Genomic DNA, 112,705 nt, shown 5'->3' on the forward strand with positions numbered 1-112,705 from the left:
TCCTAGCCATCCCTTGGATTCTCGCTTCCCCAGCATCGTGCTGGAATCAGCGTGTCCAAGATCAGGGGTCAAGCGCCGAACTCCTCGACTCCGCGGCAGTGCAGAATCTGTCGCAGGATCTGACGCACGGGCGGTGCCATCGTTCCGACGCCACTTCGGCCGTCATCCCAGTGCTCGATACATTCGCATCCGTCGTGCTTGTAGCAGTGTCGAGAGGGGAGCCAGACATGGACCTCGGTGGCATCATCGAGCACCCAGAGTCCGAGATGCCGCGCTGCTGAGACACACGCCAAGGTGCCACCGTGGGCCGTCGCGAGCAGGAGGTCACGGCAAGCCCAGGGGCGTGCGTACAGTCCCCGGCGCACGCGTGTGATCGCACCCCAGTGCAGCGCGGTGCGCACCCAGGGATACCCGAAGCCGCGAGCGCGAAGCTCCGCCACGGTCATTACGGCCAAAGGCGCATCACACACACCGTCAGGCTCCGTCGATCACGTGTCTTCGCGTCATCCGGGAACCGTAGATGTGCGAACTCGTGCTCCCCGATGCCTTGGGGAGGAGTGGTTCCGCGCCCCTCGGACATGCGTCGATTCCGGGGCGCCGTGTCGCAACGGCGCATAGCTTCCTCGACACGCCGGTGACGGATGCCGCGGCCTGGCGTGTCGGCAGAAAGGTGCGCCGTTGTGACCGAGGCGGCGCTGCCGGGTACTTGCTCGGTCCCGGGGCGCCGTGTCGCAACGGCGCATAGCTTCCTCGACACGCCGGTGACGGATGCCGCGACCCGGCGTGTCGGCAGAAGGGTTCGCCGTTGCGACCGAGCAACGCGCGGGTGTGACGAAACGGATGAGGGGGCGAGGCCGAACGGCCACGCCCCCCCTCGTCCGAAACTGATGCTTATCCGAAGCGGCCCGAGACGTAGTCTTCGGTGTCCTTGACCTTCGGGTGGGTGAAGATCGTGGTGGTCTCGTCGTATTCAATGAGCTTGCCCGGCTTGCCGGTGCCGGCGATGTTGAAGAACGCCGTCTTATCGGACACGCGCGAGGCCTGCTGCATGTTGTGGGTCACGATGACGATCGTGTACTCGCTCTTGAGCTCCTCGATGAGGTCCTCAATCGCGAGGGTCGAGATCGGGTCGAGGGCCGAGCACGGCTCGTCCATCAGCAGCACGTCGGGCTCGACCGCGATGGCACGAGCGATGCACAGGCGCTGCTGCTGGCCACCGGACAGACCCGAACCCGGGCGGTCCAGGCGGTCCTTGACCTCGTTCCACAGGTTCGCGCCCTGCAGCGACTTCTCGACGAGAGCCTCCTGATCGCTCTTGGACATGCGCTGGTTGTTGAGCTTGACACCCGCCAGCACGTTCTCACGGATCGACATCGTCGGGAAGGGGTTCGGGCGCTGGAAGACCATGCCGACCTGGCGACGCACGAGCACGGGGTCGACGCCAGCACCGTACAGGTTGTCTCCGTCGATCAGCACCTCACCCTCCACCCGGGCGCCGGGGATGACTTCGTGCATCCGGTTCAGGGTGCGAAGGAAGGTCGACTTGCCGCAACCGGAGGGGCCGATGAAGGCGGTGACGGAGCGGGGTTCGATCGTGAGCGAGACGCCTTCGACGGCGAGGAAGTTGCCGTAGTAGACGTTGAGGTCGTTGACATCGATGCGCTTGGACACGGATATTCCTTCGGGTTCAGCGACCGGTCTTGGGCGCGAAGAACTTCGCGACAAAGCGGGCGGCGAGGTTGAGCACCATGACGATCAGGATCAGGGTCAGGGCCCCAGCCCATGCGCGCGAGATCGCGGCGTCGGGGTTGGTGCCCTGGTTGGCGTACTGGTTGTAAACGAACACGGGGAGGGTCATCATGTTGCCGTCCCAGATGTTCCAGTTCATGCTCTGCGTGTAGCCGGCGGTGAGCAGCAGCGGGGCAGTCTCACCGATGACGCGGGCGATCGCGAGCATCACACCGGTGGTGATTCCGGCGATGGATGTCGGCAGCACGACCTTCACGATCGTGAGCCACTTCGGAACGCCGAGCGCGAACGACGCCTCGCGCAGTTCGTTGGGAACCAGGCGCAGCATCTCTTCGGAGGAGCGGACGACCACGGGGATCATGAGAACGCTCAGCGCGATGGCACCTTCGAAGCCCGAGGAGTACCCGGCGCCGAAGAAGATCACGAAGACGGCGTAAGCGAACAGACCCGCAACGATCGACGGGATGCCGGTCATCACATCGACGAAGAAGGTGATTGCGCGGGCGAGCTTGCCGCTGTTGCCGTACTCGACGAGGTAGATCGAGGTCATGAGGCCGATCGGAACCGAGATGATCGTCGCCGTCAGCGTGATCAACAGTGTTCCCACGATCGCGTGCAGCGCACCACCGCCGTCGCCGATCACGTTGCGCATCGACGACGAGAAGAACTCGATGTCGAATCGGGCGAGCCCGTTGACCAGAACCGTGAACAGCAGTGAGATCAGCGGCAGGAGGGCAACGATGAAGGCTGCCGAGACCACCGCGGTGATGAAGCGGTCGGTCGCGTTGCGGCGTCCTTCCACGATCGAGGCGACGACGAAGATCAGGATGGCGTACAGCACCGCGCCGAGGAAGACGGCGGCGACGATGTTGTAGTTTGCGACGGGCTGGTGGATGTTCAGGAGGAAGAACACCAGCCCCATGACGATGAGGGAGCCCGCCAGCAGGAGCCAGCTCGTCCCCTTCGGAAGCCGCCCGTTCGAGAAGCTGTTGGTGCTCGGACGCGTCGCCGTGGCGGTTGCGGTGGACATCAGTTGGCTCCCGAGAACTCAGCGCGGCGGTTGACGATCCAGCGAGCGATCGCGTTGACGGCGAAGGTGACGACGAACAGGACGAGGCCGGTGGCTATCAGCAGGCTCACACCGGTGCCATACGCCTCGGGGAACTGGAGGGCGATGTTCGCCGGGATCGTGGTCGGGTTTGTAGCAGTCAGCAATTCGAAGGTCACGACCCCCGATACCGAGAGCACCATCGTGACGGCCATCGTCTCCCCGAGCGCTCGACCGAGTGCGAGCATCGCCGCCGATACCATGCCACCGCGGGCGAAGGGCAGCACCGCCATCTTGATCATCTCCCAGCGGGTGGCGCCGAGCGCCAGCGCCGCCTCTTCGTGCAGCACCGGCGTCTGCAGGAACACTTCGCGGCAGATCGCGGTCATGATCGGCAGCACCATGATGGCCAGTACCAGGGCGGCGGTGAGGATCGTGCGGCCGGTGGCTGACACCTGGCCGCTGAACAGCGGAATCCACCCAAGGTAGGTGTTCAGCCACACGTAGAAGGGCTGCACGAACCCGGCCAGCACCAGGCCGCCCCACAGGCCGAACACGACCGAGGGGACAGCAGCGAGGAGGTCGATGATGTATCCGAGGACTGCTGCTGCGCGACGCGGGGCGTAGTGCGAGATGAACAGTGCGATGCCGATCGCGAGCGGCGCTGCCATGACGAGCGCGAGGATCGAAGACCAGATCGTGCCGAACACGAGCGGCCACGTGTACTCGAGGAAGGTTTTGCCCTTCAGGAGCGGGTTCTCGTCGGCGGGAGTCGTAAACGCCGGGATGCTCTCGATGACCAGGAAGATCGTGACAGCAGCGAGAACAGCCAGGATGATGATCCCCGCTCCGAGCGCGGTCCCCGAGAAGACGATGTCCCCGGGCCGTCTCTTGGCGTGGATTTTCGCCGGGGCTTCGGGTCCCGCGTCCGTGGTCGTCGCCATCCGTGTGTCCTTCGTGTCGAGTCCGGGTCAGGCTCAGCGAGAGCTCCGGTGAAACCGGCTCTCTCGCTCAGCCCGCCCCGTTCAGTACATCGTGAATGTACCGAACGGGGCGGCCGAGAGGGAGGTGATCAGCCGATCAGGGCGATCGCGGCGTTGACCTGCTCGCGCAGCGAGTCCGAGATCGGAGCCGAGCCGGCGTTCTCAGCGGCGGCGTCCTGGCCCTCGGGGCTGGCGATGTAGGTGAAGTACGCGGCCACGAGCTCAGCGACGGTGGGGTCCTCGTACTCGACGCAGCCGATCTCGTAGCTCACGAGAGCGATCGGGTAGACGCCCGCCTCTTCGGTCGCGTAGTCGATGTCGAAGACGATGTCGCCCTCGGTACGGCCTTCCTGCTCCGGCGAGGAGTCGACGATCATCGCCGCGGCCTCTGCCGAGTAGGGCACGAACTCGCCGCCGACGCCGACCGAGGCGGTGCCGAGGGTGCCGACCTGCGAAGCGTCGGCGTAGGTGATGGTGCCGTTGCCGTTCTTGGTCGCGTCGATGACACCCGACGTACCCTGAGCCGACTCGCCACCGGTGATCGGCCACTCGCCGTCGGGCTCGTAGGTCCAGACCGAGGGTGCCGCGGCCGACAGGTAGGAGGTGAAGGTCTCGGTCGTACCGGAGTCGTCGGAGCGGTGCACCGGCGAGATCGCGAGGTCGGGAAGCTCGACGCCGTCGTTCAGGCTCGCGATCGCTGCGTCGTTCCAGTTGGTGATCGTGCCGGCGAAGATGCCCGCGATGACGTCGGCGGTCAGGTTGAGCGACTCGACACCGTCGAGGTTGAACGCAACGGCGATGGGCGAGATGTAGACGGGGATCTCGACAATGCCGGCCGAGCCGCCGTCGGCGCACGCGGCGAAGGTGCTCTCGGCGATCTCGTCGATCTTGAATGCGCGGTCCGAGCCGATGAAGTTGCTCGCGCCGGCGATGAAGTTCTCGCGGCCCGTGCCCGAACCCGTGGGCTCGTAGTTGACGGTCACGTCGGGGTTGGCGGTCTGGAAGTTCGCGACCCAGGCCTCCTGCGCGGCAGTCTGCGACGAAGCGCCGGTCGCGCCGATGGTGCCCGAAAGGGTCGACTCGGTGGGCTCGGTGGTCGAGCCGCCGTTCGACTCGTTGGAGGCGCAGCCAGCCAGCGCGAGGGTGGCTACGGCGGCGACAGCGCCCAGCTGGGCGAAGCGGGTGATCTTCACTGTGAATCCTTCACTGTGTCGGGGTTTGTGTGGCGGGCCCGGTGCAGGGCACTTACGTGACGGTAGACAGCGACTCTTAAGGGATCGGTTGGTAGAGGTGAACAGCAGGTAAACGGCCTCGGGCGGTCTGCAGTGTTCCCCCCACCCCGTACGACGCGCCCCGGTACCGTCGGATCGTGACTTTTGACCAGTCGGCCATCCTCGATCGGGTAGCTCATGCCGCCCCGCCGCGGACCCTCATCGACATCCTGCAAGAGACGGTGCGCCGCCATCCCGAGGCTTCAGCGATCGATGACGGCGCAGGACCCGCAGTGAGCTACCGGGAGCTCGCTGCCCGCGTCGCCCTCACCGCCTCGCGCCTCGTGGCAGCTGGCGTGCGGCACGGCGATCGTGTCGGCATCCGCATGACCTCGGGCACGAAAGAGCTCTACATCGCGATCCTCGGCGTCATGGCTGCCGGCGCCGCCTACGTTCCCGTCGACGCCGATGACACGGCAGAACGCGCAGCCCTCGTTTTCGGCGAAGCTGGGGTGAGAGGGGTCATCACCGGCCGCGGGCTCTACGCACCGAATGTGCCGGGCGCTGCTGATGGAGATGATGACGGAACCGGCATCGCCCCGTCCGACGTCACATCCGAAATCCCGACCATCGATGACTCCGTCGACGAGGATGAGGACCTGTTCGCCGGCGAGGCCCCCGCAGGGCATACGCGGGCGCTCGACATCCTCGTGCAGCCGGCGCCGGACGACGACGCATGGATCATTTTCACCTCGGGCTCGACCGGGGTTCCCAAGGGGGTTGCGGTCACGCACCGGTGTGCCGCGGCGTTCGTGGATGCCGAGAGTCGCCTGTTCCTGCAGGACGAGCCCCTCGGCACCTCAGACCGCGTGCTCGCAGGACTGTCGGTGGCCTTCGATGCCTCCTGCGAGGAGATGTGGCTCGCGTGGGCACACGGCGCCTGCCTCGTCCCCGCGCCGCGCGCGCTGGTCCGTTCGGGCGTCGACCTTGCGAACTGGCTTGCGCGCCAGGGAATCACGGTCATCTCCACGGTGCCGACCCTCGCCGCGATGTGGCCGAGTTCCACGATCGACAACGTCAGGCTGCTGATCTTCGGCGGAGAAGCCGTGCCGCCAGAGCTCGGCACGCGATTGGCCGCCGAGGGCCGCGAGGTCTGGAACACCTATGGTCCGACGGAGGCCACCGTCGTCTCGTGCGCCGCGCCGCTCGTGCCCGACGCCCCGGTCCGTATCGGGCTTCCGCTCGAGGGCTGGTCGCTTGCGGTGGTGGATGCCGAGGGCAACCGGGTCGCGGAGGGGGAGAGCGGGGAGCTCATCATCGGCGGTGTCGGGCTTGCTCGGTACCTCGATCCCGCGAAGGATGCCGAGAAGTACGCCCCCATGCCGACGCTGGGGTGGGATCGCGCGTATCGCTCTGGCGACCTCGTCCGATACGAACCCGAGGGTCTCGTCTTTCTCGGACGCGCCGACGATCAGGTCAAGATCGGCGGGCGGCGTATCGAACTCGGCGAGGTCGAAGCTGCCCTCCAGGATCTTCCCGGCGTCACCGCCGCGACTGCCGCGGTTCGCACGTCGGAGGCCGGCAACCCCGTTCTGGTCGGCTACATCGTCGTCGATGAGCCCGAGGCGTTTGATCGGGCAGCAGCGCGAGCGACTCTCGCAGACCGCCTGCCCGCCGGCATCATGCCCCTGTTCGCGGTGCTCCCCGACCTTCCGGCGCGTACCTCGGGGAAGGTCGATCGGGCGGCGCTCCCGTGGCCGGTTCCTGGGGCAGAGCAACCCGCCGCGGGGTTGTCTCAGAACGAGGTGTGGCTTGCTGAACAGTGGCAGGCGGTCCTCGGCGTCCCCGCTGAAGGCCGTGCGTCAGACTTCTTCGACCTCGGCGGCGGGTCGCTCGCGGCGGCACAGCTTGCGTCACGAGTGCGCGGGCGGCTTCCCGAGTTCACGGTCGCCGACATCTACGACATGCCGCGCCTCGGGGCGATGGCATCCCTGCTTCCACATGCGGATGCCGCCGCCGACGCGTCTGCCGCCGAGTACCACCGCGCCGTCCCGACGCCGGCCACGACACGGATCGCCCAGACCCTGCTCGGGGCGCCACTGTTCATCCTGTCGGGCATCCGATGGCTGCTGTACCTGCTGACTGCGAGCACGCTGTTGCAGCTCGGAGGTGGGTTCGCCTTCCTCCCGACCGTGCCGTGGTGGGTGCTCGTGATCGGCCTGCTCGTGTTCGCTACCCCGTTCGGTCGCATGGCGATCGCAGTGCTCGCTGCGCGAACCCTGCTCGCAGGGCTGGAACCGGGCGACTATCCGCGCGGCGGCGGCGTTCACCTGCGGCTCTGGCTTGCCGAACAGGTCGCCGACCAGATCGACGCTGTCGGGTACGTGGGAGCGCCGTGGGTCACCTACTACGCGCGGGCGCTCGGTGCCTCGATCGGCCGCGACGTCCATATGCACACGCTGCCGCCGGTGACCGGGATGCTGCAGGTCGGCGATAACGCGGCGATCGATCCCGAGGTCGATCTCAGTGGCACGTGGGTCGACGGCGACACCGTGCGCGTGGGCGGCATCCGGATCGATGCGGATGCGGTCATCGGGGCCCGCAGCACACTTGCTCCCGGCACCAAGATCGGTCGGCGTGCGCGGGTTGCCCCCGGTTCGGCGGTGTTCGGGCGGGTCAAGCCCGACCAGGCGTGGGCCGGCTCGCCCGCAGTGCGGGTCGGGGAACCTGCCGCCGATTGGCCCGCGGAACATGCGCCGGCTCCGCACCGGTGGCTGTGGGCCTATATCGCGTCCTCGCTGGCCTTGGCATTGCTGCCGATCGTCGCGTTCGCCGCCGGTGCCGGTGTCATGGCGCTTGCGATGCAGGACGCGCAGACTCTCGCGGAGGCGGCGCTCCTCGGCCTCGCGTGGCTCGTGCCCGGCATCCTGATCGCCGGTGTGGTCTTCGCCGGCACCGTCGTGATCGCCGTGCGGTTGCTCTCGCTCGGCCTTCGCGAGGGAACCCATCCCGTTCGCAGCCGGCTCGGGTGGCAGGTGTGGACGACCGAGCGACTTCTCGACTCGGCGCGCACCGTGCTGTTTCCCCTCTACTCAAGCCTGTTCACTCCCCTCTGGCTGCGGATGCTGGGCGCATCGGTCGGCCGCAACGTCGAGGCATCCACGGTGCTGCTGATCCCGTCGATGACCACGATTGACGATGGCGCGTTCCTTGCCGATGACACGATGGTCGCCTCGTACGAGCTCGGCGGCGGCTGGATGCGCGTCGACCACGTCAGGATCGGCAAGCGCGCGTTCGTCGGAAACTCCGGCATGGTGGCGCCCGGGCATCGAGTCCCGAAGGACGGACTGATCGCGGTGCTCTCCGCGGCTCCGGCGAAGGCGAAGGCGGGATCGTCCTGGCTCGGGTCCCCAGCCGTGCGTCTGCGACGCGTCGCCGCCAGCGTCGATGAGTCCCGCACCTACGAGCCGCCCGTCGCTTTGCGCATCGCGCGGAGCCTTTGGGAGCTCTCGCGAATCGTTCCCGTTTTTGTGACCGGGCTCATTGGTTTCGGGGTGCTCATGACCCTGGCAGCCCTCTGGACCAGCATCGGACCGTGGTGGACGGTGCTGCTCTCGGGAATTGTCATGCTCGCCGCCGGCGCGGTGGCAGCAGCCACCTCGACAGCCGCTAAGTGGATCCTCGTTGGGCCGATCCGCGCGGGCGAGCATCCACTGTGGTCGAGTTTCGTCTGGCGCACCGAGGTGGTCGACACCTTCACCGAGATGGTCGCTGCTCCCTGGTTCGCTCGCGCAGCATCCGGTACCCCCGCACTTGCCGTGTGGCTGCGCTCGCTCGGCGCCCGGGTCGGCCGCGGAGTCTGGTGCGAGACGTACTGGCTCCCCGAGCCGGATCTCGTGCACCTCGGCGACGGATCCACCGTCAATCGGGGATGCGTTGTGCAGACTCACCTGTTTCATGATCGGATCATGAGTATGGATGCCGTCACTCTCGAACCCGGTGCAACGCTCGGGCCGCACTCGGTCATCCTGCCCGCGGCCTCGATCGGTGCTCACGCGACCGTTGGTCCTGCCTCGCTGGTCATGCGGGGGGAAAGCGTGCCGGTCGGCTCGCGCTGGAGTGGGAATCCCATCGGCCCGTGGCGTGCGGTGAAGATCCGCGCGTATCAGGCGGCCCCGTGATCGACACCGGTCGCCGAGACGGCGTCGATCGGGAAGACGTCCCTGCTCACGACACCTATACGCCTCAGAGCGGCGACCTCTCGTTCGATGTCGAAGCATATGCGCTCGATCTGAGCTACCGCGTCCGCACCAACAGGCTTGAGGGACGCGCGACCCTCGGCATCCGGATTCTGGCTGCGACATCCTCGATCGCGCTCGATCTCGTCGGCCTTCGGGTCAGCCGGGTCCGCATGGAGGGGCAGCGACGGACCCCGCACACGCAGGGCCCGCGGAAGCTCCGCCTCACACTGCCGCGCACGATGCAGCCGGGGGAGTCCCTGACGCTGACGATTGAATACGCCGGCGCACCAACCCCCCGCCGTTCCCGCTGGGGGACGATCGGCTGGGAGGAGCTGACCGAGGGGTCCCTCGTCGCGTCGCAGCCGATCGGAGCCCCCACATGGTTTCCGTGTAACGATCGTCCCGACAACCGGGCGACGTACGGCATCCGGGTCACGACGGATGCCGAGTACACGGCTGTCGCCACCGGTGTGCTGCAGTCGCGCACCCGCTCGGGCGGTCAGGTCACCGCCGAGTACGCGATCGGTGTGCCCACGGCGACGTACCTCGTCGCCGTCTATGTGGGGCAGTTCGAATCGCACCGGCTCGATGAGCGCATCGTCGTTGCCTCACCGCCGTCCCTGCGCGCAGACGTGAAGCGGGCTCTGGATCCGCTGCCGCGCATGATGACAGCCTTCGAGGAGCGGTTCGGACCGTACCCGCAGGAGAGCTGCACAATCGTGGTGACGGCAGATCCGCTCGAAATCCCGCTCGAGGCGCAGGGCACCGCCGTCTTCGGCGCGAACCACCTCGACCCGGACTCGGAGCGCCTCGTCGCTCATGAGCTTGCCCACCAGTGGTTCGGCAACAGCGTCGGGGTGGCGCGGTGGCGCGACATCTGGCTCAACGAGGGATTCGCGTGCTACGCGGAGTGGCTCTGGTTCGAGGCAATGGGTGCAGACACCGCCGACGCCGCTGCCCGCCGGGCTCATGCGAGGCTCGCAGATCTCGCGCAGGATCTCGTCATCAGCGATCCCGGCGCCGATCTCATGTTCGATGACCGGCTCTACAAACGGGGGGCGCTGACGCTTCATGCCGTGCGCCTCACGATCGGGGAGGACCCGTTCTTCGATCTCCTGCGCGGCTGGTGCAGCGCGTACGTGAACGCGTGCGTCACGACCGAGGACTTCCGTCGCTTCGTCGACGACGCCGGCCACGACCTCGAGGCGCTCCTGGATGCCTGGCTGGATGCCGGCCCGCTGCCGCCGTTGCCGCCGCGACCGGATGCGTCCAAGCGACTCGCGAAGAAGAAGTCCGCGCGCTAACGGTCGGCAGGCTCGAGGCTGGCCAGCGCGGCGCTGACGAGAACTCCCGGGGGTCCGTCGAGGTCCCAGCCGAGGAGCGGGTGCGCGCGCCCCGGGACGCGGGCACGCCACGACGCGCCGGTCGTATCGTCGGAGCCGTCGGTGCCGGTCACATGCACGAGCGCCGGTTCGACGCGCAGCCCCCGCCGATCGGCCTTCAGCGCGGCCTCTACGCGCACCCAGTCGCGCGTCGTGGCAGGACCGGCGCCGAGCACACCCGTCAGGCCCGTCCGGTCTCGCCGGAGGTCGACCTCGGGTTCGGCATCCACTCCCACGGTCCCGGCACCAGCGGGCGCCAGAGCGACAACCGCCCACCCGGCGGCGTACGACACGCTCGCTGTCACCGCCACTCCCTCGACCTCGACGGGGCCGTGGTCAGCGCCGCACCGCGGGCATCGGTTCGAGATCCGGATGCCGGGCTGACCGATCAGTTCTCGCACGAGCCGCCACGCGACCTCGCGCCGGTGGTCGCGGTCAGTGACCGGGGCCCACCCGAGCCGGATCGGTTCGCTCACACCGAAGGCTGGTGCGTCTCGATCGCAACGATCCCTGAACCCGGATTGTCCGTCGACAGGTGCACGACCGAGAATCCGCCCGGGGACAGTCCTGATGCGTTGCCCAAGTGCGAGCCCATGAGCGACCCGGTCGCCATCGCGAGTTCCTGGATGATCTCAGGAAGCACGGGGCCGTGGCTGCACACCACCGCGGGCTTGCGGGAGCGGACCCGCGCTCCGACCACCGAGCGCGCGTCAGTCGCGCCCTCCTCCCAGGCGTCCTGGCTGATCAGCGGCGAATAGTCGACGCGGCGCCCGAGCGCCGCAGAGAGCGGGCCGACGGTCTTGGCGCACCGAACGGCGGGGCTCGAGACGATGCGGCGCGCGCCGAACGCGAGGAGCGGACCCACGAGTGCGTTCGCCTGCTTGCGCCCGCGGGGAGCCAGGGGGCGCGAGGCATCCGATCCGTCCCACTCATCGGCCGGTACTGCCTTGGCGTGGCGCAGCGCGATGATCGGGAAGGTGCGCAGCACATCCTTGTCGCGGATCTCGAGGAACTTGTCCAGGATCTCGACATCGACGGGGTAGCTGAGCTTCGCGCGGGCCTTCTTCGCCGAGACCCACTCGAGCGCAGCGATCTCTTTGTTCGGGACGAACGACGAGGCCTTGATCGCGGCATCCGTGGCCTCTGCCGCCCAGTAGTGCACGACCTTGTTGCGCTTGGAGGGCATGTGATAGGTCGACACACCCACAGGGACCCCGAGGGAGACACGGATGCCGGTCTCTTCGTGGATCTCGCGGACCGCGGTCTCGGCGAGGGTCTCGCCGGGATCGACCTTGCCCTTGGGGAGGGTCACGTCGCGGTATTGGGTGCGGTGGATCAGCAGGATGCGGAGCTTGCCCTCGACGAGGCGCCACAGCACGCCGCCGGCTGCGTAAACGATGTTCTCTGACATGGTGGGGTCCGGAACGGTGAGAGTATCGGTCATCGCGTGGCTCGCGCCCGCCGCCGGCTCTGCACATCGGCCATGGTTTGGTCCTGCAGATCGACGAGCTGGTTGCCCTGCTCGTCGAGGTGGTGACGCACCCACGTTCCGGTGGCATCGAGCCACCAGGAACTGGTCGCGCTGCTCATGGCGCGATCGAACAGGGTCATCAACTGCGCGAGATGAGCCGGTTCGCTCACCCGCACGAGCGCCTCGACCCGGCGGTCGAGGTTGCGGTGCATCATGTCGGCACTGCCGATGTAGATCTGCTCGTCGCCGCCGTTGTGGAACGCGAAGATTCGCGAGTGCTCGAGATATCTGCCGAGGATGCTGCGCACCGTGATGTTCTCGCTCAGTCCCGGCACTCCCGGCTTGATCGAGCAGATGCCGCGCACCCAGATCTCCACCGGCACACCGGCCTGACTCGCACGGTAGAGCGCGTCGATGATCTGCTCGTCGACCATCGAGTTGACCTTGATCCGGATGCGTGCGGGCTTGCCTTCGGCAGCATTGCGACGCTCGGCCTCGATGAGTCGCAGCAGCCCCTTGCGCAGGTGCAGCGGCGCAACCAGCAGGCGTTTGAATTTCTTCTCGATCGCGTAGCCCGACAGCTCGTTGAACAGGCGCGTGAGGTCCCGCCCGACCTGCTCATCGGCCGTGAACAGCCCATAGTCCTCGTAGATCCGGCTGGTCTTGGGGTTGTAGTTGCCGGTGCCGATGTGGCAGTAGCTGCGCAGCGTCCCCTCCTCTTCGCGGATGACCAGGGCCAGCTTGCAATGGGTCTTGAGGCCGACGAGGCCGTACACGACGTGGACGCCGGCCTTCTCGAGCTTGCGCGCCCACACGATGTTCGCGGCCTCATCGAAGCGGGCCTTCACCTCGACGAGCGCGAGCACCTGCTTGCCGGCCTCGGCAGCGTCGATGAGTGACTGGATGATGGGGCTGTCGCCTGAGGTGCGATACAGCGTCTGCTTGATCGCGAGCACCTGGGGGTCCTTGGCCGCCTGGTCGAGGAATGCCTGAACGCTCGTCGCGAACGATTCGTACGGATGGTGGACCAGGACATCCCCGGTGCGGATGGCGCTGAAGATGTCAGAGCGCTCGTTGTTGTCGCCCGGCTGGAACGCGATAGCGGTCGTGGGAAGGTGCGGTTTGTACTTGAGCTCGGGCCGGTTCAGGCGGCTCAGGCCGAATAGTCCCCGCAGGTCCAGCGGGCCGGGAATGCGGTACACCTCCTGCTCGGTGATATCGAGCTCGCTGATCAGCAGCTTCAGCGTCAGCTCGTCCATGTCCTCGGTCACCTCGAGGCGGATCGGAGGGCCGAACCGGCGCCGCATGAGTTCTGCCTCGAGAGCCTGGATGAGGTTCTCGGTCTCGTCCTCTTCGATGACCATGTCTTCGTTTCGCGTGAGGCGGAACGCGTGGTGGTCCAAGACCTCCATTCCCGGGAACAGATCGCCGAGGTGGTTCGCGATGAGGTCTTCGAGCGCGAGGTAGCGCACCCGCTCGCCCTCTCGCGAGATCTCGACGAATCGGGGCAGCATCGGCGGCACCTTGAGACGTGCGAACTCCTGACGACCCGTCCGCGCGTTGCGGATGCGGATCGCCAGGTTCAGGGAGAGGCCCGAGATGTAGGGGAAGGGGTGGGCTGGGTCCACAGCCAGCGGCATGAGAACGGGAAAGACCTGGTCGTGGAAGTAGTCAGACAGGCGGGAGCGCTCGTCATCGCCGAGCGAGGCGAACGAGACGAACTCGACTCCAGCCTCCGCAAGCGACGGCGCGACGAGGCGGCTCCACGCGTCGGCGTGGCGCAGCTGCAGTCGATGCGCCTCTTCCGAGATATCGGCGAGCGTGTCTTCGGGAGAGGTGCCGATGTTCGTGGGCACCGCGAGTCCGGTGACGATGCGGCGCTTGAGCCCAGCGACCCGGACCATGAAGAACTCGTCAAGGTTGCTCGCGAAGATCGCGAGGAAGTTCGCGCGTTCCAGCGGCGGCAGACCCGGATCCTCGGCCAACTCGAGGACGCGCTGATTGAACGCGAGCCAGCTCAGCTCACGATCCAGGAAGCGGTCAATGGGCAGGAGATCATCGGCTGCTGCCGCTGAGTCGAAGTCGTCGTCATCTTCGTCGCCGAGCCCGGTGTCGAGAACCTCGTGGTCGATCATGGGTCCATCCTGTCAGCGCTACGTGACTCCCGCGTGAACAGTTTTCGTCGTCAGGCGTCGGCGCGCTCCCGCGGCGGCGGGGCGTCATCCTCGTAGACGTTGAAGCGGTACCCGACGTTGCGCACGGTGCCGATGAGCTGCTCCAGGTCGCCGAGCTTGGCACGAAGGCGTCTGACGTGCACATCGACGGTTCGGGTTCCCCCGAAGTAGTCGTAGCCCCACACCTCGCTGAGCAGTTGTTCCCGGGTGAAGACCCGCGACGGGTGAGTGGCGAAGAAGTGGAGGAGCTGGAACTCCTTGTAGGTGAGATCGAGCGGGCGTCCATGCACCTTGGCCGAGTAGGACGACTCGTCGATCGTGATGCCCGAGGTCTGAATACGCGTGGAAACCTGTTCCTTCGCCATCCGGCCGATCGCCAGGCGCACCCGCGCATCGACTTCGGCCGGACCCGCCGTGACCAGGATGACGTCATCGACGCCCCAATCCGGCGAGACGGCGGTGAGGCCGCCCTCGGTCACGATGAGGATGAGCGGGACATCCAGCCCCGTCGTCCCGAGGATCTTGCACAGCGACTTCGCTCCCACGAGATCGGTGCGGGCATCCACGAAGACGATGTCGGCGCTGGGTGCGTTCACCAGCTGCGCGGGTTCTGCGGGGATCTGGCGAGTGCGATGACTCAGCAACTCGAGCGCGGGCAGAGCTGGCCCACCGCCTGGGGCGGAACTCAGAACCAATAGCTGTGCCACGCTGACATCCTCCCGGTGCCGGAGGCGCACCGCGCCCCTCAGTTTAGGGTGTCCTCCGCGGATAGGAGACAATGGGGCGATGGACCTGCCACCGCTTGCTCCACGCCGTGCCTTCGGCGGGATCGTCACTGTCTGGGTGGCCGCCGCTGTCGCCGGCGCGATCATCGGCTTCTTCGTGCCTGCCGAGTGGCGGATCGCCTGGCTCGGCGTAGCTCTCGGGTTGTGTGTCGTGTTGGCTTTCGCGGTGCAGCTGGCCTACGGGCGATCTCAGGCCTTCGTCGAGCGCGTCGCGCTGAGCACCCTCGGTGCGGCGATCGTGCTCGGTGTGATCAGCCTCGGCTTCGGGCTCGCCTCGATCGTGCCGCGATAGCGGGGGCTGAGACCGAGACACCCGAGCCTGCGTGAGACACTCCGTCACGCGCGGTGTCCCGACGCATGTTGCGTGTCTGACGTGTCTGGAGCGCAGTCCGGTCGGGCGCGGCGAAACCGGGATAGACTGGGTCTATGGACCTGGTAGCGCTCGAACTCTTCTTCGTGGGCCTTCTTGCGCTCGCGTCGCTCGCGATCGTGTTCGTCTCGGGTGTCGTCGTGAAGAATCTGTACCGCGGCCAGCGCTGACGCGCCGTGATCGATCTTCCCACCGACCTCCCCGCCGAGCTTGCGCCACTGTCGTGGCTGGTCGGCGTATGGGAGGGCACCGGTGTCATCGACTACGACACCGACGGCACGCACTTCACCGGTGAGTTCCATCACCGGGTGAGTTTCAGCCACGACGGAGGCGGCCACCTCAACTACTCGGCTCAGGCGTGGCTGCTGGATGCCGACGATCCTGCCGGGCCGCGGACAGCCCTGGTGAGCGAGACCGGATACTGGCGGTTGGCGATTCCCGCGACCGACGCCGTTCCCGGCCCCGGCCTTCTCCCGGCAGCCGCCACAGGTTCGCCACTGACAGTCGACGATGTCGAGGCCCTTCGGACCCCCGAGGGAGGATTCGAGATCGAGGTTTCGCTCGTGCACTCCGACGGCGTGTGCGAGCTCTACCTCGGGCAGATCCGCGGCCCCCGCATCGACATCGCCACGGATGCCGTTATCCGCACCGCATCGGCGAAGTCGTACTCCGCAGCGACCCGGATGTACGGGCTGGTCGACGCCCACCTCCTGTGGGCCTGGGATATCGCGGCGCTCGGCGGTGCGCTCGCTTCGCACGCCTCAGCGCGGCTCGCGAAGGTCGACTGATGGCATCCGCGTTCGAGCGGGTCCCGGGTGCTGTGGTCGACGACGGCATCCTGATGCACGTCGGTAACCCCCTCGTCGAGCAGCGCCGACTGGTGCGAGGTGACGCTGTCGCTCCGCTCGAGAATCGCTCAGCGGTCAGCGTGACCGGACCCGACCGGCTCGCGTGGCTCGACTCGATCACGTCGCAGGCTGTGGCCGGGCTCGTACCGGGAGAAAGCAGCGAGCTGCTCATTCTGGATCCGAACGGCCACATCGAGCATGCCGCCGGAATCATCGACGATGGCGAGACCGCCTGGCTCCTGGTCGACTCCGCGGATGCCGAACCGCTGGTGGCCTGGCTGACGAAGATGCGGTTCCGGATGCGGGTCGAGATCCGGCTCGTCGATGAGGTAGCCGTCGTCGGCGCGGCCTCACCCGACGCGGCCGGGCTCGCAGCGTTCTCGCCCGCGGGCGTTCCGCTGGTGTGGCTCGACCCGTGGCCGGGCCTCACGGCCGGCGGGTACGGGTACGCGGTGGGTGAGCATCCGGGGCAGGCGCGGGAGTGGGCCGAGATCATCGTCGAGGCTTCCGAGCGCGACCGGATCGCGGATGCTGCGGCGGCGGGCGAGGTGACGCTGGCCGGCCTACTCGCCGTCGAGGCGCTGCGCATTGCCGCGTGGCGCCCGAGCTGGGCGCGCGAGGTCGACGAACGTTCCCTTCCGCACGAGCTCGACTGGCTGCGAACATCCGTGCACCTGAGCAAAGGGTGCTACCGCGGCCAAGAGACTGTCGCCAAGGTCCACAACCTCGGTCACCCTCCCCGGCGCCTCGTGGCGGTGCACCTCGACGGTGCCGACAGCATCCTGCCGCCGCCGGGGTCCGAGGTTCGCGTCGCGGGTAGCGAGGTGGGTGTCCTCACCTCCGTCGCCCTCCACATGGATGACGGACCCATCGGACTGGCTCTCGTGAGACGCACGACTCCCGACGGCGACGCGACGGTCGAGACGGCGGAGGGCGCTGTCTCCGCCCGGCTCGAGACGATCGTCCCGCCCGAGGCCGGTGCTGCAGCATCCGTGCCTCGGCTGCCTCGGCTCTCCCGGCGCGCGAGCGCCGCGGCGCCGTCCGGGTCGTGAGCGCGGCGCAAGACCCGGGCTCGCCACGCCCGGCGGCACCCGACGAGACGGCGCCCCTGACCCTCCCGATTCGGGTGCGCTGGTGGAGTAGGTTCAGCCCGCGGCCGGGATGGATGCGGTTGCGTGCGTCATCCGTCGCCATCGTCCAGATCGTCGTCGCGGCAACGGGAGCGTATGCCTTCGCCACATATGTCCTCGGACACCCGGCGCCACTGCTTGCCGCGACGGTGACAGTTTCGAGCCTCGGGCTCGTCCGAGACGCTCGGCCGCGTCGCGTGCTCGAGACCGTTATCGGCATGATCATCGGCATCCTTGTGGCCGAGGTGCTGCTCCTGGTCGCCGGCTCCGGCTGGTGGCAGCTGGGCCTCGCACTTGCCGCAACCCTCGCCGTCGCACGCTTCCTCTCACCCCAACCGGGGTTTGCGATAGCTGCGGCGATTCAGTCGCTTATCGTCATGATCATCCCGACGAGCTCCCCGATGCTGCGCCTTATCGACGGAGTCGTCGGTGGAATCGCGGCGCTGCTCGTGACGGCGTTGATCCCGCGCAGCCCGCAACGCACCGAGGTCGCCTCCGGTGAGGTGTTGTTCACGCGCTTCCAGAGCGCGACCGACACGATCATCAGGGCCCTGCGACGGGGCGACCGCGTCCGTGCGCAGCGGGGGCTCGAGAAGGCCCGGGCCCTGCAGGCCGACATCGACGACTGGCGGCTGACGCTCGAATCGGGCATGGGGATCGCCCGGATCTCGCCGTTCCTGCGCTCGCAGCGGCATGAGATCGCGCGCCACCAGCGCATCTGGCAGGCGATGGACTTCGCCTGCCGCAACCTTCGGGTGATCGCTCGGCGCACGGTGTACCTCGTCGATGATCGGCAGCCTCGCCCCGTCGCTGCCGATCTGTTGGCCGACCTCGGCCGCGGGGCAGATCTCATCGCCCAGTCGTTGCGTGACATTTCGCTGGAGCCGGTAGCCCGTGAGGCACTCCGCGCTGTCGCGGTGCGGCTGGATCCTGCCGTGGTGCTTCCCGATTCGACGCTGGGGGATCAGAACCTCGTTGCGGCGCTTCGGCCCCTTGCCGTGGATTTGCTCACCGCCGCGGGCATGTCGGGTGAGGACGCCGCGCACGCCGTCCCACGCATCTGATTCGCCCGGTGGGCTCAGCGCGGCGAGACCGATGCCCACGGGACGGTGACTTCGCCCAGCCGCCACCGATGACGTCCGACAAGCGGCCAGCCCGCGTCGAGCATCGCCTGCAAGCTTGCGCGCCAGCGCTGCACGGGCGAGAACGTCGACAGCGGTGCGGCCCGCTCCCACTCGCGCGTGAGATCGGCGAGGAAAGTGTGGATCCGCTCACCGGGGACGTTCCGGTGGATGAGTGCCTTCGGGAGACGCTCGGCGGCGATCGCCGGTGAATCGAGTCCCGCCAGCCGCAGCGACACCGTGAGGGAGCGAGGTGCGGCATCCGGCCCGATGACGACCCAGGTCATGACGCGCCCGATCTCATCGCAGGTCCCTTCGACCAGCAATCCGTCTGGCGCCAGGCGACCGGCCATGAGCGACCACGCCGCCGCGACCTCGGACTCGTCGTACTGGCGCAGGACGTTCAGGGCGCGGATGACGATCGGACGCCGGGGCGTCGGGATCTCGAAACCCCCTCGCGCGAACGAGACCCGGGTATCAGGGTCAAAACTCGTGAGACCCGCGCGGACCGCCCGCAATTGCTCGCGTGCCCGCTCGACGCGCTCCGGGTCGATCTCCAACCCCACGACATCAATGTCGGACCTGACCGGCGACAGCCGCGCCGCCAGCTCCAGCGTCGTGGTGCCGGTGGCGCCGTACCCGAGATCGACGACCAGGGGCTCGGATGCGTCACGGAGCACCGGATGCCGCGCAATCCACCGGTCGACGCGACGCAACCGATTCGTGCCCGTCGTCCCCCGCGTGGGGCGCCCGGTCGGCGCGGAACGAGGAGAGGGCACGCCCCCATGATGCCAGCGCTCCGAGCGTTCCCGGTGTGCAGCGAGGGGGAGCTTTCACGGCCTCCCTCGCAACCGTCGCGACACCTCGCCCCGATATCATGAGGGCCATGACCGAGCCATACACGTTGATCCTTCTCCGACACGGCCAGAGCGAGTGGAACGAGCTGAATCTCTTCACTGGATGGGTCGATGTGCGGCTCACTGAACAGGGGCAGGCCGAGGCCCGCCGGGGCGGCGAGTTGATGGCCGCGCAGGGCATCCTTCCCGACGTCCTGCACACGTCGCTGCTGAGCCGCGCCATCCAGACCGCCAACATCGCGCTCGATGCCGCCGACCGTCTCTGGATTCCCGTGAAGCGCACCTGGCGCCTCAACGAGCGTCACTACGGCGCGCTGCAGGGTAAAGACAAGGCGCAGACCCTCGAAGAGTTCGGGCCCGAGCAGTTCATGCTGTGGCGTCGCTCGTTCGACGTGCCGCCGCCGCCGCTGGATGATGACAGCGAGTTCAGCCAGGTCCACGATCCGCGGTATGCCGGGATCGATGGTGAGGTGCCGCGCACCGAATCCCTCAAGCTCGTCATCGATCGCATGATGCCCTACTGGGAGAGTGACATCGCGGCCGACCTGCGTGCGGGCAAGACCGTCCTCGTGACCGCGCACGGCAACTCGCTGCGCGGCCTCGTGAAGCACCTCGACGGCATCAGCGACGCCGATATCGCCGAGCTCAACATTCCGACCGGCATCCCGCTGGTCTACAAGCTCGACGAGAACCTCGTCCCCCTCGGTCCCGGCGAGTACCTCGACCCCGAGGCCGCGGCCGCCGGTGCAGCTGCCGTCGCCTCCCAGGGCAAGAAGTAGCCGCCTGGCGGTAGAAACCACAAGAGCGGATGCCCCGCGTGAGGCATCCGCTCTTGTGGTCAGTGCGTGATGTGGGGAACTACTCTCCCGAGCTGGACCCGTCGCTGGCGTAGAACTCGCCGCCTTCAGCCAGGTACTGAACCTTCTTGGCGACCGAGACGGCGTGGTCGACGAAACGTTCGTGATAGCGGCTCGCGAGGGTGGCATCCACCGTCTGCGCGGCCTCGCCCGACCAGCTGTCGCTGAGGACCTTCTCGAAGACGCTGACGTGCAGATCGTCGACCTGGTCGTCGATGTCGCGGATCTGGTCGGCGAGCGCCAGGTCTTCGGTGTCCAGGAGCTGCGTCAGCTTGCGGGAAGCTTCGACATCGAGTTCGCCCATCTTCTGGAACGTCGACTTCAGACCCGAGGGGATGGCGCGCTCGGGGAAGCGCAGGCGCGTCAGCTGAGCGATGTGCTCGGCAATGTCGCCCATGCGCTCGAGCGAGGCGCTCACCCTCAGAGCCATCACGACGATCCGCAGGTCACGGGCAACGGGCTGCTGGCGAGCCATGATCTCGATGGCGATCTCGTCCAGTTCGTGGGCCTTGTCGTCGATCTCGGCGTCTGCCGCGATCACTTCTTCGGCAAGGGCGACATCGCTGGTCTTGAACGCCGTTGTCGCCTTCTCGATCGCAGTGGTGACCATCCCGGAGATCTCGACGAGACGGTTCTGCACATCTTCGAGCGACTGGTGGAAGACTTCGCGCATTCCGATCCCTTTCGTGTGTTGTCGGCCGGCAGATGCCAGACGACCCAGTGATTCTCGCCACCGAAGGTTAACGGACAGTGCCGCTCCGGTGAATAGTGACGCGCCCGAGGCTGGCGCGAGTGCCGCTCGCGAGGCCGTCGTCCGGGCCGCCCGTACGCTGTTTCCATGCAACCTGCGCAGATCGCCCTTCTTGGCCTCCTCGTCGGGCTGCTGATCGGCGCGGGCCTGGCTACCGTTATCCTGCTGGCGCTGCGGGCACGCGAGCGCGCCGAGTACGGGGCGGGCATGGATGTTCCCGAGGGAGCGCGAATCGTGCTTCGCGGGCTCGACGATCCCGCTGTCGTCCTCGACTCGGCCGGAGTCATCATTGCGGCGTCGGCATCCGCGGCACCGTTCGACCTGACCGAGGGGCGGATGCTTCCCACACCCGAACTGCGCGGTGTCGCCCGCCGCGTCAGCGATGCTGACGCGGCATCCAACGCGACCTTTCGTCTTCGCCGCGGCACCGGCCCGGGGGAGTCGCGCCTGGTCACCGTTCGGGCGACGCCGCTCACGGCCCGGCTCATGCTGCTCGTGCTGCGCGATATCACCGAGAAGGAGCGGGTCGAGCAGATGCGGCGTGACTTCGTCTCCAACACGAGTCACGAACTCAAGACACCGGTCGGGGCAGTGAGCTTGCTGGCCGAGGCGATCGAGTCGGCATCCGATGACCCCGCCCAGGTCCGGGTGTTCGCCTCACGCTTGTCTGCCGAGGCGACGAGGCTCGCAACCCTCACCTCGCGCATCATGAACCTCTCACGCCTGCAGGCAGCCGACGAGCTCAACGACGAGCGCGACGCCTCGATCGATGAAATCATCGCGTCTGCCGTCGAGGCTCACGCTGTCCAGGCCGACTCGGCAGGAGTGCAACTCGTCCGCGGGGGCACGCGGGGACTGTTCGTCCGCGGCGATGCCCAGGTCCTGAGCGAAGCAGTGGGCAACCTCATCGCCAACGCCATCGCTTACTCCCCGAAGGGGTCGAGCGTCGGCATCGGTGTCAAAGCGGCCGACGGTGTCGTCGAGATCGCGGTCACCGACCGGGGCATCGGAATCTCCGAAGAAGACCAGGACCGTGTGTTCGAGCGGTTCTACCGCGCAGATCAGGCGCGTTCGCGCCGCACCGGGGGAACGGGGCTCGGCCTGGCGATCGTCAAGCACGCCGTGCAGCGCCACGGCGGTGACGTTCGCCTCTGGTCGCGCGAGGGCCGCGGTTCGACATTCACGATCCGGCTCCCCCTGATCGATTCTCCTCACGACGAGCCGCCTCGAAAACGGGCCCGCAAGGAGAAGAAGGTCAAGAAGAAGGCCAAACTACAGGGCTCGGATGCCGTGCTGACCAACCGCGTGGTCGCCGCTGCGCCGCACGTGACCGCTGCGCCGGACAGAAGTGGCATCGATGCCCGAGAAGGAAACGGAGAAACCGCATGACTCGCGTCCTACTTGTCGAGGACGAACCCGACCTCGCCGACCCGCTCGCATACTTGTTGCGCCGGGAGGGCTACGAGGTCGAGATCGCCGAGGACGGAGCCACCGCCCTCGCCTCATTCCGTGAGCTGGGTGCCGACATCGTGTTGCTCGACCTCATGCTTCCGGGGATGCCCGGAACGGAGGTATGTCGGCAGTTGCGCGCCTCGTCGTCGGTTCCGATCATCATGCTCACCGCGAAGGATTCCGAGGTCGACATCGTCGTGGGGCTCGAACTCGGCGCCGACGACTACGTGACCAAGCCCTATTCGGCGCGGGAGTTGCTCGCGCGGATGCGTGCAGTTCTCCGCCGGCTCTCCACCGCCGAGGCTGACCTCGACGACCGTCTCCTCGAAGGCGGCCGCGTCACGCTCGACATCGACCGCCACACGGTCTCGGTGGATGGCGGTGAGATCAGCATGCCGCTGAAGGAATTCGAGCTTCTCGAGGTGCTCATGCGCAACGCGGGCCGCGTGCTCACACGTGGTCAACTCATCGACCGCGTGTGGGGAACCGACTACTTCGGTGACACGAAGACCCTGGATGTCCACATCAAGCGCATCCGCTCACGCATCGAGAAGAACCCGAGCGACCCGACCATGCTCGTGACCGTCCGCGGGCTCGGCTACCGCTTCGAGTCCTGAACCGCGTCGGCATCCGATAAGACGTCGGCCCCGCTCTGGACAGAGGCGGGGCCGACGTGTGTCGTTCGGGAAGACTTAGGGAACGAAAGGCGCGAGGTACTCGAGTTCGCCGCCCAGAACCGGCACCGAGACAACGGACGTGACGCCGTCACCGGACTGGAACGACGCCGACAGCGTGGCTCCAGGAGGGGTGTCCAGCCCGCGGACCAGGATGGGATCTGCATCCTCGCCGAGGCTCTTGACGGAGCCTGCCGGAACGATGACCTGCTCGGTGACACCGTCGGCGAAGTCGATGTGTACGACGTACGTCTCGTCCGTGTTGTTGATGAATGCGGCGAGGAAGTTGCCCTCGGTGCCCTCGTCGTTCGCAACGATCACCGTGTTTCGGATCTGCACGGGACCTGACTCGTCCGGGACGTTGGTTCCTTCGGCTGCCGAATACTCGATCGTCGTCGCGTGCGCGGAGATCAGGCTGCATCCTGAGGTCCCGAGGACGAGGGCGGTGCCCACAACGAGCGACGCGATGAGGCGCGATTTCACGGATCCTCCTTGAGCGGATGACGGCTTCACGATGCATTCTACGGGGTTGTGAACCGCCGGCTTACGCCTCGCTGAAGCTCGTGACCGCCGGGGCGAGCGCATGGGTGGCGAACTCTAGCGTATGTGCCCTGTGGTATTCTGGAGTTTGCCGAAAGGAACATAACTCCATGCTTTTTGAGGTTGGCGAGACGGTTGTCTACCCGCACCACGGGGCCGCAACAATCATCGAGGTCAAGGAACGCGTCATCAAAGGCGAGACCAAGAAGTACTTGAAACTCAACGTCACTCAAGGCGATCTGATCATCGAGGTCCCGGCGGAGAACGTCGACCTGGTCGGCGTCCGTGATGTGATCGGCAAGGACGGTCTCGAGCGCGTCTTCGATGTTTTGCGCGCCCCGTTCACCGAGGAGCCCACGAACTGGTCCCGCCGCTACAAGGCGAACCTCGAGAAGCTTGCGTCGGGTGATGTCATCAAGGTGAGCGAGGTCGTGCGCGACCTGTGGCGCCGTGATCAGGATCGCGGGCTCTCGGCCGGTGAGAAGCGCATGCTGGCCAAGGCCAAGCAGATCCTGATCTCCGAGCTGGCTCTTGCCGAAAAGACCGACGAAGAGAAGGCAAGCGTCCTGCTCGACGAGGTTCTCGCCTCCTGAGTGGGTCTTGCTGCGCTGTAGCGTGGCATCCGTGAGCATCATCCCGGTTCCCCGCGTCGCCGTCATCGTCGTCGCTGCCGGATCGGGTACCCGACTCGACGCCGGCGTGCCCAAGGCCTTCGTCGGGCTCGACGACCACACGATCCTGCGCCATTGTCTGCGCGGCATCTTCGCGGCGCCACCGATGCAGGTCATCGTTGTCGCGCCCAGCGGCCTGGAGGGCGATGCGCTGACGGATGCCGAGGAAGCCGCTGGGGACCGGCGAGACCTCGTGACCGTCGTTGCCGGCGGCACGACCAGACAGGCATCCGTGGCTGCTGGCCTGAGCGCACTGTGGGGCGACATCGAGTACGTCCTCGTACACGACGCTGCGCGGGCTCTCACTCCACCCGATGTGTTCGACCGAGTGATCGGCGCACTCGAGGGCGGCGCCGCCGGCGTCGTCCCGGTCATGCCGGTTGTCGACACGATCCGGCAGATGGACGGGGACGTCATCGTGGGCGTCGTCGACAGGTCTCGTCTGTCGGCGGCGCAAACGCCGCAAGGATTTCCCCGCAGCATTCTGGAGACTGCATATGCTGCTGCAGGCCAAGAGTTCACGGATGACGCGGCAGTCGTCGCCGCGTCAGGTCACGCGATCGCGACGGTTATCGGGGACGCGATCGCGTTCAAGATCACAACCCGCGCCGACCTCGACCGTGCCCGCGCCCTCGTTTCGCCCCTGCCGCACTCCACTGTTTCGGCGAGCACGCCAGTGCTGCCGCGCGTGGGCATCGGAACCGATGTCCACGCCGTCGGCGGTGACGGATCCCTGTGGCTCGCGGGGCTGGAGTGGCCGGGAGAGCAGGCTTTGTCAGGGCACTCAGACGGGGACGCGGTGGCTCACGCGATCGTCGACGCGCTGCTGGCGGCGGCCGGGCTCGGCGACATCGGCACTCACTTCGGCACCGACCGTCCGGAGTACCACGGAGCCCACGCTGAAGCCTTCCTGGGCCGGACGCTCGCACTGCTCGGCGAGGCGGGGTACCGGGTCGGTAACGTCTCGGTGCAGGTTCAGGCGCGCAGGCCCCGGTTTTCCGGGCGGCGTGCCGAGGCAGAGGCTGTGCTCTCCCGAGCTCTCGGCGGTGCGCCAGTGTCAGTCTCGGCCACAACGACTGACGGGCTCGGCTTCACCGGTACCGGCGACGGCGTGGCGGCGTTCGCCGTGGCACTGGTGGTTCCCGCGCGCTAGACCGACGCCATCCGTCGCTACAGTTTCTTCGTCATGAAGAGGGAGTAGGGGTCAGCCACATAGCTGCCGAACGGCTCGCAGCGAACGAAGCCCGCAGATTCATACAGTCGCTGGGCTGCAAGAAACTCCGGTGTCGAGCCCGTTTCGAGCCACAGCGCCGACATTCCGAGCTGGCGTGCTCGGCCGATCAGGTGCTCCAGCATCGCGCGCCCGATACCCTCGCCCCGGTGGCTGTCTGCGACACGCATCGACTTGAGCTCGCCGTTGGCTGCGTCGAGCTGCGCAAGCGCGCCGACGCCGGCAAGTTCGCCGTCGACCCACGCTGACCACACCTGGACAGTGGGCTGCTGAAGCCCGCTCAGATCCAGAGCATGGCAACTCTTTTCGGGCGAGATCGAGCGCATGTCCGACAGGTGCGCTGCGATCAGCGCCCGGGTCGGCTCGCCGCTGAGGTCATCGAGGCGGATCTCAAGCGCTGCGGGGGAGGACATCACGTCCACAGTTCTACCTCAGATCGGAGCCTCTCCGGCGCAGCGTCTGTATGTCACCGGGGCGGTTTCTGAGGACCCCGCCGGTAGGCTGAAGGGATGACGGATGCGGTGACGGCTGAGGGGCGGGGTGCCCTGCAGCTCTACGACACCCGCGCCCAGCAGCTCCGCGTTTTCACGCCGCTGAATCCGGGCAACGTCACGGTCTACGTGTGCGGGCCCACCGTGCAGTCCGGGCCGCACATCGGCCACCTTCGCGGCGCACTCGCCTTCGACATCCTGCGGCGCTGGCTGACCCAGCGCCACGGCCGCGTGACCTTCGTGCGCAACGTCACCGACATCGACGACAAGGTGCTGGCCAACGCTACCGACTCCGAACCGTGGTGGGCGCTCGCCTACCGGGTCGAGCGGGAGTTCGCCGCCGCTTACGCTGCGATCGGCATCCTCCCGCCGACGTACGAGCCGCGGGCCACTGGATCCATCCCGCAGATGATCGCGCTCATCGACCAGCTGATCAGTGCGGGTCACGCCTACGCGGCTGAGTCCGGATCTGATGCTGCTGGAGACGTGTACTTCGATGTGCGCTCGTGGACTGCGTATGGAGAGCTGACGCGCCAGTCGATCGATGACATGGCGCCGGCTGTCGATGCCGACCCACGGGGTAAGCGCGACGTGCGCGACTTCGCGCTGTGGAAGGGCGCGAAGCCGGACGAGCCCACGGATGCGACGTGGGATTCCCCGTGGGGGAGGGGGCGCCCCGGGTGGCACATCGAGTGCTCGGCCATGGCGCGCCGCTACCTCGGCGACCAGTTCGACATCCATGGCGGTGGCCTTGACCTGCGCTTCCCGCACCACGAGAACGAACTCGCCCAGTCCAGCGCAGCAGGCGACGGATTCGCCCGCTACTGGATGCACAACGGACTGGTCACGGTCGAGGGCCAGAAGATGTCCAAGTCGCTGGGGAATTTCGTGCTGGCGCGGGATGTCTTGGACGAGCACGATCGCCTCGTCGTGCGCTACGCCCTGGCTGCCGCCCACTATCGCTCGAACCTCGATCTCTCGCCCACGTCCTTCGACGAGGCCGAGGCGGCTCTTGACCGCATCCGTACCTTCCTCGAGCGGGTGGGGCGGCACGGTGACTACGGCTGGTTCTCGTACGGCAATGAGGCGTTCGCGGCAGCGATGGATGACGACCTCGGTGTTCCGCAGGCCCTTGCCGTCGTCCACGAGCGAGTCCGCGAGGGCAACACCGCCCTCGACGCCGGCGACACCGAGAGGGCACGAGCGCTGGCGGGAGAGGTTGCCACTCTGACAGGCATCCTCGGACTCAACCCTCTCGACCCGCAGTGGGCATCGGGACCGGGCTCGGAGGCGCCTGCACTGGACGCCCTCCTGCGAGAACTCATCGAGCAGCGCGCTCGCGCGCGCGCAGAAAAAGACTGGGCCGCGGCTGACCGCATCCGCGACGCGATCGCGGCTGCCGGGGTCACCCTCGAAGACGGGCCCGACGGAACGCATTGGAGCATCGCATGAGCAAGCCAGGGCGCCCAGGCGCACGCAAGTCCACCAAGAAGGGTGCAACCAAAGGCACCGGGGGCCTCGGACGCAAGTCTCTCGAGGGCAAGGGCCCGACTCCCAAAGCCGAGGACCGCAGCTGGCACGTTGCCGGCAAGCGGAAGGCTGCGCAGGAGCGCTACGCTGCCGCCGGTGGCACGGGGCGACCCGGAGCGCGGGTCGCGGGCTCGAACCCGAACCGCGGTGGTCGGCCGAAGCAGAACGACGACACCGAGACCGTGACCGGTCGCAACTCCGTCCTCGAGGCGCTGCGGGCTCGCATCCCCGCTACCGCGTTCTACATCGCCCAGCGTGTGGAGATGGATGACCGCGTCAAAGAGATGCTCTCGATCGCGGCGCACCGAGAGATTCCCGTGCTCGAGGTCACGAGGCCCGAGCTCGATCGAATGGCGGGCTTTGACGGCGTGCACCAGGGCGTGGCCCTCAAGGTGCCGCCCTACGAGTACGCGCATCCGCAGGACCTGCTGGAGAAGGTGATCGGTACGGGCCAGGTGCCGCTGCTGGTCGCGCTGGACGGCGTGACCGATCCGCGAAACCTCGGCGCCATCATCCGTTCGACCGCAGCTTTCGGCGGTCAGGGTGTCATCATCCCGCAGCGCCGCTCTGCAGGCGTCAACTCGGCGGCGTGGAAGACCTCGGCGGGAGCTGCAGCCCGTATTCCGGTGGCCATCGCCCCGAACCTCACGACAACGCTCAAGGAGTTCAAGAAGCAGGGCGTGTTCGTGCTCGGCCTCGATGGCGACGGCGACGTGTCACTTCCCGCGCTCGAGCTCGCCGATCGCCCCGTCGTGATCGTCGTCGGCTCGGAAGGCAAGGGGCTCTCGCGCCTCGTGACCGAGACATGCGACCAGATCGTCTCGATCCCGATCTCGGCAGCTACCGAGTCCTTGAACGCCGGAATCGCGGCATCCGTCGCGCTGTACCAGGTATCGACCCTGCGGGCCGAATAGGCAGGGCCGAACGAACTCAGCGGCGGCGCCGAGATCGACGCCGCCGCTGAGCAGACTGAATGCTGGGCCGTATCAGTCCTTCTTGTACTGATACGGGTTGTACAGAACCTCGGCCTCGGGGATCTCGGGGAACTGCCCGGCGATCCAGTCGTCACCGACCTCGCGTTCCAGGTACGAGACGGTGTCTTCGAGCTTGGCCTTCACCCCCGGCAAGTCACCGGCCACGAGGGCGCCCTCGGACTTGACGATTTCACCGCCGACCAGCACCGTGTGCACGTCACCGCGCTGTGCCTGGTAGACGATCTGGCCCCAGGGGTTGATCAGCGGCGCCCAGGTGGCCGACGCGTCGTTCTTGAGCAGCACGACGTCGCCGAGCTTGCCCTTCTCGAGCGACCCGATGAGGTGGTCCTTGCCGATCGCTGCGGCTCCACCGCGGGTGGCCATGTGAACGACTTCCTCGGCGCGAAGCTTCACATGAGTCACGGTCTCCGCGGGCTCGAGCTGGTGGGCGTGGTAGTGCTCCAGGGCACGGTCCGCGTTCACGGTGGCGCGCATCGCCGAGAACAGGTCGGCGCTGAACCACACGCTGGTGTCCACCGAGAGCGATGCCGGGATGCCGTAACGCCGCAGCTGATGAACCGGTGGATAGCCCTGGCCGCACGTGTCCTCGGATTCCGTCGCGAGAGAGACGTTTCCGCCCGTCGCAGCGATCTTCTGGTAGGACTCCGCCGACAAGGATGCCGCGTGAACGTATGTGTAGCCCTCCTTCATCACACCGGCGTCGTATGCATTGCGGATGCCCCAATCGTTGGTTGCACCCCACACGCCGGCGTGCGTCGTCACGGGCAGCCCGAGCTCTTCGGCAACGCGGTACGCGGCAAGCTCAGGGAACGCGTCGTCCTGGTTCGGTACGTCGAAGGCGATCTGCGTGCCGAACATGCGGGAGTCATCCCGTGAGCGAACCAGAAGATCCTGGATCGCGGGGTCAGCCGTCCACTCCCAGGGCGAGCCGGCGAGGTTGCCGTAGGCGAAGACGAAGCGACCCGGTGAGGTTGCCAGCGCTTCGTACGCGGCTTCGCCATGCTCGATCGTGCGCAGTCCGTGCGACCAGTCGACGCTGGTCGTCACGCCGGATTCGACGGCGTCGAGCGCCGAGATCAGGTTGCCTGCCGCGATGTCCTGAGGGCGGAACTTCATGCCGTGCTGCAGGTAGTACCACACGAAGTACTGGGTCAGAGTCCAGTCGGCGCCGTAGGCGCGCATCGCGGTCTGCCACATGTGACGGTGGGTGTCCACCATCCCTGGCATGACGATGCCACCTTTCGCATCGATCTCGAACGTGCCATCGGGAACGGCGAGGTTCTCTCCCACCTCGGCGATCTTGCCGTCGACGACGAGGACGTCACCGTGCGGCAGGACTGTATGGGCATCGTCCATCGTGACGACGATGCCCCGCCGGAACACGACAGGCTGTCCGGGTTGGGGCAGCGGGCTCTCGGGCATTGACGCTCATCCTCCTTGATTTGCGGTCGGTGCTCCCAATAAAGCACTACTGGACACCCTTGTCCAGTATCACTATTCAGCGGCTGTCTCCCCGAGGATCGGGACATCTCGCCGGCTCACTTCTGCGATCGCGCTCCAGTCCAGGTCCTTCAGGTCGTCGTGGGCAAGGGCTGCCTCGAAGACGGCGGTGAGCGCGGGAAGTGTGGCGGGGCTCACGCCCACCGAGCGTGCAACCTGCTCCGCGAGATCGAGGTCTTTTCGCCCGAGCGCGATATGGAAACCGGGCGGGGAATACCGCTGTGCCGCGATGATGTCGCCATAGCCGCTGTATGCGACCCCGCCGAACAGGGTGCTCGAGAGCAACTCCGTGAAGGTTTCGGCGGGAACTCCGAGTCGTTCGGTCATGGCAACCGACTCGCCGATCGCCTGCATCGCATGGATGATGTTGTAGTTCACGGCTGCCTTGACCGCATTGGCCACCGACGGCCGCTCGCCGAGGATCCACACGCGCTTTCCCATGGCATCCAGATAGGGCCGGATCTCGCCGACGGCGCTCGGGCTGCCGGCGACGAGGATATTGAGTTCGCCCTCCGCGGCAACAGACGGACGTCCGAGAACGGGCGCAGCGATGTACGTCCCTCCCGCCGCCGTCACCTGATCGGCCAGGCTCGCTGCCAGGTCGGGGCTGATCGATGCCATGGCGACATGGATCCGCCCACGCAGAACCGCGATGCGGTTCTGCGTCATCACGGCCTGCATCGCCTCGTCGTTGGCGAGCATCGAGAACGAGATCGCGCATGCGAGTGCTTCCTCGGGAGCGTCGACCCGCACGGCTCCGCGAGACACCGCAGCCGCGACGGCGTCGGGCGACCGGTTCCAGACGCGAACCTCATGCCCGGCGTCGATGAGACGGCCCGCCATGGCCGATCCCATGGAGCCCAGCCCGAGGAAGCCGATGGTACTCACGCTTCGCCGCGTCCCCAGACGGTATTGCGATGCGACTGCGAGTCCCGGTTGAGGTTCAGTGGCCCGTCGATCGTGTAGTAGCGGCGCCCGGCGACGATGAGTTCCTCCGCGGGGAACTTCGTGATGACCTCGCATCCGTCGGCAGTCACGACGACCTCCTCCTCGATGCGCGCTGCCCCCCAGCCGTCTGCGGCGGGCCAGTACGTCTCCAGTGCGAAGACCATACCTTCCTCCAGGACTTCGGGGTGATCGAACGACGTGAGTCGCGAGAAGATCGGCTTCTCCCAGATCGACAGTCCCACGCCGTGGCCGTACTGCAGCGCGAATGCCGCCATCTCGTCAGGGAAGCCGAATTCCTCAGCGCGGGGCCAGACGGCGGCGATGTCGGCGGTCGTCGCGCCCGGGCGGACGAGAGCGATCGCACGGTCCATGTACTCGCGCGCACGGGTGTACGCATCCTTCTGCGCCTGGCTGGCCGATCCGACGGCGAACGTGCGGTAGTAGCACGTGCGGTAGCCGTTGAAGCTGTGCAGGATGTCGAAGAACGCGGGGTCGCCGGGGCGGATCAGCCGGTCGCTGAACACATGCGGATGCGGCGAACAGCGCTCCCCGGATATGGCGTTGACACCTTCGACGTACTCGGAGCCGAGGTCGTAGAGCGTTTTGGCGACGACCCCGACTGCCTCGTTCTCGCGCACGCCGGGACGCAGGAACCGGTAGAGCTCCTCGTAGGCGGCATCCACCATGCTCGCGGCCTGCGTGAGCAGTCGGATCTCGTCGGAGGTCTTGATGCGCCTGGCCTCCATGAACACCTGCTGACCGTCCACGACCTCGATCCCCTCTCGTTGAAGAGCGATCAGGACGGGCATCTCGATGACGTCGACTCCGAGCGGTTCGTTTGCGAGGCCGAACTTCTCGAGTTCGCGCTTCACTTTTCGCGCGACGTCCCCGGCCAGGTCAGCGTCCGGGGGAAAGGCACCGCGCAGGGTCGAGATGCCGGCGCGAGCACCGCTTTCGAGCCGGGGCCGCTTGGCGCCTTCGTGCGGCGAATGGGGATCGGCGTCTGCCTCTGCCGACGTGACGTCGAGCCAGGGGTTGTAGAGCGCGTGGTGCTTCGCTGCCGATCCGAAGTCCCACACGATCGGGTCGGTCTTGCGTGTGAGCAAGGCGAATCGGATGAGCTTGTCCATCGCCCACGTGCCGATGTGCGTCCCGCTCATGTAGCGGATGTTGGAGAAGTCGAACGCGAGCACCGCTCCGAGGTCGGAGCGTTCCAACTCCGCGTGCAACCGCGCGAGGCGCGCATCGCGAAGCCGTTCGAAGTCGACGCGCTGCTCCCAATCGACAGCGGCGGTACCCGTCGTTCCCGTGCTCTTCATCGAGGCTCCCTCCGTCAGCGGCGTGCTTGACATCGACCCGTGGGTCGAGTTCACTCAAGTAAAGCCCTACTGGACACTGATGTCCAGTTGCACTTCGTCGGCGCGAAGAGAGCGTGAGGAAAGACCGTGAGTGAACGGACCATCGTCGTTGTCGGCGGAACATCCGGTATCGGACTCGAGATTGCCAAGGACTGCCTCGCGCGGGGAGAGAAGGTCGTCATCACAGGCCGCGATCTCAGCCGCACCCAGGAGATTGCGCGCGGCCTCGGTGAGGGCGCGCGCGGTGTAGCTCTGGACATTTCCGAGCCCCACAGCATCGCGGACCAGCTCGCCGACATCGAACGGGTAGACGGGCTCGTCCTTGCGGCTATCGAACGGGATGCCAACTCGATCCGCGACTACGACATCGATCGCGCGGTCCGCCTGGTCACTCTCAAACTCGTCGGGTACTCGGCCACCGTTCGAGCGCTCCTGGACCGGATGGCACCGACTGTCGATACGGGGATCGTGCTGTTCGGCGGACGCGCGAAGGATCTGCCATACCCGGGGTCGACCACCGTCTCATCCATCAACGGCGGCGTCACGGGCCTGATCAACACCCTGGCGCTCGAACTCGCCCCGATTCGTGTCAACGCGATCCACCCGGGGATCATCGGCGACAGCCCGTTCTGGGCATCCAAGCCCGAAGGTGTCTTGGAGCAGTACGAACAACACACTCCGGGGGGCAAACTCGCGACGATGGCCGATGTGGTCGATGCCACCCAATTCCTGTTGCGCAACCGAGGCGTTTCGGCAGTGAACCTGCCGGTCGACCGCGGAACGGTGCTGATGTAGGACGCGGCGGTCCACGGCTGTGCGTAGGTCCTGCCCTAGAATGAGCGGACGTTCGCGGCTGACCAGTGGCTGCGCTGGTGGGAGATCATGACCGAGGGCCTGGGAGCCAAGCTCCGCGAGGTGCGCACTGCGAAGGGCATGAGCCTTCGCTCGCTGGCGCAGGCTCTTGGCGTCTCCGCGTCGTTGATCTCGCAGGTGGAGATCGGAAAGACGCAGCCGTCGGTCTCGACTCTGTTCGCCATGGCCAACCACCTCGGAGTGTCGTTGGACGAGCTGGTCGGCAACGTTCCCACGGCGAGTCCGTCGCCCGTTGCCCCAGTTCCCACACCACCGGATGCGTCAACTGTCCGGCGCGCTGCCGAGTACCCGGTGATCGAGATGGAGAACGGCGTTCGCTGGGAGAAGCTCGCCAGTGTTCCCGGAGGCCCTGCCGATGCGCTGCTGGTGACGTACCAGCCCGGCGCCAGCAGTTCCGTGGAGGACCGGCTGATGCGCCACGCGGGAGTCGAGTACGCGTACCTCCTCGAGGGTGAGCTCACCCTGCAGCTGGATTTCGATACGTACGTCCTGCACCCGGGCGATTCCCTGAGTTTCGACTCGATGCGGCCGCACCTGTTTGTGAACCACTCGGACAGCATTGCGCGCGGGGTGTGGTTCGTGTTCGGTCGGAGGCCGCAGAATGAGGCGCTGCCGGTAGCCCCCGGGGTCACATCCCAGCCCAGCGCGCCGGCATCCGCCGTCGATGTGCTGCGGGCAATGGAACGGTTGCCCTGACGCGGACTACTGCTGGGCGGGTCGCCCGCGTCAGGCGTGTGAGCGGCCGTGAACGGCGTCCCTGCGCCCTTCGGTCCATGGGTCGATCAGTGTTTTGACCTGGCCCGGCGCGCCGCTGAGCAACGGCTGAAGTGCTCCGTCGACAACCTCATCCAGCGGAAGGACGTCAGCGGCGACATCCGACCATTCGCCGCGCGCAGCCAGGAGCCGGACGGCCTCGGGAATGTCGTCTCGGTACACGTGAGCCACCGTGCCGACGATTGTGTATTCGCGCAGGGTCCACGAGCCGAGCGGCAGTGCAGGCTCACCGCGCTGGATGCCGACCGGGACGATCGTCGCGCCGGGGCTGGCGGCGTCGAGGACTGACGCGAGTCCCGGCGCAGACCCGGACACCTCGAAGAAGACGTCGGGCACGATCCCGCGTTCGCTGAGGGTGTCGCGCAGGCTCTGACCTCCCGCCTGGACGGTGTCGGCAGCACCGAGTGCCCGCGCCAGTTCCAGTCGCGGTGCGTTGAGGTCCGTCACCAGCACGCGCGCGCCGGTCGCCGCCGCAGCGTGCGTGATGAAGGCACCGATGCCACCCACGCCGACGACAACGGCATCCTGGCCCGGTTGCAAGCCGGAACGCCGAACCGCGTGAACCGCGATGGCCATCGGCTGTGCAAGGCCGAGCGTGTCGAGCGTCAGCCCGCTGGCTGAGGCATCCCACACAATCTCGGCGGGGCAGAGGACGTATCCTGCGAGGCCCCCGTTGTGGTGGAAACCCAAGGTCGTGTACGACGCGCACAGGTTGGTGCGCCCCGCGCGACACATTTTGCACTCGCCGCACGAGAGGCCGGCGCCGCAGACGACGGTTGCGCCGACCGTCAGCTCGGACACTCCCGGACCGACCTGCTCGATGGTGCCGGCGAACTCATGACCGAGGGTGACCGGCGGCTGGGCGAGGACGAGTCCCCGACCGAACTCGGTGGCATCCGACCCGCAGACACCGCACACCCCGACTCGGATGAGCACCTCGCCGGGGCCCGGGGAGGGGACGGGAACATCGTCGATGCGAAGATCATGCACATCGTGCAGGACTGCGGCGCGCATGGCGTTCATGCCAGACGGCCCTCGGTCAGCGGAAGCTGCGCGGCGGCGCGGTCGGCGAGCATGTGGCCCATGAGGTCGGCATAGACCTGAGCATGAGCGGGGTGGTCGAGGTACGTATGCAGACCCGCCTCGTCATCCACGACCGCGGCGACGGCATAGTCCATTCCGCCGGGGCGCAGATGGAGATTCGGCCCTGCGACATAGGACCGCAGCTCGGGGATCTGTGCCGCCATCGCGGTCAGGGCCGCCGTCAGCCGGTCGACATCGTCGTCGGTGACGCTGTCGACCCATCGGAAGGATGCGAGGTGGAGGATCATGCTGTCCGCTCTCTACGCTGATAGTGTCCAGTAATAGTGAACACTATCAGCCTGCGGGGTCCACTTCGAGGGCTTTCGGGCGCACATGTACGCCGCTGCTGTATCGTGCGAGTGTTCCGGCGCAGGTGACGGGAAGGTCAGTGATGACAAGAATCGCGGTTGTAGGCGCTGGCGCCAACGGGTCATCGATCGGTGCTGACCTGATCCGTGCGCGAGAGGACGTCACGCTCATCGAGCAATGGCCCGCTCATGTCGAGAGAATGCGGGTCGATGGGTTGCAGATCATCAGCCCCGAGGGCGAGATCCATGTCCAGCCCGATGTGCGTCACTTCTGCCAGGTGGCAGAGCTTCGCGATCGCTTCGATGTCGTCCTGATGCTCGTGAAGGCGTACGACGCCCCGTGGGTGAGCACACTCATTCAGCCTTACCTCGCCGACGACGGCATCCTGGTCGGTGTTCAGAACGGGATGACTGCGGGAGTCATCGCTGAAGCCGTGGGGCCCCAGCGCACGCTCGGCTGTGTGATCGAGTGCTCCGCGACGATGACTGACCCGGGCGTCGTGCATCGACACACTCCCGCCTCTCGCTCGTGGTTCGCCGTCGGCACCCTCGATGAGCGAGGGCCGGCTCACCGCATCCCGGAGCTGGCTCGGATCCTTGGGCTGTCGGGCACCGTCGAGGTCTTCGATGACATCCTCGCGGCGAAATGGATGAAGCTCGTGAGCAACAGCACCCTGCTCGTAACCTCGGCGATCCTGGGTCTCCCGATGCTCGACGCCCTGCACGCGCCGGGATATCGCGACGTGATGATCGCCGCGGGCAACGAGGCATTGACGGTGGGGGCTGCTGAGGGCCACTCGGTTCTGCCCATCTTCGGTCTGGACGCCGACGAGATCCACGATCCGGGGCGGATCGTGGACATCATGACCGACAAGCTGTTCGCGAGCTTTGTCGTACCCGGCGCCACCACCACGGTCCTACAGGACTGGCGAAAAGGGCGCCGGAGCGAGGTCGATGACCTCAATGGGCACGTCGTGGCGCGCGGGGCTGCTCACAGCATCCGTACCCCCGTCAACGCCCGGGTCGTCGAACTGGCCCACCGGATCGAGGCGGGGGAGATCGCGCCAGACCTGTCGCACCTGGCGACGATGCGCGGGGCGCTCGATCAGTGATGCCCCGCGCTCGTCGCGTGCCGGCGAGCGCTAGACGGCACTGAGCGCGAAGATCTCCGGCGTACGGGCGAGCTGACGGCGCGTGCGGCGAATGTGTCCACCGAGGACTCGTTCAGCTTCCTCGGTGTCACGATCGCGCAGGGCCGCGACGATGAGGTGATGCTCCTCGTGGGCGATCCGGCGGGCGTCGGGAGTCCACGATGAGACATAGCTGCGCCGATACGGCGCAGTGAGATTCCACAGTCGCACCACCAAGTCCGTGAGGTGAGACGTGTCGGCCGCGGAATAGCTGGCGTGATGAAACGCAGCGTCGAGCTCGAGGAAGGCGTCGGTGTCGTCGCCGGTGTCACTGATCCGGTCCGCGAGTTCGGCCAGCGCGCCGATCTCGTCGTCGGAGAGGCGCGGGGCGCTGTACGACAACAGCAACGGCTCGAGGCGCTCGCGCATCCGATAGATCTCTTCACACTCGGCAAGGGTCATCGTCGACACCCAGGCTCCCGCGTTGGGGACGACCGTCAGCAACCCTTCGTACTCGAGTTGTCGGATCGCCTCGCGCACCGGCACTCGACTCGCGCCGTATCGTGCAGCCAGATCCTCTTGAAGGATGCGGCTGCCGGGAGGTCGAGTGCCGTCGATGATCCCGCGACGGATGCCGTCGGCGATGCGCGCGTGAGCATCCCCGTCGCGGCTGCGTGGCCCGTCGATCGCCGGCGACGCGGCGGTCATCGGGCGGGATCCTTCGGGTGCCACAGGAGGGTCGCCGCCGTGGCCTCGTAGGCCTTGCCGGTCGGGAAGCTCACGAGCTCGAACTGCATCCCCCAGGGGCTGCGGAAGTAGAGCCACCGTTGACCGGCGGATGCTCCGGCGCTCGCGACCGGATCGCCCATGACCTCGACGCCGTGCTCACGCAGATAGCTCACCGCGGCATCCATATCGTCGACGTAGAGCGCGAGGTGGTGACCTCCGATGTCGCTGTTGCGTGGCTGTGGGGCCTGTCCGTCGGCGCTGTCGTACTGGAACACCTCGAGGTTGGTTCCACAGCCGACGCGATAGAAGCGGATCTCGCGAATCTCGGTACGCGGGTGCACGCCGAGGTGGACAGCCATCCAGTCGTCGTCCGACCGCTTGGCGTCCAGGGTGTACACGTGGATCGCGCCGAGGACATCCACGAGAAACGCGTGGGCCTCATCGAGGTCGGGAACGGTGAACCCGACGTGGTCGAGCCCACGAACTCCGGGGAGGGCCATGAGAACCTCCTTGCTCACAGGCGCCGCGGCCCGATTGTATCCAGATTCACAGTTGCTGCTCAATGAGGAGTCCGATTCCTGGCGCTCAAGCTTGAGATTGGATGCAATCAGCCGTACAGTCTCAGCAGACACACGGTCTGAACACGCAACGACGCGAGGATGGGCGAAATGCCGCGACGCAGACGACTGGAAACCGGCACCGACTGGATTCAGCTGACGACGACCGCCGCCGACTGGAAGGCTGCCGATCCAGCTCTGCTCGGGACGATGCTCGCCGAACTCCACCTCATCCGGGCTTTCGAAGAGACCGTGCTCGCGCTCGCCGCGGAAGGGCTTGTCCACGGACCGGCGCACTCCAGCATCGGCCAGGAAGGCGGCGCGGTCGGATCGATCGTGGGTCTTCGCTCGACGGATGCCGTGAACGGCTCACACCGAGGCCATCACCAGTTCCTCGCGAAGGCGTTGACGCACGTCACGGGGGCCAGGATCGACCCCCGCGATCCTGTCACGCCCGAGATTCAGACGGTTCTGCAACGAACGCTCGCCGAGATTCTGGGTCTGGCACAGGGCTACTGTCGCGGGCGCGGGGGATCGATGCACCTGCAGTGGTTCGAAGCTGGAGCTCTCGGTACCAACGCGATCGTGGGCGGAGGCGCACCGATGGCCACGGGCAACGCATGGGCCCAGAAGCACGCCGGTACGACCGATCTGACCGTGAACTACTTCGGCGACGGCGCGAGCCAGATCGGCTCCGTGCTCGAATCGATGAACCTCGGCTCTGCGTGGAAGCTGCCGGTCTGCTTCTTCATCGAGAACAACATGTACGCGGTGTCGACGCACGTGGACGAGATCACCGCTGACACGCGACTCTCGGTGCGGGGGCAGGGCTTCTCCATCCCCGGTTGGCGGGTCGACGGAATGGACCCGCTCGCGGTCCACCTCGCGATAGTCGAGGCTGCCGAGACCATGCGCGCCGGCGGGGGCGCCACCATCATCGAGGCCGAGGTCTATCGCTACTTCCATCAGAACGGGCCCTACCCGGGGAGCGCGTTCGGCTACCGCACCAAGCAGGAGGAAGCGCAGTGGCGTGATCGCGATCCGCTGACCCGGGTCGCTGCCGAGATGCAGAAGCTCGGTCAGATCACCGACGACGACGTGACGCAGCTGCGCGCCCGGTCGCGGGCGGCGATGGATGCAGCGGTCGCTGTGCTCGTCGAGGCGGACCCCGAGCGGGAGGGGCGGCGCCGCATCCGCCCCGAGCTGTGGCCGGATCCGAGTTTCGTCGATGTCGGCATCCGCGGGGATGCCAGTGAGTTGGCGGATCTGCCCATCCTCGACGCGCCGGCGACACGCGAGATCACGTTCGTCGACGCCGTTGCGGAGGTCATGGCCCGACGGATGGAAACCGATGAGCGGATCGTGGTGCTCGGCGAGGATGTCCACCGACTCAAGGGCGGGACGAACGGCGCGACGAAGGGATTGGCGGATCGATTCCCGGATCGGGTCGTGGGTACACCGATCAGTGAGAACGGCTTCTTCGGGCTCGCTGGTGGACTGGCGCTGGACGGGCGGTTCCGACCGGTCGTGGAGTTCATGTATCCCGACTTCATGTGGGTGGCGGCTGACCAGGTCTTCAATCAGGTCGGCAAGGCGCGGCACATGTTCGGCGGGGACAACCCTGTTCCGCTCGTGTTGCGAACCAAGGTCGCGATGGGGTCGGGATACGGCTCGCAACACCTGATGGATCCGGCTGGTCTGTTCGCGACCGCACCCGGATGGCGGATCGTTGCGCCCTCGACCGCGGCGGACTACGTCGGTCTCATGAACGCGGCGCTCGCGCTGGATGACCCGGTGCTCGTGATCGAACACGTCGATCTGTACAACACAGCATCCGCCGTGCCCGAGGGTGAGCTCGACGGCATTCTGCCCCCCGGTCATGCTGCGGTGCGCCGCGAAGGGTCGGACGTCACGATCCTCAGCTACCTCTCGATGGTCGGGCACACGCTCGAGGCCGTCGAGCAGACCGGCATCGACGCGGAGGTCATCGACCTACGATGGCTCGACCGAGCCTCGCTGGACTGGACGACCATCGAAGAGAGTGTGCGCAAGACGAACGCCGTCCTCATCGTCGAACAGGGCGCTCGCGGCACCTCCTACGGTGCGTGGCTTGCCGACGAGATCCAGCGCCGCTTGTTCGACTGGCTCGACCAGCCCGTCGAGCGAGTGACGGGAGGCGAAGCGAGCCCCAGCATCTCCCGGGTGCTCGAGCGCGCCGCCATCGCGCGGACCGAGGAGGTCATCGCCGGGCTCGACCGGGTCCGTGCCGCGTGGGGAGGCCGATGATGGCGACGATCATCCGCATGCCCGAGATCGCCACCGGTACAGGAGTCGCCGCCGTGCAAACGTGGCTGGTCGCCGTCGGCGATGAGGTAGCCAAGGGGCAGCCCATCGCCGAGATCGAGACCGAGAAGGCCGTCGTCGAATACGAGGCCGAGGAAGCCGGCGTCGTTGCCGCTCTTCTCATCGCCGAGGGCGAGTCCACGAGTGTTGGTTCGTCGATCGCGGTTCTCGGGGCGCCCGGTGAATCGGCAGATGAGGCGATCGCTGCCGCGGGAGCCTTGAACGCGCGGTCACGGCCGGTCGACGGAGCGCAGGATGAGACGATGCCCGAGGCTACGCCGCCGCAGCAGACACGCTCCGCGGATGCTGCTCAGGCAGGTACGCAGACGGGAGTGGCCGCATCTGTCGACCTCGAGCCCGGCGATGGATCGGCCGGTGCCCGATCCTCGCAAGCGCGGATCTTCGCAACGCCCCTGGTTCGGCGCCTTGCACGCGAGCGAGAGATCGACCTCGCCACGATCGAGGGTACGGGGCCCAACGGACGCATTGTGCGGCGCGACCTCGACGGCGCCCCCGCCGTCTCCGAGGCCGCTGAACCTGCAGCGGCGCCTGTGGTGGCATCCACGGACGCGCCGTCCACCGACATCCCCCACACCGGTATGCGGCGCGCCATCGCGCGTCGACTGACCGAAAGCAAGACGACGGTGCCGCACTTCTACCTCGTCGCGCACTGCCGGGTGGACGCGCTGCTCGAGCTGCGTCGCCAGATCAACGCGGCAGACGTCGGCAAGGTGTCGGTCAACGATCTGGTCGTGAAGGCTGTCGCCGCTGCGCTGCGCGAGGTCCCCGAAGCCAACGCGATCTGGACACCCGATGCGACGCGGCGGTTCTCTTCGGTGGACATCGCGGTAGCAGTATCGGTCGACGGGGGTCTTCTCACACCCGTCGTGCGCGGAGTCGATCGGATGCCGCTGAGCGAACTGAGCGCCACGGTCCGTGACCTCGCCGACCGTGCCCGGGCCGGGCGGATCAAGCAGCACGAACTCGAGGGCGGCTCGTTCTCGGTCTCGAACCTCGGGATGTACGGGATCAGCGAGTTCTCCGCGATCCTGAACCCACCCCAGGCAGGCATCCTCGCTGTCGGTGTGGCGGAGAAACGGCCGGTCGTGGGTGCTGATGACACCATCGAGGTCGCCACGATGATGACCGTGACGCTCTCGGCCGATCACCGGGTGCTCGACGGTGCTCTGGCGGCGCAATGGCTTGCCGCTTTCCAGCGCCGGATCGAGAACCCGGTCTCGATCCTCATCTGAGTGCTGCTTCGCGCGGGACTTGCATCCGCGCGAAGATGGAGTACGGCGAGCAGTGCCCGGGGTTGGTTCCCCGGGCGGCCCTCTGCCGCTCCATCGACGGAAGGATCACCATGGCCCGCATCGCAGTACTCGGAGGAACCGGCTACGCCGGTTCACACATCGTGAAGGAAGCGGTTGATCGCGGTCACACTGTTGTTTCCGTCGCGCGGGTCGCGCCGGCAGAGCGGGTCCACGGTGCCACGTACATCGAGGGGACCCTGCTCGATATCCCGGGTCTTGTTGCGGAGCTCGCAGGCGTCGATGTCATCGTAGGCGCGATCCCCGGTCGCGGAGACATGCTCGGCAAGGTGCGCCCTGCGATCCAGCAGTTGCTGTCGGTGCTCCCCGGCGACGTGCGCATCGGCATCATCGGTGGTGCAGGCGGGAGCCTCGTCGCTCCCGGTGGGCCGCGTGTGATCGACAGCGGCTTCCCCGAAGAGTTCAAACCCGAAGCGCAGGAGGCCATCGACATCCTGGAGGATCTGCAGGCCGACACCTCTGGTCGTGACTGGTTCTTCATCCACCCGGCCGGTGGCTTCGGCGCGTGGAACCCGGGGGAGCGCACGGGGACCTACCGCACCGGCGGTGACGTCATCGTCACGGATGCCGACGGCGAATCCTTCATCTCGGGAGCCGACCTCGCCGTCGCGGTGCTCGATGAGATCGAGAACCCGCAGCACGTGCGCGGCCGCTTCACCGTCGGCTACTGAGCCGACGCATCTCAGACCAGGTCGCGCCAGTCGGTCGGACCGGTTGACGGGCTGGAACTGATCGGGATGGCATCCGTCACGATCGGGATGGCGAGGGTGTCGGTGGGCGGGCCCATCACCGTTGCTTCGTCGCGGCGGAATCTCAGCACATCGTCGATGTAGCTGGTGACGGCCTCGGCAACGGGGACCGACTGCCCGCGGGCCTGCGACATGTACCACCGGTGCTCGAGGAACTGGTGGTACACCTCAGCCGGTTCGAGCTTGGAGCGCAGGTCGAAGGGGATTGCCCGGATGACGGGCTCGAAGACCCGGGTGAGCCACTCGTGGGCGACCATCTCTTCGTCATCGCCCGCGCGTGAGCCGCGCGCCTGGAACTCGTCGAGGTCGTTGAGCAGTCGCCGAGCCTGGTTCTCCTCGACGTCGAGCCCGGTGAGACGGATGAGGCGACGCTGGTGGTGTCCGGCATCCACGACCTTCGGCTGGATGGACACTCGGGTACCGTCGGCTGTCGTCTGCATCGACATCTCGCCGATATCGAAGCCGAGCTCGTTGAGTCGTTCGACGCGCTCGGTGATGCGCCAGGCTTCGCGCGCTTCGAACGTCTCGATCTCGGTGAGCTCGCGCCACAGCGACCGGTAAGCGCTCATGATGCCGTCGGCGATCTCAACGGCATCCACCCCGCCCTCAAGACGCCCCCCGGCCTCCAGATCCATGATCTCGCCGGCGATGTTGGTGCGCGCCACATCAAGGTCATGCTCGCGCTGCCCTGCCGTGAGCCCGCTCTCGTGCAGCTCACCGGTCTCGGCATCAACGAGGTACGCCGCGAAGGCTCCAGCATCGCGGCGGAAGAGTGTGTTCGACAGCGACACGTCGCCCCAGAAGAATCCGACGTTGTGGAGGCGGACCAGGAGCACCGCGAGGGCGTCGACGAGGCGGGTTGCCGTTGTCGGTCGCAGGACCTGCGTGAACAGCGCCCGGTAGGGGAGGGAGAACTTCAGATGAGAGGTCACCAGGGCAGCCGGCAACGGTTCGCCGTTCTCGTCACGGCGCCCGGCGATCACGGCAACACGGTCGACGCACGGCGCATCCAGCCGGTCGAGGTTGCCGAGCATGTCATATTCACGCCGCGCCATCTCCTCGGTGGTCTCCTTGATGGCCACCACGCGGCCCGACAGACTCGCAAACCGCACGGTGTGTCGTGAGATGCCCTTCGGGAGCGACACGATCGTCTCGGACGGCCACTCCACGAGCGGCACCGACCACGGCAGGGTCAGAAGGCCAGGGTCGACGGTGCTCGCGGTGATCGAGAGCTGCGTGGACGACATCCGTTTCTCCGCATCCGGGGCTTACGTGCGTGACGGCGCGGACGTCTGAGACATCCGCGCCGTCACGAGGTAGTGGTGATCAGGCCGAGGCGACGGCCTTCTCGGACAAGCGCTCGCCCGACTCGATGTCGAACAGGTGAACGTGGTCGAGAATCGGCGCCAACACGACGGTCTCGCCCGCGTTCGGGTGGTTACGGCCGTCGACGCGAGCGACGATGTCCGTCCGCTTGCCGTCGATCTCCGAGTGGCCATACAGGTAGCCGTCGGCGCCGAGCTCTTCCACGAGGTCCACGACCACCGAGAGGCCCTTGCCATCGGCAGGGGACACGTCGATGTCCTCGGGGCGGACGCCGATCGTCAGCTCCTTACCGGTGGCCTTGGCGAGCACATCGCGCTCGACAGGGACCAGGTGTGTGCCGAAGTTGACACCGCCCTCGACGACGTCGACCGGGAAGAGGTTCATGGCGGGGGAGCCGATGAAGCCGGCGACGAACACGTTCTTCGGGGCCTCGTACAGGTCACGCGGGCTGCCGACCTGCTGCAGGATGCCGTCCTTGAGGACCGCGATCCGGTCACCCATCGTGAGGGCCTCGGTCTGGTCGTGGGTCACGTAGACGGTCGTGACGCCGAGGCGTCGCTGCAGCGACGCGATCTGCGTACGGGTCTGCACACGCAGCTTCGCGTCGAGGTTCGACAGCGGCTCGTCCATGAGGAATACCTGCGGCTGACGCACGATGGCGCGGCCCATGGCGACACGCTGACGCTGACCACCCGAGAGGGCCTTGGGCTTACGGTCGAGGTACTGCTCGAGGTCGAGGAGCTTGGCTGCCTCGAGAACGCGCGAGGCGCGCTCATCCTTGTTGACGCCGGCGATCTTCAGGGCGAAGCCCATGTTCTCGGCGACCGTCATGTGGGGGTACAGCGCGTAGTTCTGGAACACCATCGCGATGTCGCGGTCCTTCGGCGGAACGTCGGTGACGTCGCGCTCGCCGATGCGGATGTGGCCCGAGTTGACCTCTTCGAGGCCGGCGAGCATGCGCAGCGAGGTGGACTTACCGCAACCCGAGGGGCCGACCAGAACGAGGAACTCGCCGTCGCCCACTTCGAGGTTGAGCTTGTCGACTGCCGGGCGGGTTCCGCCAGGGTAGAGGCGGGTTGCGTTGTCAAAGGTGACTGACGCCATTTCTTCTTCTCCTTCACCGGCAGGTACGTGCCGGACGATCCGTTGTGAGGATGAGCGGGGGCTTGGCCCGCACGCCCGTCATCGGGCGCATCGCTCAGTATGCCACTCCCACCTGGGAGCGGCCACTGAGCGGGCCCCGCCGTCAGTGACCGTCGCGCCAGGGGCTCAGTGGCCGTCGCGCCAGGAGTGCTGTGGCGCGTAGCCCAGCATCCGTCTGGCCTTCTCGATCGACAGCAGTGTCTCGTTCGGGCCGACCTCGCGGGCGACCGGCACATCGGGGAAGACCTCGGCCAGAAGCTCAGCGTTCGGACGCGACATCACGGTGTCGGCCGCGGCGATGATGTACTGCTCGAACCCGACGGGTGCGACCGTGAGTGCACGCGCGATGGCCTGCGACCCGTCGCGCGCATCGATGTAGCCCCACAGATTCCATTTGCGGGCCCGTGCGTCTTCGTCGAAGCCGGGGAAGGCGGCGTAATCCTCCGGAACCATAACGTTCGAGAACCGCAGCGCCGTGATCGACAGATCCGGATGCCACCGCACGAGCTCCCGGGCCATCCGCTCTTCGAGGGTCTTCACGAGCGAATACACGCTCTCGGGGCGCGGCTCGTACTCCTCGTCGACCGGAACGTACGGCGGCGGCACGTCGAAGGGCAGGCCCAGAACGGTCTCGCTGGAGGCGTAGACGAGGCGTCGGATGCCGAGCCTGACGCTGGCCCAGAAGACGTTGAACGTCGCCGCCATGTTGTTGTGGAAGACCGCGACCTCCGAACGGATGCCGGGTGCCGGGATAGCGGCGAGGTGAACGACGGCATCCAGCCCCCGCTCGTCGCGATCGCCGAGGCCCGCGAGGGCGTCGATCACCTGCCCGTAATCGGTGAGGTCGACCTGCAGGAAGCCCGGCTGGGGGCGGCCCGAGATGTCGAAGCCGATCACCTCGTGCCCCGCCGCGCTCAGTTCTCGAACAACGACACTTCCGAGCTTTCCGGTCGAGCCGGTCACCACGATTCTCATGACCCCAGCCTTACACGGCCGATCGCGGGGGCGGCGGGTGCGATCGTCACCTGATGTTCACCCCGACGTGGCGCCACGGCTCGTGCTTCGCCCTCTCGTGGGTGAGAATGCGAACACGGCGCGGACGATGCGAACCGCGCCGTCGGAGGCTGCCATGTTCGAGAACGTCCCCGCCGGCGATATGCGGGCCTACATCGAGTACCTGCGCGAGAACGGCTACACCGTGCGCGACGGGCACACCCCAGACCCCGACCTGATCGACCCCCAGGGCAATCCCGTCTACACGTGGCAGGAGGGGTATCCGTACGCCGACCGCATGACCCGCGACGAGTACGAGCTCGAGAAGTATCGCCTGCAGGTCGAGCTGCTGAAGTTCCAGTACTGGCTCGACGACACCGGTGGCCGGGCCATCATCCTGTTCGAGGGGCGGGATGCCGCCGGGAAGGGCGGCACGATCAAACGGTTCACCGAGCACCTCAACCCCCGATCTGCGCGGGTCGTGGCGCTGGCCAAGCCCAGCGATCGCGAGCAGGGACAGTGGTACTACCAGCGCTACATCCAGCACTTCCCGACATCCGGCGAGATCGTCATGTTCGACAGGTCTTGGTACAACCGAGCCGGTGTCGAGCGGGTCATGGGGTTCTGCTCGGATGCCGAGTACGAGACGTTCATGGAGCAGACTCCCTCGTTCGAACGGATGCTGGTGGAATCCGGCATCCATCTGACGAAGTTCTGGTTCTCGGTCTCGCGCACCGAGCAGCGCACGCGGTTCGCGCTGCGTCAACTCGACCCGGTGCGCCGCTGGAAGTTATCGCCCATGGACATCGCCTCGCTGGACAAGTGGACCGAGTACACGGTCGCGAAGGAGGAGATGTTCCGCCGTACTGACAAGAAGTACGCGCCCTGGACGATCATCCGCTCCAACGACAAGAAGCGCGCTCGGGTCAACGCGATGAAGTTCTTCCTCGGGCAGTTCGACTACGACGACAAGGATCTCGAGGTCGTGGGAACGCCCGACCCGTTGCTGGTGATGCGCGGTAAACAGGAAGATGCCGACGAGTAGTCGCTGCCTCCGAACCGCGCAGCTTCCCGGGAAGATCACACCGGAACGGGCGTCATGTCTGGGCTTTTCCCAGGCTCTCTGGCTAGCATCGTGGGCGGTGGTCGTCACCTGAGCGGCACCCCCCGGCCGTCAGCACGGCCCCCTGTCGGGTACGGCCCGACCCCTGTTGTGTGAAGAGGTTTCATGTCGAGCGATCAGACGCCCAGCGGCGAGCAGCCTACGGCGCCCGAGGCTCGCGACCGTCGCGAGGCGGTCCGCGAGAAAGCGCAGCTGGTTCACGCGAAGCAGACGCGAGCGCGCCGCATCCGTGCCGGGATCATCGGCGTGGGAATCGTCGCTGTCGTCGCTGTCATCGCCGTCTCAGTTACCTGGGCGGTGACATCGACCACATCGACGAGCGCGCTCAGCCCCGCCGCCGCCAAGGCCGACGGATTCGCCGTGACCGACGTCGGTGGCCTGGTCATCGCGCAGGAGGGCGTCAATGACAGCACCTCCACTGAGGCCGGCGCGACAACCACTGCGACGCCCGAGCCGACCGCAGTCGCCACCGAGGCTCCCGAGATCGAGATCCGGGTTTACGTCGACTACCTCTCGACCGGCTCAGCCGAGTTCCAGCTTGCCAACGCGGCGCAGCTGTCGACGTGGGTCAACGAGGGCGCGGTCAGCCTGACCTACTACCCGGTGGCGATGCTCACAGCGAAGTCCAACGGCACGAAGTACTCACTGCGCGCCGCGGCGGCGTCCGCGTGCGTTGCCACCCACGCCCCCGAAGCGTTCTTCAAGTTCAACAATGCGTTGCTCGAGCAGCAGCCGGATGTCGACGCGGACGGATACTCCGACACCGAACTTGCCGACATTGCGCAGGCATCCGGTGTTTCAAGCCCCAAGGTCGTGCGGGCGTGCATCGAAAACGGCGACTTCCTTTCGTGGGCCAAGAAGGCAACGGAACGAGCGGTCGAGGCGATCCCCGACACCGACGGCGTGCAGCTCACCGGCACACCGCTCGTGCTCGTCAACGGATCCGTCTACGTGGGTGCGCTCGACAACCCGAAAGAGTTTGCCCAGTTCGTGCTGACGATCGATTCCGACGCGTACTACCAGACCCCGTCGCCGACACCGACGCCCACCCCCTGAGACGGGGAGCACCTCGGCGCCCCGATAGACTGGGCGCTCTGCCGACGTGGCGCAATTGGTAGCGCACCCGACTTGTAATCGGGCGGTTACGGGTTCAAGTCCCGTCGTCGGCTCCAAACTTTTCTCCGTCTAGCGGGCGCCGTATTCGGATGCCGACCGGACGTTGTCATCGGGCGGTTACGGGTTCACGTCCCGTCGTCGGCTCCAAACTTTTCTCCGTCTAGCGGGCGCCGTATTCGGATGCCGACCGGACGTTGTCATCGGGCGGTTACGGGTTCACGTCCCGTCGTCGGCTCCAAACTTTTCTCCGTCTAGCGGGCGCCGTATTCGGATGCCGACCGGACGTTGTCATCGGGCGGTTACGGGTTCACGTCCCGTCGTCGGCTCCACGTCACCATGTCCGGCAGAATGAACCGGTGACGTCCGGCAGAGCAGCGACGGCCCTCGGGCTCCTCGGTACTGCCCTCGTCGGTGCGCTCACGGCGCTCCAGGTTCGGGCGAACGGGCAACTCGGTCACCGCATTGACGACAGCACTCTCGCAGCGGCGTTCTCGTTCGGTTCCGGCCTCGTGCTCATCGCCGTCATCGCCGCACTCACGCCCGCGGGCCGCCGCGGGCTCGGCGCGCTGCGTGATGGCATCCGCGGTGGCGGCATCCGATGGTGGATGCTGGCAGGCGGCCTTGCGGGAGCCTTCACAGTGTCCAGCCAGAGCATCACCGCGGGCATCATCGGTGTGTCCCTGTTCACCGTCGGATTCGTGGCAGGTCAGATCGTCTTCGGCGTCGTGATCGACCGCATCGGTTACGGTCCGTCCGGCGTGGTGCCGGTCACGATTCGGCGCGTCGTCGGCGGCGCCGTCGCCCTTCTCGCCGTGGGGATATCGGTGACCGGCGGAAACCTCACCGGCGTTCCCTGGTGGATGCTGCTCTTGCCGTTCCTCGCCGGGGGCGGCGTTGCCTGGCAGCAGGCCACGAACGGTCGGCTTCGCGGCGCGACCGGCTCAGCGATAGCTGCGACGGCGGTCAACTTCGTCGGCGGAACGATCGCACTCGTGCTGATCGCTGCCGTTCACGTTGCGGTCGTCGGGTTGCCTGAGCGGTGGCCGAGCGATCCGTGGCCCTACACGGGCGGAGCGCTGGGAGTCGGCTACATCCTGCTATCTGCTGCTCTTGTGCGCCGGACGGGCGTCCTGTTGCTCGTGCTCGGCTCGGTGGTCGGGCAGCTCGCGACGGCTCTTGTTCTGGATGCGATCTGGCCGGCGCCGGCGAGCCCCGGCCTGGAGCACGAGGTGCTGGTGGCTCTCATCGCGGTTACGTCAGTTGCCATCGTGGTCGTGCCGTGGCCTCACGCACGGCCGGGGGCGCGAGCGTGAGGCCGGCGGGCCGTCAGGACTCTTCGGGTGTGAAGCTCAGCGCAATCGAGTTCATGCAGTAGCGGTCGCCCGTGGGCGTGCCGAACCCGTCGGGGAAGACGTGCCCGAGGTGGGAGCCGCACTGCGCACACCGCACCTCGGTGCGCACCATGCCGTGGGTGCGGTCTTCGATGAGTTCGACAGCTTCGGGGCGAACCGACTCGTAGAAGCTCGGCCACCCGCAGTGCGAGTCGAACTTCGTGCCGCTCTTGAACAGCTCGTTTCCGCAGGCGGCGCAGGCGTACAGGCCGGCGCGACTCTCGTCGAGCAGCTCACCGGTCCAGGGACGCTCGGTTGCTGCTTCGCGCAACACCGCGTACTGATCGGCGCTGAGCTCTGCGCGCCACTCGGACTCGGACTTCTCGGTGCGATAGGACATTGTTCCTCCTTACCCAAGTCAACACGAAGTGGCGACGGACTGTTCCGCTCGACGTCGCAGATTGGCCGTGAATCCGGCGCGCCAGCCTCGGTCGCAACGGCGCAGCATCCGTGCGACACCCCGGCTCGTGGCATCCGCTGCCGGCGTGTCGTGCGTGTCGTTCGCCGTTGCGACGAGGGATAGGACGAGGGAGGTGACCCGGGATGCGGCACCGACCGGATGCGGCCTGTTCCAGAATGGGGGCATGGTGTCATCCCCGGATGCCGAGGCCGGCCGCGTCGCTGAGCGATACCGCCGTTTCGCGGCCGAGGAAGCGCCGGGCCGCTCTGATCTGTATGAGGAATGGGCCTCAGGCGTGGCGGCCGATACTGACACGCAGCTGCTGCTCGCGCGTATCCCCGCCGATCGGCGACAGCCTCCGCTCGTGTTCGCGGTGACCAGGATGCTGGGAGCGGCGGAGGGCGGCTACGCGGCGTGGGCGCAGTGGCTGGCGGCCAACATCGACGAGGTCGCGGCCGAGTGCGTCGCGCGCGGGCTGCAGACCAACGAACCGCTGCGATGCGCGGCTCTCCTGCCCGCGCTGAGCCTCATCGACGGCCCGATCGCACTCCTCGAGGTCGGTGCGAGCGCAGGCCTGTGTCTCTACCCCGATCGCTACTCGTACCGGTACGAGAACGGACAGGACCTCGACCCGGCCGGTGGCCCATCGCCCGTTGTGCTTCGTAGCGGCGCCCGGGGCCTGCCACGTCTGCGTCTGCCGGAGGTCGTGTGGCGTGCCGGTATCGACCTGGCGCCACTGGACGCGGCATCCGACATCGACCGACGGTTTCTGACCTCGCTCGTCTGGCCGGGGGAGCAGGGGCGACGCGAGCGGATCGTCGCGGCGCTCGACGTCGTGCGTGGGGAACCCCCGACGCTCATGTCAGGAGACGCCACCGCCGACGGCATCCTCGCGGAGCTTGCAGCCGAAGCACCCGGCGACGCCGCGCTGGTCGTGACCACGCCCGGGGTGCTGCCCCACATCGCCCGGGCCGGACGCATGCAGCTCTGCAACCACATAGACGCAGTTCGCTCCGCCCGCCCCGGCACGCACTGGCTCTCGATCGATCCGCCCGGGCTTCACGACCGCTGGGGTGCGGATGCCGCGAGTTGGCCCGGCTTCGTCTTGGGTATGGACGAGCGCGCGCTCGCCGTCGTCGACCCACTCGGCGCGTGGGTGGAGTGGCGCGCACCGGATGTCGGCGCTCGCCGATAACCTCTCACCGTGCCCCTGAACGAGCGTGAGCGCGCGATCCTCGACTTCGAGTCGTCGTGTCGGCTTCGCGGCTGGGCAAAAGAAGAGCAGATCCGCCAGACGTTAGGTATGTCGCCGGCCCGCTACTACCAGTTGCTGGTGCGGATGCTGGATTCGGTCGATGCGCAGGCATACGACCCGCTGCTCATGGGACGACTGCGCAGGCTCCGGGAGAGCGCCCGGGGAAGCAAGCGCTCCGGTCCAGCGAGCGGGGACTCTGCCGGGCGGACACGCACGGTTTCGGTAGGCGGCATCGGTACGATCGTCTGATGCCGACCTCCGAGTTCCCGCGCGATCGATTCGACGACCTACCCGAGGACGTCGGTCGGGTCGGTGCGCACCGCGCGGAGCAGCCACACATGCGCGGCGGAGTCGTCTTCTTCTGGGCGGCGCTGGCCACCGTCATCCTGATCGCTGTCGGTATCTTCGCAATGTTCGTGGTTTCGGGGCGCATCGTGCTGTTTCCTGAACCCGCTCCCGAACCCACCCCGACGGTCACGGTGGACCCCGTCGTCGACACGTCCTATTCGATCCTGATTCTCAACGCGACGCCCGAGACCGGGCTTGCCACGCAGCTGAAAGACCAGCTCATCGCAGCCGGGTGGGTCCCCGAGACCGTTCTGGCCGGGCAGGCCGGAACCGACGACTTCCCCGAGACGACGGTCTACTACGCGACGGACGCCGACTACGCGGCCGCCTTGGGGCTCGCGAACGTCATCGGCGGGGCCGCGGTTGCGCAAAGCACCATTTATCAGCCGACCGACGACCCCGCGACCGAGGCCGACGAAGGCGCCACGAAGCAACTCACGATCGTCATCGGCCTCGACCGATCCGCGGCCGGTGTCCCCACTCCCGAGCCGACGAACTGACCGGCGCGGCCCGCGTGTTTCCGGGCCGTAACAAGGTGAAGACGCGCGTGTCAATACTTCGCTCGGCGATCGTTTCGGGTCGATTCCGGTGCATACGATGACGGTGTCCTACCAGCATCAGGAGTACCCATGGCCCAAGGCACCGTGAAGTGGTTCAACGCCGAGAAGGGATACGGCTTCATCACCGTCGATGACGGTCAAGACGTGTTCGTCCATTACTCGAACATCGACATGACCGGTTTCCGTGTTCTCGAAGAGGGACAGAAGGTCGAATTCACCGTCGGGACGGGCCAGAAGGGCCCGCAGGCGGAGTCGGTCCGCGTGGTCTAGAGACCGCGTCGACTGAGTTTCCGAAGAGACGGATGCCGCGGCATCCGTCTCTTCGTCGTCTTCGTCGCGCGCGGCTTGCACTCCCCATGGGCGAGTGCCAGAATGGGTTAGCACTCCAGATCGGTGAGTGCTAAGACCTAGCCCCGTCCGGGAGGGACGACACACATGGCAAAGATGATCGCTTTCGACGAGGAGGCCCGTCGCGGCCTCGAGCGCGGCCTGAACACCCTCGCCGACGCCGTCAAGGTGACGCTCGGCCCCCGCGGCCGCAACGTCGTGCTCGAGAAGAAGTGGGGAGCCCCCACCATCACGAACGACGGCGTTTCGATCGCCAAGGAGATCGAGCTCGACGACCCGTACGAGAAGATCGGCGCGGAACTCGTCAAGGAAGTCGCCAAGAAGACCGACGACGTCGCCGGTGACGGCACCACGACCGCAACCGTGCTCGCTCAGGCGCTCGTGCGCGAGGGCCTGCGCAACGTCGCGGCCGGCGCCGACCCGATTTCGCTCAAGAAGGGCATCGAGAAGGCCGTCAAGGCCGTCACCGATGAGCTGCTCGCTGGTGCGAAGGAAGTCGAGTCCAAGGAGCAGATCGCCGCTACCGCGTCGATCTCTGCAGCTGACCCCGAGATCGGCGCCCTGATCGCCGAGGCCATCGACAAGGTGGGCAAGGAAGGCGTTGTCACGGTCGAGGAGTCGAACACGTTCGGCACCGAGCTCGAGCTGACCGAGGGTATGCGCTTCGACAAGGGCTACCTGAACCCCTACTTCGTGACCGACCCCGAGCGTCAGGAAGCGGTCTTCGAGGACCCCTACATCCTGATCGCCAACCAGAAGATCTCGAGCATCAAGGACCTGCTGCCGATCGTCGACAAGGTGATCCAGGACGGCAAGGAACTCCTGATCATCGCTGAGGATGTCGAGGGTGAGGCTCTCGCTACCCTCGTGCTCAACAAGATCCGTGGCATCTTCAAGTCGGCTGCCGTCAAGGCTCCCGGCTTCGGCGACCGCCGCAAGGCTCAGCTGCAGGACATCGCGATCCTCACGGGTGGCCAGGTCATCACCGAAGAGGTGGGCCTCAAGCTCGAGAACGCGACGCTGGACCTCCTCGGCCGCGCCCGCAAGGTCATCATCACGAAGGACGAGACCACGATCGTCGAGGGTGCCGGCGACGCCGCGCTCATCGAGGGTCGCGTGACCCAGATCCGTCGTGAGATCGACAACACCGACAGCGACTACGACCGCGAGAAGCTGCAGGAGCGCCTGGCGAAGCTGGCCGGTGGCGTTGCCGTCATCAAGGCCGGAGCTGCTACCGAGGTCGAGCTCAAGGAGCGCAAGCACCGCATCGAGGACGCCGTTCGCAACGCGAAGGCAGCCGTCGAGGAGGGCATCGTCCCCGGTGGTGGCGTCGCTCTCATCCAGGCCGGCAAGAAGGCGTTCGAGACTCTCGAGCTCACCGGTGACGAGGCAACGGGCGCGAACATCGTGCGCGTTGCCATCGAGGCGCCGCTGAAGCAGATCGCCCTCAACGCAGGCATGGAGCCCGGTGTTGTGGCCAACAAGGTCTCCGAGCTCGAGCCCGGATTCGGCCTCAACGCTGCGACCGGTGAGTACGGTGACCTGTTCGCACAGGGCATCATCGACCCGGCCAAGGTGACCCGCTCGGCTCTGCAGAACGCCGCGTCGATTGCCGCGCTGTTCCTCACGACCGAGGCCGTCGTCGCCGACAAGCCCGAGAAGGCTCCGGCCATGCCCGCCGACCCGTCGGGCGGCATGGACTTCTGAGTCCTGCTGCATTTCACGCCGAAGGCCCCTCCCATGCGGAGGGGCCTTCGGTCGTTTCTCGTGCGATCAGCGGAACAGGCCGAGGGTCATCTGTTCGGCATCCGCGTACTGGTGTCCTGCGGTCTCAAGGGCGACCCCGATCGTGGCCAGGGCTTCTTCGACCTGTGCGTTGGCTGCGCGCCACTGGTCGATGACGCCGGCGAAGGCAAGGGATGCCGCGCCGGTCCACTGTGATTGCAGGCCGGTGAGCTGGGCGAGCATGGTATGCGTCTCGGCGCGAACGCGGTCTGCGGTGGCCCGCACACCTGCCGTTGCGGCGAAAACCGCGTCGCTGTCGACGGAATAGACGGCCACAAGAACCTCCCGGTGTCGTGAGTGTGGGTGACACGCTACGGTCGCGGCTCGGACTGAATCGCCGGGGAACACGCGTACTCGTACATGCCACCGATGTACGTGTCCTGGGGAGGAGCCCTTCGAGGTGGGCGGGGCTTAGGCCGGGGGGTCGCTCCGCAGGTCAGACGGCAGGCGGTCAAGCGGCTGCGTTTCGAGGAAGGCGTGATCGGCCGGGTCGAGGTGTCTGGCGAGCGGGAATCCGACACGGAAGGTCGCGCCGCCACCGGGGGTGTCCATCACCCGTACCGAGCCATGCAGCGATTCCACGATCGAGGCGACGATCGACAACCCGAGCCCGGACCCGCCGGTCTCTCGCGTGCGTGACGTATCGGCGCGCCAGAATCGTTGGAAGATCTTGTCCTTGATCTGATCCGGCACTCCCTCACCGTGGTCCACGATCTCGATCCAGCCCGACTGCGCCGCGGCATCCACTCCGATGCGAAGCTCGATGGGGGAGTCCTCAGCGGTGAACCGGCGAGCGTTCCCGATGAGGTTCGTGATCACCTGACGGATGCGGTTCTCTTCGCCGAGCACGATCGGGGGAAGCGCAACCGGTGCCGACGACGATGGCCCGAGGTCCAGGGGTCCGATGACGATCTGCTCGGTGGTCGGCGCCGTGCCGCGCGCGTCCCTCGGGCGGCGACGCAGCAGGATGGAGCCCGCGCGGCTGAAGGCGGACCGTGGCCGCTTGGGTGTCTCGAGGGTGTCGGTTTCGGTCTGCGGCGGACGCGGCTCGGTCGGTTCAACGATGGTCGTATCGATCACAGCCACAGGTCTTTGGGGAGAGGCTGCGCGAACATCGAGCGCGGCATCCCGGGCGAGCGGTCGCAGGTCGACCGGGGCGAACTCGATGTCTCGGCGCTCATCGAGCCGGGCGAGGGCGAGGAGGTCTTCCACGAGCAGGCCCATGCGCATGGCCTCTTTCTCGATCCGCTCCATCGACTGGGCGACGTCGTGGTCAGTGCGGATGGCTCCCATTCGGTACAGCTCGGCGTAGCCACGAACCGTGACCAGCGGCGTGCGCAACTCGTGCGACGCGTCGCCGACGAACCGGCGCATCTGGCGCACCGTGGCATCTCGCTGCGCCAGCGCGGCGTCGATACGGCCAAGCATGGCGTTGATCGCGGTCTTGAGCCTGCCGACCTCGGTGGCCGGGGCAATGTCGGTCATGCGCTGGCCGAAATCGCCCGCCGCGATCTCCATCGCCGTGTTCTCGACCTGCGTGAGGCTCCGGAACGCGAGGGTGACCAGCAGTCGGATGGCGATGGCGCCGAGCACGATCGTGATGACAGAGAGGATGCTGTAGATGCCGAGATAGGTGGCGAGGGTCTGGGTCACCGTTGTCAGCGGAACCGCGATCATCTGCGTGTAGAAGACCGTGGTGCCCTTGACCTCGATGAGAGCGGATGCCGCGCGGAATTCCGTGCCCGGGATCGTTCCGGGGATCGTGAACGGTTCCTGCTGCTGGGCTACCGAGGTCTCGGTCGGCAGGTATTCGCTGGGAAAGTCGGGCTCATTGATCTGTCGTCCGCCGCCGGCGCTCGCAATGAAGTTCCCATCCTGGTTGTAGATGGCGACGAAGTAATCGGTCGGAACCGACTCGGCCTTCGGAACGAAGGCGGGATCAGCGAGAAGGTCGATGTCGAATAGTGCGCTCACGCCCGCGCCCGCGAGCTGCGACACCTGCGTGTCGACGCTCGCCAGAAGTTGGCTGCGCAGGAACACCGTCGTGCCGATGCCGGTCGCGATGAGCCCGAGAGCCAGGATCGACACGGCAACGCCTGTCACCTTGGCGCGCAGGCTGAGGCTGCGCCACCACCCGGTGACGGCGTCGGTCTTGTCTGACGTTGTGCTCACGCCGACTCCGACGGATGCCTCACGCCGACTTGCCAGCCTTCAGCATGTAGCCGAATCCACGTTTGGTCTGGATGAGCGGCTCGGATGAGTAAGGGTCGATCTTGCGCCGTAGGTAGGAGATGTAGCTCTCGACGATGCCGGCGTCGCCGTTGAAGTCGTACTCCCAGACGTGGTCGAGGATCTGCGACTTCGACAGCACCCGGTTCGGGTTGAGCATCAGGTAGCGCAGCAGCTTGAACTCGGTCGGGCTGAGGTCGATCGAGACATCGCCGACCGAGACGTCGTGCGTGTCCTGATCCATCGTCAGCTCGCCGGCGCGAATGATCGACTCTTCGTCGGTCTGCATCGTGCGACGCAGGATAGCCTGAATGCGCGCGACGATCTCGTCAAGGCTGAACGGCTTGGTGACGTAGTCGTCTCCGCCGGCGTTCAGACCCGTGATCTTGTCTTCTGTTTCGTCCTTGGCTGTCAGGAACAGGATCGGGGCGGTGTACCCAGCGCCGCGCAGGCGCTTGGTGACGCTGAAGCCGTTCATGTCGGGGAGCATGACGTCGAGCAGGATGAGATCGGGTTCCTCTTCGAGGACTGCCGAGATCGTCGAGGCGCCGTTGGCGACTGCCTTGACCTGATAGCCGGCGAACTTCAGGCTCGTCATCAGCAGGTCTCGGATGTTCGGCTCGTCGTCGACGACGAGGATGCGGGGTGCGCTCATGCCCCCATTATCGTGATTCCGCTGGTGTGGATGCTGGATATCGCGCGGATCGGCGGTTTCCCTTGTCACGCAGCGAGCTTGTCGGCATCCAGGATCGTGTAGCTGTAGCCCTGCTCGGCGAGGAACCGCTGCCGGTTCTGAGCGAAGTCCTGGTCGACCGTGTCGCGGGCGATGAGGGTGTAGAAGCTGGCAGTGTTGCCCGACTGCTTGGGGCGCAGAAGCCGGCCGAGGCGCTGCGCCTCCTCCTGCCGGGACCCGAACGACCCCGACACCTGAATGGCGACGGATGCCTCGGGCAGGTCCACCGAGAAGTTCGCGACCTTCGACACCACCAGCACGGGGATCTTTCCCTCGCGGAAGCCGCGGTAGAGCTCCTCGCGCTCATCGACCGGGGTGGCGCCCGTGATCTGTGGGGCATCCAGCGCCCGCGCGATCTCGTCGATCTGGTCGAGGTACTGTCCGATCACGAGGGTCTGTTCGCCGGCGTGCCGGGCTACGAGATCCTTCACCACGCCGATCTTCGCGGGGGCGGTGGCTGCGAGCCGGTAGCGTTCGTCATCCGCCGCCGCCGCGTACTCGAGCCGCTCGCCGGCCGGCAGGTCGACGCGCACTTCGTAGCAGGCGGCGGGGGAGATGAAGCCCTGCGACTCGATCTCCTTCCACGGGGCGTCGAACCGCTTGGGGCCGATGAGGCTGAACACATCGCCCTCGCGGCCGTCTTCGCGCACGAGCGTCGCCGTGAGCCCCAGTCTTCGACGAGCCTGCAGGTCGGCGGTCAGCTTGAACACGGGGGCGGGCAGCAGATGCACCTCGTCGTAGACGATGAGACCCCAGTCCAGGGCATCGAGCAGCGCCAGATGCGCGTACTGTCCCTTCCGCTTGGCCGTGAGGATCTGGTAGGTCGCGATCGTGACGGGCTTGACCTCTTTGGCCTGCCCCGAGTACTCGCCGATCTCTTCGGGAGTGAGGCTCGTGCGCTTGAGCAGCTCGTCGCGCCACTGCCGTGCGCTGACCGTGTTGGTGACCAGGATCAGCGTCGTCGTCTTCGTGTCGGCCATCGCCCCGGCTCCCACGAGCGTCTTTCCGGCCCCACAGGGGAGCACGACCACTCCCGAGCCGCCGTCGGTGAACGCGTCGACGGCCTGCCGTTGGTACGGGCGCAGGTGCCAGTCCTGCTCGGCGAGGTCGATCGGATGCGGCGTGCCGGGTGTGTACCCCGCGAAGTCTTCGGCGGGCCAGCCGATCTTCAGCAGCTCCTGCTTGATCTGCCCGCGCGCCCAGGCATCGATGACGTACGTGTCGGGGGAGGGATGCCCAACCAGCAGTGGCTGGATGCGCTTGTTCTTCGTGACCTCGGCCAGCACCGCGGCATCCGTCGACCGGAGCACAAGCGCGGGCTCGTCGGATCCCGCGACCGTGTCACGCTCGATCACAAGGCGTCCGTAGCGCCCGACGGTCTCGCGGATGTCGATCGCGACTGACGGTGGCACCGGGAAGCGTGTCCACCGGTCCAGGGTTCCCAGCATGTCTTCGGCGGTGTGTCCGGCCGCCCGCGCGTTCCACAGGCCGAGCCGTGTGATGCGGTACGTGTGGATGTGCTCCGGAGCGCGCTCGAGTTCGGCGAAGATCGCGAGTTCGTGGCGTGCGGATTCGGCATCCGGATGTGCCACTTCCAGCAGCACTGTCCGGTCGCTTTGAACGATGAGGGGGCCGTCAGCCATAGCGGTCCAGTCTACCCGCGGGGTCGCGGTGCGGACTGCTGTCAGGCCGGGGAGACGCTCACTATGGTCGAGATCGGGAGGGTGCGCTCGACATCCGCGCCCCGGTCTCTGCCGCGGAGCCGGCCACCGCCGAGCCCCGTTGCCTCCAGCGTGAAGGTGCGGGTCTCGGCGGCGCTGATCTGTGCCGTGACCACGATGATCGACTTCGTGCGCACCGCCTGCTCGAGTTCGCGCTCCAGCCAGGCCGCGTCGCCGTCGCCGCCCGAGGCGCGCAGCGACCCGATCAGGCGCGCGTAGACATCGCCCGCCGGTTCTGCTGACGCAGTCTGCGCAGCCGTTCGGCGCCGGAGTGACTCGGGCGCTCCGTGATCGTCGAGCGCGACAACGGGGTAGCGGGCATCGGCCAGCGCCCAGAACAGGTGATCACGACCGACCCGGCTCACGAGCACATCCCCGTGCCGCACCAGCCCGACGGGGCGCAGGGCCTGGTCGATGACGACGAGATCGAGGAGGTGCGGGTCGCTACTTTCTACGATCGTGTTGGGGCTCCCGGCATCCGAGCGGACCGTGACCGATCCGTGTCGGGCTGCTGTCGTTTCGATGACGTAGTCCAGCGGCTGGGGAATCCCCGTAAGCGACAGCTCGCGCAGAAAGGCGCGGATGGACTGGGCGCTCTCTCCGTCGGTGAGGCCCGCCCCGATCGACTCAGCCGTGAAGCGGTATGTCGAGGCCTGCGCGCGGGACTCGCGCCGCGCGATCCTGCGGAGGCGCAGGTCATGCCGCGGGGCAAGAGGGCCGGGAGCGACAGCTGTCAGATCCGCTTGCAGGTAGATCCGGTCGATTTCGGCCGGAAGGGCATCGCGTAAAGCATCAGTGTCGAGAGCTGTGCCCTCGACGAGGCCACGCGACCACGGTGGAACCGCCCCGTCTGGCGTGAGAATGCCCCACCGCTGCGCCGTCTGCCGCAGCGCTGCCGCCCGCGCCGGCCATTCAGGGCTCAGTGGGTACATGCCCGCCCAGCCCGCAGGGTCGAGGACTCCACCCTGCGGGGTGCGAAGGCCTGCTGGGAGACTGCGGCGATAGCCATCGGCGATTGCAGTCCACCGGGCGACGGTGCCGCCATCCAGCCACTGTTCGCCCGTGGCGGTGACCACGAGCTCTCGCCCGATCGGCGTGAGCAGCCCTGCTGCCAGACCTGCGGCGATCAGATCGTCGAGGTCCTCGGGCGCGCCGATCGCTCCCGACTCGGTGAGGCGCTTGCGGTCTGCGGCGCTGACTGCGCCTGCGCCAGTGAGGGTCAGCGGAACATGCAGGGCGGCCAACAGTACGTCGGCCAGCGACGCGGATGCCGTGAAGATCCGCTCTGCGGCGCTCGCCGTCTCGGCTGCCGAAGCGGGGGCGGTCCCGGGCGACCCGCTCGCGGTCGCGGCAACGTCGGCGGGCGGATCCGCGAGACCGGAGGTGCTCGAGAGCGCAGCGATTCGCTCCTGTACCGGGGCATACACCTCGCCGCCAGGGCGTGCCAGTCCCCAGGTCACGATGGTCTCGGTGGCGACATCCCCGGCGCCGGCGGCAATGAGCGCGGCCAGTTGGCGACGATCGAGCCGTGCCAGCGCCCGGTCTATCGACGCCGAGTCGAGCAGCGCCTCGGCGGCATCGAAGAAGTCGCGCCAGGATGCCGCGGGCGAGATGCCACGCCGAGTGAACAGATCAGCGAGGGCGTTGTCATCGAGCGATGCCAGCCAGGTGGCGAGGGTTCGCTCGTCGCCCGCCATCTACTCGCTCCGGTTCGCCCGCGCCCTTCGCACGAACGTCATGATCAGCACCGTCAGCAGCATCGCGAACGCGAGGATCGGGGCGACGTAGACGATGATCCCGACAGCGGGCCACAGGCCAGTGCTGAAATCGGCGTGCGATGCGGAGCCGATGAGAATCGCGAAGAACGACAGAACCGAGAGCGCGAGCAGTCCGAGAGACATCGACGCGAGCACGCGATCGATTGTGCGAACCGGAAGGTCGCTGCCAGGGCTGCGCGTGCTCATCTGCCCCAGACTACTCCGTCGCGGTGCTCTAGGCTTAACCGGGGATCGATCGGTCCCTGCGTCACTCCTGCCGCCCAACTGCGGCGCCGTTCAGAACGAGGTTTCCCATGCCCACCGGCAAGGTCAGGTTCTACGACGAAGAGAAGGGCTTCGGCTTCATCTCCTCCGACGAAGGACAGGATGTCTTCCTTCATGCCACCGCGCTGCCCGCTGGGGCGACGGTGAAGGCCGGCACGCGCCTCGAGTTCGGTATCGCCGACGGAAAGCGCGGTCCGCAGGCGCTGTCGGTGCGGGTGCTTGAGGCGCCCGCCAGCCTCGCCAAGCGTTCCCGCAAGCCCGCCGACGACATGGCGATCATCATCGAGGATCTCGTGAAGCTGCTCGATGGTGTCGGCGGGGACCTGCGACGCGGTCGCTATCCGAGCAGCGCACACGGTGCGAAGGTCGCCGCCGTGCTGCGCAAGGTGGCCGATGAGCTCGACGCCTGATCCGGCGCTGCTTGCCGCACACGACCTCGCCCTGGCGGCGTTGCATGAGATCACTCCGGCGGCGACGGTCGGCCCCGCGGCCGGGTATACGGTTGAGGCCGATGGCGTCGTCTCCCTCCGCTTCGAGACGACGCTGCCGGGCTACCCGGGGTGGTTCTGGACGGTGAGTGTCGCGCGGGTCGACGACGAAGAGCCGACAGTTCTCGAGGCTGAGCTGTTGCCCGGCGACGAGGCGCTGCTCGCACCGGAATGGGTGCCGTGGGCGGTGCGTCTGGCTGATTACCAGGCCGCTCAGGCGGCGCTGGCTGCCGAAACGGCATCCGGTGACGAGGATCACGACTCCGACGAGGTTGACCAGGGCGAGGACGCCGACGACGAGGACGACGACCTCGATGATGTCGATGATCTTGATGCCGACGACTTCGACGAGGACGGGTCGCGGCTCCTGCACAGCGGCGACGTCGACGGTGTCGACATCGACGAGCTCGACGACGACTCGAACGACGATCTCGACAGCGGCGACCTCGACAGCGGTGACGAGGACTAACCTGCGGGGATGACTTCGGATGCCATTGCCCCGCGCCGCATCCATGTCTCGGCAGCGGTGATCACTGACGCCGAGGGGCGGCTGCTGCTCGTGCGCAAGGCCGGGACCACGGCGTTCATGCAGCCCGGCGGTAAGCCAGAGCCGAACGAGACCCCCGCCGAGACGCTCGTGCGCGAGCTCGCCGAAGAGGTCGGCCTCCGGGTCGACTCCGACGCCCTGGAGGCGCTTGGCAGCTTCGCGGCGAGTGCAGCCAACGAACCGGGCTTCGAGGTGGTGGCCGACGTTTTCCGCGTCGACATCGGCAACCAACGGCCCGAACCGGCTGCCGAGATCGCCGAGCTGCGCTGGGTCACCGCCGGCACGGCATCCGGGATCGAGATTGCCCCACTCGCCCGCGAGTACTTTCTGCCCGCCTGACTACCAGGAGCCCTTGCGGTAGTCCTTCAGGAAGACGCCGAACAGGTCTTCACCGGCCTCGCCGCGCACGATCGGGTCGTACACGCGCGCCGCCCCGTCAACGAGGTCGAGGGGAGCGTGGAAACCCTCCTCGGCAAGGCGCACCTTGGTGAAGTGCGGCCGCTCGTCAGTGATCCAGCCGGTGTCGACCGCGGTCATCAGGATGCCGTCGGTCTCGAACATCTCGCGCGCGCTGGTCCGGGTGAGCATGTTCAGTGCGGCCTTGGCCATGTTGGTGTGCGGGTGGCCGGGGCCCTTGTAGCCGCGGCCGAACACGCCCTCCATCGCCGAGACGTTGACGATGTACTTCCGTCTCGCGCTCGATGCAGCCATCGCCGAGCGTAGGCGGCTCACGAGCAGGAACGGCGCGGTCATGTTGGCCAGCTGCACCTCGAGCATCTCGAGGGGCTCGACCTGGTCGACGTGCTGGGTCCAACTGTTGATGCGGTCCTCGTCGGGGATGAGTCCGCCTGCGTCGATCGCGGTGCCGGTTTTCAGGCGTTCGATCGACGCGGAGCCGGCCGCCAGCGCCTCCGCGGTGAGTTCATCGGCCGTGCGCGCGGCTGGAGCGAGGATCGGATGTGCGGATACCGACTGCGCGAGTGCGAGGGGATGGGCGTCGTTGGTGTGCCCGAAGGTGACGAGCTCAGGCAGAGGTCCATCGGGAAGCGGGGCAAGCTCGGCCTCCACCAGGGGTCTGTAGGCCCCCGGTGAGCGACGCACGGTCTGGGCTGCGTTGTTGATGAGGATCTCGAGCGGACCATCGGATGCCACCGAGTCAGCAAGGCCGATCACCTGGGCGGGGTCGCGCAGGTCGATGCCGACGATCTTGAGGCGGTGGATCCAGTCGGCGCTGTCGGGCAGCGACGAGAAGCGGCGCACGGCGTCGCGCGGGAAGCGCGTGGTGATCGTGGTGTGGGCGCCATCGCGCAGCAACCGCAGCGCGATGTACATCCCGATCTTGGCGCGGCCGCCGGTGAGCAGTGCGCGTTTGCCGGTGAGGTCGGTGCGTGCAGCGCGCTTCTCATGGCTCATCGACGCGCAGTCTGGGCACAGCTGATGATAGAAGGCGTCGACGAGCGTGTAGTCCTGCTTGCAGATGTAGCAGGCGCGTGCCTTGATCAGCTCGCCGGCGAACGGCATCGAGGTGCGGGCCGCGAGCGGGATGCCGCGCGTCTCGTCGTCGATACGGTCGGGGGCGCCTGTCGCGGTGGCAGCGACGACCGCGCGGTCGGCCTCGGCGATGCGCTTGCGCTTCTCTTTGCGCGATTGCCGCTTGACGTCCTTGTAGAGCTTGCTGGTCTGGTGGCGTAGGGCGATGTAGGCCGGGTCTTCGGGGTTAAGCGAGGAAGCGGCGTTGATGACGCGCAGTGCGATCTCGAGTTCGACCGGATCGATGGATGCCGGCTGCTCGGCATCGCGGCCAGGGTTCAGCAGGGTTTCGGGCACGAGGCAGTGTATCGGGGCGCTGCTGGACGCCAGGTGGGGCCACGCTCGTCGCGAGTCTGGGCGGGGGCGCCCTAGAGTCGGTCGGCGGTGTATTCGATCGCCCCGATGAGCCGGCGCACGTCGTCCTCCTCGATGGAGACGAAGGTCGCAATGCGCAGCTGATTGCGCCCGAGCTTGCGGTACGGCTCGGTGTCGACGATGCCGTTCTCGCGCAGGCTCTTGGCGATGGCTGCGGCATCCACGCTCTCGTCGAAGTCGATCGTGACGACGACAGGCGAGCGGTCAGCGGGGTTCGTGACGAACGGCGTCGTGTACGCCGTTGCCTCGGCCCACGCGTACAGCGCCGCCGACGTGGCAGCGGTCTTGGCCCCGGCCCAGGCGAGTCCGCCGTTGTCGAGGATCCACCGCACCTGCTCATCGAGCATGAGGAGGGTTGCTACAGCCGGGGTGTTGAGAGTCTGGTTCAGCCGCGAGTTGTCGATCGCGTTCTTCAGGCTCAGGAACTCGGGGATGTAGCGGTCGGATGCCGCGATCCGCTCGATCCGTTCGATTGCTGCCGGGGAGACCAGGGCGTACCAGAGCCCACCGTCGGAGCCGAGGTTCTTCTGCGGCGCGAAGTAGTAGACATCGGCCTGGGCGGCGTCGAAGTCGATGCCACCCGCGGCGCTCGTCGCATCGATGACTGTCAGCGCACCAGGGTCAGCGGTGACGCGGGCGATGGGAGCAGAAACGCCCGTCGAGGTCTCGTTGTGCGGCCACGCGTAGACATCCACACCCTCGACCGGTTCGGAGACACCGCCGGTGCCCGGCTCGGTCTTGCGGACATCCGGTGCATCGAGCCACGGCGCTTTCGCGGCGGCGGCGAACTTCGAACCGAACTCCCCGAATGCCAGATGCTGGCTGCGACGCTCGATGAGGCCGAATGCTGCGGCATCCCAGAATGCTGTCGATCCGCCGTTACCGAGGATGACCTCGTACCCCTCGGGTGCGCGTAGCAGCTCGGCCAGCCCTTCGCGGGTGCTCCCGACGAGGTTCTTGATCGGGGCCTGTCGGTGCGACGTTCCCAGCAGAGAGGCCCCACGCGTGACGAGAGCCTCGAGCTGAGCGCCACGGACCTTCGAGGGTCCGCAGCCGAATCGGCCATCAGCGGGAAGCAGTTCTCGGGGCAACTCGACCATGTCCTGATTCTAGGGTTGCGCCGAGGGAGGCCCGGACCGGGGGCCGGGGAAAAGGCTAGGCTCGTCTTACCCCCACGAGGATGCAGACACGAGGATCCCGCATGACTGATCTCATCGACACGACGGAGATGTACCTTCGCACGATCCTCGAGCTCGAAGAAGAGAACATCACTCCGCTTCGGGCGCGGATCTCCGAGCGACTCGGGCACTCCGGGCCGACGGTTTCGCAGACGGTCGGACGCATGGAGCGGGACGGCCTGGTTGTCGTCACCGAGGATCGGAGCCTTGAGCTCACCGACCTCGGACGCCAGAAGGCCATTGATGTCATGCGCAAGCACCGCCTCGCCGAGCGGCTGCTCTCCGACGTCATCGGACTCGACTGGGCTTACGTGCACGATGAGGCATGCCGGTGGGAGCACGTCATGAGCGAACAGGTCGAGCGCCGTCTCGTCGAGTTGCTCGATCACCCCACCGAATCGCCCTACGGGAACCCGATCCCCGGGCTCGACCAGCTTGGTGACGTCCCGGCACTGACCTTCGAGTCCGGTGTGGTCGGGCTCGTTCGCAAGCTCGACGCCGCCGGGGAGCCGATCACGGGAACGATCCGTCGGCTCGCCGAACCCGCCCAGGTCGATCCCGAGTTGCTGCAGCAGCTCAAGGGAGCCGGGGTGCTCCCCGGGGCGCATGGGAGCTATCGCTACAACGAGGGATACGTCCTGGTTGAGATGGACGGTTCCGACGAAGGCCTTGAGCTGCCTGTCGAGGTAGCCGGTCACATCTTCCTCGTCGACGACCACGCGTGACGACGGGGCCCGAGGGGCGACATCCGTTCCTCCACACCGCGCGATCACGGGTTATCTCCGGCCGCCAGCGTGACATGTTCGTTACCTTCGGGTAGCCTCGTACAGTCCGAGCGAGTCCAGCACGACCTCGGACCCCGATCGAATTGCCTCGCGGCTCGTCATTCGAACGGTGAACCCGTGATCGAGCGGAGCGCAGCTTCCGCACCGAAACGTGACGAGCCGGCGCTCCGGCGCAGAGGCGCCGGAGGACTTAGTTGGCTGAAGAGAACGATTCGACCCCGGTGGATGCCGAGGGCGCGACGACCAGGAAAACTTCGCGTCTTGCTCGCATCCGTCGCGGAGGCGTGGACAAGCCCGCAGTAAAGCCCACACCCGCGGCATCCGTGGCCCGCCCCGCACGAAAGGGCCCCAAGGCCAGCCCCCGAGGCCCGGTCCGTAACATCGCCACCCTCGCGATCGTCGGTGGTCTCGTGGCCACTGTCGCCCTGCCGGCGTATGGCGCCTTCCAACAGACCGACGAGTCAGTCACCCTCCAGCAGGTTGCCGAAGGTGACGCTCAGTCGATCGTGATCGCGTCCGATGCGACGACGACTGACCTCAACCGGGAGAGCTACTCGGCGACGACGCCCGAAGAGATCGAGAAGAAGAAAGCCGAAGAAGCGGCGGCCGCAGCAGCTCGTTCCGCAGCGTCGCTCGCTTCCAGTTCCGCATCCGTCAACATCAACATGGTGGCGCCGGGCTCGGGTGCTGTGCGCTGGCCCGTTGCGAGCTTCCACAGCGACTGGGCGATCAACGGATTCCGCACCCCGACGCGTCCGAACCACAATGGCCTCGACATGCTCAACTCGGGCGGAACGCCGATCTTCGCAGCGGCGGACGGCATCGTACGCGCCGCGCAGGATGGCCTCGGCGGCTACGGAAACGCCGTCGTGATCGACTCGGTCATCGGTGGTCAGGTCGTGACCACGCTCTATGCGCACATGATGTGGGGAAGCCGTACCGTCGAGGCTGGCCAGACAGTGTCTGCCGGTCAGATGATCGGTCTGATGGGTCAGACCGGTTCGGCAACCACGACGCACCTGCACTTCGAGGTGCGAGTCGGCGGCGCGCTCGTCGACCCCATGGCGTGGCTGCAGGCCAACGCTGGCTGACCAGCTGTCCGTTCTTCGACACGCTACGTTCCGTTCACCGCCGTTGCGCCTCGGGCGCTGTGAGGTGCATTACCCTGGTCGCGACGTGTAAGAGAACGGGAGAGAGTCCGATGGGCAGCACACCGCGCAGCCGAACCACGGTTGCACTGGGGCGCCTCGTCCTTCGGCATCATGTTCTCGGACACCGCAGCTTCGCTGTGGTTCCAGGGCGCTGTCTGTAGAGACAGCGCCTTTTTTCATGCCTTACGCCCTCTGACCACGTCGAACGTCGAAGAATCCCGGGAAGCCGTCTCGGGCCGTTCGAGAGGACAGCAATGCGCACTCTGGTGTTGAATGCGGGCTACGAACCGCTGGCCGTCGTGTCGTTCAAGCGGGCGCTCGTGCTCGTCATGAACGAGAAAGCCACCGTCATCGAGCACATCCCGGAGGATCCGGTCTGGGGGACGGATGGTGCGCACGATCGGCCCGCAGTCATCCTGCTCAGCCGCTACGTTCGGGTTCCCGGCGGACGCACGATTCCGGTGACCCGTCGCGGGGTGCTACGCCGTGATGCGCATCGCTGCGGATACTGCGGCAGGTCCGCATCCACGATCGACCACATCTTGCCCCGCTCGCGAGGCGGCGTTGACTCGTGGGAGAACCTCGTGGCGTGCTGCCTCAAGTGCAACAACCTCAAGAGCGACCGCACACCCCAGGAGATGGGGTGGGAGTTGCGTCTGACGCCCGGGGCGCCGCGCGGAGCGCAGTGGACGGTGCGGGGGACCGATCGCACCGACCCGTCGTGGGAGCCCTATCTCGCGCTCGCCGCGTGACGCTTACGCGGGCGGCTCCAGGATGCCGAGCCAGCGGCGCAGGATCGGCTCGAGCGTCTCGGCATCCGTCCCCAGCTCTTCGATGATGCGGTGCTCGCCGGTCATGTGGGCGGTGAAGGCTTCGTCGACGAGGGCGAGTCCGGCATCCGTAAGTCCGACCAGCCTGCCGCGGGCGTCGGATGCCTCGGGTCGGCGTTCGACGAGTCCGCGCGCGATCAGGCGGTCGACGCGTTTGGTGAGGCCGCCGCTGGTGACCATGGTGTGGTCGGCGAGCTCGCCAGCGCGACGTTGGTAGGGGGCGCCGGCGCGCCGCAGGGTCGCGAGGATGTCGAACTCGGCGTAGCTGAGATCGAAGCTCGCGTAGACCTCGTCGAGGCGGCGATCCAGGAGCAGTCCGATGCGATGCAGGCGCCCGATGATGCCCTGGGGGAAGGTGTCGATGTCGGGGCGCTCGCGATGCCATTCAGCCTGGATCTGTGCGACGCGGTCGGAGGCGACATCCATGGATTCACGGTATCGGAATAAATCTTCCATGGAAGGCATTGTTAGTTTCCATGGAAGATAAGTCCCTGAGGTGGCTCCTGCTGACCGCGATCGCCCCGATCGCCTGGGGAAGCACGTATTTCGTGACGCGACAGTTCCTGCCCGCCGACGCTCCGCTGTGGGGGGCGCTGTTTCGTGCCCTGCCGGCGGGACTGATCCTGCTGCTGATTTCACGCCGCCTGCCGCACGGGGTGTGGTGGTGGCGTGCGGCGGTCCTCGGCATCCTGAATGTCGGCGGCTTCTTCGTGCTGGTCTATATCGCCGGTCAGCGCCTGCCCTCGAGCGTCGCGGCGACAGTGATGTCGGCGTCGGCTGCCGCCATGATGCTGCTGGCCTGGATGCTGCGCCGTCAGCGGCCGCGTGTGCTCGCGGCAATCGGTGCCGGTATCGGGCTCGTCGGGGTCGCCCTGCTTGTTGGTGTCGGTGGCGAGCCGGTCGACGGATGGGGCCTTGGCGCAGCGTTCGCGGGGATGCTCTCGTCGTCGCTCGGATTCGTGCTGACGGGGCGGTGGGGCAACGAGATTCCGGGGCTCACGATGGCGTCGTGGCAGTTGACGATGGGTGGCCTCATGCTGCTGCCCGTTGCGCTCATCGTGGATGGTCCGCCTCCCGCGCTGACCCCGAGCTCACTCGTCGGATTCGCCTACCTCTCGCTCGTGTCCACAGCGCTTGCCTTCACCGTCTGGTTCGCGGGCCTGCGGCGCCTGCCCGCCGCGACCGTGGGACTTGTTGGACTGCTCAACCCCGTGACGGGTGTGGCGCTGGGCGTCTTCCTTGCCGGCGAGCCGTTCGGTCTTGCGCAGGTGGCGGGGCTTGCGCTCGTGCTCACCGGGATCGTGCTGGGTGCGGTCGTGCCCCGGCGGGTTCGCCCCCGGGAGGGGATGGTTGCTTGGGAGGGTGCGGATGCGGCATCCGTCCTCCCGAGTGACCAGAACCTCCCGAGTACGCGGGCGGAGGTGCCCGGTGTCGACGGGATTCTGCCAGTTCAGGATGCGCCGCCTCTCGTGTCGGCGCGGCGTGATGGGATGTGATCATGACGCGCGCGCTCGTGGTGATCGATATGCAGCGGGGGTTCGATGACCTCGACTTCTGGGGACCGACCGCCAATCCTGACTGCGAGGCGAATGTCGCACGGCTGATCGACGCGTTCGCGGGGGAGCCGGTGGTTGTCGTGCGGCACGACTCTCGGCATCCGGAATCTCCATTGCATCCGGCGAATCCAGGCAATGCGCTCGTTGAGGCCGTGGCGAACGCGGATGCCGCGGTGCTGGTGACCAAGAACGTGAACTCCGCGTTCTACGGCGACCCCGACCTGCATGCCTGGCTGCAGGAGCGGGGGATCGATGAGCTGGTGGTGTGCGGCATCCAGACCAACATGTGCGTCGAGACCACGGCGCGGATGGGCGGGAACCTCGGCTACGACGTGACTGTCGTGCTGGATGCGACCCGCACGTTCGATCTCGAGGAAGAGGTTCCGGGGGTCGGGGTCGTGCACCGGTCGGCGGCTGAGCTCATGGTCGGCACCGCACTGGTGCTGCAGGGCGGCGGCTTTGCGCATATCGCGACGACCGCCGAGATCGTTCCGGACTGAGGCCCTCACAACCCTCGACTCCAGCTTCAGGGTTAGAACAAAGTATCTATCCTTCCGGCCCAGCCTGGCGATGATAGCCAAGGCTCCCATGTCGGACGCTCCGCGTATCGTGCTCTCATGCATTGACGCATTAGAACATGCGTTCTAATCTGTGGGAGTGAGGGCGATCGTGGGAGCACAGCGAACGGAAGCCATCGCCGACGTCCGTGATCGGCTGGCCGAGGTGCACCGCCTCCGCGCCCAGGTCGAGCAGGTGCAGGGCCGATCCCTGGATGCTCCGGCCCTGCCGGCGTATCCCGCGCTCTCACGGCTGCTTCCTGGTGGTGGATTGCGACCCGGATCGGTGTACACGCTTGCGCCGGGTGCGGCATCCGTCTCGCTCCTGCTCGCCCTGCTCGCGCCGCCTTCGCAGGCGGGCTCCTGGTGCGGAGTCGTAGGAATGCCGCACCTGGGAGCCGAGGCTGCCGAGCGACTCGGAGTGGATCTGTCGCGGCTCGTGATGATTCCCGATCCGGGGTCGCGGTGGCTCGCGGTGACAGCGACAGTTGCTGAGGTGCTGCCTGTGGTGGTGGTGCGGCCACCGGGGCGGGTATCGGATGCCGATGCCGCCCGGTTCGCAGCACGCCTGCGCGATCGCGATGGCGTGCTGCTCGTGCAGGGGCCGTGGCCGCAGGCTGAGGCATCACTGTCGATGAGCGATCCGGGCTGGAGTGGACTCGGTCGCGGGCACGGATATCTGAATGCGCGGGAGGTCACCGTCACGGTCGCAAGCCGCCGACTATCGACCCCGCGACGCGGGCCCGTGCTGCTCCCGGCGCCCGGGGGAGTGGTCGACGCCCCCCGAGGGATTTCTACCGCAGCTCGAGGCGCGAGTGAAGCCCCGTCGCTCCGGGAAACCCTGCCAATCCGGGAAGCCCTATCTGTCCGGGAAGCAGGGTGACATGCCTGCTGACTCGTCCCTGCGAGCGCCGACGCGAAGCCTCGTGGTCTGGATGCCGGATTGGCCGGTCATCGCCCTGACGCGAGACGGGCCGCATCCGCTCGATCCTGCCGACCCGATCGCCGTGGTCGAGAAGAATCTTGTTGTCTCCTGTTCTGCGGCGGCACGACGTGACGGGGTGCGCCGAGGGCTCCGTCGTCGCGATGCGCAGGCCCGATGCCCGGCCATCGCGATCGTGCCGTCTGACCCGATACGCGATCATCGGGCATTCTCGCCCGTCGTCGCGCAGCTCGAAGAACGGGCCCCGGGGGTGCAGGTCATCCGGCCGGGGCTGTGTGCGATCCGTGCCCGCGGTCCCGCTCGCTACTACGGTGGTGAGTCGGCCGCCGCGCGAGTGCTCATCGAGCGGATGCGGGATCTTGGCCTTTCCGATGTTCGCATCGGAGTTGCCGACGGTCCCTTTACCGCCGAGCAGGCTGCGCGGGGCGCGACCACGGCAGCCGAGCCCATCCGCGTCGTGCCGGAGGGAGCGGCATCCGCGTTTCTCGCCCCCCTCTCGGTCGCCGCGCTCGCTGATGCAGACCCGGGGTCCGGCATCGTCGACCTGCTCGCACGCCTCGGCATCCAGACCCTGGGTGCGTTCGCCGCGATGCCCGAAGAGCGTGTGCATGAGCGGCTCGGTGAGAGAGGAGTCAGACTCCGGGCGCTGGCCGCAGGCAGCGACTCCCGGCAGATCGAGCCCCGTGTGCCGCCGCCCGAGCTCGCGCGTGAGATCGCCTTCGAACCGCCGCTCGAGCTTGCCGAGCAGGTCGCGTTCGGGGTGCGCCAGAGCGCGGATGCCTTCATCGCGGGTCTCGGGGCGATCGACCTCGTGTGCACCGAGGTGCGGATCGAGCTCGTCGGCGACCGCGGCGAGCGCAGCGAGCGGGTATGGCTGCATCCGGGGTCGTTCGATGCTGCCGCGATCGTGGACCGGGTGCGCTGGCAACTCGCCGAAGACGCAACCGACCTTCTGACCGGTGTCGGACTCGTGCGGATCTCGCCCGAGGCGGTGGATGCGGCATCCCACCACACCCCAGCGATTTTCGGCTCCGGTCCCGAAGAGCGGGTGCACCACGCTCTCTCGCGGGTGCAGGCGATGCTCGGTCATCGGGCGGTTGTGACTCCCGCTATCGGTGGTGGGCGCTGGCTCGCCGAGCGGCAGGTGTGGGTGCCATGGGGTGATCGGCTGCCTCGCGACCACCGCACGCTCGCCGCCGAACGCGCTCGTCCTTGGCCGGGGAGCCTCCCCGATCCGCTCCCGGCCACGGTGTTCGCCGATCCGGTCGCGGTCGAGGTGGTGTCGGCATCCGGGGTCACCGTCTCGGTCGATGACCGCGGGCAGCTCACCGGCACACCGACACTCATGATCGAAACCGGGCGTCGCCGGGCGGTAGCGGCGTGGGCAGGGCCGTGGCCGGTCATCGAACGCGCGTGGGATGCGAAACGGGCGCGGCGGGCTCACCGATTCCAGATCGTGGATGCCGACCAGACAGCCTGGCTGCTGGTGTGCGAGCAGGGTGCGTGGCATGCCGAGGGGCGGTACGACTGATGGGATTCAACAACCCGTCGGTGTCGTGGTCGGAGATGGAGCGGTTGCTCAGCGACCGGCGCCGACCGAAGCCTCCACCCGGAGACGGCGGTGATAGTCCTGCGTGGTCGCACAAGCGGGGGCCCTATGTCGCGCCGCCGATCGAGCGACCCGCCGAGACCGTGCCGTATGCCGAGTTGCACGCGCATTCGTCGTTCTCGTTCCTCGATGGGGCATCCTCACCCGAGGATCTCGCCGAAGAGGCCGAGCGGCTCGGGCTCCACGCCCTCGCGATCACCGATCACGACGGGTTTTACGGCATCGTCCGGTTCGCCGAAGCCGCCGAGCAGCTGAGCCTGCAGACGGTGTTCGGTGCCGAGCTTTCGCTTGAGCTGCCGAAGCCGCAGAACGGCGAACCCGACCCCGTCGGTGCCCATCTGCTCGTGCTCGCCCGGGGAGAAGAGGGTTATCACCGGCTCGCGTCGGCCCTCACGCGCGCGCAGCTGCAGGGGTCCGAGAAGGGGCGTCCGCACTACGACCTCGAGCAGCTTGCGGCCTTCGCCCGCGGTGAGGAACGCCTCGACGGGCTCACCGGAACCCGCAACCGTTCGGAGTGGGCGGTGCTCACCGGATGCCGCAAGGGAGCGGTGCGCCGCGCGCTCGCCGATGGCGGACCGGATGCCGCAGCCGCCGCCCTCGACGAGCTCGTCGCCCTGTTCGGTCTGGACGCCGTGCATGTCGAGCTCATTGACCACGGCAATCCGTCAGACACGCGTGAGAACGACATCCTCGCCGCGCTCGCCGCCGATAGGGGCCTGCCGCTGCTCGCGACCAACAACGTGCACTATGCCGCCCCGACGCGCGCGCAACTTGCTGCGGCGGTGGCAGCGGTACGCGCGAACCGGGGGCTCGACGAGCTCGACGGCTGGCTTCCCTCCCATGCCGGCGCGCACCTGCGCTCGGGGGCGGAGATGGCCGAGAGGTTCGCCCGGTATCCCGGCGCGGTCGCCAACACCGTGACCCTTGCCGACGAACTGGCCTTTCCGCTGCGCCGGGCCAAACCCGCGCTCCCGAAACTCCCCGTCCCCGAGGGGCACACCCCGATGACGTGGCTGCGACATCTCGTGTGGGAGGCGGTGCCCCGCAAGTATCCGGATCTCTCGCCCGCGAACCGTGACCGCATCGAACGGGAACTCGGCGTCATCGAGATGAAGGACTTCCCCGGGTACTTCCTTATCGTGCACGGCATCGTGCAGGAGGCGCGGCGGCGAGGCATCCTGTGTCAGGGGCGCGGGTCGGCGGCCAACAGCGCCATCTGCTATCTGCTTGATATCACCGCGGTCGACGCGATCGCCTACGACCTGCCATTCGAGCGGTTCCTCTCGAGCTTGCGTGACGAAGAGCCCGACATTGACGTCGATTTCGACTCCGACCGGCGCGAAGAGATCATCCAGTGGGTCTATGCCACGTACGGGCGGGATCGCGCCGCGCAGGTGGCGAACGTCATCCAGTACCGCCCCAAGAATGCGGTGCGCGACATGGCCAAGGCGCTCGGGTATTCGCCGGGGCAACAGGATGCCTGGTCCAAGCAGGTCGAAAGGGGGGCCCACGCGCCCGGAGGCTCGCTGCAGCGCGTAAGCGATGCGGCGAGTGGGCGTGGGGAGGGGAGTTCGCTGGAGAGCGGCCCCGAGCACGACATCCCCGACCAGGTCATCGCGTATGCGGGGGAACTGATGAAGGCGCCACGGCATCTCGGCATCCATTCGGGTGGGATGGTGCTCACTGAGCGGCCTGTCGGCGAGGTCGTGCCGATCGAGCACGCGCGCATGGAGAACCGCACCGTCATCCAGTGGGACAAGGATGACGCCGCCTGGATGGGCCTCGTGAAGTTCGACCTGCTGGGGCTCGGGATGCTCGCGGCCCTGCAGTACTGCTTCGACATGATCCGCGAGGCGACGGGGGAGGAGTGGGAGTTGTCGACCCTACCCAAGGAAGAAGCGGCCGTGTACGACATGCTGTGCCGGGCTGATTCGATCGGGGTCTTTCAGGTCGAGTCGCGCGCGCAGATGGGGCTGCTGCCGCGCCTGCAGCCGCGACGGTTCTACGACCTCGTGATCGAGATCGCCCTCATCCGTCCCGGTCCGATCCAGGGCGGTGCGGTGCATCCGTTCGTGCGGCGCAAGCTCGGGCAGGAGCCGGTGACCTACGCTCACCCGAAGCTCAAGCCGGTACTCGAACGCACGCTCGGGGTGCCGGTGTTTCAGGAGCAGCTCATGCAGATGGCCGTCGCGATCGGCGAGTGCACCCCCGAAGATGCCGACCTGCTGCGCCGGGCGATGGGATCCAAGCGCGGGCTCGAGCGTATCGAGTCGCTGCGCGAGAAACTCTACGAGGGGATGGCGCGCAACGGCCTTGTCGGTGAGGAAGCCGATGCGATCTACGCCAAGATCCAGGCCTTCGCGAACTTCGGCTTCGCCGAATCGCACTCCCTCTCTTTCGGGTTGCTCGTGTACGCGAGCTCGTGGATCAAGCTGCACTACCCGGCAGCGTTTCTTGCCGGGTTGCTGCGCGCGCAGCCGATGGGGTTCTACTCCCCGGCGACCCTCGTCTCGGATGCCCGTCGCCACGGCGTGGAGGTGCGCCGCCCCGATCTACACGCCTCGGGAGTGTGGGCCGGGGTCGAGCCGTTGATGCCAGATCCGGCATCCGTCCCTCCGCTCATCCGGGAGGGGCAGGACGCTCGGGAGGATGCTGCGGGGAATATTGAACCTCCCGAACGGTCACAACCTCCCGAAACGCCATGCCCTCTCGTACGGATGCCGACGCCCACGGGCATGGATGCCTGCACACATCGCATCCAGCCGCCGGTGGGTCCGTTCGATCGTGATGCGCCGGATGAGTCGGCAGCCCACCGCCGCGATGGGAACTTCGCGGTGCGGTTGGGGCTCGCGGGCGTCAAGGGCGTTGGGCAGCCGACCGCCGTGCGCATCGTCGCCGAGCGGGATGCGCACGGGCCGTTCCGCGATCTGCGTGATCTCGTGCGCCGAACGGGGGTGACCGAGGTGCAGCTCGAGGCACTGTCGACCGCTGGCGCGTTCGAGTCACTGGGCATCTCGCGCCGCGAGGGGGTGTGGCTCGCAGGGGCCGCAGCTCAGGATCGCGCCGAGTACCTGCCCGACTCGCTGGTGTCGGTGCAGCCGCCCCTCTTCACCGATCCAACGAGTTACGACATTCTCGCCGCCGACTTGTGGGCGACCGGCATCTCGACCGACGACCACCCGCTCACCCACTATCGCGCGCCTCTCGACGCACGCGGAGTGCTCACTTCCCGGGAGATCCGCAGCCACGAAACCGGGCGCCGCATCGAGGTCGCGGGACTCGTCACCCACCGGCAGCGGCCGGCGACGGCATCCGGAATCACCTTCCTGAACCTCGAGGACGAGCACGGTGTCGTCAACGTCATCTGCTCGGTCGGGGTCTGGAACCGCTATCGGCGGGTTGCGCGGGACGCTCCGGCGCTCATCGTGCGGGGGATGCTGGAACGCTCGCCCGAGGGGGTGACGAACGTGCTCGCCGACCGCTTCGAGGACCTGCGTGTCGGGGTGCAGCACCGCTCGCGAGACTTCCACTGATCTCCCTAAGCTGGCGTCGTGAGCGATCCCGAACACGTCGAGGCGCTGCCTGCCACCATGCGTGCCGTCGTGTATGACGCGTACGGACCGCCCTCGAACCTCCGGGTCGAGCAGGTCCCCGTGCCGCGGCCCGCCGCGGGTGAGGTGCTTGTGCAGCTCGTGGTGACCTCCGTCAACCTGAGCGACTGGGAGACGCTGCACGGCGACCCCTTCTACGCGCGCATCGGCGGGCTCACCAGGCCCGTGCGACGCATCCTCGGTTCGGACATTGCAGGCATGGTCGTCGCCATCGGTCGGGGCGTCTCCCGGTTCGCGGTCGGCGACGAGGTCTACGGTGACATCCTCGAACGCAAGGGAGGCTTTGCCGAGTATGCCGTCGCTCCGGAGTCAGCCCTCGCTCGAAAACCGGCACAGCTGAGCTTCGCCCAGGCCGCCGCGATCCCGCAGCCCGGGGAGATCGCCGTCGAGGCGATGACCAAGGCCCGCCCGGGTTCCCGCCTGCTCGTCAATGGAGCAGGTGGCGGGTCGGGGGCGTTCCTGCTTCAGCTCGCGAAAGCCGCCGGGATGCATGTCACCGGGGTGGACAACGCCGGGAAGCTCGACTTCATGAGGCTCATGGGCGCCGACGAGACCATCGACTACCGCGAGCAGGACTTCACCCGCACCGGGCCCTACGACCTCGTTGTCGACCTCGTCGCGTACCGATCGGTGTTCGCCTACCGACGGGCGCTGGCCCCGGGCGGGCGATGCTTTGTCGTCGGTGGCACGACCCGTGTGTTGATACGGATGCTGACCGTCGGCGCGCTTGTCGGTCTTGTCAGTGGGACTCGGCTGGGCGCACTTGCCGTGCCGACTGGACCTGCGCGGTTCGAGCCGCTCGCAGCCCGGTGCGCCGCCGGCGAGATCCAGGTGCCGATCGACGCCGAGTACAACCTCGTCCACACGCGGGAAGCGCTCGAGCATCATGGCAACGGTCGCGCGCTTGGCAAGGTGGTGGTCCGGATCCGCGACGACCCGTGATGCTTCGGTCGTGCGCGAAGTTGGTCTCTGTGCGATCACAGGGTCGGGCGTCGCGAGTCGTAGGAGCCGACCTCGGGGCGCCGTCCGTGGCCGTCGCGAATGACCGAGCGCGCGAGAGCGATCACGCTCGTGATGATCGCCGCGATGAACAGAACAAGGATGATGACGGACACGGTGGCTCCCTTCCGCCTCCATGTCACCCCGTCACGGATGCCGCACCCCACGGCCACCCTGCCGCGCGTGGCCCGGTCGTGCACGCGACCCGCGAAAACACAGGGTCTCGTGATGGCGCCGCGAGCCAGCATCCGCCGATTGGACCGCTTGCCACCCGCCAAAACGGCCCCCGACGACCTAAGTCATCGGGGGCCGCTATATCGCTGGGGGATCAGCCCTGTGCGGCGAGCGCGAAGCGGACGGTGCCGTCCTGCTCGAGCTGCGCGTCCAGGACGCGGTCATTGAGCGCAAGCGACGCTGCGGTGTCGAGGAACACGCGAGCGCCCTCGGTCACAACGACGGTGTCGTCAGGCTCGGGTGCGGGTGCCACGCTGAGCTCGAAGCCGGTCTCGGCGCCAGCATCCCGGATGCGCAGACCGCCGTCAGCTGCCTGCGGCACGCGGGCGACGATCGTCTTGACGGCCTCAGCGGCGGTGTCGGTCATGGTGAGCATGGGTGCTCTCCTTCCGTTGCGGTCTCTGGGCCAGCCACGATTCCGAGAGTTGGCAACGCTCGCAACCTCACAAGCGCCATACCCAGGGGATTCCCACGTTGGGACGTTGATCGGCTCGGTCGGGTCAGCGACGCCGCCTAGACTGGAGCAGCCAGCCTCTGTAGCTCAATGGAAGAGCAGTTCCGTCCTAAGGAAACGGTTGGGAGTTCGAGTCTCTCCAGGGGCACTTTCCGTAACGATCGCCGTGTGCGAAGGTGGCAGCCATGGATACGGATGCCGTCGGGCGCTGGGTCAAGGAGTATGAGAGAGCCTGGCGTGAGTGCGATGCGCCAGCGGTGCGCGATCTTTTCACCGAGGATGCGCATTACCTCACGTCACCATACGAAAAACCGCTCGTCGGGCACGAAGCGATCGAGGATTTCTGGAACGATCCGCAACCGTTCGAGATGGAGATCCAGTCGGTGACGGTTGATGGCTCTCACGCTGTCGTGCGCGTGCGGGTCACGTATCGCGACCCTGAGCAGGAGTACCTCGACCTCTGGGAGCTCGACTTCACGCCCGACGGGCGAGTCGAGCATTTCGTCGAGTGGGCCTACTGGCCCGGCAAGAGCTTCACCGCGTAGCTTCGACGGCGCACGCGGTCTCGAGCCTGAGGTGAAGCATCCCGTCGACCGACGTGCTGTCACGGATGCTCATCCGCTCGATGGGTAGCTCAGTGCTGTAGCGAATGTCCTGCTGCATCGCACGGTCGGGCAGATAGCCAGCGCGGTCCCAGGCTGCCAGGATGCGGGTCGCCGAGGCGGCATTGTCACCCGTGCGGAACGCCAGGTCAACGGTCAGTCGAGATCCGACCTCGCCGCAGGGAACTGCCGAGACAGGCGTTTGGTGGACTGTAACGGGGACGTCCTCCGGTGTCCGAAGGGGCGGCGTGCTCGCCTCGATCGTGGCGTGAAGCATCCGCGTGATCTCGTCTCGCGCCTGCGTGACAGTCAGGGGATCCGGTGCTGGCGTCGTGCCTCCCGGCGGCAGGATCGCGGCAGTGTTGCCGATCGCGGATGCGGCCATCTCGGTGAGCCTGTGGACATTGTCGTCTCCCCACGCGACGAGCACGAGCGAGCCCGAGAGGAGCACACCGCACACCAGGCCGGCTGCCAACCAGTCAACGGATCGTCTCCACGCGGCGATGGCGATGATGGCGCACACCACGATCAGGGTGACGCTGAGGATCGCTGACGCTGAGCTCCTGGCTGACGCGGCTTCGGCGATCTCTTCCAGCCAACCGGCCGCTGTCACCGGTTTGTCGTAGCCGACGTCGCCGCTCAGCATCACGAACAGAACGGTGGCTCCGCACAGCACAATTGTGCCGACGACGAGAGTAAGGATCGCGAGCGCTTTGATCGCCCGCGTAGCGACGCCCGAGGTGGTGCTCACCCGCTCACTCGCCGCCGCTGACGCCGGCCTCGTCGGGTTCCCACCGCAGGATGTCGCCGGGTTGGCACTCCAGCACGCGGCAAATGGCATCGAGTGTGGAAAAGCGCACGGCCTTGGCTCGACCGTTCTTGAGGACCGACACGTTGACGGGGGTGATGTCGATGGCGGAGGCGAGCTCCGAAACGCTCATCTTCTTCTTCGCGAGTTGGACGTCGAGATCGATCACGATGGCCATCAGACGACCTCAGACAGGTCCTGGCGCAGTTGCGTGGCCTGGCGAAGTAGGCCGCGCATCACGACAACCACGAGGGCAAGACCCGCGGCACAGATGAGTGAGATCAGTCCAGCGAGCGCCGTGAAAGGCCCACCAGCGCTCGCTGCATCGAGCACAACGAGGCCGGCGACGATCAGCAAGCCGGCGACGACAATACTGCCGATGATGATGTCGACCCACCGAAACGCGGCGTTGTCGAAGATACGGTCCTCCGCAGCGAGCGACAGAAGCGCCCACACGCAGACCAGCACGACCTGACCGCACAGCAGGAGCGCGTCAACCAAGAGGATGCCGGGAAGCTCGAGGGCTGCAAACTCGGGCGCGGCCTGTGCGAAGCTCCTGGCGTTGGCGGGGACGTAAGCCACCTGCACGAACACGATCGCGGCGAACAACACCACGATCAGGGCTTTGGTCGCCACAATCACCACGTTCCGCATCCGCGTTGTCCTATCGTTTATCGGTTGCAATCTATCGAAAAACGATAGTAGCTTAGCTGCTCGACCGAGGTCCAAGGAACTCGGTGGGGGGAGAAGGTGGGGATGCCATGGCTACGGATTCTGCCGAGAGGCTGCGGTCGGCGTACTCGCGCGCAACAGGGCCAGCACTCATCGTCGGCACTGTCGTGGGTGCGGTGCTCGGCCTGCTGGTCGTTCAGATCGTGGGGTCAGCCGCACCGTGGGGTGTTGCACTGACCTTCGGCGTCGCTGGCGTCGTGACGGCCGCGATCGCCGCCGGCCTCAGCTTGGCGGTCTTGGCTGGGATGAACACCTACGTGTCACCGTCGCCCCACGTTCGCGTCGCCGCCGCGACGCTGACCGCATCCGTCGCCACGGCGATGGTGTCGCTGGCGCTGCTGTGGATGCTGTTTCTTCGGGGGGTGCTGTGGATCGCCGCGCTCGCGGGGGTCGTCGCGGCGATCGTCGCACTCGGTCTAGCGCTTGTCGCCGAATGGCGGGCTCCGACCCTGCCTCAGCCGGCGCGGCGCGATCACATTCCCAGCGGTATCGCGCTGTGGCCGCTGGGAGCAGCCATGCTCCTTCCCATCGGCGGCGCGAGCTCGATATTCCTGCTCCGAGCCCAGCTGCATGTGCAGTGCGGCATCTACGTCGAGTCTGGCGTTTCTCAGGTCGAGGCGAACGGGTCGTGGGTGTGCGCGGACGGCATCAGCTACCTGATTCCCGGAATCATCCTGATCTGCGGTCCCCTTGTGTTCGCCGTCGTCGGCGCCGTGATCGCACACCTGGTCGTTCGAGACGTTCTGGCTCGGCTCGTGCTCGCTCTTCTCGCCGTGGCGAGCGTCGCGTGGGTCCTCGGATGGACGTGGTACGCCTCGCGTGACTACGTGTCGTCAACGCCGCCCGGCATCGACTCGCTCCACTACTGGTATCTCGCCGTGGGACCCGCCGCAGCCGTGGCGGCGGCGGGACTGCTCTTCGGGCTAGTCGCTCTGCTCGCCCGCCTCTCGGGTACCGGATGGATGTTGGGTCTCGCGATCGGCGGAATGCTCATCGCCAGCCTGTTAAGCCTCGGGGTCTCCGCCGGCACGTTCGTCGCCGCGGGCCTGCTGGGCGCGGCCTACGGTCGCGGGTTGAGACGCGAGCACCCCTGTGAGCCGCGCCGGAATGCAGCTGGAGCCAGCGACGATGCTGCCAGCCCGCTCAGGAGCGCGTGACCGCACCCCGGTTCGGTGCCACAGCGCGATACACCTCGAGCGCTGAGTCGCTCGGTACACCCTGGACGCAGACGTGGTCGGCACCGGCATCCAGATGAGCGCGGAGCCCATCGAGAAGGGTCGCGGCGTCTCCATGGACCACGATGCGATCTACCAGGTCGTCGGATCCCGATCCCTGAACGTCATCATCGCTGAACCCGCCGCGCTTCATGGTGTTGGTGTAGTTGTTCAGGCCGAGATACGGCGTGAGGAACGCGCGTGCGGCCTTGCGTGCGGACACCGGGTCGGTATCGAGTACGACGGTTTGCTCCGGCGCGACAAGGACCCCGTCCCCCAGTGTCTCGCGGGCTTCGGCGGTCTGCGCGGGCAGGGTGAGGTAGGGATGCGTCCCCGCACTGCGGGTGCGGGCGAGTTCGAGCATCCGAGGCCCGAGCGCGGAGAGTAGCCGGTCGTCCTGAGGCACGCCCTCGGCATCCAGCAGGTCGAGATAGCTGCTCATCGCCTCCAGCGGCCTGGCACGTTCGTGCTGGCGCTCACGGTGACCTGAGCCGATACCGAGCAGGAGCCGGCCGGGATGCCGCGCGACGATGCGATGATACGACTCGGCGAGTTCGGTGGCATCCGACATCCAGATGTTCACGATGCCGGTGGCCAGCACGATCGACTCGGTGGTGTCGAGCAGCCGCTCCGCTTCCACGAGATCGGCAGCGGGAGATCCGCCGAGCCAGATCGTGCCGTACCCGAGCCGCTCGATCTCCACCGCCATCGTTTCTTCGATGTCGGTGCTGCGTCGCCAGACCCCGAATTCACCTAGCCGATCCGTCCACGTCATTCCCCCATCCTCGCAGGCGTGTGGATGTCCAGCCCGGGGCTGCGCGGCACGTCCCTCAGGCATGATCGAACCGTGACCAGTCGATTCGTCGTGCGCACCCGCGCTGCGGTGGCCGCCGACGAGCTTTTCGATGTCTCGCTCGACATCGACGCTCACGTCGCCTCGATGGAGCAATCCGGCGAGCGGGCGATCTCGGGCGTCGTCTCGGGCCGCATCGACCTCGGTCAGGAGGTCACGTGGCGAGCCCGCCACTTCGGCATCTGGTTCACGATGACCTCGCGGATCACGGCGCTCGACCGACCAACGCGGTTCGTCGATGAGCAGGTGCGTGGGCCGTTCCGGTGGTTTCGTCACGAGCATCGCTTCGATGACGTCACCGGCGTGACGACCATGACCGACACGATCGATCTCGCTTCGCCGATTTTCGGCATCCTCGCCGAACGTGCTGTGCTTGTGCCCTACCTGCGGCGACTCATCCGTGTGCGCAACGCACATCTGCTCGACCGGCTCGGCCTGGGCCCGACGACCGATCCCGGTGCTGCCGCCTGGGAGCCGGGCGAGTCTTCGCCGTACCGCGCTTTCGAGAGCGCAACCCACCTCGGTCGAGGCGAGGCGGTGTGGGAGTTCGCGAGCCGCGAGGTGCTCCGCTGGGGCGTGAAGACGCGGAGCGGATTCCGAATCTTTGATGCGCACGAGGTGATCCCCGGGGAGCGGCTGCAGATCACCGCAGCGATCGGTCCCCTGTCGATCCGAGAGCCGGTCGAAGTCCGCAGCGTCATCCGTGAACCCGATCGGGTCGGCTTCTCATATATGGCTCTGCCGGGTCATCCCGTTCGCGGCGAGGAGGCGTTCATCGTCCACCGCGAGGGTGGGGATGTCTTCCTCAGCATCCGGTCACTCACAGCGCCCGCGAGCCGCGGCGTCTGGCGTTTCGCGTACCCCGTGCTGCGGGTGGCGCAGATGATTGTCCGGAGGCGGTATCAGAGCGCGCTGCGCTGAGCCCCACCCGCGCCTACCGGCGCAGCGCAGCTCGAACCGCGGAAGCGGGGTCCAGATCGATGCGTCGCAGCAGCTGGGCATTGAGAGCGACGACGACGGTGGACAGCGACATCAGGATCGCACCGACCGACATCGGCAGCACGAAGCCGATCGGGGCCAGGATGCCGGCGGCCAGCGGCACCGAGATGAGGTTGTACCCGCCCGCCCACCACAGGTTCTGCGTCATCTTCCGATACGTCCGGCGCGACAGCTCGATCACCGAGAGTACTGAGCGTGGGTCGGATGTCGCGAGGATCACTCCGGCAGAGGCGATCGCGACATCCGTGCCCGCACCGATCGCGATGCCGACGTCGGCCTGTGCGAGGGCCGGAGCGTCGTTGACGCCGTCGCCGACCATCGCGACCCGCTTGCCCTCCCGCTGAAGTTCACGTACCTTCGCAGCCTTGTCTTCGGGGCGCACGCCGGCGAACACCCGGTCGATGCCGAGGTCGTCGGCAACGGATGCGGCGACGCTCTCGGCATCCCCGGTGATCATGACGACCGTGATGCCCAGCCTGTGCAGCGCATCGACGGCCTCGCGGGACTCCGGCCGCACCCGATCGGACAGTGCCAGCCCGCCGATCACCTGCCCGTCGCGCGCGACGTGCAGGATGATGGCTCCCTTGTCGTGCCAGGATGCGGCGGCTTCGACCTCATCGGCGCCCAGCTGCTCCAGCATCCGGGGCCCGCCGACGCGGATCTCGTGTCCGTCGACCGTTGCAGTGACGCCGACGGCGGGGGAGGACGAGAAGTCGGTCGCCTGGGGGACACGGATTCCCCGCTCGGCCGCCGCGCGCACGATGGCCGCTGCCAGCGGGTGCTCGCTCACGTTTTCGGCGGCGGCAGCGAGGGCGAGCACGTCGTTGTCGTGCCACGCGCTCGCGGTCTCGATCGCCGTCACCGCAGGGGCGCCTTCGGTGAGCGTGCCGGTCTTGTCGAACATCACGGTGTCGACGGTACGCATGCTCTCCAGCGCCAGCCGATCCTTCACCAGGACGCCGGCCCGCGCGGCCCGCTCGGTGGCGATCGAGACGACGAGTGGGATCGCGAGGCCCAGCGCGTGTGGGCAGGCGATCACGAGCACGGTGATCGATCTGATCACCGCTGAGTCGGCGTCGCCGATGAGTGTCCAGACCACGGCGGTGATGACCGCAGAGCCGAGCGCGAACCAGAACAGCAGGGCCGCGGCGCGATCGGCGAGCCGCTGTGCGCGGGATGTCGAGTTTTGCGCATCCGCAACAAGGCGCTGGATGCCGGCCAATGCCGTGTCGTCGCCTGTCGCGGTGACCTCGATGCGAAGACCGGAGTCGACGGCCACGGTACCGGCGGTGACGGTGTCGCCGACGCCGCGAGGGACAGGACGGGACTCTCCGGTGACCATCGACTCGTCCATGTCGGCATGGCCATCGATGACCACTCCATCTGCCGGAACGTTCGAGCCGGGTCGCACCACGACGACATCACCCACGCGCAGATCGGCGGGGGAGACGGTGACGATCTGGTCTCCCTCCACGCGTTCTGCTTCGTCGGGGAGGAGCGCGGCGAGTGAGTCGAGTGCTGACGTGGTCTGCGCAAGTGAGCGCATCTCGATCCAGTGGCCGAGCAGCATGATCACGATGAGGAGCGCCAGCTCCCACCAGAACTCGAGGGCATGGTCCAGGATGCCGAGAGTCGCCCCCCAGGAGGCGAAGAAGGCGACCGTGATGGCGAGTCCGATCAGGAGCATCATCCCCGGCGTGCGCGAGCGCAGTTCCGAGATCGCTCCGCTGAGGAACGGCCAGCCGCCCCAGGCGTACATGACGGTACCCAGGACGGGCGCGACGACCAGCGCCCAGTCCGGCACTGCGTAGCCGAGGATCATCGCGAACATGGGTGATGAGGCGACGACCGGAATCGCTATGACGAGGTTGATCCAGAAGAGTCGACGAAACTGCGCGACGTGATCCCCGTGGCCAGTGTGTCCGCTGTGAGCATCGTGCGATCCATGGCTCGCGCGGTTCTCGTGGCTCTCGTGCTGCGCGTGCTCATCGTGCTCGACGCGCCCTGTCGCTGCCGTGTGGTGGTGCTCGTGCGAACCGCTCATGGCCGTCACTCCTTGGGTCGTCGGCGTACTCTCGACCACAACGAGGATACCCCCGGAGGGTATTCCGGCCCAGGAGGGATCACATACCGAAGGCGGCGCGCACTCCCTCGTTTACCACGACGCCACCCCGCACGTTGAGTCCACGCGCGAGTGCCGGGTCAGCCTCGGATGCCGCATCCCAGCCGTGGTCAGCGATCGTCGCGATGTAGGGGAGGGTCGCGTTGCCGAGCGCGCGTGTGGAGGTGTGGGGTGCAGCCCCCGGCATGTTCGCCACGCAGTAGTACAGCGACTGGTGCACGGCAAAAGTGGGGTTGTCGTGGGTCGTCGGGTGTGAGCCTTCGAAGCATCCGCCCTGATCGATCGCGATGTCAACGAGTACGGAGCCGGGCTTCATGGCGGCGACCATCTCGTCGGTGACGAGCTTGGGGGCTGCGGCTCCGGGAATCAGCACCGAGCCGATGACGAGGTCGGCATCGGCCAGCTGTTCGGCGATCTCGTACCGGGTCGAGGCGCGGGTCTCGACGGCGCCGCCGAAGCGCGCTTCGAGGGCGCGGAGCTTGGGCAGCGAGATGTCGATGACAGTGACGTTCGCACCGAGGCCCAGCGCATTCGCGGTCGCGTGCTCTCCAGCGACACCGCCGCCGATCACAACGACCTTTGCCTTGGGGGTGCCGGGCACGCCGCCGAGCAGCATCCCCCGTCCACCCGACGGGCTCATCAGGGCCTGCGCGCCCACGGTGATCGAGAGCCGGCCGGCGACCTCGCTCATGGGGGCGAGAAGAGGGAGTGCCTTGTCGATCGTCTGCACGGTCTCGTAGGCGACGGCTGTTGTGCCGGCGTTCATCAGGGCGTCAGTCAGCGGCCGGTCGGCTGCGAGGTGCAGGTAGGTGAAGAGGGTGAGATCGTCGCGCAGCAGCCCGTACTCGGGGGCGATCGGCTCCTTGACCTTGACGACCATCTCAGCGCCGCCCCAGGTCTCTTCGGCCGTGTCGGCAATCTGCGCGCCGGCGGCGCGATACGCGTCATCCGTGAACGCACTACCCAGGCCCGCGCCACGCTGAACCGTCACGGTGTGACCGCGACGTACCAGGGCGTCGACTGCTGCCGGCGTCATGGCGACGCGGTTCTCGTTGTTCTTGATCTCGGTGGGTACGCCGATCCGCATGATCTTCTCCGTTCTTCCTTGAGCGCGGCCACACAGCTCGCCGTCGAACAGAGAATCGCACGATCTTCTGCTCGGAATGTTTCAGATCGAAGAAATCGAGCCATATAGCGGGGTTCTGGTGACACCACAACGAAGAAAACTTGGTCGACTAGCACTTATGACGAAGAATACTCGACATGAGTATGGAGCTTGACCCGATCGACGAACGCATCGTTGCGCTGCTGTCCGCCGACGGTCGGATGACTAACGCGGCCCTCGCCGATGCGATCGGCCTTGCGCCCTCAACCGTGCACACGCGTGTTCGCGCTCTCGTGGACCGCGGTGTCATCACAGGCTTTCACGCTGCCCTCGACCAGGGTGCCCTCGGGCGCGGGCTGCAGGCTGTCATCGGAGTGACCCTGCGTCCCGGTGCGCGCCAGGAGAGCATCCGTGCTTTCACGCAAGAGGTGCGACGCATCCCCGAGGTGATCCAGGTCTTCTTTCTCGGCGGGGCTGACGACTTCCTGGTCCACATCGCTGTCGAGGATTCGTCGGCGGTGCGGCGCTTCGTTGTCGACCACCTGTCCGCCCGGCACAGTGTGGCGTCCACCCGCACCAGCCTGATCTTCGAGTACCACCGCAATGCCGTCGCCGCCGACTTCGACTAGGCCCGTATTGCGGGGCATCGTAAGAAAGCGCCGCGCAATTGGTCCCGCAGCCTTGGAACGACGGATGATGGAACAACGGCGCATCACAGCATCAGTGCGCCGACCCACACCTGGAGGCCCCGTGTCCCGTCCCTTTGGCGCATCCCGCGCCCGCATCCTCGCCGTCGCAGCAGCAGTCGCAGTCTCGGCGCTCGCCCTGGCCGGCTGTTCGAGTTCGAGCGAGCAGGCAGACTCAGCCGACGCGGGCTACGTCACGCCCGGCAAGCTCACGATCGCAACCGGGCAGACCGCCTACGAGCCGTACGTCATTGGCGACGACCCGGCCTCGGGTGAAGGATTCGAGGCCGCTCTCGCCTACGCGATCGCCGACAAGCTCGGTTTCGCCGCCGAGGACGTCGAATGGGTGCGCACGAGCTTCGAGGCAGCGATCGCCCCCGGTCCCAAGGACTTCGACTTCAACATCCAGCAGTACACGATCACCGACGAACGCAAGCAGGCCGTCGATTTCTCGTCGCCCTACTATTCGGCGGCGCAGGCTGTTGTCGCACTGGAGGGTGGGCCGGCAGAGGGTGTCAGCGACCTCGACGGGCTGAAGTCCCTCGTGTTCGGCGCAATGTCTGGCTCGACCAGCGCGCAGGCGATCGACGCGGTAGTGCAGCCCGACACGACGACACAGCTGTACTCATCGAACGAGGATGCCGTCGCAGCCCTCAAGGCGGGGCAGATCGACGCGTTCGTGATCGATCTTCCGACGGCGTTCCTTGCCACGTCGCAGTACATCGAGAACTCCTTCATCGTCGGCCAGCTGCCCCTCGGCGGAATCGCCGATGAGTGGGGCGTGGTTCTGGCGAAGGACTCGCCGCTGACGGCATCCGTCTCAGCAGCGATCGACGAACTGCGCGCCGACGGCACGCTGCAGCAGATCACCGACCAGTGGCTGGATGCCGAGCAGGGCGTTCCGATCCTGCAGTGACCACTCCCGCCCCCACCGCGGACGGCCCACCGCCGCCCAGCGCGCTCGAGCTCGACCGCCGCGCCTATCGGCGCCGGCGGTCGCAGCGCTCTGTGCTGCTTGCGGTCGCCTCGACGGTGGTGTTCGCCGCCATCGTCTGGTTGACGGTCATCCGGACGCCCGGATGGGCTGCCGTGCAGGAATCGTTCTTCGACCCGCGGATCGCAATCGAGTCGCTCCCGAAGGTGTGGGACGGGTTCCTGCTGAACCTTCAGGTGCTGGGGCTGTCGGTGATCACGGTGAGTGTGGTCGCGCTGACGGTCGCGGTGCTGCGTACTCTGCGCGGACCGGTGTTCTTTCCGCTGCGGGTGCTCGCGGCCGGCTACACCGACTTGTTTCGCGGGTTCCCGTTCATCATCGTGCTTTACCTCGTCGGGTTCGGCATCCCGACGGTCGTGGGTGAGCGGATCGAGCCCGTGATCCTCGCGGTGCTGGCAGTCACCCTCACCTACTCGGCGTACGTCGCTGAAGTCATCCGTGCCGGCATCGAGGCTGTGCATCCGTCGCAGCGCCTCGCCGCGCGCGCCCTTGGGCTCGGGCACGTGCAGACGCTCCGGCATGTCGTGCTGCCGCAGGCTCTGCGCAAGATGACACCGCCCCTGATGAACGACTTCATCTCGATGCAGAAGGATGTCGGATTGATCTCGATCCTCGGGGCTGTGGATGCCATCGCCGCCGCCCGCTCGGAGGTCTCACTCACGTACAACTTCACGCCGTACGTCGTGGCGGGCATCCTGTTCGTCCTGCTCGCCATCCCGACGATCCGGGTGGCGGATTGGTACACCGCGAAACTGCAGCGCCGCGAGCAGGCGGGATCCGTTCTATGAGCGCCGTGCTGCGGGCCGAGGGCCTGTGGAAGAGCTTCGGCGATCAGCCCGTGCTGCGGGGAGTATCACTCGAGCTCTCCCGCCACGAGGTCGTCGCAGTGATCGGCTCGAGTGGCTCGGGTAAGTCCACTCTTTTGCGGTGTCTGAACCTGCTCGAGAGCATCGACGACGGGCGCATCTTGCTGGGCGATCAAGACATCTCGGATCCTCGCGTGGATGCCGACCGCGTGCGCTCGCGGCTGGGGACGGTGTTCCAGAGTTACAACCTGTTCCCGCACCTGAGCGTGCTCGACAACGTCACGCTCGCGTCGCGGGTTGTGCGACGGGTGCCACGGCGCGATGCCGAGGAACGAGGGAAGATGCTGCTCGACAGGGTGGGGCTCGGAGCGTTCGCGCACGAGCATCCCGACCGTCTCTCGGGCGGACAGCAGCAGCGGGCGGCGCTGGCGCGAGCTATCGCTACCGACCCCGAGGTGCTGCTACTCGACGAGATCACCTCGGCGCTCGACCCGGAACTCGTCGGCGAGGTTCTCGGACTTGTGCGCCAGCTAGCCGAGGAGGGTGCGACGATCCTGATGGCCACACACGAGATGGCCTTCGCTCGCGATGTCGCGCATCGTGTGCTGTTCCTCGATGAGGGGCGTGTGCTGGAGGAGGGCCCACCGGCCCAGGTGTTCGGTTCCCCGCGCGAAGCCCGCACGAAGGAGTTTCTCGCTCGCTTTCGTGCCTAGGCCCGCCCTCGGTCGAGGTCAGTGGCGGGCGCCGAGTTCCCGGGGCGGTCTGGCAGACCGTCCCTAACTCCGCAGAATCGCCGCTTGTTCGCATCCGTTGTGCCGGATGCTGCGAAGTCCGCGCAATTCTGAGGAGTTAGCGGCGCCGACAGCGGCGACCCCGGCCGTCGGGCGCTTCAGGCGACGTATCCTGAACCGGACCGGGGCGAGAGGAGCGACGGATGACAATCGTCGATGAGGCTGCCCGGATTGAGGCAATCAGCGGTTACGACGTCATCGCTTGCCCGCCCGCGTCGGAGCTTCAGGGGCTCGTACGTCTCGCGGCGATGTTGTGCGGAGTCTCGAAGGCCGTGATCAACATCATCGATGATCGCTTTCAGCATCAGGTCGCCGCCTTCGGCCTCGAACCGGCAGTCTGCGCCCGCGAGGACTCGATGTGCGCCGCCGTTCTCGCGGATCGAGCCCCCATCGTGGTTACTGATGCCCGGCGGGATCCTCGATTCCGAGCGCACCCGTTCGTCGTGGGCGAGATCGCGAGCGTGCGCTTCTACGCGTCGAGCCCGCTCGTGACACCTGACGGTGCGATCATCGGGACGCTCTGTGTCTTCGACGAGACCGTCCGCGACCTCGATCCCGAGGCCCAGCGCGCCCTCGAGATCCTCGCCGGGCAGGTCATCGAGGTCCTTGAACTCCGGCGCGCGACGCGAGAGCTCACTGCGTCCAACGAGATGCTCACCCAGTTCGCGGGGCAGATCAGCCACGATCTTCGCAATCCGCTGACCGCGTTGGTCGGATACCTGGAGCTGGCATCCGACAGCCCCGACATCGATTTGGCGCCGCAGGCCGCCCGATCTCTCGCGCACGCCGAGTCGGCGGCTGACCGGATGGCCGCCATGATCGCTGATTTGCTGGAGTACGCACGGCGCGGATCTGCTGCACCTCATCCTCAAGCGGTGAAGCTTGATGAGCTGACCGCAGACGTCATCGCTGATCTTCGTGTGCCGATCGCCGCGTCGTCGGCGACGATCGCCGTGGATGCCGACATCGAGGTCTGGGCTGATCGCACGCTGCTGGGAGTCGTGATGCAGAATGTGGTCGCGAACGCGGTGAAGTTCGCGGCAGCGGCCGGCTTTCAGCCGCACGTCGAGGTAACGGGAACACGAACGTCATCCGGTTCACTCATTGCCGTCGACGACAACGGGCCGGGAGTGCCTCGCGAGTTGCGCAGGCGTGTGTTCGATCTGATGGACCGCGGCAACGCGGAGGGGGTCGACGGCCTGGGACTCGGTCTTGCCACCTGCCGCGGCATCCTGCAGGCTCACGGCGGCCGCATCGCCATCGAGGACTCACCACTCGGCGGCGCTCGGGTGCGGATCACCTTGCCGAACCCACCAGACCTGCCCTGAAGTGGCGCCGCAACCTGGGTTGCGCGCAGAGGACTGGAACCGCTCCCATACAATTGTCGGCGGCCTCGCCATGACTCCCGATACTCCTTCCCGCACTGCGCCGCGCCGCGACATCCAGGGCCTGCGCGCGCTTGCCGTCCTGGCGGTGCTCGGCGCGCACGCAGTCGGGTGGCCCGCCGGGGGGTTCGTCGGGGTCGACATCTTCTTCGTGATCTCGGGCTTTCTCATCACCGGGATGCTGCTCTCCGAGATTCGCCGTTACGGCAGCGTCTCCGTGGGCGGCTTCTACGCGCGCCGTGCACGTCGCATCCTTCCCGCGGCGCTCGTGACCCTGGGTGCGGTCGTCGGCGCTGCGTTTGCGCTGTTCAACACCGTGCGGGCCGATCAGACCCTGTGGGATGCCATCAGCGCAGCGCTGTTCGTATCGAACTGGCGCTTCGCCGCCCAGGGCACCGACTATTTCCACGCCGCTGATGCCGTCTCACCCCTACAGAACTTCTGGTCGCTGTCGGTGGAAGAGCAGTTCTACCTCGCATGGCCGGGGCTGCTTGTCATCCTCGTGCTGCTCGTGCCCGTTGCGGCACGGCGAGGCGCTGCGGCACGAGTGGTTGTGGGAATCGCTGCGGGAGCGATTGTCGCGGCATCCTTCGCCTGGGCGCTCACGCAGACCGAGGCGCACCCCACCCTCGCCTACTTCTCGACGCTGACGCGGGCGTGGGAACTCGCGGCGGGGGCGCTGCTTGCTGCGGCGGTTCCGGTGCTTACCCGAATCCCGCGAGCTCTCGGAATCGTGATGGGATGGCTGGGGCTTGCCGGTGCGGTGACGGCAGTCCTGTTCATCGAACCCACCGCTGCCGGCTTCCCCGCGCCGTGGGCCGCGCTTCCGGTTGTCGCCACCTGCCTTGTGCTTGCCGGTGGCGTCGCGGGAGATCCACGGCAGAGGCACCTGTTTCCGCTCAGCAACTCCGTGAGCGTGTTCGTCGGTGACATGTCCTACTCGCTATACCTGTGGCACTTTCCCGTCATCGTTTTCGCCGCCGTGCTGCTCTCTGAGTCCGATCAGAGAATCTGGATCGTGCTCGGGGCCATCGCCGTGCTGAGCCTTGCCTCGTATTTCATCGTCGAGCAGCCCTTGCGATACGCGCCGTGGCTGGGGGCTCGGATGCCGGCCCCGTCGGATCGGGCGGCATCCGAGCGGGCCGCGCTGCAGCCGGCGGCGGCGAACGGCACGCCGGCGAGCGGTGGCGTGGCCTCGACTCGGCCGGCGGGATGGACACCGGGAACCCGGTACTTCCCTGACAGTCGGCGGCCGATGCCTGCGTCGGCGCTTTCAGTTCCTCCGAACACGCCTGCTGTCTCGGGCGGCCCTGCAGCAATCCCGCCGCAGCAGCTCGTGCGTGGTCCTGCCTCGCCCGCCGACGCCGAGTCGGTGAGCGCACCCGAGGCAGCGCTCGGTCGGCTGTGGCGTGAACGATTCGGGGCACAGATCTTCCTCGCTACGGCGGGTCTGCTCGCCGTCGCGCTGGGAACTGCGACGTGGGTGTACTCGACCTCCGGTGCTGGCCCGCTTATTCAGCCGCCGGCTTTTTCTGCTCCCGCGCCGCCCCAGCCGGCGGCTGACCCGACAGCACAGCTGCAGGCGGAGCTTGCCGCAGCAGTCGCGGCGACGTCATGGCCCGAGCTTCATCCCTCCCTCGACGAGGTCATGGCGCAGTCATCCGGCGCCAACCCGGCGCACGACTGCTTCTCGCCGACCGTGACGCCTGATCCGGCGGCGTGCACGTGGGGGAGCGCTGACGCGCCGACCCACCTCTACCTCGTTGGCGACTCCACGGCGGTGGCTTACGCCCCGGCACTCCGGTCGCTGGCTGACAACAGCGGCGGGACGATCTCCGCGACCACGGTGGGGCTGTACGGATGCCGCTTCACCGATGTCCTCGTGCAGAACGACGGCGACGGAATCATGGCGGCATGCTCCGAACGCAAGGACGTCGTTCGGCAGCTGATCGCGGCTGATCAGCCCTCCCTCGTTATCGTGTCGAACGCCTTCACCCTCGGACGCTCGACAGACGGAACGGATCTGTCGGCGCAGGATCTCGTCGCGGCTGCGCAGTCCGAGGCTGCCACCTACGGGATGCCGGGCCGTGTCGTTTACCTGGCGCCGCCGCCGCAGGGAGTGAATCTCGGTGCCTGCTATTCGCCGGTGTCGTCGCCGTCGGCGTGTGCGTCCGCGGTTGACGACACCTGGATCGCGATGTGGGACGCGACGGTTGCTGCAGCGGCGGCATCCGGTGACCACGCCGTCGACGCGCTGCCGTTCAGCTGCTGGGAAGGGATCTGCCCTGCGTTCGCTGGGACGCTGCCGACCAAGTACGACCAGACGCACCTGACGGTTCCGTATGCGGAGCACATCGCGCCCTACCTGGCGTGGGTGCTTCAGAGCCAGGGCCTTATCGCCGCAGGATGATCGTCTCGGAAATCATCCGAAGTGCTGATCGAGGGCCGTCATCACGGCATCCGGATAGGCGAGGCCGACGAAATGTCCGGCCTCGGGAAAGCTCACGAGCGTTGCCGAGGGCACCGCTGCCGCCATCCGGGATGCCCAGCTGGGTCGGATGAGCTGGTCTGCATCACCTTGGATCAGCGTGACCGGCACCGTGACATCGGCCAGCGCGAAGCCCCACGGCGCACCGAAGACCCGATATTCGTCGACCGCGCCGTCGATCTGCCCCACTGCCTCGAGCATGCAGGCGGTGTACCACTCGGAGCGGGCGCGAATGATCGCCGCATCGGCAGGCCCCAGCGACTTCTCTGAGAGGCGTTCGACCTGCTCGGGTCTGCGGCGCAGCATCCGCCGCATCACATGGAAGTAGCTGCGGGCTGTCGCGGGGAGGCGCCGCGACAGGGTGATGAGCCGCCGGTCCATGCGGCCCAGCTCGCGGAGAGTGTCGGCGTCGTCGAGCGGCAGCGCGCCAGCGATCACGACGACGCCCCGGATCCTGTCGGGCTGCGCCACAGCAGCCGCTAACGCGTACTGCCCGCCGGCTGACCAGCCCAGCGCGACGGCATCGGCCGCGCCGACGTCGTCGAGAACGGCGCCGACATCCTCTTGTCCCCACGACAGAATCGACCGCTGCGGGTCGCGATCGCTCATTCCGACCCCGGGACGGTCGGGTGAGACGATCCGGATGCCGCGATCGCGGGCGATGTCGTCGTAGGCTGACGAATCCCACCCGCTCACCAGGCCGCCGTGGGCGCTGATAACGGTTCGCGATGAGCTCGTGTCGCCGAATACGCGATAGCCAATCGCACGGCCGCCGACGGTGACCACGCGCGATGAGGACGCAGCGGGTTGAGGCTCCATCGCCGGTTCAGTTGGCGGCGTTATAGGCCTCGAGAACGGATGCCGGAACTCGTCCGCGCTCCGAGACGGAGTACCCGTTCTCCTTGGCCCACGCGCGCACGGCGCTGTAGTCCTGCTGGCCCGAACGCCGGCGCTTGCGTCCCGCCGCCGATGCGCTGTGCGACGCCGAGATTCGGCGTCCGGCCGAGACATACGGCGCCAGCGAATCCCGCAACGCTGCGGCATTCGCGTCGGTGAGATCGATCTCGTATGCGACGCCGTCGAGGGAGAACGTCAATGTTTCTCCTTCGCCGATCTCCAGAACGGTTCCGTCGAGATCATCGACGAGTTGATGAACGATTTTGCGTGCCATATGTCGAGTGTATTGCGAATGCATCCCTGAGCCGGGAGATAAAGTCCATCGCGGGGTGAATTCCGTTCTCTCGCGACCGGACCCCGAATTACGGCAGAATTCCCGCGCGTCGTGCCTTTGTCACAGCTGCATGGCGGGTGGAGACATCCAGTTTCGACATCGCCGACTGAAGATAGGACTTGACCGTTCCTTCTCGGAGTCCGAGGGATGCCGCCACTTCCGCATTCGTCGCGCCCAGGGCGACGCTCGCAAGGACATCGACCTCTCGAGGAGAAAGGCGCACGTCCAGAGTGGTGGCTGAACCGTCACCGCTCAATGCGGCAAGTCGGCGCTCGATGGCCTGGAGTCGACGTTTCACCGATTCATCCGAAATCGAGGCGGCAATACTCCGTATTTCGGCGTAGCTCTCTCGCAACTCTTCGCGCGCGGCACTACCGATATCCGTGGATGCAGGTGTCGCAAAGCTCGATAGACGGCGATCGATTTCGCTTCTCACCCGCAGTTCGGTGGCGAGAGAGTCGGCAACAGAGAATGCTGCGCGCGCCACGACCTCGCCCACGGCGGATTCTGCCCACGAGCCGCAATAAAGAACTCCGCGCGCCTGACCATCGACCATCACGGGAACCGCGAACAGCGTAGAGATTCCCTCGCCGAGAACCGCACGATCATAGTCGTGAGTAATACCCCGTGCGGTGCGATAGTCGATCGCGAGCCGCGCGCGCTTTTCGACGAGCGACCGGCCGCCGAGGCCCCGTTCGGGCTGGACGACGAGTCCGGCAAGCGATCGAGTTCGCGTCCCGGCCGTCGCGGTGACCGGCAGGAGTCCGTCGGTTGTTAGCCCGCCGAAGGCGACAGGGAACTTCGTGACGCGGGGAAGACTGTCGACTGCGCGCGCGAGTAACTTCTGCTCCGTCTCGGATGAGAATCGCAGGGCCACATCGACCGCCTCGTGTCGGGACGACCGCGTCGGTCCAGGACGTCACTGTCGCCGAATTCAGTAGCGATGAGGCTACCACCGGTGTTTCGTCGGTGCGCAGTGCGGGATCCCCGGTCGAACCCGGGGATCCCGCCGGTCGCGCCGGCCTACACGGCGCGGCCGGCTTGTTCTCGCTCGAGCACGTGGGATTCGAGGTCGAGGAGGAACCGCTTTGTTTCGGGGTGGCCGCCGTACTCTCCGATCGACCCGTCGGCGCGGATGACGCGGTGAACCGGAACGACGATCGAGAACGGTGTCGTCGCGCATGCCGTGCCGACCGCCCGCGCAGCCCGCGCGTGCCCAGCCATGACAGCGACCTCGCCGTAGCCGGCAGTCTCGCCGAATGGGATTCGCGCCACAGCCTCGAGCGCATCGCGCGTGAAGCCGCGCACGAGTGCCCAGTCGAGTGGCACCTCGAACGCCGTCCGATCGCCAGCGAAGTACTCGTCGAGTTGCGCGGCAAGCTGCAGCGCGGCATCCGTGGTTCCGGGGCTCGGCTCGGCCCGAAGCGCCACCGTCAGGGCCGCGAGCTCATCCCCCGGATTGTCGTAGACGGGGTGGCACGAGATGACTGCGTCGGGCGTGCTGACGATCAGCACGTCTCCGAGGGGAGTGGGGTGCAAGAGGTATCTCGAGGAGACGGCTACGGGAGGCATGTCTCCATCCTGTCCATTGACGCTGGTTCGGATGCCGCCGGGGGTGGCGCGCGGTGGACAGTAGTGCCACATCGGCTCCGGGGGAGGAAGCCCTGACGGATTCGGCGTGTCGCGCAATACCGCAACACTCGTGGTGCGTTACCGGGACGCATCGAGACCGCAACCTAGTCTGACCGTGTGGTGCGAGCAGAAGGTGGCGTCATCCTTGGCGCCGATGGTGCGATGCGTGCGGTGTCTGTGGATCCCGCAGACCTGACCCTCGCTGACACCGACGCGACGATCGTTCACATCGCCGAGGAGGAGCGCGAGAGGTTGCGCGCCCAGGCGGCGGATCTCGGTGGTCGCTCGGCGCTCTTGCATTTCTCCGATACTCCGGATGCCGGAATCGAGATCACCAAGGCGCATCCGGGGAGCCTTCCGCAGTTCATCACGGGACGATCGACGCTGCTGTCGGGCCTGTTCCGCGACGAAGTCGCCCTCGGCACGGCTCGTCGGGCTGCGGAGCGGATCACAACGAAGAACGTCGAGCTGCGGACTGCCCGGGGGATCGATGCCGTGCGCCTGGCTGTCGGGATCGCATCGTGGCGTCTCGGGGGACTTGACTGCATAGCTCCCGTGTTGCTGCGTCCGTTGGCCATCCGCCGGCACCACACCGACTTCGAACTGAAGCTGCACGGCAGCTTCCAGGTCAATCCCGAACTCCTGCGCGCGATGCGGATGCACTTCGGCATCGAACTCGACGGTGACGCCCTGTCGGGTCTTGCCTACGATCAGGGCGTCTTCAAGCCGCAGCCGGTGATCGATCACCTGCGTGCGCTCATGGCGCAGATTCCGTCGTTCATGGTCAAGCCGCGCCTCGTCGTCTCGACGTTTGTGGACGTCGGGTCCGCGATGGTACGCGACTCGGCTCAGTTGGATCATCCGGTCCTGAATGCCCTCGCAGGTCACCCCGCCGATCGGGAGGCAGTGACGCTGCGGCGTCCGGTTCCGGTGATGCCCGGGCCCGACGAGCGCGTGCCTTCTGCTGACACACTGCTGCTGGATGCCGACGCCGAGCAGGAAGCCGTGCTGGCGCGGGTTGCTGCCGGTCAATCTCTGGTCGTTCACACGTTGCCGGGTACCGGCGGAACCCAGACCGTCATCAACGCGGTGGGAGCGCTTGTGCGGGAGGGGCGGCGGGTGCTCGTCGTCAGTGCGCGACGCTCGACACTCGACGGGGTCCGACACCGCCTCGCGGGCGTTGGGCTTCCGGGCCTTGCCGTCTCACCGAGCGAACTGCAGCGCGATCTCGTCCGCGCGATCGGCCGCAATGAGAAGGCCGTTGCCCCCAAGGTTTCCGAGATCGATGACGCCCTCGTGCGCCTTCGCACGGTGCTGCGCGACTACCGGTCGTCGCTGGCCGATCGCCACGACGCCCTCGGAACGTCCGTGCTCGACATCCTGCGGGAACTGTCGGCACTCGCCCAGCGCGAGCAACCCCCGACGACGACCGCACGCCTGGACATTGAGACGCTTGTGCGGCTCGCGAATGGTCGAGAGGATGCCGCCGCCAAGCTTGCGTCGGCGGCGCGTCTCGGCGAGTTCCGGATCGGCCCATCGGATTCGCCCTGGTACGGCGTGAGCTTTGCCACGACCGAGCAGGCGCGCTCGGCGCATGCTCTGGCGGGCAAGCTGCACCGCATGGACCTTCCGCACCTGCTCGAGCGCGGGTACGTGCTGCTCGGGCAGACGCACATGCGTCCTTTCGAGAGCGTCGGCGAGCTGGGGGAGTACCTGCGGCTTTTGCAGGGCATCCGTGATTCCCTGGATCGCTTCAGCCCGACGGTGTTCGAGCGCCCCATCGGTGACCTGATTCAGGCTCACGCCCCGCGCCGTGACACCTCGACGCTCAGCGGCGCCGATCGCCGCCGGCTTAGGCGCCTCTCCCGCGAGTACGTGCGGCCGGGCGTGCACGTCGGCGACATGTACGAGGCGCTTCTTCGCATCCAGAAGCAGCGGCAGCAGTGGCAGCGCTACGTCGAGGCGAACGTCGTTCCCGACATCCCGCTCGGACTTGCTGATGTCGCAGTTGCCTGGCAGCGCGTGGATGCCGAACTCAGCGAACTGGATGCCGTTCTCGGGCGTTCGGGTTCGCAGGCGCTGGCATCGCTGCCGGTGAAGACACTCGTTCGCACGCTCGCAGGGCTGGCAGCCGAGTCGGAGGTGTTCGAGAACCTCATGGAACGCGCGAGCCTGCGCAGCGAACTGGCATCCCTGGGCCTTGAGCCGCTGCTCCTCGATCTTTCGGTGCGGCACGTGCCCGAACAGCAGGTCGCGGGTGAGCTCGAATATGCGTGGTGGCAGTCGGCGCTCGAGCACCTGTTGCGCAGCGACCGGGCGCTTCTCGGTGCCAATACGGCAGTCGTCGACCGCCTGGAGCGAGACTTCCGGCTGGTCGACGAAGCGCATGCCGCGGCATCCGGGCAGCTTCTTGCCGCGCAGCTGGCAACGCAGTGGCGGGTCGGAATCGTCGATGAGCCCCACGAGGCGGCAGCGCTGAAGCAGGCGCTGCGCGAGGGACGAACCTCACCGCGAACCGTCGTGTCGACAGCGCCCACACTCATGCGCTCGCTCGCGCCGGTGTGGCTGGCCTCGCCCTACGACGTGCCCGCGATCCCTGACGACCTCGTCTTCGACGTCGTCATCATCTCGGATGCCGCATCCCTGAGCCTTGCCGAGGCTGCCCCCGCGATCCGTCGCGGCCGACAGATCGTGGCGCTCGGTGATCCGGTGACCCAGAAGCCGACGGCGTTCCGTGTCGCCGCCGGCTCGCCGACCGACGACGACGAGCCGGAGCAGCCGTTCGACGACGCGAGCGTGTTCGAGCGACTTGCTGAGATCCTGCCGGTCGAGACGCTCACGCGCAGCTATCGCGCGGGCGGTGAGGACCTCGCGGAGCTCGTCAACGGCGCCTTCTACGGCGGTGAGATCGTCTCCCTGCCCTGGGCGGGATCGTACCTCGGGCGGGGGAGCCTCTCGGTCGACTATGTCGAGGGCGGAATCGGTGTGCCCGACCCCGAGTCCGGTGCCGTCGAGAGCCCGGATGCCGAGGTTCAGCGCGTTGTGACCCTCGTCGTCGAGCACGCCGTCAACCGCGGCTCCGAGTCACTCATGGTCATCACGGCCAGCGCGAAGCACGCTGCCCGCATCCGTGCTGCCGTTGACCGCGCCTTCGCGGGTCGGTCTGATGTCGCCGACTTCGTCGCCCGTGACTCCGCCGAGCCGTTCTCGGTGCTCACGCTCGAAGAGTCGGTGGCCGAGAGCCGCGACCGCGTCATCTTCTCGCTCGGGTACGGGCTCACCCGACACGGGCGCGTCCTCAGCGACTTCGGTGATCTTTCGACCTCCGACGGTGAGCGGCTGCTGACCGTGGGGATGACGCGCGCTCGCCGCTCGATGGTGATCGTTTCCTGCATCCGTCCCGGTGCCGTTGATGACGGCCGGCTGGCGCACGGGGCGGCATCCCTCATGTCGATCCTCGGCGACGTTGAGCGTCGCGCTCGAGTCTCGCGGCACGAGGATGACGGCGACCCTTTGATGCTCTCGCTCGCGAAGGAGCTGCGCCGCCTGGGGGTTGCAGTCGAGGTGAACTACCGAGGCCTGCTTCCGCTGGTCGCGCACCACCAGGGCAAGGCCGTCGTCGCTGAAAGCGATCCCGAGACCATCGGCGGATCGCTGCGCGAGTCGCTGCGGCTGCGGCCCCAGATTCTGCGGCGCCTCGGCTGGCACTACGTGCGCGTGCACTCGTTCGATCTATACAGCGACCCCGGCGGCGTCGCACAGCGCATCGCCGGCATCCTCGGCGTAACCGTCGAATCGCCCGTTGCCGAGGGTGACACGCAGCCGATCGATGTCGTCGCCTGACGAGCGTCAGCGCGTCGAGCGCGTTCCCGGATCACGTCGCGCACGTCTGACTCCGGCCCCGGGCACGGATGTCGCCCCCGAAACCCCGGATGCCGACGCCGACGCCGACGCCGACGCGCCCTCGACCTCGTCTGACACCGGCCCGAACGACGACCGCCTACGAGCCGACGTCCCTCCGCACTACTGACGCTGCGTCAGGGTTTCGGCGGCGCCGCGTCGTTCTGCTTCTGGAGCAGATCGCGGATCTGGATGAGGATCTCGGCTTCGCTCGGCATCGGCTCGGGCTCGGGCGGCAGCTGCTCGCGAGCAGCGGCGCGCTCCTTGAGCTTGTTCATCGGCATGACGAAGACGAAGTAGACGACCACGGCTACCGCGAGGAAGTTGATGACCGCGCCGATGATCGAACCCCAGGCGAAGGTGGTGGTTCCACCCATGAGCGTCGGCACATCCCAGGTGAGTCCGTTGAGGCTTTCCGCCTGAAACACGTAGGCGATCATGGGATTGATCAGACCGGAGACGATCGCGTTGACGATGCCGGTGAAGGCAGCGCCGATGACGACGGCTACCGCGAGGTCGATGACGTTACCGCGGAGGATGAACTCCCGGAATCCCTTGATCATGGTGGTCCCTTCGTTGTGTCGAGCGTCAGCTGGAGGTGGTCGCGGTGCTCGTCGAGGCGCTCGACCCTGACGACGAACCTGAACTCGACGATGAGCTCGAGCTGTCCGACTTCGATCCCGAGTCCTTCGAGCCGGATTCCTTCGATCCCGAGCCGCCGGAGTCCTTGCCGCCACTACCCGCCCGTGAGTCGGTGCGGTAGAAGCCGGATCCGTTGAAGGTCACGCCGATCGATCCGTACTCCTTGCGAAGTGATCCGCCGCACTCCGGGCACTCGGTGAGGGAGGCATCCGTAAAGGACTGCACGGCTTCGAATCGGTGGCCGCATTGGCGGCAGGCGTAGGCATAGGTGGGCATCGGTGGTCTTTCGGTGGGTGCGAGGGTTCAGCGGTGAGGATGCAGGTCGACGATACGGGTCGGCGTGACCACGCCGGTGACCGGTTGGTCGTGGACGTCCCGCGGAACAGCGGGCACGAGTTCGTCGTCGAAAATGACGGCGTAGACGGGCGGGCAGCGCTCCATCGAGCCGATCGTCTTATCGAAATAGCCGCGACCCCAGCCGAGCCGCATGCCGGTGGTGTCCACGGCGGCGGCGGGGATGATCATGAGGTCGACGTCGTTCACAGCGATCGGGCCGAGGAGCTCGCCGGTGGGCTCGGGCATCCCGAACAGCCCCTCGACCTCGCTGCCGTCGCGCTCGGCGACCGTCCAGTCGAGGAGCCCGTCGGCGCGGGTGATAGGGAGCAGGACGCGCAAGCCGCGGTCGATGGCGGCATTCACGAACTCTCGCGTGCCCGGCTCGGTTGTCGTCGACAGGAAGCACGAGAGGGATGTTGCGCCCGAGCGCTCCACGAGGGTATCGAGCTGGGAGCGGATGCCTTCGGCGGCGGCTTCCCGGGCGGTTTCGGAGTGCGTCTGCCGACGCTCTCGAAGGTCCGCGCGCATCGCACGCTTGGCATCGGCGATCGCATCAGACATGCGTAGATTCTAGGCTGCTTGCGTGCGCAGACAGGCTCCGGCCCCCCGATGTCAAGGGGTGACGGCGCGTCGCGTATCCGTCACATCGTGTTCATAGCCTCTCGGTAGAGTGAGGGCCATGTCTGATCTCCCCTTCAAGGCAGTGATTCCCGCGGCGGGTCTCGGCACTCGCTTCCTTCCTGCCACCAAAGCCATGCCCAAAGAGATGCTGCCGGTGGTTGACAAGCCGGCGATCCAGTACGTCGTGGAAGAGGCCGCGGCTGCTGGCATCCAGGATGTGCTGATCATCATCGGGCGGAACAAGAACAACATTGCCAACCACTTCGACTCGGTTCCCGAGCTCGAAGAGAAGCTGCGCGAGAAGGGCGACGGCAAGAAGCTGGCGGCCGTCGAGCACTCCTCGGACCTCGCCGAGGTGCACATGGTGCGCCAGGGTGAGCCCAAGGGCCTGGGCCACGCAGTGCTGCGTGCGAAGTCGCACGTCGGTAACCACCCGTTCGCGGTGCTCCTCGGTGATGACCTGATCGACGAGCGCGACCCGCTGCTGACCAAGATGCTCGATGAGCACCGCCGAACGGGTGCCGCGATCGTCGCGCTCATGGAGGTCGACCCCGAGCAGATCCACCTCTACGGTTGCGCGGTTGCTGAGCCCACCGATGACCCGGATGTCGTGACCGTTGGAGGTCTCGTCGAGAAGCCTGCCACGGAAGACGCTCCCTCGAATCTTGCGATCATCGGTCGCTATGTGCTCGCGCCGAGCGTGTTCGACGTTCTCGAGCACACCGAGCCGGGCAAGGGTGGGGAGATCCAGCTCACCGATGCGCTCGAGGAACTGGCGACCGACCCGGACGGACCGGGTGTGCGCGGCGTGATCTTCCGAGGACGCCGCTACGACACCGGCGATAAGGTGGACTACATCAAGGCCATCGTTCAGCTCGCCTCGGATCGTGAAGACCTTGGCGCCGAGCTGAAGCCCTGGTTGAAGGATTTCGCGGCGACCCTGTAGCGCCGCCCGGGTGGGAGGGTCACGTGGATCTGACGTCGCCCTTCCACCACGGTCCGGTATCCATTCGTCTCATCCGACCGCGCGACGCCCGCGTTCTGCAGCAGCAGCTCCTCGACAATCGATCGTGGTTGCGGCGGTGGGAGGCGACCAGCCCCGATGGGCCGGTCTCGTTCGACATGAGGCTCAGCATCCGTCGCCTCTTGCAGCAGCATCGCGAGGGAGCCGGTGTGCCCTACGTGATGGAGTACGAGGGGCAGTGCGCCGGACAGCTCAACGTCTGGGGGATCGCTCGGGGTTCCCTTGCCTCTGCGACGATCGGGTACTGGATCGCCGAGGAGTTCGCCGGCCGCAACGTGACGCCGATTTCGGTCGCCCTCGCCACCGACATCTGCTTCCGAGAACTCAACCTGCATCGGGTTGAGATCTGCATCCGTCCCGAGAATCGGGCGAGTCTGCGGGTGGTTGAGAAGCTCGGCTTCCGCTATGAGGGGTATCGGCGTCGCTACATCCACATCGACGGTGACTGGCGTGACCACTACGCCTTCGCGCTCGTGCGCGAGGACGTTCCCGAAGGTGTGCTGCACCGGTGGGTGGCGGGGCGGGTCCCGCCGGATGCCGCGACCGTGCCTCCCGAAGACCGGATGCCCGTCTGAATCGGTGCCTGTTGGCGCAAACCGAGACAGACACACGTCGCGGGCTCCCGGGATCGTGCGTCCGCGTCGCATACCGTATGGATCATGGATGGGCAGGTACTCGGGGGTGGCGTGATCGTCGCGGTTTCCGTGCTCCTGTGGCTCGTCTATCTCGTGCCCTCCTGGTACGAGCGTCGCCAGTACGACGCGGCCGAACGAAACGCCGTCCGCTTGAACCAGGCGCTGCGCGTTCTCGCCGAGACGAGCGAGACGCCGGACGAGGTTCGCCTCGAGCTCAACACCCGCACCGCACAAGCGCAGCAGCGCGAAGCCAAGCGCGCGCTCGCCGAGCGAGAGCGGCTCGCCAAGCTTGCCGCCGCGGAGCGGGAGCAGGCAGCGGTTGAGGAGGCCCGTTCCGAGCTCGTTGCCGCGCGGTCGCTTCCGGCAGCTCGTCGTGCTCGCGCTCGCCGCCGTGCGCGGCTGTTGACCACGATCGTCGGGCTCGTCGCCATTGCCTTCCTCGGTTGGGGCGCGTGGCAGCTGGCCACGACCGGATCGCAGACTCTGCTGTGGTGGTCGGCCGGCATCCTTGCGGTCTGTGCAGCAATGCTCGTGCAAATGGCCCGTATCTCGTCGCGTGCCGCCGTGCGGTCCCAGGTCACCGTGGAAGCCCCCGTGCGGGCAGCCCCCACGGTGCAGGATGTCGCTCTACCCGTCTCGCGCCAGTGGGCGCCGCGCGAACTGCCCAAGCCCCTCACCGCGGCATCCGGATCCCGCGCAGCCGCAACACTCGACGGTGTTGCAGCGCGCGAGGCTCTTCGCCGAGCGGCGCTGGATGAGGCAATGCGCCAGCGCGCGGAAGCCGCTGCGCCGCCCACGATCGACCGCGCTCGCGCCGAGCGTGAACGTGCCCGGCAGGCGGCATCCGTCGCTGCACCTGCGCGGGAGACTGCCGCTGCGGCGGGAGTGGATTTCGCGCGTATGGGGTACGTCGACGACGCCGAGATCGAAGCCCACGTGCGCGATCTGTTGAGCCGCCGCGCTGCCAGCGCTTAGGGGCTCCAGCGATTCAGCCCGCCGGGGCGTGCGTGATAGTGTTACTGGGTTCACGGGCCTGTGGCGCAGTTGGTAGCGCGCCTCGTTCGCATCGAGGAGGTCAGGGGTTCGAATCCCCTCAGGTCCACCCTGTGTTGAGTCGCGTCATAGGTCTCTCCTGAGTCGCGTCATAGGCGACTAGAAGACCTGACTGCTGTCGCGAGCGGCTATGTGTCACTCTTGCGTCATGCATCTGCGCCGAAGCTTCCCCGCGGTCATCGTTGCAGCCTGCGTGCTCTTGGCCGGCTGTACGTCATCCCCTGATGCCTCACCGACGAGTTCTGCCACGGCATCCGTGAGTCTTGCGCCGGTGACCGCTGAAGACCTTGCTGTCGGCGAGGACCCCGACGGTGTCGAGGTTCAGGTCGAGGGATCCTCACAAGTGGTGTTCCGCCGCATCACTCTGCGTCCCGGTGCGGGAACGGGCGAGCACTGCCATGCCGGTCAACTCATTGCCGTTGTCGAACAGGGAACGCTGACGCATTACGCTCCCATTTACCCGGGAGGCGTGCACGTTTACGAGACCGGAGACGCGATCGTCGAGGGCGCAGGATACATCCACCAAGGCGTCAATGAGGGTACCGAGGATGTCGTGCTGTTGGTGACCTACGTCATCGAGGATGGGCAACCCCTCGCGCAGACCGACCTCGCGAAGTGCGACTGATCGCCCGCTGCCGTTGCACATCCGCTCGGGCCGCGCAATCCGTTCGCCGATCCGGTTCGCACTCCGTACCGTCGGCGTCATGGCTATCGAACTGAACAAGCCTGCCTGGGAGTAGGCGCAAAAGCTGATTCGCGAAGGAGAGGTCGTGCGCGGTGAGCGCGACGAGTGGTCAGAGGCCGCCCCGTCACCGGACGACGAGAACACCTTCATCGAACAGCACGGATGGACCGAGTTCTCGCACTGGCATCTGGGTGTCGATCGGAGTGAGAACCCGAGACTAAAGGCGCCTACAGCTTTCCGTACGGTGACCTCGCCCGCGTACATCGCTCGGGGGTGATCTCGGCTGAGAGCCGGGCCGGCCAGTACGACCATACGGCGATCCGTGATGCGCTCAAGGACCTGCTCGAGCGCATCGACGGTGGCAACGCTTAGCTGCGACGCGTCGTAGGGCAGGGACTACCTGGATGGAGCGAGTCTCCTAGCTGCGGGTTCCTGCGCTCGTCGGTACGGGACCCGTTGCCGTGCCGGGCGTGACCATTGCGCCGAACTCCTCCGCCGCGGCGGTCGCGAGCATCGCCTCGTCGTCGGCGGCTTCCTGCAGTGCGGAGCGATCGCGCAACGGCGGGGTGCGGAAGAAGAGCGAGAGCACGAAGGCGATGAGAACGACGTACATCCCGACCCAGTAGACCAGCACCGTCGACTCGTTGAAGGCGATGAGCAGCGGCTCAGCGAGCGCCGGGTTCGCGCCGGTGAGGAACGAGGTGTCATCCATCGTGCTGCTATCGAGCGAGCTCTCGCCGCCACCGGCGAACTGTTCCTCGATCTGCGGAATGATCTGTGCCACAAAGGCCTCGCGGTCGGCGGCGTCTGAGAAGTCGAGTGTGACCGTGCCGTCGCTCGAGATCTGCGCGACCGGGATCTGCTCCTCGATCTGTGCCGTCGCCGCGGCCTGCGCCTGCGCGACGGCAGCCGCGGTGGCTGCCTCTTGCGCGGATGCCGGGATGGTCCCTGCCGCGACCTGATCGGCGACGGCCTGAGTGGCGGCATCCGTTGCCTGCTGCAGCCCCTGCTCGATCTGCTGCGTGGTTGCATCAGTAACGGCTGAAACGATCGGGGTGTAGATCGTCTGCATGATCGCCGCGTTCTCGGGAGCGTTCGCGATCTCGGGAGTCAGTGCGGCGTTCAGTGCGCCCGACAGGTTCGTCTCGTTCTGGAAAGCGGTCTGCACGTTGGTGGGGAGCACCGTGAACAGCAGCGAGAGGAGCACGGCAGTCCCGGCGGTGCCACCGATCTGACGGAAGAAGGTCGACGCGCTCGTGGCCACACCCATGTCGCGCGCGCCGACGGAGTTCTGGCTCGCGATCGTGAGGGTCTGCATGAGCTGCCCGAGCCCGAGCCCGAGCAGCAGCATCGCGCCGGCGATCATCCAGTAGGACGAGTCGTATCGCATGAACGTCAAGACGAAGTAGCCGAGCGCCATGAACGCGGTGCCGGTCATGGGGAAGATGCGGTACCTGCCGGTGCGCGCGATGATCTGGCCGCTCGCGATCGACGAGATCATGAGGCCGAGGATCATCGGCAGCAGCTGGAGGCCGCTCTCGGTCGGGGTCGAGCCCAGGACGAGCTGCAGGTACAGGGGGATCGTGAGCATCGCGCCGAACATCCCGAAGCCGACGAACACGCCGATGACGGTTGCCATCGAGAACGTGGGGGAGCTGAACAGCTTCAGGGGGATGATCGCGTCATCCTTCATCGCCCGCTCGATGAGCACAAAGGCCAGGATGCCGATGGCGCCGATCACGTAGCAGGAGATGGCGATGGGCGAATCCCAACCCCACTCGCGGCCCTGCTCGGCGACCAGCAGCAGCGGCACGAGGGCGACGATGACGGCGGCAGCCCCCCACCAGTCGATGCGAACCGAGCGGGCGCCGTTATGGCGGGGAATGTGGAGGAAGCGCACGACGACCGCGAGGGCCGCGATACCGATCGGCACGTTGATGAGGAAGACCCAGCGCCATCCGTCGATCCACAGGATCTGGTCGGCGCCGGCGAACAGGCCGCCGATGAGCGGGCCGATCACCGAAGAGATACCGAAGACGGCCAGGAAGTATCCCTGGTAGCGGGCTCGCTCGCGCGGCGCGAGGATGTCGCCCATGATCGCGAGGGGCATCGACATCAGGCCACCGGCACCGAGGCCCTGGATCGCGCGGAACACGGCGAGCTGCACCATCGACTGCGAGAAGCTGGCCAGGATCGAGCCGATGATGAAGATCCCGATCGCGATGATGAACAGCGGACGACGGCCGAAGATGTCAGACAGCTTGCCGTAGATCGGCGTCGAGATCGTCGCCAGGATGAGGTACGCCGTGGTGACCCACGCCTGCAGGCTCAGTCCATTGAGGTCGTCGCCGATCGTGCGGATCGAGGTGCCGACGATGGTCTGATCCAGCGCAGAGAGGAACATACCGGCCATGAGGCCGAAGATGACCACGAGGATCTCTCGGTGTGTCATCACCGGAGCGCCGGCGGCAGGGCGAACTGCAGCAGTTGACATAGTGCCTCACGAGAAAAGAGGGGCAGAGCGCCCGAAAGATGGTTGACCAGACGCAACTATATACCCGGATCGTCGGAATGGAGTTCGGAACACTCCTTCAGCTATGCTGAAGGAGTGTTCCGAACTCCGCTCTCCCTCTTTCGCACCCTCGCCATCCTCGAGGCGATTTCGTGGACCCTGCTCATCGCAGCGCTCATCGCTCGCGCCGTGAACCCGGAGCTCGCGCTCGCCGTAACGATCGGGGGCGGCATCCACGGCTTCATCTTCTTGTCTTACGGCGCCACGGTGATCCTCGTGGCGCTGAACAACAGATGGCGGGCGTGGCCGACCGTTGTCGGTCTCGTCAGTGCCGTCGTGCCGTACGCCACGATCCCGACGGAGATCTGGCTGCACCGGCGCGGATCGCTCGCCGGGACCTGGCGCCTTGAGCAGACCGACGACCCGCGCGATGGCGCCTGGTACGACCGTGCGTTGCGCTGGTTCCTGCGCCGCCCGTGGATACTCGGCATCCTCATCGCCGCGGCTGTCGTCATGCTCTACGTGAGCTTGTTGATGATCGGCCCGCCCGGCGGGAAGGGCTGAGGTTCGACCGCGCCTCAGCTCAGCTCGTGCATGACGAACGCGAGCAGGAATCCGAGGGTCGCCCACAGGCCCGTCAGGAAGTGAAGGCGCTCGAACGCTTCGGGGATCATCGTGTTCGCGACCATGGCGAGCAAAGCGCCCGCAGCGATGCTCGTGATAATGGCGATGAGCTCGGGTGGCGCGGTCTGGAGGGCCAGGTATCCGACCACGGCTGCGACAACGGACGCCGCAGTGATGCCGCCCCACAGCACCGCGACAGTCCGGCCACGGCTCCCATCCTGCTTGAAGGCCGCCGTCGACGAGAGCCCCTCGGGAATGTTGCTGATCGCAATCGCTGCGACGACCGGGATGCTGAGTCCGCCCGTCTGCAACACCGAGAGTCCCAAGACCACAGACTCGGGGATGCCGTCGATGAGCGACCCGATCGCGATCGCTGCTCCTCCGGCAGAAAGCGCGGCCTTGCCCTTCCCGCGGCGCTTGGCGATGTTGCGGGAGTCGGTAGCTGCGGGCTTTGGGCGTGAGACTGCCCAGTCGGCGACGATGTAGATCACGGCGCCGCCGAGGAAACCGGCAGCGGTCGGAACGATGCCGCCGCCGTCAGCAGCTTCGGCCACCAACTCGAATGCCAGTGTCGAGATCAGCACGCCGGCGCCGAAAGCCATGATCGCCATGACTACGAGCCGCGGCACCTTCACGAACCACGCGACGCCGGCACCGACGAACAGAGCGCCGCCGCCGATCAGGCCGCTCAGCGCGGCAAGCCAGACTCCCACGCGGCAAGCCTACGGATGCCGCTGGCTGGTGCCACGGCATCCGTGAGCGTGTCAGCTTCCGCCCGAGAGGACGCCGACCAGGCCCGAAACGACCAGATACACGCCAACACCGGCGACGACAACCCAGATCGTGATGCGCGCGGGCGTGATCTTGTTCTTGTCGTTGCCCGACCCGCCGCCGAAGAAGCTCATGGGCACAGAATATCCGGAGGGTGCTTGCTGCTCGCCCTAGGCTCAGATCATGTCCGATCACCTTCCTGCTCGCAGCCGCCTCGTCCACGACGCGATCCGCGCCGCGGGGATTCCCGGCGACATCGTCGTTCTCCCGGATGCCGCCTCCACCGCGGCGCTGGCAGCCGAAGCCCTCGGAGTCGAGGTGGGCGCTATCGCGAACAGCCTCGTGTTCTGGTCCGACGGTGAGCCACTTCTGGTCATGACCAGCGGCGCCCACCGCGTCGATACGAAGGAATTGGCGACGCGGCTCGGGCGGACATCGATCATCCGCGCGACCCCCGATCAGGTGCGTCAGGCGACGGGCCAGGCGATCGGAGGAGTTGCGCCGACGGGCCATCCGGCGCCGCTCGTGACGATCGTCGACGAAGACCTCGCCGCGTTCCCCGAGATCTGGGCGGCAGGCGGCACGCCGCACACGGTGTTTCCGTTGACGTTCCCGCAGCTGGTCGACCTCACTGGCGGGACCGTCATCAGCGTCGTGTGACCGCGCCTGATCGCTGCAAGGGGCACTCAGCCGAACAGGGCGTGCGCGATCGTGTAGATCGCAAGGCCCGCCAGCGCGCCGACGATCGTGCCGTTGAGGCGGATGTACTGCAGATCGCGGCCCACCATGAGCTCGATCTTCTCGGTCGTCTCGGCAGGATCCCACCGCTCGACGGTGTCGGTGATCAGCGAGGCGATGTCGTGGCGATATCGGTCGACGAGGAAGACTGCGGCATCCGTCACCCAGGTGTCGACGCGACGCTGCAGTTCGGGTTCGCGCACGAGCCGTTCACCGATGTCACGAAGGGCACTGTCGATCTGTGTGCGCAGTCCGCTCTGCGGGTCGGCGAGCGCGTCGAGAAGGCCCGACTTTGCCGTGCTCCAGGCATGGGTTGCTAGGTCGCGAACGCGGGGGCTGTCGAAGATCGCGAGCTTGGCATCCTCGAATCGGCCGATCGTCTGCGGGTCGTGCTGCATGCTCTCGGACAAGCGGCTGAGGTAGGCGGTGATCGCAGCACGGGCCGGATGCTCGGGATTGGTTCGCACGGCACGCACGAACCCGACGGCCTCGGAGTACACGGTCTCGTCGACGAGGCGCGCGGCGATGCTCGGCACCCAGGAGGGTAGGCGCCCCGAGACCAGGCCCGTGAAGGCATCCCGGTTGTTCGCGAGCCACTCGTCGATGTTCTCGGCGGCGAGGTCCACGGCGGTTCGGTGGGCGTCGGCGTCGACGATGCGGCCGAGCCACTCGCCGATCGCCGGCGACCACTCCGGCACGATGAGGTGCTCGCGGGCGAGGGCGGTGATGACCTCTTGAGCGTCGTCGTCGCTGAGGGCGCGAAGGATGCCGGAACCCATCGCCGCCGCTTCCGACCCGATCCGCGCCGCGTGCGCGGGATCGCTCAGCCACGCACCCAGGCGGGCGGCGATCGAGGTCGATTCGAGCTTGGTGCGCACGACATCCGTCGCGAGGAAGTTCGTCTCGACGAACTCGCCCAGCGACTGACCGATCTCGTCTTTCCGCCGCGGGATGATCGCGGTGTGGGGGATCGGGATCCCCAACGGATGCCGAAACAGCGCCGTGACCGCGAACCAGTCCGCCAGCGCACCGACCATTCCGCCTTCGGCTGCCGCGCGCAGGTAGGTGAGCCCCGGAATCTGTTGCTGGCCGATGAAGCCGACGAGGAACAGGACTGCCATGAGCAGCAGCGCCCCGAGCGCGACGGACTTCATCGTTCGAAGCCCTCGTCGCCGCGCTTGGTCTGCGGGGCTCAGCGCGGAGGTCGGCGTGCGTGCCATTCCCACATCCTCACACGTCGCTGGTCGCGCCGATCAGGAAGCGCGAGAGCTCAACCCGAGACCGGCCCGAGCCACGCCGTCGCCACGGTGGCGTGAGCGGACTCCGGGTCGGACGGGTGGAACATCCCGGCGAGCACGTCGCGGTAGAGTCGGCTGAGCTCGCTCCCGGCGAAGTAGCTCGACCCGCCAGCCACGAGGATCGCATCATCCACGACGGCCTTGGCCATGGTGACGGCGCGGTGTTTCACGCCCGACAGGAGCGAGAACCACCGCGGCCCGTGATCGACGAGGGTGTCGATGTCGCGGCTGAGCGTCTCTAGCTGCGGGGGAAGCGCGTCGTACGCGAGGGCCATATCGGCGATCCGCCACCGGATGTCGGGATCCTGACTGTAGGTGAGTCCCGTCTTCTTCGACCGGCGCGTGCCGACGGTCGCGACAGCGACATCCAGTGCCCGCCGTGCGATTCCGGTGTAGACCGACGCCAGCAGAATCTCGAAGACGCTGAAGATGCCGAACACGATCGGGTCGGGGTTCGGCCCGGGAGGGATGCGACGCACGACCCGGTCTGCCGCGGCCAGGGCGCCCCGCAGCTGAGTCGTGCGGGACTGCGTGGCGCGCATGCCGAGCGTGTTCCAGTCGTCGCGGGTGACGATTCGTCCGGCATCCTCTTCGGACCGCGGCACGAACGCGTAGACCATCTTCGGGCCGTCAGGAGAGGTGGTGTCCAGGCCGTGGAGCCCGAGCTGCGTCCAGACCGGCGCGAGGGAGGTGAAGATCTTTGTGCCGGTGAAGGCGTATGAGCCGTCCGACTGCGGCGCGGCGTCAGTGTCACTGCCGAAGAGCACGAGATCGTTGCCCGCCTCGCTGATGCCGAACGCGAAGATCTCGCCGGCCACGGCGCCTTCGAGCACGAAGCGCAGGTCGTCGACGCCGCGATCGGCGAGCGCCTTCGCGACACCGGTCCACACAAGGTGCATGTTGATCGCGAGCGCTGTCGCCGGGGCTGCGGTAGCCAGGCGCTGCTGCAGGAGCGACACCTCGGCAAGACCGAGGCCCGACCCGCCGAGTTCCGTCGGAGCGAACAGCGCGAGGTACCCGGCATCCGTCAGGTCGGCGAGGTCGTCGTGTGGGAAGGTGTTGTCGCTGTCGTGCCGCGCCGCACGCTCGCGGAACCGCTCGAGCAGTTCATCGGGCAGCACGGATGCTGGGTCGAAGGGGCTGCGGTGGTCAGGGCTTGTCATGGCTTCGGCATCCTTTCAGCGCGCGCGCGGCCTGTACGTGCCGACGGGAATGATCGTGCCGTCGGGTGCGCGCATGCCGAATCCGAAAGTCCGATCCAGAGCGATGTGAAGCAGCCAGCCCATGCCGCACCAGAACAGCGGCAGTCCGACCTCCCGCATCTCCCACAGGTATGCCATGGAGCCGCCGAGGAAGAACAGCAGCGCCGGAATCCACGCCTGATGCAACCAGTTGTAGAACGCGACGCGTTCGGGGCGAATGATGCCGCGCTGGCTGCTGGACGCCCCGATCAGGGAGATGTCGGGGAGCACCGCGAACACGATGATGATCCCGGCGGTCACCCATCCGTGGCCGATGCTCTCGAAGACCGTGACGATCAACAGTGCAATGGCAAGAAGAGTCCAGGCGAGCCGGGTGTACGTCACGGGTTCATCGTAGGCGCGCGCGGTGAACGCGAGGGTCAGGTGATCGTGGGAACGGGCTCGGTATCGGGGATGGGGCTCGGATCCCGGTCGCGCAGGTCGGGGAAGCCACGGACGAACACGATCGCCACGATCGCGCCGGTGGCGGCGAACAGTGCTGCGGCGAGGTAGGCGCCCTGGGGGCCCGCGCCGTCGACGAGGAAACCCGCGACTGCCGAACCTGCGGCCGC

General features: G+C 67.0%; 111 protein-coding genes and 3 tRNA genes (1 of these 114 cut by a window edge). 59 read left to right on the forward strand and 55 right to left on the reverse strand.

Annotated features, from left to right (window positions below; translation table 11 throughout):
- Positions 1-68: 68 nt before the first annotated feature.
- The 5 genes from ACQVDU_RS00005 to ACQVDU_RS00025 form a co-directional block, all read right to left on the reverse strand.
- Positions 69-455: a hypothetical protein gene (locus ACQVDU_RS00005; protein ID WP_443475974.1), complete on the reverse strand. Its 387-nt coding sequence runs from the start codon at positions 453-455 to the stop codon at positions 69-71.
- 436 nt (positions 456-891) lie between these two features.
- Positions 892-1,671 carry a phosphate ABC transporter ATP-binding protein PstB gene (pstB, locus tag ACQVDU_RS00010; protein WP_331791664.1) on the reverse strand — a complete coding sequence of 260 codons (780 nt, stop codon included), beginning with the start codon at positions 1,669-1,671 and terminating at the stop codon, positions 892-894.
- A 16-nt stretch (positions 1,672-1,687) separates the two neighbouring features.
- Positions 1,688-2,779 (reverse strand): phosphate ABC transporter permease PstA, encoded by a 1,092-nt coding sequence (gene pstA, locus ACQVDU_RS00015; RefSeq protein WP_443475975.1) that lies wholly within the window; start codon positions 2,777-2,779, stop codon positions 1,688-1,690.
- Positions 2,779-3,741: a phosphate ABC transporter permease subunit PstC gene (gene pstC / locus ACQVDU_RS00020; protein ID WP_292709194.1), complete on the reverse strand. Its 963-nt coding sequence runs from the start codon at positions 3,739-3,741 to the stop codon at positions 2,779-2,781. The genes pstA and pstC overlap by 1 nt, the downstream gene beginning before the upstream one ends.
- 128 nt (positions 3,742-3,869) lie before the next feature.
- Positions 3,870-4,973: a phosphate ABC transporter substrate-binding protein PstS gene (locus tag ACQVDU_RS00025; protein ID WP_443475976.1), complete on the reverse strand. Its 1,104-nt coding sequence runs from the start codon at positions 4,971-4,973 to the stop codon at positions 3,870-3,872.
- A gap of 176 nt (positions 4,974-5,149) precedes the next feature.
- Here ACQVDU_RS00025 and ACQVDU_RS00030 point away from each other — a divergent pair, with 176 nt between their 5' ends.
- Positions 5,150-9,172 (forward strand): Pls/PosA family non-ribosomal peptide synthetase, encoded by a 4,023-nt coding sequence (locus tag ACQVDU_RS00030; RefSeq protein ID WP_443475977.1) that lies wholly within the window; start codon positions 5,150-5,152, stop codon positions 9,170-9,172.
- On the forward strand, positions 9,169-10,536 hold the full coding sequence (locus ACQVDU_RS00035; protein ID WP_300590445.1) for a M1 family metallopeptidase: 1,368 nt from the start codon (positions 9,169-9,171) through the stop codon (positions 10,534-10,536). The genes ACQVDU_RS00030 and ACQVDU_RS00035 overlap by 4 nt, the downstream gene beginning before the upstream one ends.
- Here ACQVDU_RS00035 and ACQVDU_RS00040 read toward each other — a convergent pair.
- From ACQVDU_RS00040 to ACQVDU_RS00055, 4 genes are read right to left on the reverse strand one after another with little or no spacing between them, the layout of a single operon-like run.
- A complete protein-coding gene (locus ACQVDU_RS00040) occupies positions 10,533-11,090 on the reverse strand; it encodes a chemotaxis protein CheY (protein WP_300590446.1) in 558 nt (185 codons plus the stop codon). The two genes, ACQVDU_RS00035 and ACQVDU_RS00040, sit on opposite strands and share 4 nt — an antisense overlap.
- A complete protein-coding gene (locus ACQVDU_RS00045; RefSeq protein ID WP_292709216.1) occupies positions 11,087-12,025 on the reverse strand; it encodes an NUDIX hydrolase in 939 nt (312 codons plus the stop codon). The genes ACQVDU_RS00040 and ACQVDU_RS00045 overlap by 4 nt, the downstream gene beginning before the upstream one ends.
- A 29-nt stretch (positions 12,026-12,054) precedes the next feature.
- The gene (locus tag ACQVDU_RS00050) at positions 12,055-14,220 is read right to left on the reverse strand and encodes an RNA degradosome polyphosphate kinase (protein ID WP_292800943.1); all 2,166 of its coding nucleotides are present in this window, start codon (positions 14,218-14,220) and stop codon (positions 12,055-12,057) included.
- 50 nt (positions 14,221-14,270) lie between these two features.
- On the reverse strand, positions 14,271-14,966 hold the full coding sequence (locus ACQVDU_RS00055; RefSeq protein ID WP_292709182.1) for a response regulator transcription factor: 696 nt from the start codon (positions 14,964-14,966) through the stop codon (positions 14,271-14,273).
- A gap of 79 nt (positions 14,967-15,045) precedes the next feature.
- Between ACQVDU_RS00055 and ACQVDU_RS00060 the strand changes: the two genes are divergently transcribed.
- The 4 genes from ACQVDU_RS00060 to ACQVDU_RS00075 all read left to right on the forward strand — a co-directional run bounded on the left by ACQVDU_RS00060 (position 15,046) and on the right by ACQVDU_RS00075 (position 18,456).
- Positions 15,046-15,336, forward strand: a complete 291-nt coding sequence (locus ACQVDU_RS00060) for a hypothetical protein (RefSeq protein ID WP_292709180.1) — start codon at positions 15,046-15,048, stop codon at positions 15,334-15,336.
- A gap of 254 nt (positions 15,337-15,590) precedes the next feature.
- Positions 15,591-16,202, forward strand: coding sequence for an FABP family protein (locus tag ACQVDU_RS00065; RefSeq protein ID WP_292730247.1), 612 nt, complete (start codon positions 15,591-15,593; stop codon positions 16,200-16,202).
- Complete coding sequence (gene ygfZ, locus ACQVDU_RS00070) at positions 16,202-17,314, forward strand: CAF17-like 4Fe-4S cluster assembly/insertion protein YgfZ (protein WP_292730250.1); 1,113 nt, start codon at positions 16,202-16,204, stop codon at positions 17,312-17,314. The genes ACQVDU_RS00065 and ygfZ overlap by 1 nt, the downstream gene beginning before the upstream one ends.
- Entirely contained in the window at positions 17,311-18,456 is a 1,146-nt protein-coding gene (locus ACQVDU_RS00075) for an FUSC family protein (protein ID WP_292730253.1), read from the forward strand. Before ygfZ ends, ACQVDU_RS00075 begins: the two co-directional genes overlap by 4 nt.
- A 14-nt stretch (positions 18,457-18,470) precedes the next feature.
- Here ACQVDU_RS00075 and ACQVDU_RS00080 read toward each other — a convergent pair whose 3' ends face one another.
- Entirely contained in the window at positions 18,471-19,292 is an 822-nt protein-coding gene (locus tag ACQVDU_RS00080) for a class I SAM-dependent methyltransferase (RefSeq protein ID WP_331791656.1), read from the reverse strand.
- Positions 19,293-19,399: 107 nt separating this feature from the next.
- On the opposite strand from ACQVDU_RS00080, the gene ACQVDU_RS00085 reads away from it, so the two are divergent.
- Positions 19,400-20,149, forward strand: a complete 750-nt coding sequence (locus ACQVDU_RS00085) for a phosphoglyceromutase (RefSeq protein WP_292709170.1) — start codon at positions 19,400-19,402, stop codon at positions 20,147-20,149.
- Between the two features lie 79 nt (positions 20,150-20,228).
- Here ACQVDU_RS00085 and phoU read toward each other — a convergent pair whose 3' ends face one another.
- The gene (phoU, locus tag ACQVDU_RS00090) at positions 20,229-20,900 is read right to left on the reverse strand and encodes a phosphate signaling complex protein PhoU (protein ID WP_443475978.1); all 672 of its coding nucleotides are present in this window, start codon (positions 20,898-20,900) and stop codon (positions 20,229-20,231) included.
- 165 nt (positions 20,901-21,065) lie between these two features.
- On the opposite strand from phoU, the gene ACQVDU_RS00095 reads away from it, so the two are divergent.
- A complete protein-coding gene (locus tag ACQVDU_RS00095) occupies positions 21,066-22,367 on the forward strand; it encodes a sensor histidine kinase (RefSeq protein ID WP_292709166.1) in 1,302 nt (433 codons plus the stop codon).
- Positions 22,364-23,047, forward strand: a complete 684-nt coding sequence (locus ACQVDU_RS00100) for a response regulator (protein WP_443475979.1) — start codon at positions 22,364-22,366, stop codon at positions 23,045-23,047. The genes ACQVDU_RS00095 and ACQVDU_RS00100 overlap by 4 nt, the downstream gene beginning before the upstream one ends.
- Positions 23,048-23,122: 75 nt before the next feature.
- Here the strand turns inward: ACQVDU_RS00100 and ACQVDU_RS00105 are convergent, their stop codons facing one another.
- Entirely contained in the window at positions 23,123-23,587 is a 465-nt protein-coding gene (locus tag ACQVDU_RS00105; RefSeq protein WP_443475980.1) for a DNA modification methylase, read from the reverse strand.
- 167 nt (positions 23,588-23,754) lie between these two features.
- Here ACQVDU_RS00105 and ACQVDU_RS00110 point away from each other — a divergent pair, with 167 nt between their 5' ends.
- Both ACQVDU_RS00110 and ispD read left to right on the forward strand, forming a co-directional pair.
- A complete protein-coding gene (locus ACQVDU_RS00110; protein ID WP_195692045.1) occupies positions 23,755-24,237 on the forward strand; it encodes a CarD family transcriptional regulator in 483 nt (160 codons plus the stop codon).
- A 31-nt stretch (positions 24,238-24,268) separates the two neighbouring features.
- Positions 24,269-25,468: a 2-C-methyl-D-erythritol 4-phosphate cytidylyltransferase gene (ispD, locus tag ACQVDU_RS00115; RefSeq protein ID WP_443475981.1), complete on the forward strand. Its 1,200-nt coding sequence runs from the start codon at positions 24,269-24,271 to the stop codon at positions 25,466-25,468.
- Between the two features lie 17 nt (positions 25,469-25,485).
- Here the strand turns inward: ispD and ACQVDU_RS00120 are convergent, their stop codons facing one another.
- The gene (locus ACQVDU_RS00120) at positions 25,486-25,959 is read right to left on the reverse strand and encodes a GNAT family N-acetyltransferase (protein WP_443475982.1); all 474 of its coding nucleotides are present in this window, start codon (positions 25,957-25,959) and stop codon (positions 25,486-25,488) included.
- 96 nt (positions 25,960-26,055) lie between these two features.
- On the opposite strand from ACQVDU_RS00120, the gene cysS reads away from it, so the two are divergent.
- On the forward strand, positions 26,056-27,489 hold the full coding sequence (gene cysS, locus ACQVDU_RS00125) for a cysteine--tRNA ligase (protein ID WP_443475983.1): 1,434 nt from the start codon (positions 26,056-26,058) through the stop codon (positions 27,487-27,489).
- Entirely contained in the window at positions 27,486-28,481 is a 996-nt protein-coding gene (gene rlmB, locus ACQVDU_RS00130; protein WP_300594332.1) for a 23S rRNA (guanosine(2251)-2'-O)-methyltransferase RlmB, read from the forward strand. The genes cysS and rlmB overlap by 4 nt, the downstream gene beginning before the upstream one ends.
- A 72-nt stretch (positions 28,482-28,553) precedes the next feature.
- Here the strand turns inward: rlmB and ACQVDU_RS00135 are convergent, their stop codons facing one another.
- The 3 genes from ACQVDU_RS00135 to ACQVDU_RS00145 form a co-directional block, all read right to left on the reverse strand.
- Complete coding sequence (locus ACQVDU_RS00135; protein ID WP_300594334.1) at positions 28,554-29,984, reverse strand: amidohydrolase family protein; 1,431 nt, start codon at positions 29,982-29,984, stop codon at positions 28,554-28,556.
- Between the two features lie 72 nt (positions 29,985-30,056).
- Positions 30,057-30,950: an NAD(P)-dependent oxidoreductase gene (locus ACQVDU_RS00140; protein WP_300594337.1), complete on the reverse strand. Its 894-nt coding sequence runs from the start codon at positions 30,948-30,950 to the stop codon at positions 30,057-30,059.
- On the reverse strand, positions 30,947-32,329 hold the full coding sequence (locus tag ACQVDU_RS00145) for a M24 family metallopeptidase (RefSeq protein ID WP_300594340.1): 1,383 nt from the start codon (positions 32,327-32,329) through the stop codon (positions 30,947-30,949). The genes ACQVDU_RS00140 and ACQVDU_RS00145 overlap by 4 nt, the downstream gene beginning before the upstream one ends.
- A 126-nt stretch (positions 32,330-32,455) precedes the next feature.
- Between ACQVDU_RS00145 and ACQVDU_RS00150 the strand changes: the two genes are divergently transcribed.
- Complete coding sequence (locus ACQVDU_RS00150; RefSeq protein ID WP_443475984.1) at positions 32,456-33,163, forward strand: SDR family NAD(P)-dependent oxidoreductase; 708 nt, start codon at positions 32,456-32,458, stop codon at positions 33,161-33,163.
- Between the two features lie 87 nt (positions 33,164-33,250).
- Complete coding sequence (locus ACQVDU_RS00155) at positions 33,251-33,937, forward strand: helix-turn-helix domain-containing protein (RefSeq protein WP_443475985.1); 687 nt, start codon at positions 33,251-33,253, stop codon at positions 33,935-33,937.
- Positions 33,938-33,967: 30 nt separating this feature from the next.
- On the opposite strand, the gene ACQVDU_RS00160 is transcribed toward ACQVDU_RS00155, so the two are convergent.
- Both ACQVDU_RS00160 and ACQVDU_RS00165 read right to left on the reverse strand, forming a co-directional pair.
- On the reverse strand, positions 33,968-35,038 hold the full coding sequence (locus tag ACQVDU_RS00160) for a zinc-dependent alcohol dehydrogenase (protein WP_443475986.1): 1,071 nt from the start codon (positions 35,036-35,038) through the stop codon (positions 33,968-33,970).
- A complete protein-coding gene (locus ACQVDU_RS00165; RefSeq protein ID WP_300591376.1) occupies positions 35,035-35,346 on the reverse strand; it encodes a Dabb family protein in 312 nt (103 codons plus the stop codon). Before ACQVDU_RS00165 ends, ACQVDU_RS00160 begins: the two co-directional genes overlap by 4 nt.
- Positions 35,347-35,489: 143 nt before the next feature.
- Between ACQVDU_RS00165 and ACQVDU_RS00170 the strand changes: the two genes are divergently transcribed.
- On the forward strand, positions 35,490-36,518 hold the full coding sequence (locus tag ACQVDU_RS00170) for a ketopantoate reductase family protein (protein ID WP_300591375.1): 1,029 nt from the start codon (positions 35,490-35,492) through the stop codon (positions 36,516-36,518).
- A gap of 30 nt (positions 36,519-36,548) precedes the next feature.
- On the opposite strand, the gene ACQVDU_RS00175 is transcribed toward ACQVDU_RS00170, so the two are convergent.
- Positions 36,549-37,244, reverse strand: a complete 696-nt coding sequence (locus tag ACQVDU_RS00175; protein ID WP_443475987.1) for a GntR family transcriptional regulator — start codon at positions 37,242-37,244, stop codon at positions 36,549-36,551.
- On the reverse strand, positions 37,241-37,765 hold the full coding sequence (locus ACQVDU_RS00180; RefSeq protein ID WP_292709131.1) for a VOC family protein: 525 nt from the start codon (positions 37,763-37,765) through the stop codon (positions 37,241-37,243). Before ACQVDU_RS00180 ends, ACQVDU_RS00175 begins: the two co-directional genes overlap by 4 nt.
- Positions 37,766-37,933: 168 nt before the next feature.
- Between ACQVDU_RS00180 and ACQVDU_RS00185 the strand changes: the two genes are divergently transcribed.
- The 3 genes from ACQVDU_RS00185 (at position 37,934) to ACQVDU_RS00195 (ending at position 42,167) form a co-directional block, all read left to right on the forward strand.
- The gene (locus tag ACQVDU_RS00185; protein WP_443475988.1) at positions 37,934-40,108 is read left to right on the forward strand and encodes an alpha-ketoacid dehydrogenase subunit alpha/beta; all 2,175 of its coding nucleotides are present in this window, start codon (positions 37,934-37,936) and stop codon (positions 40,106-40,108) included.
- A complete protein-coding gene (locus ACQVDU_RS00190; protein WP_443475989.1) occupies positions 40,108-41,418 on the forward strand; it encodes a dihydrolipoamide acetyltransferase family protein in 1,311 nt (436 codons plus the stop codon). Before ACQVDU_RS00185 ends, ACQVDU_RS00190 begins: the two co-directional genes overlap by 1 nt.
- Positions 41,419-41,528: 110 nt before the next feature.
- Positions 41,529-42,167, forward strand: coding sequence for an NAD(P)-dependent oxidoreductase (locus ACQVDU_RS00195; RefSeq protein WP_300591241.1), 639 nt, complete (start codon positions 41,529-41,531; stop codon positions 42,165-42,167).
- Between the two features lie 11 nt (positions 42,168-42,178).
- Here the strand turns inward: ACQVDU_RS00195 and ACQVDU_RS00200 are convergent, their stop codons facing one another.
- The 3 genes from ACQVDU_RS00200 to ACQVDU_RS00210 all read right to left on the reverse strand — a co-directional run bounded on the left by ACQVDU_RS00200 (position 42,179) and on the right by ACQVDU_RS00210 (position 45,689).
- Positions 42,179-43,492 (reverse strand): DUF4032 domain-containing protein, encoded by a 1,314-nt coding sequence (locus tag ACQVDU_RS00200; RefSeq protein ID WP_292709125.1) that lies wholly within the window; start codon positions 43,490-43,492, stop codon positions 42,179-42,181.
- A gap of 79 nt (positions 43,493-43,571) precedes the next feature.
- A complete protein-coding gene (locus ACQVDU_RS00205; RefSeq protein WP_292709123.1) occupies positions 43,572-44,675 on the reverse strand; it encodes an ABC transporter ATP-binding protein in 1,104 nt (367 codons plus the stop codon).
- A 165-nt stretch (positions 44,676-44,840) separates the two neighbouring features.
- Positions 44,841-45,689 carry an NAD-dependent epimerase/dehydratase family protein gene (locus ACQVDU_RS00210; RefSeq protein WP_300591240.1) on the reverse strand — a complete coding sequence of 283 codons (849 nt, stop codon included), beginning with the start codon at positions 45,687-45,689 and terminating at the stop codon, positions 44,841-44,843.
- A gap of 154 nt (positions 45,690-45,843) precedes the next feature.
- On the opposite strand from ACQVDU_RS00210, the gene ppk2 reads away from it, so the two are divergent.
- From ppk2 to ACQVDU_RS00230, 4 genes are all read left to right on the forward strand, one after another.
- Positions 45,844-46,752, forward strand: coding sequence for a polyphosphate kinase 2 (gene ppk2 / locus ACQVDU_RS00215; RefSeq protein ID WP_292709120.1), 909 nt, complete (start codon positions 45,844-45,846; stop codon positions 46,750-46,752).
- Positions 46,753-46,935: 183 nt separating this feature from the next.
- On the forward strand, positions 46,936-47,886 hold the full coding sequence (locus tag ACQVDU_RS00220; protein ID WP_443475990.1) for a DsbA family protein: 951 nt from the start codon (positions 46,936-46,938) through the stop codon (positions 47,884-47,886).
- A 40-nt stretch (positions 47,887-47,926) separates the two neighbouring features.
- Positions 47,927-48,002, forward strand: a tRNA-Thr gene (locus ACQVDU_RS00225).
- Positions 48,003-48,302: 300 nt separating this feature from the next.
- Positions 48,303-49,259: a DMT family transporter gene (locus tag ACQVDU_RS00230; RefSeq protein ID WP_443475991.1), complete on the forward strand. Its 957-nt coding sequence runs from the start codon at positions 48,303-48,305 to the stop codon at positions 49,257-49,259.
- 13 nt (positions 49,260-49,272) lie between these two features.
- Here the strand turns inward: ACQVDU_RS00230 and msrB are convergent, their stop codons facing one another.
- Positions 49,273-49,677, reverse strand: coding sequence for a peptide-methionine (R)-S-oxide reductase MsrB (gene msrB / locus ACQVDU_RS00235; RefSeq protein WP_363497675.1), 405 nt, complete (start codon positions 49,675-49,677; stop codon positions 49,273-49,275).
- 244 nt (positions 49,678-49,921) lie between these two features.
- Between msrB and ACQVDU_RS00240 the strand changes: the two genes are divergently transcribed.
- The 5 genes from ACQVDU_RS00240 to groL all read left to right on the forward strand — a co-directional run bounded on the left by ACQVDU_RS00240 (position 49,922) and on the right by groL (position 53,955).
- Complete coding sequence (locus tag ACQVDU_RS00240; protein ID WP_443475992.1) at positions 49,922-50,932, forward strand: DUF2332 domain-containing protein; 1,011 nt, start codon at positions 49,922-49,924, stop codon at positions 50,930-50,932.
- A 9-nt stretch (positions 50,933-50,941) separates the two neighbouring features.
- Positions 50,942-51,241 (forward strand): DUF3263 domain-containing protein, encoded by a 300-nt coding sequence (locus tag ACQVDU_RS00245; protein ID WP_300591406.1) that lies wholly within the window; start codon positions 50,942-50,944, stop codon positions 51,239-51,241.
- Positions 51,241-51,840 (forward strand): LytR C-terminal domain-containing protein, encoded by a 600-nt coding sequence (locus ACQVDU_RS00250; protein WP_300591405.1) that lies wholly within the window; start codon positions 51,241-51,243, stop codon positions 51,838-51,840. The genes ACQVDU_RS00245 and ACQVDU_RS00250 overlap by 1 nt, the downstream gene beginning before the upstream one ends.
- 129 nt (positions 51,841-51,969) lie before the next feature.
- On the forward strand, positions 51,970-52,170 hold the full coding sequence (locus ACQVDU_RS00255; RefSeq protein WP_228176859.1) for a cold-shock protein: 201 nt from the start codon (positions 51,970-51,972) through the stop codon (positions 52,168-52,170).
- A 165-nt stretch (positions 52,171-52,335) separates the two neighbouring features.
- Positions 52,336-53,955: a chaperonin GroEL gene (gene groL / locus ACQVDU_RS00260; RefSeq protein WP_292709105.1), complete on the forward strand. Its 1,620-nt coding sequence runs from the start codon at positions 52,336-52,338 to the stop codon at positions 53,953-53,955.
- Between the two features lie 66 nt (positions 53,956-54,021).
- On the opposite strand, the gene ACQVDU_RS00265 is transcribed toward groL, so the two are convergent.
- The 6 genes from ACQVDU_RS00265 to ACQVDU_RS00290 form a co-directional block, all read right to left on the reverse strand.
- Complete coding sequence (locus tag ACQVDU_RS00265; RefSeq protein WP_300591404.1) at positions 54,022-54,309, reverse strand: WXG100 family type VII secretion target; 288 nt, start codon at positions 54,307-54,309, stop codon at positions 54,022-54,024.
- Positions 54,310-54,444: 135 nt separating this feature from the next.
- Positions 54,445-56,205, reverse strand: coding sequence for a sensor histidine kinase (locus ACQVDU_RS00270; protein WP_443475993.1), 1,761 nt, complete (start codon positions 56,203-56,205; stop codon positions 54,445-54,447).
- A 19-nt stretch (positions 56,206-56,224) separates the two neighbouring features.
- Complete coding sequence (locus tag ACQVDU_RS00275; protein WP_443475994.1) at positions 56,225-56,917, reverse strand: response regulator transcription factor; 693 nt, start codon at positions 56,915-56,917, stop codon at positions 56,225-56,227.
- Positions 56,918-56,982: 65 nt separating this feature from the next.
- Complete coding sequence (locus tag ACQVDU_RS00280; RefSeq protein WP_331791633.1) at positions 56,983-58,638, reverse strand: DNA repair helicase XPB; 1,656 nt, start codon at positions 58,636-58,638, stop codon at positions 56,983-56,985.
- Positions 58,639-58,679: 41 nt separating this feature from the next.
- Positions 58,680-60,413 (reverse strand): helicase-associated domain-containing protein, encoded by a 1,734-nt coding sequence (locus ACQVDU_RS00285; RefSeq protein WP_300590796.1) that lies wholly within the window; start codon positions 60,411-60,413, stop codon positions 58,680-58,682.
- Positions 60,414-60,680: a multidrug ABC transporter ATPase gene (locus ACQVDU_RS00290; RefSeq protein ID WP_292709094.1), complete on the reverse strand. Its 267-nt coding sequence runs from the start codon at positions 60,678-60,680 to the stop codon at positions 60,414-60,416.
- A gap of 107 nt (positions 60,681-60,787) precedes the next feature.
- Here ACQVDU_RS00290 and ACQVDU_RS00295 point away from each other — a divergent pair, with 107 nt between their 5' ends.
- Genes ACQVDU_RS00295 through ACQVDU_RS00305 form a run of 3 tightly spaced genes read left to right on the forward strand, consistent with a single transcriptional unit; the run spans position 60,788 to position 62,132 of the window.
- Positions 60,788-61,168, forward strand: coding sequence for a cold-shock protein (locus ACQVDU_RS00295; protein ID WP_228176867.1), 381 nt, complete (start codon positions 60,788-60,790; stop codon positions 61,166-61,168).
- Positions 61,152-61,715 (forward strand): DUF3027 domain-containing protein, encoded by a 564-nt coding sequence (locus ACQVDU_RS00300; protein ID WP_300590797.1) that lies wholly within the window; start codon positions 61,152-61,154, stop codon positions 61,713-61,715. Before ACQVDU_RS00295 ends, ACQVDU_RS00300 begins: the two co-directional genes overlap by 17 nt.
- A gap of 9 nt (positions 61,716-61,724) precedes the next feature.
- Positions 61,725-62,132: an NUDIX hydrolase gene (locus ACQVDU_RS00305; protein WP_443475995.1), complete on the forward strand. Its 408-nt coding sequence runs from the start codon at positions 61,725-61,727 to the stop codon at positions 62,130-62,132.
- On the opposite strand, the gene ACQVDU_RS00310 is transcribed toward ACQVDU_RS00305, so the two are convergent.
- Together ACQVDU_RS00310 and serC are read right to left on the reverse strand one after the other, a co-directional pair.
- Positions 62,133-63,620: an SDR family NAD(P)-dependent oxidoreductase gene (locus ACQVDU_RS00310; protein WP_443475996.1), complete on the reverse strand. Its 1,488-nt coding sequence runs from the start codon at positions 63,618-63,620 to the stop codon at positions 62,133-62,135.
- Positions 63,621-63,691: 71 nt separating this feature from the next.
- Positions 63,692-64,798 (reverse strand): phosphoserine transaminase, encoded by a 1,107-nt coding sequence (serC, locus tag ACQVDU_RS00315; RefSeq protein ID WP_443475997.1) that lies wholly within the window; start codon positions 64,796-64,798, stop codon positions 63,692-63,694.
- A gap of 101 nt (positions 64,799-64,899) precedes the next feature.
- Between serC and ACQVDU_RS00320 the strand changes: the two genes are divergently transcribed.
- The 3 genes from ACQVDU_RS00320 (at position 64,900) to ACQVDU_RS00330 (ending at position 67,564) form a co-directional block, all read left to right on the forward strand.
- On the forward strand, positions 64,900-65,601 hold the full coding sequence (locus ACQVDU_RS00320) for a metal-dependent transcriptional regulator (RefSeq protein WP_341579309.1): 702 nt from the start codon (positions 64,900-64,902) through the stop codon (positions 65,599-65,601).
- 254 nt (positions 65,602-65,855) lie between these two features.
- Entirely contained in the window at positions 65,856-66,752 is an 897-nt protein-coding gene (locus ACQVDU_RS00325) for a M23 family metallopeptidase (protein WP_341579310.1), read from the forward strand.
- A gap of 314 nt (positions 66,753-67,066) precedes the next feature.
- Entirely contained in the window at positions 67,067-67,564 is a 498-nt protein-coding gene (locus tag ACQVDU_RS00330; protein ID WP_341579311.1) for an HNH endonuclease, read from the forward strand.
- A 3-nt stretch (positions 67,565-67,567) separates the two neighbouring features.
- Here the strand turns inward: ACQVDU_RS00330 and ACQVDU_RS00335 are convergent, their stop codons facing one another.
- Positions 67,568-68,068 carry a MarR family winged helix-turn-helix transcriptional regulator gene (locus tag ACQVDU_RS00335; RefSeq protein ID WP_443475998.1) on the reverse strand — a complete coding sequence of 167 codons (501 nt, stop codon included), beginning with the start codon at positions 68,066-68,068 and terminating at the stop codon, positions 67,568-67,570.
- A 50-nt stretch (positions 68,069-68,118) separates the two neighbouring features.
- On the opposite strand from ACQVDU_RS00335, the gene ACQVDU_RS00340 reads away from it, so the two are divergent.
- From ACQVDU_RS00340 to ACQVDU_RS00365, 6 genes are all read left to right on the forward strand, one after another.
- Positions 68,119-69,138, forward strand: coding sequence for a DMT family transporter (locus tag ACQVDU_RS00340; protein WP_443475999.1), 1,020 nt, complete (start codon positions 68,119-68,121; stop codon positions 69,136-69,138).
- Between the two features lie 2 nt (positions 69,139-69,140).
- On the forward strand, positions 69,141-69,698 hold the full coding sequence (locus ACQVDU_RS00345; RefSeq protein ID WP_443476000.1) for a cysteine hydrolase family protein: 558 nt from the start codon (positions 69,141-69,143) through the stop codon (positions 69,696-69,698).
- Between the two features lie 166 nt (positions 69,699-69,864).
- On the forward strand, positions 69,865-70,638 hold the full coding sequence (locus ACQVDU_RS00350; protein WP_443476379.1) for a hypothetical protein: 774 nt from the start codon (positions 69,865-69,867) through the stop codon (positions 70,636-70,638).
- A 1-nt stretch (position 70,639) separates the two neighbouring features.
- Positions 70,640-72,229, forward strand: a complete 1,590-nt coding sequence (locus tag ACQVDU_RS00355; protein WP_443476001.1) for a DNA polymerase Y family protein — start codon at positions 70,640-70,642, stop codon at positions 72,227-72,229.
- A complete protein-coding gene (locus ACQVDU_RS00360; protein ID WP_443476002.1) occupies positions 72,229-75,840 on the forward strand; it encodes an error-prone DNA polymerase in 3,612 nt (1,203 codons plus the stop codon). The genes ACQVDU_RS00355 and ACQVDU_RS00360 overlap by 1 nt, the downstream gene beginning before the upstream one ends.
- Before the next feature lie 18 nt (positions 75,841-75,858).
- Positions 75,859-76,860: an NAD(P)-dependent alcohol dehydrogenase gene (locus ACQVDU_RS00365; protein ID WP_300590616.1), complete on the forward strand. Its 1,002-nt coding sequence runs from the start codon at positions 75,859-75,861 to the stop codon at positions 76,858-76,860.
- Between the two features lie 35 nt (positions 76,861-76,895).
- Here ACQVDU_RS00365 and ACQVDU_RS00370 read toward each other — a convergent pair whose 3' ends face one another.
- Together ACQVDU_RS00370 and ACQVDU_RS00375 are read right to left on the reverse strand one after the other, a co-directional pair.
- Positions 76,896-77,033, reverse strand: coding sequence for a hypothetical protein (locus ACQVDU_RS00370; protein ID WP_292709076.1), 138 nt, complete (start codon positions 77,031-77,033; stop codon positions 76,896-76,898).
- Between the two features lie 212 nt (positions 77,034-77,245).
- Positions 77,246-77,527 (reverse strand): Fe-S cluster assembly protein HesB, encoded by a 282-nt coding sequence (locus ACQVDU_RS00375; RefSeq protein WP_195692006.1) that lies wholly within the window; start codon positions 77,525-77,527, stop codon positions 77,246-77,248.
- Between the two features lie 154 nt (positions 77,528-77,681).
- Between ACQVDU_RS00375 and ACQVDU_RS00380 the strand changes: the two genes are divergently transcribed.
- Positions 77,682-77,753 (forward strand) — tRNA-Arg (locus ACQVDU_RS00380).
- Positions 77,754-77,790: 37 nt separating this feature from the next.
- Complete coding sequence (locus tag ACQVDU_RS00385; protein ID WP_292709072.1) at positions 77,791-78,150, forward strand: nuclear transport factor 2 family protein; 360 nt, start codon at positions 77,791-77,793, stop codon at positions 78,148-78,150.
- Here the strand turns inward: ACQVDU_RS00385 and ACQVDU_RS00390 are convergent.
- Genes ACQVDU_RS00390 through ACQVDU_RS00400 form a run of 3 tightly spaced genes read right to left on the reverse strand, consistent with a single transcriptional unit; the run spans position 78,140 to position 79,669 of the window.
- Positions 78,140-78,958 carry a hypothetical protein gene (locus tag ACQVDU_RS00390; RefSeq protein ID WP_443476003.1) on the reverse strand — a complete coding sequence of 273 codons (819 nt, stop codon included), beginning with the start codon at positions 78,956-78,958 and terminating at the stop codon, positions 78,140-78,142. The genes ACQVDU_RS00385 and ACQVDU_RS00390 overlap by 11 nt on opposite strands.
- A gap of 4 nt (positions 78,959-78,962) precedes the next feature.
- Positions 78,963-79,193 carry a helix-turn-helix domain-containing protein gene (locus ACQVDU_RS00395; RefSeq protein WP_300590618.1) on the reverse strand — a complete coding sequence of 77 codons (231 nt, stop codon included), beginning with the start codon at positions 79,191-79,193 and terminating at the stop codon, positions 78,963-78,965.
- Entirely contained in the window at positions 79,193-79,669 is a 477-nt protein-coding gene (locus ACQVDU_RS00400) for a DUF2975 domain-containing protein (protein WP_443476004.1), read from the reverse strand. The genes ACQVDU_RS00395 and ACQVDU_RS00400 overlap by 1 nt, the downstream gene beginning before the upstream one ends.
- Before the next feature lie 107 nt (positions 79,670-79,776).
- Between ACQVDU_RS00400 and ACQVDU_RS00405 the strand changes: the two genes are divergently transcribed.
- A complete protein-coding gene (locus ACQVDU_RS00405) occupies positions 79,777-80,904 on the forward strand; it encodes a hypothetical protein (protein WP_443476005.1) in 1,128 nt (375 codons plus the stop codon).
- On the opposite strand, the gene ACQVDU_RS00410 is transcribed toward ACQVDU_RS00405, so the two are convergent.
- Entirely contained in the window at positions 80,891-81,736 is an 846-nt protein-coding gene (locus tag ACQVDU_RS00410; RefSeq protein WP_300590622.1) for an LLM class F420-dependent oxidoreductase, read from the reverse strand. The genes ACQVDU_RS00405 and ACQVDU_RS00410 overlap by 14 nt on opposite strands.
- A gap of 72 nt (positions 81,737-81,808) precedes the next feature.
- Here ACQVDU_RS00410 and ACQVDU_RS00415 point away from each other — a divergent pair, with 72 nt between their 5' ends.
- A complete protein-coding gene (locus tag ACQVDU_RS00415) occupies positions 81,809-82,735 on the forward strand; it encodes a DUF1990 family protein (RefSeq protein WP_366945392.1) in 927 nt (308 codons plus the stop codon).
- A gap of 13 nt (positions 82,736-82,748) precedes the next feature.
- Here ACQVDU_RS00415 and ACQVDU_RS00420 read toward each other — a convergent pair whose 3' ends face one another.
- Together ACQVDU_RS00420 and ald are read right to left on the reverse strand one after the other, a co-directional pair.
- The gene (locus ACQVDU_RS00420; protein WP_443476006.1) at positions 82,749-84,857 is read right to left on the reverse strand and encodes a heavy metal translocating P-type ATPase; all 2,109 of its coding nucleotides are present in this window, start codon (positions 84,855-84,857) and stop codon (positions 82,749-82,751) included.
- A gap of 79 nt (positions 84,858-84,936) precedes the next feature.
- The gene (ald, locus tag ACQVDU_RS00425) at positions 84,937-86,022 is read right to left on the reverse strand and encodes an alanine dehydrogenase (RefSeq protein ID WP_292709059.1); all 1,086 of its coding nucleotides are present in this window, start codon (positions 86,020-86,022) and stop codon (positions 84,937-84,939) included.
- A 176-nt stretch (positions 86,023-86,198) separates the two neighbouring features.
- Between ald and ACQVDU_RS00430 the strand changes: the two genes are divergently transcribed.
- The 6 genes from ACQVDU_RS00430 (at position 86,199) to ACQVDU_RS00455 (ending at position 93,112) form a co-directional block, all read left to right on the forward strand.
- The gene (locus ACQVDU_RS00430; RefSeq protein WP_443476007.1) at positions 86,199-86,669 is read left to right on the forward strand and encodes an Lrp/AsnC family transcriptional regulator; all 471 of its coding nucleotides are present in this window, start codon (positions 86,199-86,201) and stop codon (positions 86,667-86,669) included.
- Positions 86,670-86,790: 121 nt separating this feature from the next.
- Positions 86,791-87,642: an ABC transporter substrate-binding protein gene (locus ACQVDU_RS00435; protein ID WP_443476008.1), complete on the forward strand. Its 852-nt coding sequence runs from the start codon at positions 86,791-86,793 to the stop codon at positions 87,640-87,642.
- The gene (locus ACQVDU_RS00440) at positions 87,639-88,508 is read left to right on the forward strand and encodes an amino acid ABC transporter permease (RefSeq protein ID WP_292709054.1); all 870 of its coding nucleotides are present in this window, start codon (positions 87,639-87,641) and stop codon (positions 88,506-88,508) included. Before ACQVDU_RS00435 ends, ACQVDU_RS00440 begins: the two co-directional genes overlap by 4 nt.
- Entirely contained in the window at positions 88,505-89,239 is a 735-nt protein-coding gene (locus ACQVDU_RS00445; RefSeq protein WP_443476009.1) for an amino acid ABC transporter ATP-binding protein, read from the forward strand. The genes ACQVDU_RS00440 and ACQVDU_RS00445 overlap by 4 nt, the downstream gene beginning before the upstream one ends.
- Positions 89,240-89,460: 221 nt before the next feature.
- Complete coding sequence (locus ACQVDU_RS00450) at positions 89,461-90,645, forward strand: sensor histidine kinase (protein WP_300590627.1); 1,185 nt, start codon at positions 89,461-89,463, stop codon at positions 90,643-90,645.
- Positions 90,646-90,715: 70 nt separating this feature from the next.
- Entirely contained in the window at positions 90,716-93,112 is a 2,397-nt protein-coding gene (locus ACQVDU_RS00455) for an acyltransferase family protein (RefSeq protein WP_443476010.1), read from the forward strand.
- Positions 93,113-93,124: 12 nt separating this feature from the next.
- Here the strand turns inward: ACQVDU_RS00455 and ACQVDU_RS00460 are convergent, their stop codons facing one another.
- The 4 genes from ACQVDU_RS00460 to ACQVDU_RS00475 all read right to left on the reverse strand — a co-directional run bounded on the left by ACQVDU_RS00460 (position 93,125) and on the right by ACQVDU_RS00475 (position 95,993).
- Complete coding sequence (locus ACQVDU_RS00460; RefSeq protein ID WP_341579323.1) at positions 93,125-93,976, reverse strand: alpha/beta fold hydrolase; 852 nt, start codon at positions 93,974-93,976, stop codon at positions 93,125-93,127.
- A 40-nt stretch (positions 93,977-94,016) separates the two neighbouring features.
- Positions 94,017-94,361, reverse strand: a complete 345-nt coding sequence (locus tag ACQVDU_RS00465) for a histone-like nucleoid-structuring protein Lsr2 (protein WP_292709046.1) — start codon at positions 94,359-94,361, stop codon at positions 94,017-94,019.
- Between the two features lie 88 nt (positions 94,362-94,449).
- The gene (locus ACQVDU_RS00470; RefSeq protein WP_331792189.1) at positions 94,450-94,977 is read right to left on the reverse strand and encodes a helix-turn-helix transcriptional regulator; all 528 of its coding nucleotides are present in this window, start codon (positions 94,975-94,977) and stop codon (positions 94,450-94,452) included.
- Between the two features lie 467 nt (positions 94,978-95,444).
- Positions 95,445-95,993, reverse strand: coding sequence for a methylated-DNA--[protein]-cysteine S-methyltransferase (locus ACQVDU_RS00475; RefSeq protein WP_331792165.1), 549 nt, complete (start codon positions 95,991-95,993; stop codon positions 95,445-95,447).
- 222 nt (positions 95,994-96,215) lie between these two features.
- Here ACQVDU_RS00475 and ACQVDU_RS00480 point away from each other — a divergent pair, with 222 nt between their 5' ends.
- Positions 96,216-99,896, forward strand: a complete 3,681-nt coding sequence (locus tag ACQVDU_RS00480) for an AAA family ATPase (protein WP_443476380.1) — start codon at positions 96,216-96,218, stop codon at positions 99,894-99,896.
- Positions 99,883-100,083: a hypothetical protein gene (locus tag ACQVDU_RS00485; protein WP_443476011.1), complete on the forward strand. Its 201-nt coding sequence runs from the start codon at positions 99,883-99,885 to the stop codon at positions 100,081-100,083. The genes ACQVDU_RS00480 and ACQVDU_RS00485 overlap by 14 nt, the downstream gene beginning before the upstream one ends.
- 7 nt (positions 100,084-100,090) lie before the next feature.
- Here the strand turns inward: ACQVDU_RS00485 and mscL are convergent, their stop codons facing one another.
- The 3 genes from mscL to ACQVDU_RS00500 are packed head-to-tail and all read right to left on the reverse strand — an operon-like array spanning position 100,091 to position 101,492.
- Positions 100,091-100,516 carry a large conductance mechanosensitive channel protein MscL gene (mscL, locus tag ACQVDU_RS00490; protein WP_292709039.1) on the reverse strand — a complete coding sequence of 142 codons (426 nt, stop codon included), beginning with the start codon at positions 100,514-100,516 and terminating at the stop codon, positions 100,091-100,093.
- A gap of 25 nt (positions 100,517-100,541) precedes the next feature.
- Entirely contained in the window at positions 100,542-100,871 is a 330-nt protein-coding gene (locus ACQVDU_RS00495) for an FmdB family zinc ribbon protein (RefSeq protein WP_292709037.1), read from the reverse strand.
- 27 nt (positions 100,872-100,898) lie between these two features.
- Positions 100,899-101,492: a 5-formyltetrahydrofolate cyclo-ligase gene (locus tag ACQVDU_RS00500; RefSeq protein WP_363498533.1), complete on the reverse strand. Its 594-nt coding sequence runs from the start codon at positions 101,490-101,492 to the stop codon at positions 100,899-100,901.
- Between the two features lie 118 nt (positions 101,493-101,610).
- Here ACQVDU_RS00500 and galU point away from each other — a divergent pair, with 118 nt between their 5' ends.
- From galU to ACQVDU_RS00525, 5 genes are all read left to right on the forward strand, one after another.
- Positions 101,611-102,498 (forward strand): UTP--glucose-1-phosphate uridylyltransferase GalU, encoded by an 888-nt coding sequence (gene galU, locus ACQVDU_RS00505; RefSeq protein ID WP_443476012.1) that lies wholly within the window; start codon positions 101,611-101,613, stop codon positions 102,496-102,498.
- Between the two features lie 23 nt (positions 102,499-102,521).
- Entirely contained in the window at positions 102,522-103,151 is a 630-nt protein-coding gene (locus tag ACQVDU_RS00510) for a GNAT family N-acetyltransferase (protein ID WP_443476013.1), read from the forward strand.
- A gap of 84 nt (positions 103,152-103,235) precedes the next feature.
- Positions 103,236-104,186, forward strand: coding sequence for a large exoprotein (locus ACQVDU_RS00515; RefSeq protein WP_363498537.1), 951 nt, complete (start codon positions 103,236-103,238; stop codon positions 104,184-104,186).
- 54 nt (positions 104,187-104,240) lie between these two features.
- A tRNA-Ala gene (locus ACQVDU_RS00520) sits at positions 104,241-104,313 on the forward strand.
- 99 nt (positions 104,314-104,412) lie between these two features.
- Positions 104,413-104,889, forward strand: a complete 477-nt coding sequence (locus ACQVDU_RS00525; protein WP_363498540.1) for a cupin domain-containing protein — start codon at positions 104,413-104,415, stop codon at positions 104,887-104,889.
- Between the two features lie 478 nt (positions 104,890-105,367).
- Here ACQVDU_RS00525 and ACQVDU_RS00530 read toward each other — a convergent pair whose 3' ends face one another.
- Complete coding sequence (locus tag ACQVDU_RS00530; RefSeq protein WP_363498543.1) at positions 105,368-107,443, reverse strand: MDR family MFS transporter; 2,076 nt, start codon at positions 107,441-107,443, stop codon at positions 105,368-105,370.
- A 114-nt stretch (positions 107,444-107,557) separates the two neighbouring features.
- Between ACQVDU_RS00530 and ACQVDU_RS00535 the strand changes: the two genes are divergently transcribed.
- Entirely contained in the window at positions 107,558-108,025 is a 468-nt protein-coding gene (locus ACQVDU_RS00535) for a DUF3817 domain-containing protein (RefSeq protein ID WP_443476014.1), read from the forward strand.
- Positions 108,026-108,039: 14 nt separating this feature from the next.
- On the opposite strand, the gene ACQVDU_RS00540 is transcribed toward ACQVDU_RS00535, so the two are convergent.
- Positions 108,040-108,798, reverse strand: coding sequence for a ZIP family metal transporter (locus tag ACQVDU_RS00540; protein ID WP_443476015.1), 759 nt, complete (start codon positions 108,796-108,798; stop codon positions 108,040-108,042).
- Between the two features lie 51 nt (positions 108,799-108,849).
- Positions 108,850-108,990, reverse strand: coding sequence for a hypothetical protein (locus tag ACQVDU_RS00545; protein ID WP_443476016.1), 141 nt, complete (start codon positions 108,988-108,990; stop codon positions 108,850-108,852).
- Positions 108,991-109,039: 49 nt separating this feature from the next.
- Between ACQVDU_RS00545 and ACQVDU_RS00550 the strand changes: the two genes are divergently transcribed.
- On the forward strand, positions 109,040-109,516 hold the full coding sequence (locus ACQVDU_RS00550; protein WP_300591356.1) for a YbaK/EbsC family protein: 477 nt from the start codon (positions 109,040-109,042) through the stop codon (positions 109,514-109,516).
- A gap of 26 nt (positions 109,517-109,542) precedes the next feature.
- Here the strand turns inward: ACQVDU_RS00550 and ACQVDU_RS00555 are convergent, their stop codons facing one another.
- The 4 genes in view from ACQVDU_RS00555 to ACQVDU_RS00570 are tightly spaced (at most 50 nt apart) and all read right to left on the reverse strand, a layout consistent with a single transcriptional unit that may run on beyond the window.
- Positions 109,543-110,814 (reverse strand): DUF445 domain-containing protein, encoded by a 1,272-nt coding sequence (locus tag ACQVDU_RS00555; protein ID WP_443476017.1) that lies wholly within the window; start codon positions 110,812-110,814, stop codon positions 109,543-109,545.
- Positions 110,815-110,864: 50 nt separating this feature from the next.
- Positions 110,865-112,055, reverse strand: a complete 1,191-nt coding sequence (locus ACQVDU_RS00560) for an acyl-CoA dehydrogenase family protein (RefSeq protein WP_443476018.1) — start codon at positions 112,053-112,055, stop codon at positions 110,865-110,867.
- Between the two features lie 15 nt (positions 112,056-112,070).
- Positions 112,071-112,478, reverse strand: a complete 408-nt coding sequence (locus ACQVDU_RS00565; protein WP_443476019.1) for a DUF4260 family protein — start codon at positions 112,476-112,478, stop codon at positions 112,071-112,073.
- Between the two features lie 35 nt (positions 112,479-112,513).
- Positions 112,514-112,705, reverse strand: the 3' end of a protein-coding gene (locus ACQVDU_RS00570; RefSeq protein WP_443476020.1) for an MFS transporter. Its footprint extends 1,014 nt past the window's final position; the window shows 192 of its 1,206 coding nt (coding positions 1,015-1,206); its start codon lies beyond the right edge, outside the window; its stop codon occupies positions 112,514-112,516.

Source organism: Microbacterium sp. F2 (assembly GCF_052274505.1).
Classification (GTDB): Bacteria; Actinomycetota; Actinomycetes; order Actinomycetales; family Microbacteriaceae; genus Microbacterium.

Bases quoted from the DNA above. Each gene is read 5' to 3' on its own strand.
- pstA (WP_443475975.1), bottom strand. From the start codon at position 2,779: ATGTCCACCGCAACCGCCACGGCGACGCGTCCGAGCACCAACAGCTTC.
- pstC (WP_292709194.1), bottom strand. From the start codon at position 3,741: ATGGCGACGACCACGGACGCGGGACCCGAAGCCCCGGCGAAAATCCAC.
- ACQVDU_RS00045 (WP_292709216.1), bottom strand. From the start codon at position 12,025: ATGTCAGAGAACATCGTTTACGCAGCCGGCGGCGTGCTGTGGCGCCTC.
- ACQVDU_RS00050 (WP_292800943.1), bottom strand. From the start codon at position 14,220: ATGATCGACCACGAGGTTCTCGACACCGGGCTCGGCGACGAAGATGAC.
- ACQVDU_RS00060 (WP_292709180.1), top strand. From the start codon at position 15,046: ATGGACCTGCCACCGCTTGCTCCACGCCGTGCCTTCGGCGGGATCGTC.
- ygfZ (WP_292730250.1), top strand. From the start codon at position 16,202: ATGGCATCCGCGTTCGAGCGGGTCCCGGGTGCTGTGGTCGACGACGGC.
- ACQVDU_RS00085 (WP_292709170.1), top strand. From the start codon at position 19,400: ATGACCGAGCCATACACGTTGATCCTTCTCCGACACGGCCAGAGCGAG.
- phoU (WP_443475978.1), bottom strand. From the start codon at position 20,900: ATGCGCGAAGTCTTCCACCAGTCGCTCGAAGATGTGCAGAACCGTCTC.
- ACQVDU_RS00095 (WP_292709166.1), top strand. From the start codon at position 21,066: ATGCAACCTGCGCAGATCGCCCTTCTTGGCCTCCTCGTCGGGCTGCTG.
- ACQVDU_RS00100 (WP_443475979.1), top strand. From the start codon at position 22,364: ATGACTCGCGTCCTACTTGTCGAGGACGAACCCGACCTCGCCGACCCG.
- ACQVDU_RS00110 (WP_195692045.1), top strand. From the start codon at position 23,755: ATGCTTTTTGAGGTTGGCGAGACGGTTGTCTACCCGCACCACGGGGCC.
- ACQVDU_RS00120 (WP_443475982.1), bottom strand. From the start codon at position 25,959: ATGTCCTCCCCCGCAGCGCTTGAGATCCGCCTCGATGACCTCAGCGGC.
- cysS (WP_443475983.1), top strand. From the start codon at position 26,056: ATGACGGATGCGGTGACGGCTGAGGGGCGGGGTGCCCTGCAGCTCTAC.
- rlmB (WP_300594332.1), top strand. From the start codon at position 27,486: ATGAGCAAGCCAGGGCGCCCAGGCGCACGCAAGTCCACCAAGAAGGGT.
- ACQVDU_RS00135 (WP_300594334.1), bottom strand. From the start codon at position 29,984: ATGCCCGAGAGCCCGCTGCCCCAACCCGGACAGCCTGTCGTGTTCCGG.
- ACQVDU_RS00145 (WP_300594340.1), bottom strand. From the start codon at position 32,329: ATGAAGAGCACGGGAACGACGGGTACCGCCGCTGTCGATTGGGAGCAG.
- ACQVDU_RS00155 (WP_443475985.1), top strand. From the start codon at position 33,251: ATGACCGAGGGCCTGGGAGCCAAGCTCCGCGAGGTGCGCACTGCGAAG.
- ACQVDU_RS00160 (WP_443475986.1), bottom strand. From the start codon at position 35,038: ATGAACGCCATGCGCGCCGCAGTCCTGCACGATGTGCATGATCTTCGC.
- ACQVDU_RS00165 (WP_300591376.1), bottom strand. From the start codon at position 35,346: ATGATCCTCCACCTCGCATCCTTCCGATGGGTCGACAGCGTCACCGAC.
- ACQVDU_RS00170 (WP_300591375.1), top strand. From the start codon at position 35,490: ATGACAAGAATCGCGGTTGTAGGCGCTGGCGCCAACGGGTCATCGATC.
- ACQVDU_RS00175 (WP_443475987.1), bottom strand. From the start codon at position 37,244: ATGACCGCCGCGTCGCCGGCGATCGACGGGCCACGCAGCCGCGACGGG.
- ACQVDU_RS00180 (WP_292709131.1), bottom strand. From the start codon at position 37,765: ATGGCCCTCCCCGGAGTTCGTGGGCTCGACCACGTCGGGTTCACCGTT.
- ACQVDU_RS00185 (WP_443475988.1), top strand. From the start codon at position 37,934: ATGCCGCGACGCAGACGACTGGAAACCGGCACCGACTGGATTCAGCTG.
- ACQVDU_RS00190 (WP_443475989.1), top strand. From the start codon at position 40,108: ATGGCGACGATCATCCGCATGCCCGAGATCGCCACCGGTACAGGAGTC.
- ACQVDU_RS00195 (WP_300591241.1), top strand. From the start codon at position 41,529: ATGGCCCGCATCGCAGTACTCGGAGGAACCGGCTACGCCGGTTCACAC.
- ACQVDU_RS00200 (WP_292709125.1), bottom strand. From the start codon at position 43,492: ATGTCGTCCACGCAGCTCTCGATCACCGCGAGCACCGTCGACCCTGGC.
- ACQVDU_RS00205 (WP_292709123.1), bottom strand. From the start codon at position 44,675: ATGGCGTCAGTCACCTTTGACAACGCAACCCGCCTCTACCCTGGCGGA.
- ACQVDU_RS00210 (WP_300591240.1), bottom strand. From the start codon at position 45,689: ATGAGAATCGTGGTGACCGGCTCGACCGGAAAGCTCGGAAGTGTCGTT.
- ppk2 (WP_292709120.1), top strand. From the start codon at position 45,844: ATGTTCGAGAACGTCCCCGCCGGCGATATGCGGGCCTACATCGAGTAC.
- ACQVDU_RS00220 (WP_443475990.1), top strand. From the start codon at position 46,936: ATGTCGAGCGATCAGACGCCCAGCGGCGAGCAGCCTACGGCGCCCGAG.
- msrB (WP_363497675.1), bottom strand. From the start codon at position 49,677: ATGTCCTATCGCACCGAGAAGTCCGAGTCCGAGTGGCGCGCAGAGCTC.
- ACQVDU_RS00240 (WP_443475992.1), top strand. From the start codon at position 49,922: ATGGTGTCATCCCCGGATGCCGAGGCCGGCCGCGTCGCTGAGCGATAC.
- ACQVDU_RS00250 (WP_300591405.1), top strand. From the start codon at position 51,241: ATGCCGACCTCCGAGTTCCCGCGCGATCGATTCGACGACCTACCCGAG.
- ACQVDU_RS00255 (WP_228176859.1), top strand. From the start codon at position 51,970: ATGGCCCAAGGCACCGTGAAGTGGTTCAACGCCGAGAAGGGATACGGC.
- groL (WP_292709105.1), top strand. From the start codon at position 52,336: ATGGCAAAGATGATCGCTTTCGACGAGGAGGCCCGTCGCGGCCTCGAG.
- ACQVDU_RS00275 (WP_443475994.1), bottom strand. From the start codon at position 56,917: ATGAGCGCACCCCGCATCCTCGTCGTCGACGACGAGCCGAACATCCGA.
- ACQVDU_RS00280 (WP_331791633.1), bottom strand. From the start codon at position 58,638: ATGGCTGACGGCCCCCTCATCGTTCAAAGCGACCGGACAGTGCTGCTG.
- ACQVDU_RS00285 (WP_300590796.1), bottom strand. From the start codon at position 60,413: ATGGCGGGCGACGAGCGAACCCTCGCCACCTGGCTGGCATCGCTCGAT.
- ACQVDU_RS00290 (WP_292709094.1), bottom strand. From the start codon at position 60,680: ATGAGCACGCGCAGCCCTGGCAGCGACCTTCCGGTTCGCACAATCGAT.
- ACQVDU_RS00295 (WP_228176867.1), top strand. From the start codon at position 60,788: ATGCCCACCGGCAAGGTCAGGTTCTACGACGAAGAGAAGGGCTTCGGC.
- ACQVDU_RS00300 (WP_300590797.1), top strand. From the start codon at position 61,152: ATGAGCTCGACGCCTGATCCGGCGCTGCTTGCCGCACACGACCTCGCC.
- ACQVDU_RS00305 (WP_443475995.1), top strand. From the start codon at position 61,725: ATGACTTCGGATGCCATTGCCCCGCGCCGCATCCATGTCTCGGCAGCG.
- serC (WP_443475997.1), bottom strand. From the start codon at position 64,798: ATGGTCGAGTTGCCCCGAGAACTGCTTCCCGCTGATGGCCGATTCGGC.
- ACQVDU_RS00320 (WP_341579309.1), top strand. From the start codon at position 64,900: ATGACTGATCTCATCGACACGACGGAGATGTACCTTCGCACGATCCTC.
- ACQVDU_RS00330 (WP_341579311.1), top strand. From the start codon at position 67,067: ATGCGCACTCTGGTGTTGAATGCGGGCTACGAACCGCTGGCCGTCGTG.
- ACQVDU_RS00335 (WP_443475998.1), bottom strand. From the start codon at position 68,068: ATGGATGTCGCCTCCGACCGCGTCGCACAGATCCAGGCTGAATGGCAT.
- ACQVDU_RS00340 (WP_443475999.1), top strand. From the start codon at position 68,119: ATGGAAGATAAGTCCCTGAGGTGGCTCCTGCTGACCGCGATCGCCCCG.
- ACQVDU_RS00345 (WP_443476000.1), top strand. From the start codon at position 69,141: ATGACGCGCGCGCTCGTGGTGATCGATATGCAGCGGGGGTTCGATGAC.
- ACQVDU_RS00355 (WP_443476001.1), top strand. From the start codon at position 70,640: ATGCCTGCTGACTCGTCCCTGCGAGCGCCGACGCGAAGCCTCGTGGTC.
- ACQVDU_RS00360 (WP_443476002.1), top strand. From the start codon at position 72,229: ATGGGATTCAACAACCCGTCGGTGTCGTGGTCGGAGATGGAGCGGTTG.
- ACQVDU_RS00375 (WP_195692006.1), bottom strand. From the start codon at position 77,527: ATGCTCACCATGACCGACACCGCCGCTGAGGCCGTCAAGACGATCGTC.
- ACQVDU_RS00385 (WP_292709072.1), top strand. From the start codon at position 77,791: ATGGATACGGATGCCGTCGGGCGCTGGGTCAAGGAGTATGAGAGAGCC.
- ACQVDU_RS00395 (WP_300590618.1), bottom strand. From the start codon at position 79,193: ATGGCCATCGTGATCGATCTCGACGTCCAACTCGCGAAGAAGAAGATG.
- ACQVDU_RS00400 (WP_443476004.1), bottom strand. From the start codon at position 79,669: ATGCGGAACGTGGTGATTGTGGCGACCAAAGCCCTGATCGTGGTGTTG.
- ACQVDU_RS00405 (WP_443476005.1), top strand. From the start codon at position 79,777: ATGGCTACGGATTCTGCCGAGAGGCTGCGGTCGGCGTACTCGCGCGCA.
- ACQVDU_RS00410 (WP_300590622.1), bottom strand. From the start codon at position 81,736: ATGACGTGGACGGATCGGCTAGGTGAATTCGGGGTCTGGCGACGCAGC.
- ACQVDU_RS00420 (WP_443476006.1), bottom strand. From the start codon at position 84,857: ATGAGCGGTTCGCACGAGCACCACCACACGGCAGCGACAGGGCGCGTC.
- ald (WP_292709059.1), bottom strand. From the start codon at position 86,022: ATGCGGATCGGCGTACCCACCGAGATCAAGAACAACGAGAACCGCGTC.
- ACQVDU_RS00430 (WP_443476007.1), top strand. From the start codon at position 86,199: ATGAGTATGGAGCTTGACCCGATCGACGAACGCATCGTTGCGCTGCTG.
- ACQVDU_RS00445 (WP_443476009.1), top strand. From the start codon at position 88,505: ATGAGCGCCGTGCTGCGGGCCGAGGGCCTGTGGAAGAGCTTCGGCGAT.
- ACQVDU_RS00450 (WP_300590627.1), top strand. From the start codon at position 89,461: ATGACAATCGTCGATGAGGCTGCCCGGATTGAGGCAATCAGCGGTTAC.
- ACQVDU_RS00455 (WP_443476010.1), top strand. From the start codon at position 90,716: ATGACTCCCGATACTCCTTCCCGCACTGCGCCGCGCCGCGACATCCAG.
- ACQVDU_RS00465 (WP_292709046.1), bottom strand. From the start codon at position 94,361: ATGGCACGCAAAATCGTTCATCAACTCGTCGATGATCTCGACGGAACC.
- ACQVDU_RS00470 (WP_331792189.1), bottom strand. From the start codon at position 94,977: ATGGTCGATGGTCAGGCGCGCGGAGTTCTTTATTGCGGCTCGTGGGCA.
- ACQVDU_RS00475 (WP_331792165.1), bottom strand. From the start codon at position 95,993: ATGCCTCCCGTAGCCGTCTCCTCGAGATACCTCTTGCACCCCACTCCC.
- ACQVDU_RS00480 (WP_443476380.1), top strand. From the start codon at position 96,216: ATGCGTGCGGTGTCTGTGGATCCCGCAGACCTGACCCTCGCTGACACC.
- ACQVDU_RS00485 (WP_443476011.1), top strand. From the start codon at position 99,883: ATGTCGTCGCCTGACGAGCGTCAGCGCGTCGAGCGCGTTCCCGGATCA.
- mscL (WP_292709039.1), bottom strand. From the start codon at position 100,516: ATGATCAAGGGATTCCGGGAGTTCATCCTCCGCGGTAACGTCATCGAC.
- ACQVDU_RS00495 (WP_292709037.1), bottom strand. From the start codon at position 100,871: ATGCCCACCTATGCCTACGCCTGCCGCCAATGCGGCCACCGATTCGAA.
- ACQVDU_RS00500 (WP_363498533.1), bottom strand. From the start codon at position 101,492: ATGTCTGATGCGATCGCCGATGCCAAGCGTGCGATGCGCGCGGACCTT.
- galU (WP_443476012.1), top strand. From the start codon at position 101,611: ATGTCTGATCTCCCCTTCAAGGCAGTGATTCCCGCGGCGGGTCTCGGC.
- ACQVDU_RS00515 (WP_363498537.1), top strand. From the start codon at position 103,236: ATGGATGGGCAGGTACTCGGGGGTGGCGTGATCGTCGCGGTTTCCGTG.
- ACQVDU_RS00525 (WP_363498540.1), top strand. From the start codon at position 104,413: ATGCATCTGCGCCGAAGCTTCCCCGCGGTCATCGTTGCAGCCTGCGTG.
- ACQVDU_RS00530 (WP_363498543.1), bottom strand. From the start codon at position 107,443: ATGTCAACTGCTGCAGTTCGCCCTGCCGCCGGCGCTCCGGTGATGACA.
- ACQVDU_RS00545 (WP_443476016.1), bottom strand. From the start codon at position 108,990: ATGAGCTTCTTCGGCGGCGGGTCGGGCAACGACAAGAACAAGATCACG.
- ACQVDU_RS00550 (WP_300591356.1), top strand. From the start codon at position 109,040: ATGTCCGATCACCTTCCTGCTCGCAGCCGCCTCGTCCACGACGCGATC.
- ACQVDU_RS00555 (WP_443476017.1), bottom strand. From the start codon at position 110,814: ATGGCACGCACGCCGACCTCCGCGCTGAGCCCCGCAGACCAAGCGCGG.
- ACQVDU_RS00560 (WP_443476018.1), bottom strand. From the start codon at position 112,055: ATGACAAGCCCTGACCACCGCAGCCCCTTCGACCCAGCATCCGTGCTG.